119 protein-coding genes and 4 tRNA genes (1 of these 123 only partly in view) are annotated in these 114,168 nt (G+C 51.2%); 30 read left to right on the top strand and 93 right to left on the bottom strand.

The genetic code is table 11. The features are described from left to right. From HGA34_03795 to HGA34_03980, 38 genes are all read right to left on the bottom strand, one after another. The coding region (locus tag HGA34_03795; GenBank protein NTW22630.1) for a hypothetical protein at positions 1-335 on the bottom strand (335 nt) is incomplete at its 3' end. Then, positions 319-1,257: a serine hydrolase gene (locus HGA34_03800; GenBank protein ID NTW22631.1), complete on the bottom strand. Its 939-nt coding sequence runs from the start codon at positions 1,255-1,257 to the stop codon at positions 319-321. The genes HGA34_03800 and HGA34_03795, both read right to left, overlap by 17 nt. A gap of 3 nt (positions 1,258-1,260) precedes the next feature. Beyond that, a complete protein-coding gene (locus HGA34_03805) occupies positions 1,261-1,914 on the bottom strand; it encodes a hypothetical protein (protein ID NTW22632.1) in 654 nt (217 codons plus the stop codon). A 3-nt stretch (positions 1,915-1,917) separates the two neighbouring features. Then, on the bottom strand, positions 1,918-2,391 hold the full coding sequence (locus HGA34_03810) for a prepilin-type N-terminal cleavage/methylation domain-containing protein (protein ID NTW22633.1): 474 nt from the start codon (positions 2,389-2,391) through the stop codon (positions 1,918-1,920). A gap of 1 nt (position 2,392) precedes the next feature. Continuing rightward, positions 2,393-3,610 (bottom strand): type II secretion system F family protein, encoded by a 1,218-nt coding sequence (locus tag HGA34_03815; GenBank protein NTW22634.1) that lies wholly within the window; start codon positions 3,608-3,610, stop codon positions 2,393-2,395. A gap of 5 nt (positions 3,611-3,615) precedes the next feature. Next, a complete protein-coding gene (locus HGA34_03820; GenBank protein ID NTW22635.1) occupies positions 3,616-5,334 on the bottom strand; it encodes a type II/IV secretion system protein in 1,719 nt (572 codons plus the stop codon). Positions 5,335-5,510: 176 nt separating this feature from the next. Further along, entirely contained in the window at positions 5,511-6,161 is a 651-nt protein-coding gene (locus HGA34_03825; protein ID NTW22636.1) for a hypothetical protein, read from the bottom strand. A gap of 57 nt (positions 6,162-6,218) precedes the next feature. Continuing rightward, positions 6,219-6,899, bottom strand: coding sequence for a prepilin-type N-terminal cleavage/methylation domain-containing protein (locus tag HGA34_03830; protein NTW22637.1), 681 nt, complete (start codon positions 6,897-6,899; stop codon positions 6,219-6,221). 74 nt (positions 6,900-6,973) lie between these two features. Continuing rightward, a complete protein-coding gene (locus HGA34_03835) occupies positions 6,974-7,348 on the bottom strand; it encodes a response regulator (protein NTW22638.1) in 375 nt (124 codons plus the stop codon). Positions 7,349-7,372: 24 nt separating this feature from the next. After that, entirely contained in the window at positions 7,373-7,750 is a 378-nt protein-coding gene (locus tag HGA34_03840) for a response regulator (GenBank protein ID NTW22639.1), read from the bottom strand. A gap of 10 nt (positions 7,751-7,760) precedes the next feature. Then, positions 7,761-9,677 (bottom strand): PAS domain-containing protein, encoded by a 1,917-nt coding sequence (locus HGA34_03845; GenBank protein NTW22640.1) that lies wholly within the window; start codon positions 9,675-9,677, stop codon positions 7,761-7,763. 12 nt (positions 9,678-9,689) lie between these two features. Continuing rightward, a complete protein-coding gene (locus HGA34_03850; GenBank protein NTW22641.1) occupies positions 9,690-10,184 on the bottom strand; it encodes a DoxX family membrane protein in 495 nt (164 codons plus the stop codon). A 3-nt stretch (positions 10,185-10,187) separates the two neighbouring features. Then, on the bottom strand, positions 10,188-11,156 hold the full coding sequence (locus HGA34_03855; protein ID NTW22642.1) for a cell wall metabolism sensor histidine kinase WalK: 969 nt from the start codon (positions 11,154-11,156) through the stop codon (positions 10,188-10,190). Continuing rightward, positions 11,156-12,376 (bottom strand): ABC transporter substrate-binding protein, encoded by a 1,221-nt coding sequence (locus tag HGA34_03860; GenBank protein ID NTW22643.1) that lies wholly within the window; start codon positions 12,374-12,376, stop codon positions 11,156-11,158. The genes HGA34_03855 and HGA34_03860 overlap by 1 nt, the downstream gene beginning before the upstream one ends. Before the next feature lie 12 nt (positions 12,377-12,388). After that, on the bottom strand, positions 12,389-12,577 hold the full coding sequence (locus HGA34_03865) for a hypothetical protein (protein NTW22644.1): 189 nt from the start codon (positions 12,575-12,577) through the stop codon (positions 12,389-12,391). Then, entirely contained in the window at positions 12,564-14,444 is a 1,881-nt protein-coding gene (locus HGA34_03870) for a PAS domain S-box protein (GenBank protein ID NTW22645.1), read from the bottom strand. The genes HGA34_03865 and HGA34_03870 overlap by 14 nt, the downstream gene beginning before the upstream one ends. 42 nt (positions 14,445-14,486) lie before the next feature. Continuing rightward, positions 14,487-15,374 (bottom strand): bifunctional DNA-formamidopyrimidine glycosylase/DNA-(apurinic or apyrimidinic site) lyase, encoded by an 888-nt coding sequence (mutM, locus tag HGA34_03875; GenBank protein ID NTW22646.1) that lies wholly within the window; start codon positions 15,372-15,374, stop codon positions 14,487-14,489. 25 nt (positions 15,375-15,399) lie between these two features. Continuing rightward, positions 15,400-17,049, bottom strand: coding sequence for a hypothetical protein (locus HGA34_03880; GenBank protein NTW22647.1), 1,650 nt, complete (start codon positions 17,047-17,049; stop codon positions 15,400-15,402). A 2-nt stretch (positions 17,050-17,051) separates the two neighbouring features. After that, positions 17,052-20,501 carry a hypothetical protein gene (locus HGA34_03885; GenBank protein ID NTW22648.1) on the bottom strand — a complete coding sequence of 1,150 codons (3,450 nt, stop codon included), beginning with the start codon at positions 20,499-20,501 and terminating at the stop codon, positions 17,052-17,054. A 25-nt stretch (positions 20,502-20,526) separates the two neighbouring features. Next, positions 20,527-22,125: a 2,3-bisphosphoglycerate-independent phosphoglycerate mutase gene (locus tag HGA34_03890; GenBank protein NTW22649.1), complete on the bottom strand. Its 1,599-nt coding sequence runs from the start codon at positions 22,123-22,125 to the stop codon at positions 20,527-20,529. 3 nt (positions 22,126-22,128) lie between these two features. Continuing rightward, complete coding sequence (locus HGA34_03895) at positions 22,129-23,709, bottom strand: 2,3-bisphosphoglycerate-independent phosphoglycerate mutase (GenBank protein NTW22650.1); 1,581 nt, start codon at positions 23,707-23,709, stop codon at positions 22,129-22,131. After that, on the bottom strand, positions 23,687-24,988 hold the full coding sequence (eno, locus tag HGA34_03900) for a phosphopyruvate hydratase (protein NTW22651.1): 1,302 nt from the start codon (positions 24,986-24,988) through the stop codon (positions 23,687-23,689). The genes HGA34_03895 and eno overlap by 23 nt, the downstream gene beginning before the upstream one ends. A 13-nt stretch (positions 24,989-25,001) precedes the next feature. Continuing rightward, complete coding sequence (locus HGA34_03905) at positions 25,002-25,547, bottom strand: prepilin-type N-terminal cleavage/methylation domain-containing protein (GenBank protein NTW22652.1); 546 nt, start codon at positions 25,545-25,547, stop codon at positions 25,002-25,004. A 7-nt stretch (positions 25,548-25,554) separates the two neighbouring features. Next, positions 25,555-26,742, bottom strand: coding sequence for a phosphoglycerate kinase (locus HGA34_03910; protein ID NTW22653.1), 1,188 nt, complete (start codon positions 26,740-26,742; stop codon positions 25,555-25,557). Between the two features lie 96 nt (positions 26,743-26,838). Continuing rightward, positions 26,839-27,966 (bottom strand): serine protease, encoded by a 1,128-nt coding sequence (locus tag HGA34_03915; GenBank protein ID NTW22654.1) that lies wholly within the window; start codon positions 27,964-27,966, stop codon positions 26,839-26,841. Positions 27,967-27,992: 26 nt separating this feature from the next. Continuing rightward, positions 27,993-28,757 carry a hypothetical protein gene (locus tag HGA34_03920; protein NTW22655.1) on the bottom strand — a complete coding sequence of 255 codons (765 nt, stop codon included), beginning with the start codon at positions 28,755-28,757 and terminating at the stop codon, positions 27,993-27,995. Positions 28,758-28,760: 3 nt separating this feature from the next. After that, positions 28,761-29,177, bottom strand: coding sequence for a hypothetical protein (locus tag HGA34_03925; protein NTW22656.1), 417 nt, complete (start codon positions 29,175-29,177; stop codon positions 28,761-28,763). A gap of 5 nt (positions 29,178-29,182) precedes the next feature. Then, positions 29,183-31,555 (bottom strand): hypothetical protein, encoded by a 2,373-nt coding sequence (locus HGA34_03930; protein ID NTW22657.1) that lies wholly within the window; start codon positions 31,553-31,555, stop codon positions 29,183-29,185. A gap of 20 nt (positions 31,556-31,575) precedes the next feature. Then, positions 31,576-31,908 carry a hypothetical protein gene (locus HGA34_03935; GenBank protein NTW22658.1) on the bottom strand — a complete coding sequence of 111 codons (333 nt, stop codon included), beginning with the start codon at positions 31,906-31,908 and terminating at the stop codon, positions 31,576-31,578. A gap of 70 nt (positions 31,909-31,978) precedes the next feature. Then, positions 31,979-32,896 (bottom strand): VanZ family protein, encoded by a 918-nt coding sequence (gene vanZ, locus HGA34_03940; protein NTW22659.1) that lies wholly within the window; start codon positions 32,894-32,896, stop codon positions 31,979-31,981. Then, a complete protein-coding gene (locus HGA34_03945) occupies positions 32,893-33,426 on the bottom strand; it encodes a hypothetical protein (GenBank protein NTW22660.1) in 534 nt (177 codons plus the stop codon). Before HGA34_03945 ends, vanZ begins: the two co-directional genes overlap by 4 nt. A 3-nt stretch (positions 33,427-33,429) precedes the next feature. Beyond that, entirely contained in the window at positions 33,430-34,569 is a 1,140-nt protein-coding gene (locus tag HGA34_03950) for an NADP-dependent malic enzyme (protein NTW22661.1), read from the bottom strand. 191 nt (positions 34,570-34,760) lie between these two features. Next, positions 34,761-35,969 (bottom strand): replication-associated recombination protein A, encoded by a 1,209-nt coding sequence (locus HGA34_03955; GenBank protein NTW22662.1) that lies wholly within the window; start codon positions 35,967-35,969, stop codon positions 34,761-34,763. After that, positions 35,962-36,696, bottom strand: coding sequence for a di-trans,poly-cis-decaprenylcistransferase (gene uppS, locus HGA34_03960; protein NTW22663.1), 735 nt, complete (start codon positions 36,694-36,696; stop codon positions 35,962-35,964). Before uppS ends, HGA34_03955 begins: the two co-directional genes overlap by 8 nt. Positions 36,697-36,727: 31 nt before the next feature. Further along, the gene (locus tag HGA34_03965) at positions 36,728-37,003 is read right to left on the bottom strand and encodes a DUF167 domain-containing protein (protein NTW22664.1); all 276 of its coding nucleotides are present in this window, start codon (positions 37,001-37,003) and stop codon (positions 36,728-36,730) included. Then, the gene (locus tag HGA34_03970) at positions 37,004-38,221 is read right to left on the bottom strand and encodes a phosphodiester glycosidase family protein (GenBank protein ID NTW22665.1); all 1,218 of its coding nucleotides are present in this window, start codon (positions 38,219-38,221) and stop codon (positions 37,004-37,006) included. A gap of 58 nt (positions 38,222-38,279) precedes the next feature. Next, positions 38,280-38,350 (bottom strand) — tRNA-Pro (locus tag HGA34_03975). A gap of 123 nt (positions 38,351-38,473) precedes the next feature. Then, entirely contained in the window at positions 38,474-38,818 is a 345-nt protein-coding gene (locus HGA34_03980) for a phage holin family protein (protein ID NTW22666.1), read from the bottom strand. Between the two features lie 165 nt (positions 38,819-38,983). On the opposite strand from HGA34_03980, the gene HGA34_03985 reads away from it, so the two are divergent. Further along, positions 38,984-39,325, top strand: a complete 342-nt coding sequence (locus tag HGA34_03985) for a hypothetical protein (protein ID NTW22667.1) — start codon at positions 38,984-38,986, stop codon at positions 39,323-39,325. A gap of 52 nt (positions 39,326-39,377) precedes the next feature. Here HGA34_03985 and HGA34_03990 read toward each other — a convergent pair whose 3' ends face one another. The 3 genes from HGA34_03990 to HGA34_04000 form a co-directional block, all read right to left on the bottom strand. Next, on the bottom strand, positions 39,378-39,899 hold the full coding sequence (locus tag HGA34_03990; protein ID NTW22668.1) for a peptidylprolyl isomerase: 522 nt from the start codon (positions 39,897-39,899) through the stop codon (positions 39,378-39,380). Between the two features lie 266 nt (positions 39,900-40,165). Continuing rightward, complete coding sequence (locus HGA34_03995) at positions 40,166-40,921, bottom strand: hypothetical protein (protein NTW22669.1); 756 nt, start codon at positions 40,919-40,921, stop codon at positions 40,166-40,168. Between the two features lie 56 nt (positions 40,922-40,977). After that, positions 40,978-42,441, bottom strand: coding sequence for a CCA tRNA nucleotidyltransferase (locus HGA34_04000; GenBank protein ID NTW22670.1), 1,464 nt, complete (start codon positions 42,439-42,441; stop codon positions 40,978-40,980). 113 nt (positions 42,442-42,554) lie between these two features. On the opposite strand from HGA34_04000, the gene HGA34_04005 reads away from it, so the two are divergent. Beyond that, the gene (locus HGA34_04005) at positions 42,555-42,941 is read left to right on the top strand and encodes a hypothetical protein (GenBank protein NTW22671.1); all 387 of its coding nucleotides are present in this window, start codon (positions 42,555-42,557) and stop codon (positions 42,939-42,941) included. Positions 42,942-42,969: 28 nt separating this feature from the next. Here the strand turns inward: HGA34_04005 and HGA34_04010 are convergent, their stop codons facing one another. The 12 genes from HGA34_04010 to rpsB all read right to left on the bottom strand — a co-directional run bounded on the left by HGA34_04010 (position 42,970) and on the right by rpsB (position 53,969). Next, a complete protein-coding gene (locus tag HGA34_04010; protein ID NTW22672.1) occupies positions 42,970-44,265 on the bottom strand; it encodes a hypothetical protein in 1,296 nt (431 codons plus the stop codon). Between the two features lie 17 nt (positions 44,266-44,282). Then, positions 44,283-44,753 carry a hypothetical protein gene (locus HGA34_04015; protein ID NTW22673.1) on the bottom strand — a complete coding sequence of 157 codons (471 nt, stop codon included), beginning with the start codon at positions 44,751-44,753 and terminating at the stop codon, positions 44,283-44,285. 1 nt (position 44,754) lies between these two features. After that, positions 44,755-45,381, bottom strand: a complete 627-nt coding sequence (locus HGA34_04020; GenBank protein NTW22674.1) for a hypothetical protein — start codon at positions 45,379-45,381, stop codon at positions 44,755-44,757. A 1-nt stretch (position 45,382) separates the two neighbouring features. Beyond that, complete coding sequence (locus HGA34_04025; GenBank protein ID NTW22675.1) at positions 45,383-47,095, bottom strand: ferredoxin; 1,713 nt, start codon at positions 47,093-47,095, stop codon at positions 45,383-45,385. A gap of 17 nt (positions 47,096-47,112) precedes the next feature. Beyond that, positions 47,113-47,316 carry a hypothetical protein gene (locus HGA34_04030; GenBank protein ID NTW22676.1) on the bottom strand — a complete coding sequence of 68 codons (204 nt, stop codon included), beginning with the start codon at positions 47,314-47,316 and terminating at the stop codon, positions 47,113-47,115. An 8-nt stretch (positions 47,317-47,324) separates the two neighbouring features. After that, positions 47,325-48,167: a hypothetical protein gene (locus HGA34_04035; GenBank protein NTW22677.1), complete on the bottom strand. Its 843-nt coding sequence runs from the start codon at positions 48,165-48,167 to the stop codon at positions 47,325-47,327. A gap of 9 nt (positions 48,168-48,176) precedes the next feature. Next, positions 48,177-49,226: a hypothetical protein gene (locus HGA34_04040; GenBank protein ID NTW22678.1), complete on the bottom strand. Its 1,050-nt coding sequence runs from the start codon at positions 49,224-49,226 to the stop codon at positions 48,177-48,179. A gap of 21 nt (positions 49,227-49,247) precedes the next feature. Next, entirely contained in the window at positions 49,248-50,255 is a 1,008-nt protein-coding gene (gap, locus tag HGA34_04045) for a type I glyceraldehyde-3-phosphate dehydrogenase (protein NTW22679.1), read from the bottom strand. Between the two features lie 97 nt (positions 50,256-50,352). Further along, entirely contained in the window at positions 50,353-51,486 is a 1,134-nt protein-coding gene (locus HGA34_04050; GenBank protein ID NTW22680.1) for a CapA family protein, read from the bottom strand. 59 nt (positions 51,487-51,545) lie between these two features. After that, on the bottom strand, positions 51,546-52,370 hold the full coding sequence (locus HGA34_04055) for a hypothetical protein (protein NTW22681.1): 825 nt from the start codon (positions 52,368-52,370) through the stop codon (positions 51,546-51,548). 9 nt (positions 52,371-52,379) lie between these two features. Beyond that, on the bottom strand, positions 52,380-53,192 hold the full coding sequence (locus tag HGA34_04060) for an elongation factor Ts (GenBank protein ID NTW22682.1): 813 nt from the start codon (positions 53,190-53,192) through the stop codon (positions 52,380-52,382). 57 nt (positions 53,193-53,249) lie between these two features. After that, entirely contained in the window at positions 53,250-53,969 is a 720-nt protein-coding gene (rpsB, locus tag HGA34_04065; protein NTW22683.1) for a 30S ribosomal protein S2, read from the bottom strand. A gap of 368 nt (positions 53,970-54,337) precedes the next feature. On the opposite strand from rpsB, the gene rpmE reads away from it, so the two are divergent. The 3 genes from rpmE to prmC all read left to right on the top strand — a co-directional run bounded on the left by rpmE (position 54,338) and on the right by prmC (position 56,658). After that, the gene (gene rpmE / locus HGA34_04070; protein NTW22684.1) at positions 54,338-54,616 is read left to right on the top strand and encodes a 50S ribosomal protein L31; all 279 of its coding nucleotides are present in this window, start codon (positions 54,338-54,340) and stop codon (positions 54,614-54,616) included. 99 nt (positions 54,617-54,715) lie between these two features. Further along, complete coding sequence (gene prfA, locus HGA34_04075; GenBank protein ID NTW22685.1) at positions 54,716-55,768, top strand: peptide chain release factor 1; 1,053 nt, start codon at positions 54,716-54,718, stop codon at positions 55,766-55,768. Between the two features lie 47 nt (positions 55,769-55,815). Continuing rightward, the gene (gene prmC / locus HGA34_04080) at positions 55,816-56,658 is read left to right on the top strand and encodes a peptide chain release factor N(5)-glutamine methyltransferase (GenBank protein NTW22686.1); all 843 of its coding nucleotides are present in this window, start codon (positions 55,816-55,818) and stop codon (positions 56,656-56,658) included. A 39-nt stretch (positions 56,659-56,697) separates the two neighbouring features. On the opposite strand, the gene HGA34_04085 is transcribed toward prmC, so the two are convergent. The 3 genes from HGA34_04085 to HGA34_04095 all read right to left on the bottom strand — a co-directional run bounded on the left by HGA34_04085 (position 56,698) and on the right by HGA34_04095 (position 59,458). After that, positions 56,698-57,321 carry a 50S ribosomal protein L25 gene (locus tag HGA34_04085; protein ID NTW22687.1) on the bottom strand — a complete coding sequence of 208 codons (624 nt, stop codon included), beginning with the start codon at positions 57,319-57,321 and terminating at the stop codon, positions 56,698-56,700. Between the two features lie 31 nt (positions 57,322-57,352). Further along, positions 57,353-58,426 (bottom strand): rod shape-determining protein RodA, encoded by a 1,074-nt coding sequence (gene rodA, locus HGA34_04090; protein ID NTW22688.1) that lies wholly within the window; start codon positions 58,424-58,426, stop codon positions 57,353-57,355. 72 nt (positions 58,427-58,498) lie between these two features. Beyond that, positions 58,499-59,458 carry a hypothetical protein gene (locus tag HGA34_04095; protein ID NTW22689.1) on the bottom strand — a complete coding sequence of 320 codons (960 nt, stop codon included), beginning with the start codon at positions 59,456-59,458 and terminating at the stop codon, positions 58,499-58,501. A gap of 176 nt (positions 59,459-59,634) precedes the next feature. On the opposite strand from HGA34_04095, the gene gyrB reads away from it, so the two are divergent. Together gyrB and HGA34_04105 are read left to right on the top strand one after the other, a co-directional pair. Continuing rightward, complete coding sequence (gene gyrB, locus HGA34_04100; protein NTW22690.1) at positions 59,635-61,653, top strand: DNA topoisomerase (ATP-hydrolyzing) subunit B; 2,019 nt, start codon at positions 59,635-59,637, stop codon at positions 61,651-61,653. 113 nt (positions 61,654-61,766) lie between these two features. Next, positions 61,767-62,387 carry an HD domain-containing protein gene (locus tag HGA34_04105; GenBank protein NTW22691.1) on the top strand — a complete coding sequence of 207 codons (621 nt, stop codon included), beginning with the start codon at positions 61,767-61,769 and terminating at the stop codon, positions 62,385-62,387. A gap of 55 nt (positions 62,388-62,442) precedes the next feature. Here the strand turns inward: HGA34_04105 and HGA34_04110 are convergent, their stop codons facing one another. The 6 genes from HGA34_04110 to HGA34_04135 form a co-directional block, all read right to left on the bottom strand. Continuing rightward, positions 62,443-62,730 carry a DUF4342 domain-containing protein gene (locus tag HGA34_04110; protein ID NTW22692.1) on the bottom strand — a complete coding sequence of 96 codons (288 nt, stop codon included), beginning with the start codon at positions 62,728-62,730 and terminating at the stop codon, positions 62,443-62,445. A 39-nt stretch (positions 62,731-62,769) separates the two neighbouring features. Beyond that, positions 62,770-63,342: a 3'-5' exonuclease gene (locus tag HGA34_04115; GenBank protein ID NTW22693.1), complete on the bottom strand. Its 573-nt coding sequence runs from the start codon at positions 63,340-63,342 to the stop codon at positions 62,770-62,772. Further along, positions 63,343-63,810, bottom strand: coding sequence for an 8-oxo-dGTP diphosphatase (locus HGA34_04120; GenBank protein NTW22694.1), 468 nt, complete (start codon positions 63,808-63,810; stop codon positions 63,343-63,345). It lies immediately after the preceding gene. 106 nt (positions 63,811-63,916) lie between these two features. Further along, positions 63,917-64,099, bottom strand: coding sequence for a DUF1059 domain-containing protein (locus HGA34_04125; GenBank protein NTW22695.1), 183 nt, complete (start codon positions 64,097-64,099; stop codon positions 63,917-63,919). Positions 64,100-64,222: 123 nt separating this feature from the next. Further along, the gene (locus HGA34_04130; GenBank protein NTW22696.1) at positions 64,223-64,630 is read right to left on the bottom strand and encodes a hypothetical protein; all 408 of its coding nucleotides are present in this window, start codon (positions 64,628-64,630) and stop codon (positions 64,223-64,225) included. Positions 64,631-64,658: 28 nt separating this feature from the next. Further along, positions 64,659-65,327: a hypothetical protein gene (locus HGA34_04135; protein NTW22697.1), complete on the bottom strand. Its 669-nt coding sequence runs from the start codon at positions 65,325-65,327 to the stop codon at positions 64,659-64,661. 145 nt (positions 65,328-65,472) lie between these two features. Here HGA34_04135 and HGA34_04140 point away from each other — a divergent pair, with 145 nt between their 5' ends. The 3 genes from HGA34_04140 to HGA34_04150 all read left to right on the top strand — a co-directional run bounded on the left by HGA34_04140 (position 65,473) and on the right by HGA34_04150 (position 67,031). Then, positions 65,473-66,054, top strand: a complete 582-nt coding sequence (locus HGA34_04140; protein ID NTW22698.1) for an NAD(P)H-dependent oxidoreductase — start codon at positions 65,473-65,475, stop codon at positions 66,052-66,054. A 9-nt stretch (positions 66,055-66,063) separates the two neighbouring features. After that, positions 66,064-66,459 (top strand): VOC family protein, encoded by a 396-nt coding sequence (locus tag HGA34_04145; protein ID NTW22699.1) that lies wholly within the window; start codon positions 66,064-66,066, stop codon positions 66,457-66,459. 371 nt (positions 66,460-66,830) lie between these two features. Beyond that, a complete protein-coding gene (locus HGA34_04150; protein ID NTW22700.1) occupies positions 66,831-67,031 on the top strand; it encodes a cold shock domain-containing protein in 201 nt (66 codons plus the stop codon). A 97-nt stretch (positions 67,032-67,128) separates the two neighbouring features. Here HGA34_04150 and HGA34_04155 read toward each other — a convergent pair whose 3' ends face one another. The 11 genes from HGA34_04155 to HGA34_04205 all read right to left on the bottom strand — a co-directional run bounded on the left by HGA34_04155 (position 67,129) and on the right by HGA34_04205 (position 76,929). Then, positions 67,129-67,530 carry a hypothetical protein gene (locus tag HGA34_04155; protein ID NTW22701.1) on the bottom strand — a complete coding sequence of 134 codons (402 nt, stop codon included), beginning with the start codon at positions 67,528-67,530 and terminating at the stop codon, positions 67,129-67,131. A 106-nt stretch (positions 67,531-67,636) separates the two neighbouring features. Continuing rightward, positions 67,637-68,239 carry a hypothetical protein gene (locus tag HGA34_04160; protein NTW22702.1) on the bottom strand — a complete coding sequence of 201 codons (603 nt, stop codon included), beginning with the start codon at positions 68,237-68,239 and terminating at the stop codon, positions 67,637-67,639. 46 nt (positions 68,240-68,285) lie between these two features. After that, the gene (locus HGA34_04165; GenBank protein ID NTW22703.1) at positions 68,286-68,597 is read right to left on the bottom strand and encodes a hypothetical protein; all 312 of its coding nucleotides are present in this window, start codon (positions 68,595-68,597) and stop codon (positions 68,286-68,288) included. A gap of 453 nt (positions 68,598-69,050) precedes the next feature. Next, positions 69,051-69,121, bottom strand: a tRNA-Gln gene (locus tag HGA34_04170). A 62-nt stretch (positions 69,122-69,183) separates the two neighbouring features. Continuing rightward, the gene (locus HGA34_04175) at positions 69,184-70,026 is read right to left on the bottom strand and encodes a hypothetical protein (protein ID NTW22704.1); all 843 of its coding nucleotides are present in this window, start codon (positions 70,024-70,026) and stop codon (positions 69,184-69,186) included. 9 nt (positions 70,027-70,035) lie between these two features. Beyond that, positions 70,036-71,637 (bottom strand): DNA polymerase III subunit gamma/tau, encoded by a 1,602-nt coding sequence (gene dnaX / locus HGA34_04180; GenBank protein ID NTW22705.1) that lies wholly within the window; start codon positions 71,635-71,637, stop codon positions 70,036-70,038. Between the two features lie 204 nt (positions 71,638-71,841). Further along, positions 71,842-72,474 carry a hypothetical protein gene (locus tag HGA34_04185; GenBank protein NTW22706.1) on the bottom strand — a complete coding sequence of 211 codons (633 nt, stop codon included), beginning with the start codon at positions 72,472-72,474 and terminating at the stop codon, positions 71,842-71,844. A 90-nt stretch (positions 72,475-72,564) separates the two neighbouring features. Next, positions 72,565-73,011 carry a response regulator gene (locus tag HGA34_04190; GenBank protein ID NTW22707.1) on the bottom strand — a complete coding sequence of 149 codons (447 nt, stop codon included), beginning with the start codon at positions 73,009-73,011 and terminating at the stop codon, positions 72,565-72,567. Positions 73,012-73,077: 66 nt separating this feature from the next. Further along, on the bottom strand, positions 73,078-75,591 hold the full coding sequence (locus HGA34_04195) for a type IV secretion system DNA-binding domain-containing protein (GenBank protein NTW22708.1): 2,514 nt from the start codon (positions 75,589-75,591) through the stop codon (positions 73,078-73,080). Further along, entirely contained in the window at positions 75,588-76,067 is a 480-nt protein-coding gene (locus tag HGA34_04200; protein ID NTW22709.1) for a hypothetical protein, read from the bottom strand. Before HGA34_04200 ends, HGA34_04195 begins: the two co-directional genes overlap by 4 nt. Before the next feature lie 100 nt (positions 76,068-76,167). Then, positions 76,168-76,929: a hypothetical protein gene (locus HGA34_04205; protein NTW22710.1), complete on the bottom strand. Its 762-nt coding sequence runs from the start codon at positions 76,927-76,929 to the stop codon at positions 76,168-76,170. 156 nt (positions 76,930-77,085) lie between these two features. Between HGA34_04205 and HGA34_04210 the strand changes: the two genes are divergently transcribed. Together HGA34_04210 and HGA34_04215 are read left to right on the top strand one after the other, a co-directional pair. Next, positions 77,086-78,060: a magnesium transporter CorA family protein gene (locus tag HGA34_04210; GenBank protein NTW22711.1), complete on the top strand. Its 975-nt coding sequence runs from the start codon at positions 77,086-77,088 to the stop codon at positions 78,058-78,060. Between the two features lie 192 nt (positions 78,061-78,252). Beyond that, the gene (locus HGA34_04215; protein ID NTW22712.1) at positions 78,253-79,533 is read left to right on the top strand and encodes a hypothetical protein; all 1,281 of its coding nucleotides are present in this window, start codon (positions 78,253-78,255) and stop codon (positions 79,531-79,533) included. A gap of 63 nt (positions 79,534-79,596) precedes the next feature. On the opposite strand, the gene HGA34_04220 is transcribed toward HGA34_04215, so the two are convergent. The 9 genes from HGA34_04220 to HGA34_04260 form a co-directional block, all read right to left on the bottom strand. Beyond that, positions 79,597-80,583 carry a tRNA-dihydrouridine synthase gene (locus tag HGA34_04220; protein NTW22713.1) on the bottom strand — a complete coding sequence of 329 codons (987 nt, stop codon included), beginning with the start codon at positions 80,581-80,583 and terminating at the stop codon, positions 79,597-79,599. A 5-nt stretch (positions 80,584-80,588) separates the two neighbouring features. Then, entirely contained in the window at positions 80,589-80,966 is a 378-nt protein-coding gene (locus tag HGA34_04225; protein ID NTW22714.1) for a metallopeptidase family protein, read from the bottom strand. Between the two features lie 149 nt (positions 80,967-81,115). After that, complete coding sequence (locus HGA34_04230) at positions 81,116-82,324, bottom strand: MFS transporter (GenBank protein NTW22715.1); 1,209 nt, start codon at positions 82,322-82,324, stop codon at positions 81,116-81,118. A gap of 26 nt (positions 82,325-82,350) precedes the next feature. Continuing rightward, entirely contained in the window at positions 82,351-83,736 is a 1,386-nt protein-coding gene (locus tag HGA34_04235) for a cysteine--tRNA ligase (GenBank protein NTW22716.1), read from the bottom strand. Positions 83,737-83,802: 66 nt separating this feature from the next. Then, positions 83,803-85,062 carry a tRNA (N(6)-L-threonylcarbamoyladenosine(37)-C(2))-methylthiotransferase MtaB gene (mtaB, locus tag HGA34_04240; GenBank protein NTW22717.1) on the bottom strand — a complete coding sequence of 420 codons (1,260 nt, stop codon included), beginning with the start codon at positions 85,060-85,062 and terminating at the stop codon, positions 83,803-83,805. A 44-nt stretch (positions 85,063-85,106) separates the two neighbouring features. Further along, positions 85,107-85,179: transfer RNA gene (locus tag HGA34_04245), tRNA-Thr, on the bottom strand. Between the two features lie 50 nt (positions 85,180-85,229). Next, positions 85,230-86,453, bottom strand: a complete 1,224-nt coding sequence (locus tag HGA34_04250) for a DEAD/DEAH box helicase (protein NTW22718.1) — start codon at positions 86,451-86,453, stop codon at positions 85,230-85,232. 146 nt (positions 86,454-86,599) lie between these two features. After that, the gene (locus HGA34_04255) at positions 86,600-88,075 is read right to left on the bottom strand and encodes a hypothetical protein (protein NTW22719.1); all 1,476 of its coding nucleotides are present in this window, start codon (positions 88,073-88,075) and stop codon (positions 86,600-86,602) included. A 30-nt stretch (positions 88,076-88,105) separates the two neighbouring features. Next, positions 88,106-89,146: a pesticidal protein Cry7Aa gene (locus HGA34_04260; GenBank protein NTW22720.1), complete on the bottom strand. Its 1,041-nt coding sequence runs from the start codon at positions 89,144-89,146 to the stop codon at positions 88,106-88,108. A gap of 528 nt (positions 89,147-89,674) precedes the next feature. Between HGA34_04260 and HGA34_04265 the strand changes: the two genes are divergently transcribed. Together HGA34_04265 and HGA34_04270 are read left to right on the top strand one after the other, a co-directional pair. Next, positions 89,675-90,136, top strand: a complete 462-nt coding sequence (locus HGA34_04265; protein ID NTW22721.1) for a hypothetical protein — start codon at positions 89,675-89,677, stop codon at positions 90,134-90,136. 86 nt (positions 90,137-90,222) lie between these two features. After that, positions 90,223-90,948, top strand: coding sequence for a hypothetical protein (locus HGA34_04270; GenBank protein NTW22722.1), 726 nt, complete (start codon positions 90,223-90,225; stop codon positions 90,946-90,948). A gap of 298 nt (positions 90,949-91,246) precedes the next feature. On the opposite strand, the gene HGA34_04275 is transcribed toward HGA34_04270, so the two are convergent. Continuing rightward, positions 91,247-91,319 (bottom strand) — tRNA-Lys (locus HGA34_04275). Between the two features lie 165 nt (positions 91,320-91,484). Here HGA34_04275 and dnaB point away from each other — a divergent pair. Next, positions 91,485-92,870 carry a replicative DNA helicase gene (dnaB, locus tag HGA34_04280; protein ID NTW22723.1) on the top strand — a complete coding sequence of 462 codons (1,386 nt, stop codon included), beginning with the start codon at positions 91,485-91,487 and terminating at the stop codon, positions 92,868-92,870. Between the two features lie 48 nt (positions 92,871-92,918). Here the strand turns inward: dnaB and HGA34_04285 are convergent, their stop codons facing one another. Both HGA34_04285 and HGA34_04290 read right to left on the bottom strand, forming a co-directional pair. Then, positions 92,919-93,362 (bottom strand): hemerythrin domain-containing protein, encoded by a 444-nt coding sequence (locus HGA34_04285; protein NTW22724.1) that lies wholly within the window; start codon positions 93,360-93,362, stop codon positions 92,919-92,921. Positions 93,363-93,366: 4 nt separating this feature from the next. Continuing rightward, positions 93,367-93,918 (bottom strand): NUDIX domain-containing protein, encoded by a 552-nt coding sequence (locus tag HGA34_04290; GenBank protein ID NTW22725.1) that lies wholly within the window; start codon positions 93,916-93,918, stop codon positions 93,367-93,369. A 202-nt stretch (positions 93,919-94,120) separates the two neighbouring features. Between HGA34_04290 and HGA34_04295 the strand changes: the two genes are divergently transcribed. After that, a complete protein-coding gene (locus HGA34_04295) occupies positions 94,121-94,396 on the top strand; it encodes a YbaB/EbfC family nucleoid-associated protein (protein ID NTW22726.1) in 276 nt (91 codons plus the stop codon). Positions 94,397-94,436: 40 nt separating this feature from the next. Beyond that, the gene (recR, locus tag HGA34_04300; protein NTW22727.1) at positions 94,437-95,033 is read left to right on the top strand and encodes a recombination protein RecR; all 597 of its coding nucleotides are present in this window, start codon (positions 94,437-94,439) and stop codon (positions 95,031-95,033) included. 59 nt (positions 95,034-95,092) lie between these two features. Here the strand turns inward: recR and rplU are convergent, their stop codons facing one another. Together rplU and HGA34_04310 are read right to left on the bottom strand one after the other, a co-directional pair. Continuing rightward, a complete protein-coding gene (gene rplU, locus HGA34_04305; GenBank protein NTW22728.1) occupies positions 95,093-95,404 on the bottom strand; it encodes a 50S ribosomal protein L21 in 312 nt (103 codons plus the stop codon). Positions 95,405-95,549: 145 nt separating this feature from the next. Then, entirely contained in the window at positions 95,550-96,581 is a 1,032-nt protein-coding gene (locus tag HGA34_04310) for an undecaprenyl/decaprenyl-phosphate alpha-N-acetylglucosaminyl 1-phosphate transferase (protein NTW22729.1), read from the bottom strand. Positions 96,582-96,659: 78 nt separating this feature from the next. On the opposite strand from HGA34_04310, the gene HGA34_04315 reads away from it, so the two are divergent. Then, entirely contained in the window at positions 96,660-97,037 is a 378-nt protein-coding gene (locus tag HGA34_04315; protein ID NTW22730.1) for a hypothetical protein, read from the top strand. Positions 97,038-97,083: 46 nt separating this feature from the next. On the opposite strand, the gene HGA34_04320 is transcribed toward HGA34_04315, so the two are convergent. Beyond that, complete coding sequence (locus tag HGA34_04320) at positions 97,084-99,816, bottom strand: AAA domain-containing protein (GenBank protein ID NTW22731.1); 2,733 nt, start codon at positions 99,814-99,816, stop codon at positions 97,084-97,086. Positions 99,817-99,821: 5 nt separating this feature from the next. Beyond that, on the bottom strand, positions 99,822-100,193 hold the full coding sequence (locus HGA34_04325) for a hypothetical protein (GenBank protein NTW22732.1): 372 nt from the start codon (positions 100,191-100,193) through the stop codon (positions 99,822-99,824). Positions 100,194-100,313: 120 nt separating this feature from the next. Between HGA34_04325 and secE the strand changes: the two genes are divergently transcribed. The 4 genes from secE (at position 100,314) to rplA (ending at position 102,348) form a co-directional block, all read left to right on the top strand. Further along, a complete protein-coding gene (gene secE / locus HGA34_04330; protein ID NTW22733.1) occupies positions 100,314-100,508 on the top strand; it encodes a preprotein translocase subunit SecE in 195 nt (64 codons plus the stop codon). 44 nt (positions 100,509-100,552) lie between these two features. Continuing rightward, entirely contained in the window at positions 100,553-101,098 is a 546-nt protein-coding gene (gene nusG / locus HGA34_04335) for a transcription termination/antitermination protein NusG (protein ID NTW22734.1), read from the top strand. A gap of 71 nt (positions 101,099-101,169) precedes the next feature. Then, positions 101,170-101,595, top strand: a complete 426-nt coding sequence (gene rplK, locus HGA34_04340; protein NTW22735.1) for a 50S ribosomal protein L11 — start codon at positions 101,170-101,172, stop codon at positions 101,593-101,595. 51 nt (positions 101,596-101,646) lie between these two features. Continuing rightward, entirely contained in the window at positions 101,647-102,348 is a 702-nt protein-coding gene (rplA, locus tag HGA34_04345; protein NTW22736.1) for a 50S ribosomal protein L1, read from the top strand. Between the two features lie 105 nt (positions 102,349-102,453). Here the strand turns inward: rplA and HGA34_04350 are convergent, their stop codons facing one another. Next, positions 102,454-103,002, bottom strand: coding sequence for a hypothetical protein (locus HGA34_04350; protein ID NTW22737.1), 549 nt, complete (start codon positions 103,000-103,002; stop codon positions 102,454-102,456). Positions 103,003-103,182: 180 nt separating this feature from the next. On the opposite strand from HGA34_04350, the gene HGA34_04355 reads away from it, so the two are divergent. The 8 genes from HGA34_04355 to HGA34_04390 all read left to right on the top strand — a co-directional run bounded on the left by HGA34_04355 (position 103,183) and on the right by HGA34_04390 (position 111,555). Beyond that, a complete protein-coding gene (locus tag HGA34_04355) occupies positions 103,183-103,938 on the top strand; it encodes a slipin family protein (GenBank protein ID NTW22738.1) in 756 nt (251 codons plus the stop codon). 195 nt (positions 103,939-104,133) lie between these two features. Continuing rightward, positions 104,134-104,862, top strand: a complete 729-nt coding sequence (locus HGA34_04360) for a hypothetical protein (protein ID NTW22739.1) — start codon at positions 104,134-104,136, stop codon at positions 104,860-104,862. Between the two features lie 3 nt (positions 104,863-104,865). Then, the gene (locus HGA34_04365) at positions 104,866-105,414 is read left to right on the top strand and encodes an AAA family ATPase (protein NTW22740.1); all 549 of its coding nucleotides are present in this window, start codon (positions 104,866-104,868) and stop codon (positions 105,412-105,414) included. A gap of 93 nt (positions 105,415-105,507) precedes the next feature. Then, on the top strand, positions 105,508-106,674 hold the full coding sequence (gene dut, locus HGA34_04370; GenBank protein ID NTW22741.1) for a dUTP diphosphatase: 1,167 nt from the start codon (positions 105,508-105,510) through the stop codon (positions 106,672-106,674). Positions 106,675-106,710: 36 nt separating this feature from the next. Continuing rightward, positions 106,711-108,111, top strand: a complete 1,401-nt coding sequence (locus tag HGA34_04375; GenBank protein ID NTW22742.1) for a hypothetical protein — start codon at positions 106,711-106,713, stop codon at positions 108,109-108,111. Positions 108,112-108,181: 70 nt separating this feature from the next. Then, a complete protein-coding gene (locus HGA34_04380; protein NTW22743.1) occupies positions 108,182-109,534 on the top strand; it encodes a HAMP domain-containing histidine kinase in 1,353 nt (450 codons plus the stop codon). 93 nt (positions 109,535-109,627) lie between these two features. Continuing rightward, positions 109,628-111,139, top strand: a complete 1,512-nt coding sequence (gatB, locus tag HGA34_04385; GenBank protein ID NTW22744.1) for an Asp-tRNA(Asn)/Glu-tRNA(Gln) amidotransferase subunit GatB — start codon at positions 109,628-109,630, stop codon at positions 111,137-111,139. Between the two features lie 11 nt (positions 111,140-111,150). Continuing rightward, positions 111,151-111,555, top strand: coding sequence for a hypothetical protein (locus HGA34_04390; protein NTW22745.1), 405 nt, complete (start codon positions 111,151-111,153; stop codon positions 111,553-111,555). Positions 111,556-111,604: 49 nt separating this feature from the next. Here the strand turns inward: HGA34_04390 and HGA34_04395 are convergent, their stop codons facing one another. From HGA34_04395 to miaB, 3 genes are all read right to left on the bottom strand, one after another. After that, positions 111,605-111,961 carry a hypothetical protein gene (locus HGA34_04395; GenBank protein ID NTW22746.1) on the bottom strand — a complete coding sequence of 119 codons (357 nt, stop codon included), beginning with the start codon at positions 111,959-111,961 and terminating at the stop codon, positions 111,605-111,607. Positions 111,962-112,129: 168 nt separating this feature from the next. After that, positions 112,130-113,053, bottom strand: coding sequence for a tRNA (adenosine(37)-N6)-dimethylallyltransferase MiaA (gene miaA, locus HGA34_04400; protein ID NTW22747.1), 924 nt, complete (start codon positions 113,051-113,053; stop codon positions 112,130-112,132). A gap of 10 nt (positions 113,054-113,063) precedes the next feature. Continuing rightward, positions 113,064-114,168: the 3' portion of a tRNA (N6-isopentenyl adenosine(37)-C2)-methylthiotransferase MiaB gene (gene miaB / locus HGA34_04405; protein NTW22748.1), read on the bottom strand. 194 nt of this gene lie beyond the right edge of the window; the window shows 1,105 of its 1,299 coding nt (coding positions 195-1,299); its start codon lies off the right edge, out of view; its stop codon occupies positions 113,064-113,066.

Consider the following 114,168-nt stretch of genomic DNA (forward strand, 5'->3'; position numbering starts at 1 on the left):
AGGCCCAGCGCGGTCTGCATCTGCGACCAGTAGACGTTGTCCGAGGCGAGGGTAGCCTTCCAGGAACCTAGATTCGACACCGCAGTGGTCGAGGCCGTGCCGGTAGCGACCCAGCCGCCAGTGGGCGAGAATTGGGAGACAGCTGCTTCGGCAGTCTTGGGGCCGAAGTAATTAAACGGCTTGCCGACGATTCCAGTCAGTACCGATTGGTCAATCACGTTCAAGCCGTCCAGCCAATTAACGATCAACTGTTGCGGCCACGAGGCAAGCAAAAGCAAGCCTACCAAAGAGGCGATGGTGACTCTGAATAACTTTTGCTTAATATTTTTCCACATACTGGTATGCTTTGGCCGAAATCTCAGCGAACTGCCTTTTAGCTTCTTCCTCATCAAAACCGCGCACCATGACCGTCAGGATATATGGCCTGTTAGTAACATATACGATTCCGGAATCGGCATAGATTTTCTGGTCGCCGACAACGCCGATCTTGTGACTGAACTGCAAATTTTTGGGCAAGCCGGCAGCTAAATATTGGGTAGCCGATGACTTACTCATCAGTTTGATCAGATATTCTGAGTCCTCGGGCGAGAGGTAGCTGGCGGTATACAGCGACCGCCAAAAAATCGAATATTTCTTGGCTGTGACTTGATTGTTGGCATTGAAGATGTCATCGATACCGAGATGCAGTAGCACCTCGTCGATATCTTCTTTCTTGAGATTGCGCATAAAAATCGCCCTGGCAGTATTGTCGGAATTTATCAGCATTTCTTCGAGCAGCCTTTCGACGGATAACCTGGTGTTCGCTTTAGTCTTATACAGCTCGCCGTAGAGCCGGTCCTTGTCCCCTTCGGTCAAGACCAATTCGTTGCCAAGACGCCATTGACCGGTTTCTATTTTTTTCATCACCGCCATCGCGATCGGAATTTTCATCAGGCTGGCTGGCCAAAACTCATCATCCTTGTTGACTGAGATATTAGCTCCGGTGTTCAGGTATTCGAAATAAACCGCAATGTTAGGATTCTTGCCGACCTCATTCAGCTGGTCTCTGAGCGGCTGCACATTGACTATCAGGTCTTTTTGCTCGACCAGACTCCTGATCGGACTTAGGAGATAATTATTCTGAGGCTTATCCAGACTGCTGCCCCGTCCAACCGTCCAGCCAACGACGCCTGCTAGCAGGGCCAGGCCGACAGCCGAAGCGCCCCAAACAAATCTAGATTTTCGATTATCGATAACAATGTCTTTGATAGTGCTCATATTCTAATTTGCCTGAAGGATAATGCTGCTTGAGGCTTCGATATTAGCCCCGGAACCGTAACTAGTGCCGGAGCAGGTCGAAGTGGCTGAAGATGTTGCAGACCAGCTTGATTGCTGGCATAAGAGATTGCGCCAGCGAGTCAGGTATTCGCTTTTAGAAGCTGATCCGCCATTCCAGCTGACATATGCCGTCACCTTCTGCGTTGACGGATCATCGCTATTGCCGGCAGTGCATGGCGGAACTCCGTCCGTGGCCACAATCGCCTTGGTGGCGTCATCACGGCAGACATTGGATACGTCGAAATGTCTCGTAAACTCGACTCCATCGATCGTCAAGACCTCATCGCCAGAACCTATCTGCCAAGCCCCAGCGGACTGGGAAATGTGATAATGGCTGCTGGTCGATTTGGTGAGATTGTATAGGTCGTGCCATTTGGCATAAGTCGCGGCCGTAACTCCGGCAAATTCTTCATCGATAAGGCCTTCCGTGATACTTGAAAAGCTGGCCGATTTGTTGGCCCTGAGGCTGGCATAGGTAATCTGCGAGACCAATCCGCCGACCATGACTATGACGCCGATCAGCAAAAGCATCTCCAGGAGCAGCTGCCCGCCCTGGTTGCGCCAATCAAGCTTGGTTTTATCGATTTCAGTTGGCATATTTCAATAGACTAACCCGTTAAGGTTTACCGAAATGGTCATGGACGAAGTCAGGCTGGATACGATCGTGCTGGTGGCCGTCGTCGTGCCGACAAGCCGCGCAAAGATGATATCTTTCGAGGCCCCGCTCAAGGGATCGCCGAAATCGACCGTCTTGGGGAAATAAACCGTTTGTTTGATACTGGTACTGGCGTGAGCATAGTCTGCAGGGCTCGAGAATATTTCATAATAATCCGGAGCGGCCGCCTGGTTGACCAGGTGCGCTCCCCAATTATTATCTCCGCCGCCGGCCATAGCCTTGTTACGGGCGCCAGCCAGATCCGAGGCCAGCGTCTTGGCTGTGGAATCGAGATCGTTATTGCGGATGTAGCCTGAGTATAACTCCTTCGAAGCGACGGTCAAAAGCAACAAAACTGCTATCGCTAACAGCAGTTCCAATAGGGTGAATCCTTTTTGCGACGCCGACATTGTCTTCATATCATACGAAGTTACCGACCAGCTGATAAATCGGCAGCAGGATCGCCAAGGCGATGACGCCGACGATAATTCCCATCAACAGAAGCAACACAGGTTCCAGGAATGTAGCCAAATCTTTCAAGGCGTTATCCACCTCTTCATCATAAAAATCAGCGAACGTCTTCAAAACTTGATCAAGCGTGCCGGTCTTCTCGCCGACGGTTACAAGGCTGGTCAAAAAACGCGGAAACAGCTCGGCATGATCGCGGAAAACATTGGAAATCGGGCTGCCATTCTTGACATCCGCCAAGGCTCTATCCAAGACCGCCTGATAGCGGCGGTTGTTGATGACTCGGGAAACTAGCTCCAGCGATTCGGTAATCGACATGGCACTTGACAGTAGACTGCCGAGAGTGCGGGTCAACCTGACCAAGATAATCTTCTTGACCAAGTTGCGGGCGGCCGGGACGGAAAACAGCAGCTCGGCAAGGAGATTGCGGCCTCGATCAGTGTGGCGAATGAACCACCATAGCCAGCCGAGAAATGCCAAAAATATCATATCCAGAAAAAAATGCGTCGTGATGAATTTGCTAACCGACATCAAGGCGGCCGTCAGCCATGGCAGCTTGACTTGGCTCTGGGTAAAAGTCTTTGCCAATTTTGGCAAAACGAATGTCATCAGCATGGCGACGATACCGGCCGAGGCGGCCAACAGGATCATCGGATATGCTAATGCCGATTTTATCTTCTTGGCCAATCCGTACTCCTTCGAAAGCTGCTGTGACAATTCTTCCAGTGACTTATCAAGCTGGCCTGAAAGTTCTCCAGCCCTGACCATGCCGATGAACATGGCTGAAAAGTGCTGAGGATACTTGGCCAAAGCCTGGGAAAGGTCTTGGCCGTTCTGGAGGTAGGCCTTAACGGTCGACAGGATATCTAGCGTTTTCTTTTTTGTCGAGTCGGCGATCAATATCTCTATAGACTCAAGCAAGCTTAGACCGGCTTTGAGCGTAACGGAAAGATTGCGTACCAATATGATGCGATCGAGCTGGCCGAAACGATCGAAGCCGATATTAATGGTCGAGAGGCTGCGTCCGACGCTTCCCTTTTCCGAAACCTCGACCGGCATCATATGCCTGCGCTCAAGCATGCCGACCGCTTCATCGCGCGAAGAGGCGATCAATTCTCCCTTGATCGTCTTTCCAGTCTTGTCGATGACTTCGTAGATATAGCTTGGCATATCTGTTACTCGCGTACGACGCGTAAAATTTCTTCGATAGTCGTGACTCCCTGCTCGACCTTCTTCAGGCCATCCTCAAACATCGTGATCATGCCCTGGCTGATCGCCTCTTTTCTGACATCATCTAGCGAACCCTTGTCAGTGATCAGTTTGCGGATGTCCTCACTGACCTTCAAGACCTCGTAAATGCCGACTTGGCCGGTAAACCCGGAGCCGCCGCAAACCTTGCAACCCTTACCCCGGAAAATAGAATCAGGAATCATCTCTTTATCTATCTTCTTGCCATGAAGCGAAATCAGCTGATCGGTTATCATCTTCTTGACCGTGTTGGACGGCTTATGCGATTCGATGCAGGAAATGCAAATGCGGCGGACTAGTCGCTGGGCGATGACCAGATTCAAGGTCGAGGCCAAAAGAAAGTTTTCTGCTCCCATATCGGCCAAGCGAGGAATAGCCGAGGGGGCATCGTTGGTGTGGATCGTCGACAAAACCAAATGTCCGGTCAGAGCCGAGTGGATGGCGATGTCGACCGTTTCGTTATCTCTGATTTCGCCGATCATGATGATGTCGGGATTCTGACGCAGCAAAGCGCGCAGACCGTTAGCGAATGTTATACCAGCCTTAGCATTGACCTGGGTCTGATTGAGGCGAGCCACTTCGTACTCAATCGGATCTTCGATTGTGGTGATGTTGACCTTGGGGGTGTTAAGGATGTGCAGGATGGAATAGAGCGTGGTCGTTTTGCCGTGGCCGGTCGGACCGGTGACTAAGATCATGCCATGCGTCTTCTTGATCTCGTCAGTTATAGTCGCGATATCGCCCTCACTGAAGCCCAACTCGCCGAGCGATAGCGGCTTGGTCGAGCTTTTCAAGAGCCGCATCTCGACTTTCTCACCGTTGAGTATCGGCATGCAGTTGACGCGTACGTCCACCTTGGCGCCGTTCTCCAATTCGAAGCGGAAACGACCGTCTTGGGGCGTGCGGTGCTCGTCTATTTGCATACCTGACAAGATTTTGACCCGGGCGACCAATACCGGCGCGATGGCTTTGGGCAGGCTCAAGATTTCCTGCATGACGCCATCAACGCGATAACGTACCAAGAATTTCTTGGCCATGGGTTCAAAATGGATATCTGAGGCGCCAGAGACGGCGGCATTCTCTAAAACGCTATCTAGAATGGTGATAATCGGGACCGCCTCAGCCTTCTTGCCGACGTCGGTATCCCCTGCCAAGGCGTTGGCCTCCTTCAGGCTCTGTTCGATAATCTGTGAGAAGCTCTGTCCACCCTGCTTCTTATATTGGCGCAAGCCGAAAATGATGCTTGACTGCGAAGCCAGGTGCGGCTTGATCCAGGAGTCGAGCTTCAGGCGCACGAACTCGATCGTATCCAAGTCCAGGGGGTCGCGCATGGCTAGCTTGGCGATGCCGGAGGGTTTGTCTATATCAAACAAGACCACCCCGTTGGATTTTGCGAAATTTTCGGGCAAGAGATTTATGGTCTCCTGGGAAATGCTGAGCTTTTTAAGATTTACCAGCGGCACGCCGAAATACGGCTCCAAAAGCTCAGTCAGATAATCATCGGTGATCAACTCCCGGCTGATAAGCACGCTTTCAACCGACTGGCCGGCATTATCCGCCTCATCCTTGGCGCTCTTCCAGGCAGCCTCATCAATCAACCCTGAATCGAGCAGGATCTGTTTTAAATTTTCCTCCTTGATGTGCACGATATTGAATCAAAATTATAGATTCATTATAACATAAAAACTGCCTGTCTACCAAGCAGTTTTAAGCTTTGAAAAGCGAACAATAATGGGGCTAACGGAATGTTGGAGCTAGATGAAAATCGAGCTGGTATATTATTGTGGATATTTGAAAGTCGGCCAAATTTTATGGCTTATTATCAGACACTGAGTCCGACCAATCCGAAAATTCCAACCAGGAACGTTCCGGCCAGAGCGACTATGATCGAGGCAGCAATCATCGGCCAGCCAACAGGAAGTCTCGAGTCGATTTTCTTGGCCATGAAATACAAGGTACCGGCAGCGGTAAAAACCAACGCCATCGGCACATACAGGATAATACCCGGCCAACCGGCGATTACTGCCGTAATCCAGGCCAGGGACAGCTCCTCTGCCAGCATGGCTCCCGGCCGCTGCTTGGCCAAAAGTTTCAATACTAGCCACCATAAAGTGGCAACAGCCAAGGCGATGAGGACACCGAGCCAAAAACGGCCGAAGGAATAAAAGACGAAATATCCCCCGGGGACCGACTTGAGGAAGGAAAAAAGCTTGAGCCAGCCCAACAATCTCAGATCTGCCGAAAGCGGCACCGTGATAAATTCCGGCCTTGATAAATGCCAGACGTACCACTGAGTCCAAGTAAAAAAAATCGGCTTGGATAGCTTCAGGGCCAAGACAACCAAAAGAAGACGCCTAAAAACCGCCTTTGCGTTTTCCCGTTTTTTTATGTAATAATACGCCGCAACCAATAGCGCAGTTATTTCCAAAATAAAAAATAGCCACATGGGCGCTGGTCCGAGTAAGAATCTCATATATTCATTATAACAAAAACAGCCCCCTCTTTCGAGGGGGCTGTCAATTCATAAAAACTAGAAGGCTTGTCCGGTCGGTGGCAAAAGCCTCAAATCCGTACCCACTTCATACATGGCGGTGTTATCTCCGCCATCCTTGGCCCGCTTATCATCATCAACGGTGTAAGCAGCGCTTTCCAGTGCGGCATTAAGTTCGAATACGTAGCTCGGTTTGACGCCGCCAGCGCTTTGGCAGGTGTAGCGATAAACCAAGTCGGTTGCGACTGGAGTATTCGGTGCTGCGATGGTGTTCGTAGGATCAAGCGGCAGGTTGGAAATTGGTGAACCGCCCGGCAGCCAGCCGAAATTTACCGGCAGCCAGCCATTGCCATCAATCGAGGCAGTCGTAGTGCCAGAGCACCACCCTGATGCCAATGTGGTTGATGCGGAATCAGACCCAAGTGTAGGGGTAGTTGCGCAGGTACCAGGATTATTGCTGTAGAATATTTTTGTCGTGCCGCCACCAGAACAACTTGTATTGCCCGAAGAAAGATTCGGTGAGGTGCTGGCCGTAACGATTAGGCCCAAGGCTGTCTTGAGAGTGTTCAGATCGGAGATGCGCTGGGCATCGCGAGACTTTTTCAAGGTTTCTGCCGGATTCAAGACCAGAACCAAAATCACCGACAGGATGGCGATGATAGCGATGACGATCAAGAGCTCGAGCAACGTAAAACCTTGGGTGCGGTTACGTTTGTTCATAGTCGTACGAGTTAGTATTATTTTAAAAATAAGTTATCAACATTATACCATAAAAAGCCTATACCCGCAAAAAATCAAACTAAATACTGCCTGATCTGCTCTACGATCTCTTTTATCGACAAATTTGATTTTATCAAGAAATCCGTCGCTCCCAGCTCCTTGGAGCGGGCGATGTCTTCATCTTGGCCCAAATTCGACAGGACGATAATTTTCGGCATCTTGAATTTAGAATCGGCCTTAAGCGCTTCCAAAACCTCGAAACCGGTCATGACCGGCATGATCAGATCAAGGAGTACCAAGTCTGGTTTTTCCTTTTTGATCAATTCCAGGCCGGATTTGCCATCGCCAGCTGAAACTACTTCGAAACCTTCTTTGGGCAATTTACTTTCGTAAACTTTGCGCAAGAATTTGTCATCCTCAATGACGGCTATTTTCTTCATTGTTGCCATATTGATATCTTAGCCTCCTTGTCATTATTTATTTGGAACCTCCTCCATTTCATTACTGATGCGCTTGACCAGGTCATCAAGCGTGTGATTGCTCTTTACTAGATATTTGACGCCATTGTCCCGGAAAACCTGCTCAAAAGATGCCGAATTGGTCAGCACGATCACCTTCTTATTCCCCAATTCGCCCAAATCCTTCAATTCCTGAAGCAGCGTCAGCCCATCCATGACCGGCATGACGATATCCAGCAAAATCAGATCAACCTGCTGCTCTTTTATCAGATCGAGCGCCTGCTGGCCATTAAAAGCCTGCAAGATTTCCCAATTTTCTACCTGCTGGAGCTTCTTGAACAGAATACGCTGCAACGACTTTTCATCCTCTACGATCAAGATGGTTTTTTTCATGAAAATTTATTTAAACTAATGATTTTTCGCCTTCTCTCATTATACTACCTTTCAAGGGCAAGGTAAAATAAAAGGTAGTGCCCTTATTCTCGACCGAATCATACCAGATCCGCCCGCCAGACAGCTCGACGATGGACTTGCAGACGTAGAGACCCATGCCATTGCCTTCGGTTTCCCTCACCACTGCGTTCTCTGCACGGAAGAATTTGTGGAACATCTTGTCCTTGTCCTTGTCCGGGATGCCCATGCCCGTATCGGAAATAGTGAATTCGATAAATTCTCCATCTAGCCTGGCCTTAAGCGCCACTTTACCCTTGTTCGGGGTATACTTTATAGCATTCGACAGAAGATTGGCAAAGACCTCCTGGACAAGCTTCTGGTCGATGCTTATGACAGGCAGCTCGGGCTTGCTTACCTTGAGGCCGACCCCGCGTTGAGTGGCGATAGGCAGCTGTTCCTGGACTATGGTCTCGATCAGATGATTTAAGTCCGTCGGACGCGGATCGACCTTGACTCGGCCTGATTCGATGCGCGAGATGTTGAGCAAGGTGTTGACCAGCCCGATCATGCGCTCGGTCGATTCCGAGACTTGCTCCAATAGCTCCTTCTGCTCATCGGATACGGTGCCGGCATCGCCATCGAGCATCATTTCCAAAAACCACTTGATGCTGGTCAGCGGCGTGCGCAGCTGATGTGAAGCAACTGACACGAATTCTGATTTCTGACGGTCGATTTCCCGCTCGCGGGTGACATCGCGATAAACGATGATGCAGCCGACCACCTCGCCTGATTTGCTGAAAATCGGCGCCGCGCTATCGGCGACCGGAACCTTGTTGCCATCTTTCCTGATCAAGACGGTGTGATCGGTCAATTCTTCGATCTTTCTGGTCTTGAACACTTTGGCGATGATGTCGTTCGGCTGGCCGTCCTTTTCATAGACTAGCTTGAAAAATTCGCTGTAATTCTTGCCCGCCACCTCGTCATAGCTATAACCTGTAATTTTTTCCGCCACACGGTTGCAGATAGTGACCACGCCCTTCTCATCGACCACCATAACGCCGTCGCCGATACTTTGCAAAATGGCGCTCAGCTTATCCTTCTCAAATGAGGTCGCATTGCGTTCCTCGATGATGTCATCGAGGATATTCATCGTGGCCGCTCTCTGGTTCTCAATCTCCTTCTTCGAGGCTTCTACGAGCTTAAGGCTGTCCGACAGCTCGGTGGTCTTGTGCTTGACCGTCGACTCCAAGGATTCGTTATAATCTTTCATCTTCGCCAGCAATTCGTCATTCTGCCTGGTCAATGACTTATACTCTTCGGCTTTTTTGGCGAACCGGTTGATTTCGCTCTTGATGATTATGGTGGCGATCATCAGCGAAAACGCCTCAAGGATATGCCCATAAAATTCCAAGGTCAGATCATCGCCGATCACGGCCCAAGACAGGTAGGTCACGCAAGCGATACCGACAAAGGCCACTGCGTATTTCATGCTGCCATATAGCGGTGCTGAGATGGACATCAGGAAAAGCATGGGGAAAGCAAGCGGCGAGTTGATGCCTCCGGTCAAATAAACTATTATCGACATCAGAAAATAAAAAATAGCTGAATCGATAATAAAATGAGGCTTTTCCGGCAGTAGCTGCTTGCGCTTGACGAAGTCGCTGCAGAAAAAATAGGCTCCGAGGATGGCGTAGCTAAAATACAAATCAAGGGCCCCCTGTCTCCCGCCGACCGCTATGTGGCTATTTATTATAAGCTGGTAGCTCAAAAACAGCATAACCACTGAGAAACCGCCCATCAGGAAGAACTCCAGCCTGAATAGGCCGGTAAAGAAAAAGTCTTGCAGCTCTTTGGTGATAATCTCCTGGAGCGTCTCGCCCGGGAACAATCTCCGCCTGATGGTTGTCAGTTTTGACGATGTGACCATGTTCAAATTGGATTACTGAAGAATCGGATATCTTTTTACCAGTTTGGTTTTTGTCCAGGCGGCGCCGAACCCGAATCTCATATTCGAGTTTGTTCCCAGCAGGCCGAGCAAAAGCAAGCCGTTGACAATATGCTCATCGAGAAAAGGGTTGTGAAGCGGCCATATCGAGCCCGCCAGATAGAACAGCACCATCATCGCCATTCCGGAAAAGCAGGCAATCCGCATTCCGATTCCCAGTATCAGACTGAGGCCGATCAACAACAGGCCGATCATAAAAAGCCACTCGACAAATTGATTGCCAGCCAATGCCTGGAAATACGCTGCGAACGGCCCTTTGGTCCCCTTGGCCAAAAAACCGTAGGTCGGAGAAACGCCGTCGAGCCACCCCTTGCCGGCCGGCGTGCCGAAACCCAGACCGAAAATCTTATCGATGAACGGCCATAAAAAATACCACCCCATCAAGATCCGAAGCAAGGGCCAGACGAATTTTTCGCTTAAATTTTGCATAAATTATGCTTTAGTATTGTAATCGTTCTTATTTTCCAGATATTTGATCTTGTTTTTAAGCTCGACCATCTTAAGCTCACGGGCGACTGCGGTCTTTTGCCAGGCTTCAAGCTCTGCCGCCTTAGTCTCGACCGCCTTCTTCTCTTCGACCAGCTTCTTGCGGCTCAGCTCGAGATTGCTTTTCATCATATTGAAAGTGACCGCCAAGTCGCCGATCTCGTCCAGACTTGACACTTGGGCGAAGGAATTGAAGTCGCCGTTAGCATACTGCTGAGCCACCCGGGTCAATTCCTTGACCGGCGCGATGACCGACTTTGACAGATGCCCCGCCAGATATATCAGCATCACGAAGAAAACCGCACCGAAGATGAACAGCATCTTGCCCATGCGGTTCAGCTCTTCGGTCAGTTCGCTGAAGTTGAAAACAATCCTGATCAACCCGATATCATAAAGTCCGGCATGCACTGGTATGTCCGTCAGGTAGTACCGCTGCCCCGCATCATCATCGACAAAGGTCTTCTGTCTCACGAATTCGATCTTGCTGTCCATGGCAGTAGTCGTGCTGACGCTCGTCAGATTATCCTGCTTCTCGGCATAAACGCTCTTGCCATCCTTGCCATAGACTGCCACGTGCGAAGTGTCGACTGGTTGGAAGAATATAGGGTCCGTGGCATTCTTACCCAGATTGGTGTCAGCTAGAACCTTGCCGTCCTTGTCATAAACTGCCAAATATGAAATTCCCTTCGACAGGTATTTCTCATCAAAGATAATCTGGGTCAGTCTCTGCCTGTCTCCCAGCAAGATAGCATCCTTGGCCATGAAAGACATCTTTTCTGCCGCTTCATCGGCGTGCCCCTGGAAATGCTCACTTATGACCGTTTGGATACTGAAATTGAAATACACGAACCCGATGACCACCAGGGCCACCGGCAACAGGATATACAGCAAGATTTTGTCTTTGAGCGAGTGCATTATTTTATATTCTTTTCATTGACTGCCTCCTGCCAATCCGTGAAGAGAATGAATTCGCCATCTTTGATATAGGTCAGATAGACCCTGTTCATGCCTTGATGATTGTCCTTGCTGAAATTGACTGACGAGGCGATATCGAGCGAATACTTACGGATCGATTCCAACCCTTGTATGAACTTCTCTACCGTGGGTTTCGGTCCGGCGCGCTCAAGGCCCTCGGCTACGATCTTCGCATCAAGGTACCCCTCGAGCCCGCTGAAGGTGGGCCTCTTCTCAGGATAATATTTTTTCATCGTCGTGATATACTCATCCACACCGATCAGCAAATTCTTCTCTGCTTGCGGCGGCACGACCTGGGTCACCACGACGCCATTGCCTGTGACACCCAATTCGGCTGCCAGGGCCTCTGAACCGACGAATGACAAATTGCCGAAAACCGGATTATAGTCCTTGGTTCTGATTGTTTTTATGAATTTGGTGGCCGGAGCGTAAACGCTGACCATGAATACGGCTTCGGCATTCGACTTGCTTATCGTTTCGGCGGCCGCTTCGACATCCAAGCTGCCACGCTGGTAACTGGCAGTTACTATCGGCTTCAGGCCGTATTTGGCAAGCGCGATTTCAGCGCCTTTGAGACCGTCGAATCCGTAATCGTCAAATTGATAGAAGACTGCCACTTTGGTCATCTTGAGGTCTTCAACCACGCCCTTGATGAAGGCCTCGGCTTCTTGATAATACGATGCCCGCAAATTGAAAATATATGGCTGCACCGGGTTGCGGAAAACATTGGCACCGGTACCGATACCGACCAGCGGCACTTTGGCCTCGTCTACCAGCGGCAGCGCCTTGATACCGGTCGGCGTGCCGACATAATTGAAGAGGGCGAATACCTTGTCCTCTGAAATCAGGCGCTGGGTGTTGACCACCGTCTTGGCGGGGTCATATTGGTCATCGTAGACCTTTACCTTTATCTTGCGGCCATACAAGCCGCCATCTTCATTAATCTTGTCGAAAAAAGCCTGGCCGCCGTAATAATACTCCGAGAAAAAGCTTACGTGTCCAGTCATCGGCAACGATGATCCCAAAAGAATCGAGCTCTCCGTCACGCCGAGCGCCTCCTCTTGCGGCGCCACCAGCCCATTGTCATAAAGAGAGATCGAAACCATCACGGCCGCAAAAACCAAGACAAGCGCTAAAAATGCCAACATTATTTTTTTCATATCGATAGATTACTAATTCAGCAGATCGAATATCTTATTCAGCTCCAAAGTGGACCCATCCTTAGACTTCACCAATGACTGCAGAGCGGCCGCATCGTCTTCGCCTTGGCGCTGAGCCAGGAGCAGCTGTAATTTGGATTTTATGTCTTTCTCTGATTGTATCAGCCTGGCGACAATGTCGGCCAGATTATGATCTTTCATTCTTTTTTATCAATTGCATTAAAATCTTCTTCGATTCGATGTTACGATTGATCAGGTTCCTGACCGAATGGCGAAGTTGGTATTTTTCAAGTATCTTTAGCTTGGACTTCGGCAAGTCGATCGAAAAAAAGCTGCCGTATTCCCCGATCAGCCGGTCCATGTCATCAGTCAACTCAACCAATGCTTTCTCGTAACCCTGACCGTCTCCGAACGATAGCTTCGACGATTCGCGGTTTGTCTTCGGTTCCGTGTCAGCGATCCGTTTCTTCAGTAGTTGAACCTGATTCTTGAGTTCGACCATTTTAAGTTCCCTGCCAACCATCAAGCCATTGAATCGCTCCAGTTCTTCATTATGATGAGCCAGCTCAGAAACATCCCTGACGGTGACTAATATCTTCTTGAAGTCTTGTACTGTGGAGTCAATAGGAGTGCCTGAAAAAATACGATAGGTTTCTTTCTTGCCTAACAAAGAGCGATACTTCAGTGGTTCTGTTTCGAATGATACCCCCTGATGTATGGCATCCATGATTTTCTCACTCAGCCCAAGACGGAGATAGTTCTCGTTATTCAATAGATTACATCCAAGCAGCTTGTCCTTGGGGCTGCCGGAAATATCTATCATTTTCTTGTTAACATACTCAACCACACCATTTTCGTTTAAAATAAATATCCCCATGGGCGAGCTGTCAATAATTTTCTGATTTAAATCAGTTAGCATGCTTAATTTTTTCTCACTTTCCCTTTCTTTTGTGACGTCATGCTGTATTGCAATAAAGCCCAATATGTTGCCGGTCGCATCAATTACTGGATTTGTCGAATTAGCGATAATTATATCCTTGTTATTTTTTGTTTTATTTATTATTTCATTCCTTATGGACTCGCCCTCCTTGAGCTCTTTCCATCTGAAATTATATTCTGAATCACTCTGTTTTTTAGATTTTAAAAATCTTGTGGTCTGACCGATAACTTCGGCCTGGGAGTAACCATACAAATCCTCGAAAGCCCGGTTTACATAAATTATTTTACCAGAATCGTCCATGAGTATGATTGAGCTGTCAGATTTTTCAACACCAATTTTAAGATAAGTTGAAGTTTTTTCAGACTCTCTTGTTTCAGTAACGTCATCAACCATCGCCATGGCGCCGATGATTTTGCCTTTCGAATCAGTAATCGGACCAGCAACAACTTTTATGGCAACAGGGGAGCCGTCTTTTCTTTTTCGGACAGCTTCGTAATTGAGTTTTTTGCCTTCGTTAAATACTGACGAGTACTTCTCTATAGCTGAAGATATTTCACTTTTTGGAATCGTCGGTGTTACCTTGCCGACAGAATCTTCTTTTGTATATCCAAAAATTTTTTCAGCTGCTTCGTTCCAGTGAGATACTACCAATTTTTTATCAAAACAAATAATACCGTAAGGTGAGCCATGGAATATTGCCTCCATCAACTGGTTTCCTTCCTCTTGGCGCTCTTGCTCATGCGCTTCGTCCGAAATGTTATGGCCGATACTGATTGAAAACAAGAAGCCACCGAAAGGGTCTTTAACCAAAATACTGGACCAACTAACAATGAATCTTTTTCCTCTTTTGGAAATCACTTCATCCCTGTAGACGTTGGGCATCGCTAGCTTTCCCGAGACGACATCATTGAAAATCTGCCGATGTTTTTCGCTGTCGGCAAGGCAAATTTTTATAAAATCCTTGCCAGTCAGCTCTGATTCTTTGTAGCCCAAAACATCCGAAGTGTACTTGTTTGTCTTTGCAACTTTACCATTTTTGTCCATTACAACAAAAAAAACATCAGCAGACTCAATCATCTGCAGATAATCAAAATTGAATTTTTTTTCCTTCTCCTTGATTGGCGGCATAACTATTTAAATTATACCATCTTCCGCATTATTCCCAAAATATTACACCTGGCAATGATCGCACCAGACCGTTCCCCTGCCCCCGATCCTGGCTTTGGACAGTGTTTGACCGCAAATAGTGCAAGGTTGCCCGGACCGGCCATAAACTTTGAGCATCTTGACGAAATTGCCGCGCTTCCCTCGGGCGTCGCGATAATCATTGAATGACGTTCCGCGGTGCTTGATGGCTGATTTTAAAATTTTAGGAATGGCCAGCCAAAGCGATTTTACTTCGTCAGCCGAGAGGCTCGAAACCTTGCGAGCTGGCTTGATTTTGGATGCGAACAGCGACTCGTCCGCATAGATATTTCCGACTCCGACAAAATATTTCTGCTCCAGGATGGCTTGCTTGATGGTTGAGTTTTTTTTCTTACTGATGGACTTAGAAAAATAATCGAGAGTAAATCCCTTTTCGAGCGGCTCGAGGCCCAGTGATTTTTCATAAGCCAACCATTCGTCTGACGATACCAGCCGCAGCCAACCGAAGCGCCTCACATCATTGAAATACAGATGCGAACCGTCAGCAAAGTCCAAAACAGCTCGCGTGAATTTATTAGGCAGCTCGTTCCCGACCCCGACTATCGGATGTCCGCCAGCGACAGTATCGCAAGCTTCCTTGCGGCAAGACTGATAAACCAACTGGCCGGTCATCTTCAAGTGGATCAAAAGATAATCCTGGTCGAGCTCAAAAACCAATGTCTTGGCTCGACGGCTGACCTTTTTGACCGATTGGCCCGTAATCCTTGACTTGAATTCCGGCAATCCCAAATTAAGCTGGCCATTGCTTCGGCCAGCCAGGGGGTTTTTTATTTGAAATCCGCTTATTTTTTGTCCAGCCAAGAATCCATGCAGATCCCTGACTATAGTTTCGACTTCTGGGAGTTCAGGCATAATAGGACTTTTATTCAGTGCCGGGTTATTTTTTGTTGATTTTCGAAAGCGGGTTGAAACCCTTGCTCACCTCATTGGCATCAGTGAAACCGTCGCCATCCGTGTCGGCCTTGAGCGGGTTCGAGTGGTATTTCTCCACTTCGTCGAAATCATTCAAGCCGTCCTTGTCCGTGTCCTTATTAAAGGGGTTGGTTTTCGACTTGATCTCGAAACTGTTCGACAATTTATCGCCGTCGGAGTCATTGCTCGTTGGATTGACCTTTTTGCGTATGGACTCACTGTCATCGATTCCGTCGCTATTCGTATCTTTAAGGCCGGGCCTGGTGCCATATTTCGCCTCATCAGCATCAGTGAGGCCGTCCAGGTCGAAGTCCATCTGGCCTTTGCCGAGGGGATTTTTTCCCATCTTTATTTCCTCTCCATCCTTGGTGCCATCGCTATCAGTATCGGCTTTGAGCGGGTTGGTCAGATAAAAAATCTCATCCGCATCGATCAACCCGTCCCTGTCGGCATCTTGTTGCCAGCCCGGACCCAAGGGGTCTGTTCCGTTGCCGATCTCGGCACCATCCATAACGCCATCGCCATCGGTATCGGAATTGACGGCATTAGTTCCCCATTTGACCTCGTCGGAATTCAATAGTCCGTCCTCGTCAGTGTCTACTTTATTGACGGTCCCTGGCCTGTTCGGCATTTTGGGATTAGTGCCCTTGGCCACCTCCTCGCCATCCTTCAAGCCGTCATCATCAGAGTCAGGATCTATCGGGTCGGTAAAATTAACATTATATTCCGCATCGTCGTTAAGCCCATCGCTGTCGGTGTCCGGGTTGAAAGGATCGGTGCTTATCCATAGCTCGCGATAATCGTTCAGCCCATCGCTATCGGAATCGAACGGGGTCTTATCATCAAGACTGACGCCCAGGATATTGTTGCAAACCCTCCTATATGTCTCGTCTGGCAGCTTATCGCAATCGGCCTTATCTTTGGCTCGTGAAAATTGAACCCTCGAGATGCAGAGATTTCTTTTTTTAACATCGGAGATTTCTTCGCAGACATTCCCTTTTTGCTTCATAGCGTTGATTTCGCATAAAAAGCCGTATTCGAGAGTCTTGATGCCGGCACAAGCCTGGATGTCACCCCTTTTTGAGGCCTCGATTGCCGTAACGCGATCGACGCATTCTTGCTTCTCACTCGGCTCGTCATCGAATTTGTCGCAATAATCGGCACCCTGCACGCTCATGCCGATGTCCTCTTGGCAACGGTCGCGGAAATTGGCATCGGCAATGCGACGGCACTCATCAGGCTTCTTCAGCGGCGTCAGGCGATTATATAGGCACTGGTTTCGGAGAGTATAATCATCGACTTTAAGGCAGATCCTAGTGTCTTCTTCTAAAAAAGCTTGGCTTGAATAATACTGGTTGACGCATGACTTGCGGCTGGCCTCGTCTGATTTGGCGCAGCTGTCGAGGCTTGGCTGCTTCGCCTCGGCCATCTGCATCGGCCTTTTTGCTGCCGGCTTGGCATTGGCTACAGAGACGGGTTGGGTCGACGTCGAAGACCTTGGCGTGACTGTCTCCCCCTCGCTGCGGCTGTTGAAATAATATGCTACAGCTACCAATATCAATAATACCGAAATAGCTGAGCCGATGATGATTTTCTTTTTATTTTCCTTATTCATAATTATTGGCAATAGCAGGCGGTTTCGCCGACCTGGTAGAACTGGCTCAAGCCGGCAACGGCTGAACAGTCGTTGCATACGCCCTGATAGCCGAAAACCCAATTCCAGGCATAGCCCCAATCGGCAGCAGCCAAAGACACGACCGTACTGGCTCCGGCTAAGCTGAACTTTGACTTGCAGTCGTCATCATATTGGTTAATGCCGTTGGAACAGCTGCAAGCGCCGCCGACATCGTGGACTATCGACTTGCAGGCGTTGGTCGTATGGTCATTCAAGCCGACACCGATACAGACCTTGCCGACCTTTTGGCAGACCTGATCGCAATTATAATAGTTGAACACCGTCCCGACATTTGCATAAACCCCGACGAAAGACGGCACGACCAAGTCGGTGGCGTCTGCCCTGACAATAGTAAATGGGCCGATAGCATTGGTCTTGATCAGGTTGTCCTGGCCGGCGCAGCAATAATCGAATTTCGGAGATGGAAAAACGTCTTGGCAGACCATGGTGTTGGCTTGGCAGGTCCAAACGCCCTTCTGGCACGATCCAGGCGGTGGTGGCGCGACTGGGCTGGCCTGACCCAAATAGCAGCCCATACCGAGCTTGTTCCGATTCGGGTCAGCTTGGCAACCGATCTGGCAAGAGTCGCAAAGTGCTACGTAAAGGCTGTCGATGCCGCCCTGGCCAATCGTATTATTAGCCAAAGTGCCGCAATCGAAGGCGCTACCGTCAGAATCGAGTATGCTATTGGTATTCAAGATGCCGCACCGCTGAGCCGAATCGGTCACGGAGTTCTCGCAGTTCTCGTTATATTCAGCCTGTACAATGCTATCACCGCAATAGCCCCCGAACTGGACACAGGTGCCAGCGCAATTGCCGCCCTCGGGGCACGGCTTATCATCAACCTTGATCGTATAAATCTTGATATTGGAGTCGGCGTCGTCGGCCGTACCCCAAATGTTGTCAGGATTGTAGGTCCAATCGTTGTCCCACTCGAGACGCAAAACGTGATTGCCGCCGGTCAAAGGACCTAGGGCGACATTGCTGAAAGAGTTGGCGCCGCCCGGAGCTGCTGCATTGGCGCAAAATTCGCCTTTGTAGTTGCCATCAACTAGCACCCTGACGTGATGCTGTACGCCAGCCTGCGGGCAGACGTTCTCTTCTCCGCCGACCGGCGCGAAAGTCTCAAGCGAGCCATAGGGTGAGGTACCCCAATTGCTGGTCTCAACCGTGGCAAAATATTGACTGACGGCCGGGGTAACGAAATTATAAGTCCAAAAAGCGGCGTTGCACGACCCGGTGACGTTGGCGCCAGCCAGCCCGCAGCTCAGATTCGTCCCGGAAAACATGTTGCCAGTCAATTGGACATTGGTGCCCACGGTAGTACAGCCGTATTGGCGGTTCGGCGCGCTGCCTGGGGGGTTGGGCGCGATTCCGTCGGTCCCGTCGCATTGTTCAGCCCCCGCAGCCGAACCGCCAGCCCCTTCGGTATTGGGTTGCTGGCTGACACCGTCACCGCAAAAATTATTGACTTGAAGATTGAAAGCCGTCGCCGGTCCGGAAAAACCATATTCATCGGTAGCGACGATAGAGAGGGCATGCGGTCCCGCTCCTACTAGAGCCGGGATTCCGCTGATCGTACCGACTCCTCCAGCGGTCGTGACCGACAAGCCCGGGGGCAAGCCGACGACAGAGTAGTTGGTTATCGCGTTGCCTTCATCATCAACTCCCGTTATCGTGCAGGAATAAGCGCCCAAGGCTCGGATAACCGGATCGCAGGTGACGGAATTGACCCGTGGAGGCGTGTTCGTTATGTCGAAGATGAAACTGGTCATGGCCGTATCGCCTTGCGTATCGGTGCCGGTCACGGTCACGGTATAAACGCCTGGCTGATAGGTTATTTTCTGGTTGACGTAGCAATTGAATTTGCCGTCGGGCTCGCCGACAACCGGACTGGTCGAGGTGCAGGTCAGGAAATTGGCAATCGGTCCGCTGCCCTTGTCGCCGGTCATCGAAAAAGTCAAGCCATAGCTCTTGTTGGTCTCATAGCCGAAAATAGTAGTGGTGGCATAATTCCCAGCCTTGGCCTTCACATTGAGCGCCTGGATAATCGGCAGAGATGGTCCCATGGTGATGTTGCACAGCTTACTGCTCGTGCTGATGCCGTCAGAAACGGTGACGCGAGCCTGGTAATTGCCGGTGTTACCTCCTTGCTGGGCGACGAGCTTTTTCTGGTTCGGAACGGCAGTATTTGCAAACACTAGACTCGTCTGTCCGGGTTGCCAGACCCATCCGGCTGCTTGCCAGGCCGCCCAGTTGGCCGGAGAAAGCGGATCGACCTGCCAACCGCTGATCGGATCGCGGTCGATATCGAAGACGGAGACGAAACCGGAAAACGGGTCTTTAGGGAATGATGACATGCTGCCGCAAACGATGGTTGGCGGAGTATTGGAGGCGCCCGTAACGACGATTGCCCCCGGCACTATAGAAAAAGGATTGGGAGTTCCCAGATTATTCCCCACCGAACAGACTCCGGCGGCATTGCAAACCAGGCCGGATTCAGTGGCGACAAAAAAGCTGCAGCTGCGACCGTCGGGGCTAGACATATAGATATACGCCCGACTGCCGTCAGGCAGGTCGAAATTGGCATCGGCTGGAGTCGGGTCAGCGAAAGACCTTGTAGTCTCGTTCCAGCAGGTCTGAGAATTGAAGCCGGCACAAGCGCCCATCCTGTTGATGGGGTCGAACGGCAGGTTAGCACCCAAGGCCTTGCCTAAAGTCTCCTGCCATGAAGGCCAAGTTGAGATAGTCTTATTGGGCAGATAGGAACCGGATTCGAGTTTGGGGCAAAGGCCTCCATTTTTGGCTTTATAGGCGACCAGAAGCTCATTCAAGTCGTTAAGGTCGGCCAAACGCTTGGTATCACGGACAGAAACATCATGGGAACTTATGCAGTATTCACCCTTAGCGCAGGTCGGGCATTCAGGGGCGACGCAAGTAGGACCATAGATGCAAGACTGCGTCGCGGTCTGGTTGCAGGTTCCCGCTTTGAGTATATTGTTGTTGAACTTCCAATTAGCCAGGATCTGCCCGAAGATATCCTCGGTCGCCTTCTCAGCATCCTGATTATAGGAAATGATGAAAATATTGGTGAAGAATTGATCATTGGTCGAAATCTCGTTGTTGGCCGGGGCCGCTTCGACGATATTGGCAACATCGATATAGACAGTCCGTCCGTCACGGATGGCCTCATAACCGTCGACGACCAAAGCTTGGGGCGAGCCCTTGAAGCCTTGCGACTGATACCAGCGCTGGGCCGAGTAGTGCTTCGGGTTAGGGGCGACTCGGACGCCGATGGCGTCAGGCGAGGGGGCGGCGATTGCCCAGCCGATGCAAAGAACCAGCAATGCTGCCGCTGGGAAAATGAATAGTTTTTCTATCCTATTGGTCATAATATGATTATACCGGAATCAAAGTTTAAACCAAAGACCTTCCGGTCATAGCCTCAGGTTTCTCTATACCCAGGATGTGCAGTACGGTTGGAGCGACATCTGACAAGATGCCCTGCGGTTGGACTAGGCTCAGATCGCCGCCATAAGCGTCTTGGCTGCCGATGCGCCGCCCCTCGAATTCCTTCCCCACTATAATGAAAGGTACCGGGTTGGCCGTATGCTCTTTCGAGATGCTGCCGGTCTGCATATTGAATTTTGCCTCAGCGTTGCCGTGATCAGCCGTAATCATCATCACGCCGCCCTTGGCCAGCACCGCGTCGACCAGCTTCTTCACGCATTTATCAACCGCCTCGCATGCCTGGCTAGTGGCACGGATATTGCCCGTATGCCCCACCATGTCGGCATTGGCGTAATTGACCAAGATGAAATCATACAGGTCTTCATTTATAGCCTTGAGCAACTTATCCGTTACCTCGGGAGCCGACATCTCGGGCTTCATATCATAACTAGGGACCGGCGGCGAAGGCACCAAGTCGTGCGTCTCTCCTTCTGATTTGGTTTCGCGCCCGCCATTGAAGAAATAAGTCACATGGGCGTACTTCTCAGTTTCCGCGATCCGTAACTGCTTCAATCCGGCATTGGCGATAATCTCGCCCAAAGTGTCCTTGATTTCCTCTGGAGGGAAAGCGACTTCCACCGGGATGTCCTTCTCATACTGCGTAAAGCAGACATAAAGCAGGTCGGTCAGATATTTTGGCCGGCTGAACTTGTCGAAGCTCGGCAGGACGAAAGCCTTAGTGATCTGCCTGGCTCTATCGGGGCGATAATTGAAAAAGATCAAGGAATCCCCCTGCTCCACCAAGCCGACCGCTTTGCCACCCTGCTCGATGACTGTAGGGACGAACTCTTCATCGTATATCTTTTTGGTGTAGCTGTCCTCCACCGCCATGACCGGGTCGCTCGACTTATTGCCTTGGCCGGCAGTCATTGCCAAATAAGCTTTTTCAATGCGATCCCAGTGATTATCGCGGTCCATCGGGTAGAATCGGCCGGAGATAGTCGCTATTTTGCCGACGCCGTATTCGGCAATCGTTCTGGTGATGTCTTTCAAATAATTCAAGCCGCTATTATAGGGCGTGTCGCGGCCGTCCAGAATCGCATGTATATAGACTTGCTCGATGCCCTGCTCCTTCGCCAAGACGAGCAACGCCTGCAAATGTTCGATCGAGGCGTGGACGCCGCCATTGGAAACCAGGCCCATGACATGGAGCTTGGACTTTTTGTCCTTGACGTGCTTGATGGCATCGATCAGGGCACGATTCTGATAGAAGCTGTTGTCGCTGATTGACTTGTTGATACGAGGAAGGTCCTGATACATGATCCTACCCATTCCCAAGTTCAAATGACCGACTTCGCTGTTGCCGTCTTTGCCCCAAGGCAAACCCACGGCTTCACCCGAGGCGCGTATGGTCATGGCCGGATATTTGGAAATAAGCTCTTTCATCGTCGGAGTGTTCGCTTGGCTGATGGCATTGCCGCTATAAGGCTGCACGATGCCCCACCCGTCGAGGACGGCCAAAACGACGGGTTTCGGCTTCTTCAATTGCTGGTCTTTGCTTAACATATATTATCTTAACAATAAGCTTTTGCGGGGCATCGCCTTAGGCAGCGGCAACCCGAAGAGGTCTAGAATGGTCGGGGCGACATCACCCAGTACGCCATCGGTGCGCAGCTTGACCTTGTTTCTCATTTCCTGATTGACCAAGATGAACGGCACAGGATTAGTCGTGTGCTCAGTGTCAATTTCGCCGGTCTGAAGATTGATCATCCGCTCGATATTGCCATGGTCGGCTGTTATGATAACCGTGCCGCCAATCTTGTGATAAGCCTCGACCAGATTGCCGACATAGCCGTCCACAGCTTCGCAACACTTGATCGCCGCTTCGAGATTTCCGGTATGCCCGATCATGTCCGGGGCGGCGAAATTCAAGGTCGTAAAATCGAATTTTTTCTTTTTCAGATTGCTTATCACCTCCTTAACCAAACCCTTGGAGCTCATCTCCGGCGTCTCGTCGTAAGACCTGACATCGGGAGACGGCACCAAGATGCGCGACTCTCCTGCAACAGGATCGGAATATCCGCCATTGAAAAAATAAGTCACATGGGCATACTTCTCAGTCTCGGCGATATACAGCTGGCTCCGCTCCTTGAGCTGCATTGGCAAAGTGTCGGTCAGGTCCGGACTCGGGAAAGCCGACAAGATGCTGTCCAAATCGGGGCCGAAGTCCGTCATGGCAACGAAGCAGAGATTCTTGAAAACGACACGGCGTTTGAAGGAGCCGGGGTTCAATTCGTTGAAATTGGGCTGGACAAAAGCCTTGGCCAGCTGGCGTGCCCGGTCAGAACGCAGATTATAAAATATGACGCTATCACCATCGGCGATGCGGGGGTAAGGCTTGCCGGGGCGGCCGATAATATAGGGCAGGATATATTCGTCGCTTTCTCCGCGATTGTAGGCCTCGGTGATGGCCTCTTCGGGATTTAGCGACCAACGGCACTCGTCAGCATCGCAGCCTCCCTCGACAAGCACGTTATAAGACATTTCTGTCCGTTCCCAAACTTTCTTCCGATCCATGGCATAAAAGCGACCGATTACCGTATTGATAGTCTCGACTCCGGTAAACGACTTCTCCAATTGCCGCATCAGCTTGATGGCGGCATATTTCGGAGAATCGCGGCCATCTGTGAAAAGATGGAGATTAATCCTCTGCACTCCTTCTTTTTTCAAAAATGCAATCAATGCTATAAGGTGGTCCGGGTCGCTATGAGCGGTCATATTATTTCCCAGCATGCCCATCAGGTGGACATTGCCATGATTTTCCTTGGCGTGGTTGACTGCTTCCAGAAAAGCCGGATTCTTGAAGAACGTGCCGTTGGCAATATTGCGGCTGATGCGGACGGCGTCTTGTTCGGCGATGCGTCCGGCTCCAAGATTCATGTGACCGGCTTCGCTATTGCCATCCTGGCCGTTAGGCAAACCGACAAAACGCCCAGAAGCGCCCAGCAAAGTATTGGGGTAATTCTTCAAAAGAAAATTCAAGTTCGGCGTCTTGGACAAGGTGATCGCGTTGCCGCGATTGGCCTGATCGACGCCCCAGCCGTCAAGAATTACAAGTATGGCCGGTTTACTTATTCTTATTTTTTGCATGTTTGGTCTTGATTGTCGTTTGCGATTCGATCATATCTTCGATTTCCATCAAACGATTATACTTAGCTAAGCGCTCGCTCCTTGAAAGCGAACCGGACTTGATATATTCAGCGCCGACAGCTACCGCCAAGTCGGCAATGAAATCGTCCGAAGTTTCTCCGGAACGGTGGGAAACCATGATCTTGTATTTGTGTTTCTGGGCCAACTTGATGCACTCCATGGTTTCGGTCAAAGTGCCGACCTGATTAACCTTGATCAGGATAGCATTGGCAACCTTCTCCTTGATGCCCTTGCGCAGACGGGCCGTATTGGTCACGAAAAGGTCGTCGCCGATCAAGAGCATCTCGCTGCCTAACTCTTTGGTCAGATCGCGCCAGCCAGCCCAATCGTCTTCTGCCAAGCCGTCCTCGATAGAGATGATCGGGAATTTACGCCACCACTCGTGATAGAGCCCGACCAGGGTGCTATTGGAAAAAGTGGCTTGATCCAGCTTGAAGATATATTTTCCGGTCTCGGGATTGAACAGTTGCGACGAACCGACATCGATGCCCAGTCCGACCTCTTTGCCCGGCTTATAACCGGCCTTGATCATTGAGGCCACGATCAATTCTATGGCTTGGATGCTGGAAACTATATCTGGAGCATACCCGCCCTCATTGCCGACATCGGTGTCGAAGCCGGCGGATTTCAAGACCCGTCCCAAACTGTGGAAAATTTCCGATCCCATGCGGACCTTTTCCTTGAAGCTGATGGTTGAGAGCGGCAGAATCATGAATTCTTGGAAATCAAGATTAGTGTCGGCATGCTTGCCTCCGTTGAAGATGTTGAATGATGGCGTCGGAAGACGGAAGTCTTTGGAAAAATCGAAAGTCCCTGCCAAGTAATCGTAAAGCTCTTGTTTCTTGGACGTGGCGGCAGCCCTGGCGCAAGCCAGAGAGACGCCCAAAATGGCGTTAGCGCCCAGCTTGGATTTGTTTTCCGTGCCGTCGAGGGCGATCATGGCCCGATCGATAGCCTCCTGGTCTTCAGCATCCATGCCGACGATTTTCTGACTGATCTGCTCATTTACATTCTTGACGGCCTGCAGTACGCCCTGGCCCTCATACCGTTGCTTGTCGCCGTCGCGCAACTCCCATGCTTCGTGAATGCCGGTCGAAGCGCCTGAAGGAACGCTGGCCTTAGCTGCGGTGCCGTCAGACAGGTAGACTTTGACCTCTACGGTCGGGTTTCCTCGAGAATCCAATATTTCCCGAGCGTGGATTTTATCGATTTTAGCCATAGTATATTTGATATTATTTAGTCATGATCCTTATTACATCGTCCTTATTATAAAGCTTGTTTCCCGTGCCGTTCGGCCCGTACGATCCGACAACGACTGCCGGAGAACAAGTGCTCTCGCCGTCGCACGGAGAGCCGTCCGCTTGCACTTGGTAATGGGTATCGAAAAAATACTGATTGCCCCAAGGGTCTTTGGGAATACTGGTCATGTAGGGACCGTTCCAACCAAGGAAGGTGCCGTCGGAGGCGACCAGGCCAGCTTCTGGCGCAGCCAAGCCATAAGCACAGTTGTCGGCTAGATAGACGCATATTTCAACCCCCACTGTCAGATTAACCTTATCCACGGCCTGCCCGCCCGGCCAGAGCAAGGTGTCATTGGCCATTACGGTGATAGCTTTCTCTATCTGTTCGGCGTCAGCCCCGGCTTTCACGATCTTGGCTTTGTTCCTGGCATAGCTATAAGCGGCATTGCCAAGAGTCGACAGGATGCCGATAATGGCGATCACGACCAGAACCTCGATCAACGTGAAGCCTGATTTTTGGTTTTTTAAACCGAACATCATCTGCTTATTTGATTATGCCCTTTAACCCCGGCATCGGCTCACCGGCTAAGAAATCCAACATCGCCCCGCCACCGGTCGAAACCCAATCAACCTGATCGAACATCCCGGCCATCTTCAAGGCTTCAACCGTCTCTCCTCCGCCTACCACCCCGAATGCCCTACCGCTTGACCTGGCGGCCATGACCCTGGCAAGCGCGACCGTGCCATGCTTGAAACTATCCTGTTCGAACCAGCCCATCGGGCCATTCCAGGCAATCGTGTTAGCCTGTTTCAAGTACCGGCTATAAAAACTTATAGTCTTGGGTCCGATGTCGTAAATATACTCATCCTTGCCCACCGTACTGACGCTTCTGACCGCCAGAGCGCCTTTGCCATCCTTCTTCTTTGAGACTACCAAGTCGAGCGGCAGGATGATTTTCTTATTGCCAGCTTTCTTATACATGGCGACTGCTTGCTTGGCCAGTTTGGGGTCGCCCGAAACCTTTGACTTTCCCACCTCGTAGCCTAGACTCTGTAAGAAATCGTTCGCCACTGCGCCGCCGACAAGGATCTGCGAGGCGTTCTTGATGAAATTACTGATGATCGGCAGCTTGGTTCCGATTTTGGCCCCGCCGATGACGACGACCAATGGCTTTTTCGGCTTCAGTGCCCGCTCAATACTGTTCACTTCCTGCTCAAGCAGCAGCCCGGCGTAAGAAGGCAGGTGTGACTTGATGGCGCTGACCGAGGCGTGGGCCCGATGCGAAACGGCGAAAGCATTATTGATATACAAGTCCGCCGGGCGAGCAAGCTGCCGGGCGAATTGCTTGTCATCCTTTTCCTCGCCGGGATAAAAGCGGAGATTCTCCAAAAAAATCACTTGCCCTGGCTTTATCTCGCTTACCGCTTTTTCCACCTTGGGACCGACGCAATCCTTAACAAAGACGACTTTGCGCCCCAAAAGCTTCTCTAGTCTCTTGGCCACCGGCTCGGTCGTGTATTTTTTGCTCCTCTTACCCCCCGGATCGCCCAAATGGGTTGCGATGACTACTTTGGCGTCGTATCTGAGCAAGAATCTGATAGTGGCCAAACCGGCTATGATCTTGTAATCTTCTTTTACTTTGCCATTAGCCAAAGGGACATTGAAATCGACGCGTAAAAAAACAACTTTGCCAGCTACATCTTTTAGCTGACGCATTGAACGAATCGGCATACGAGTATAATTTATTTTATGTTTTTATTATACCACATTTCATGCCGAAACAAAAAGAGGCGCCTCGCTGGCGCCTCTTTATATCAATGTTGAGAATTACTTCAAAAGGTTGGCTTTTACCGCTATCTCGTCCTGCTTGCCATCCCGCCAAAATACCAGATTGATCTTATCCCCGACTTTGAAAGTCTGCAAGGCTTCATTCAAGGGCATCGAATCAGAAATCATGATCGCTCCGACCTGTGTAATGATGTCCCCTTCTTTCAGTCCGATCTTACGCTCTGTCTCTCCTTGGCTTTTCACTACGATAGCGCCTTGGCTAGGCTGTTGTCCGGCATTCTTCGGTTTTTCAGGTACCAGTTTACTCAAATTCACATATGCCAAACCGAGCGATGGCCTTTCAACCTTCCCCTTTAGCAGGACGCTCGATATGACGCTCCTGAACTGTGCCGCCGGCATGATTCTGCCCTGGCCATTGACGAAACCGACGATTTCTCCGGCCAGATTGAACACTATCGGACTGGCTGCCTCCTTGATAGTGCTATCAACCAAGCTGATTTCTTCTGAAAATTTATCAGTCAGGCTGACTGCTTCTGCTGATTTGCGGACATCAGCAACCATGTTGACCTGGTTGACGCCAAGCCAGTTGACTGACAAGACTATTTGTCCGCTCTGCAGATTAGAAGGGTCGGCGAAGCTTCTCACCGACAGGTTTTTAGCCGGAACATGGACAAACGTCAGGCCGGATACGCTATCGAAAATCTGCTTATCTGATTGGAATAGCTCCTTGTTGCTAGCAGCAATGACGTATTTGCCCCACTCCTCCCCTTCTGGCCGAAAATCGGTAACCAGCCAGCCATCGCTGCTGATCACAAGGGCTTGTCCCGCCAATTCTTTGGGCTGGTAATAGCCGTCCATAACACCGGCTTGTGCGTTTGGCGTCTTCTTGGGATAAATTCCAGCCAAACTGGTTTTTACAGACTGGGCCGTTTCGTAAACCTTGTCATTCTGTTCGACTACTACTTTTTTCGGCCCGCTGATCACAAGGCTGGAGCGCGAATCCTTGGGAAAATTTATCTCGCTGACTCCCGGGATGCCGAAGTAAGACTCCATTATATATGACTGGGAAACCAGCTGTCCTACGACACCGCCGCCCAAGCCCAACAAAGTAGCTAAAACAAGGACTGCGATCAGCCAGGATTTGGAGTTTGAATTTGTGCCTTCCATTTTCATTTATTACTAATTATTTACGACTAGAGCCAGCGTGCCGTAAGCCACAAAAGCCCCAGACTGACGCCGGCGAACCAAAGATTGTACTTGATCCTCCTGCCATCTATCTGCCCCAGAAGGGTAAAACGGGCCAAATTGGCTAAAACATAATAACCGATCGCTAAGCTCAAGCCGACTACGTGGAAATTCAAGGGCCAAAATGAGAGCGCCCAAGCGGCTTCCAACAGGCAGGATGCTATGACAAACAGATATGTTGCGCTAGATTTGAAGCTTATTTTACTTGCCCAGAATAGCTGATAAATCATTAAAATGCAAGCTGCGGCCAGGCCCAGCAAAAGCGGCCAGGCAGACATTTTCAAAAAAGCTTGGAAGCCGTAAAGAGAGGCGGCTATGAAATAAAAGCTCAAAAAGTTCGCATAGCTGGACAGGTTCTCTATCGATGATACCTTGTAGGACATCGGGCGCAGCAGGAAAAAATAACTGAAGCGGAAAAACAGATAAAGCACCGCCGTTGAAAACAGATAAAGGAACTGAATGAAGAATTTATCTTCCAGTCTGAGCAGCGTCGTATACATCACGACGCTTGAGAAATAAACCACAGGCATTATAGAAAAATGCCACCATTCCTTACTTACCGAGCTGTCCTTGGCCATGCGCCAAACTGCCCATACCATTACGGCATTGACCGCGATCACGGCACCATAAAGAAGGCGATGATTGATTAGCAATGCCTCCAATCCGCCCAAAGCTACTAAAGATACCAATAATGGCAGCAGTCTGTTATACATGAGCTAGTTCAGCCACGAATATTCTGTCTTGGCTTTGTTTATCGCTGCATCGCTGGCAACTTTCTTTTCCTGGTCTCCCCGTTGTATGAATTCCAGGCGCTGGTTCAAAGCGAATACCAGTTCGACATGCAATTGCTTGAATTTCCCAGGAACGAACAGGTCGAGCAGCTCTCTTCTGAGTTCAAGCACCTGATGCTCCGCTGCGCTGTCGCCGATTTCCGCAAGACGGGACACGATAGTCCTGACCTGCTGCCGATAAGCGACATCGAGCTTTACTAGATCAACCTGGCCGTTCTTCTGCTTGTTAGCACGGGCAATCTGATCAAGCAGGCGAGCATTGAAGCTGATCCATGAAATCAAGCCGGTGAAGGCGGTGATCAAGAGGATTGTCGCGATTGAGATTTTTGCGTTTGAAGACATATTTTTTATTTAATTTGTTTTCCCCTGAACATCGGCTCGCTCCCTTGTCCAGTGACTGGCCGGACCAAAGGCAAGCCATCATCGTCCGGCAGCGCGACTGCCTCGGTTGATGACGCCTCAGACACTGGAACTTCAGAGCGGAAACCGATTTTTTTCAACTCAGCCAAGTCGGACAGCTTGTTAGCCTTAAGGTATCTGGCTGAATAAGTAAAAAGAGTATCTTTGATGTAAAGGCTGCGCAAGACGTTGTTATCATAGTAAGAGTACCCATCAAGGTAGTAGTTGCCTCCCGGCTGACCGTTGTCAGAGTGGTCGATCTTGCCCCGCAGTACGAATTTCTTGTCGTCAATCGAGAATACGGCTGCGCCACCGAACACGAATTTGCCCCACTCCATCTTATTGGAAGACTGGTAGAGCGACACCGGAACGACCAGCAGATTCTTGTCTCGAGAGAAGAGGAACGCCCGATGGTCAGACAGGGCGATTGAATCGCTGCCTCGATCTCCCATCGTATAATGATCAAGCTCGACTGGCTTATCGACTTGGCTGACGTCGAACAGCGACAGCTTCAGGCCGCCGGCGATTACCCCGCCGAATTGGTTCTCGGACGTATCTTTGCCGAAACCGATCAGCGTATTCTCGTCATACGGATGGAGATAGTTCGAAAAGCCCGGGATCTTCAACTCGCCCAAAACCTTGGGCGCGGCGGGAACCGAAAGATCGATGACAAACAGCGGGTCGGTCTGCTTGAAAGTCACCATATATGCCCGTTTGCCCAAGAAACGCACGGAATAGATCCGCTCGCCCTTGGCTAGATTCTCGAGCGCTCCGACCTGCTTCATATCCTTGTCAAGCACATACATATTGCTATAAGACTCGTTTTCATTCTGTTCCACCAGATTTGACCAGCTCCTATTCTTGGTGGTGGCGATGCGGAAATAGCCATCCTGCTCGTCCATCGAAAACTGGTTCAGGACCATGCCAGGGACTTCGGCCACGGTCTTATACTCGATCTTGTCTTCGGCAATGGCAATCTTATGCACGACCGTCTTTTCCAGCTCTTTGCTGATGTCTGCATACTTCTGCTTGATCGTCTCCTTGATCGCCTCCTCAATTTTCTGCTGGTCTGCTTGGCTCATTTTCATCAGGTATCTGGCGATGATGGAAAAAATCTTAGCTTGTTTCTCGGCGGAGGAAAGTATCTGCTCATCTGCAGCATCGATTTTGGCAATCCGCTCCTTGTCCGCAGCCGCCAGCCGAGGAGACAGAATCTCGCGAGTTGCCTCCATCCTCAACTGGTTCTCGTCAAGGTATTTAGTATAGGTGATATAGATATTGTTCTGGGAAACGAAAAGATTCTGCGTGCCGGACAAGAGATAGATTTCGCTCTTTTCCTTTGCTGTGCTGTCTTTGATATTGATGGCGGAAACGGCCGTGAAATTGAACGATTGATACGGCATATCGAAATAGTACACCGGCGGCATTTCCATCAAGGCGGCCTTGCCTTGGCGGATTACCAAAGGCAGCGGCTCTGGAGAAAAATCGTAACTCTGCTTGCTGGTCAGCAAATAGACATAATCGCCGATCAGCCGGGAATTGACATACGAGCCTTCGAGCGCCAGATTCCTTTCAAGCTTCGGTTTGGACTTGTCGCTGACGTCATAGACTTCTATGAATGTGAACTGCCCCTGCATCACCGGCATGTCAGGCGCTATGCAGTCGGCCTTACCCGAGCAATCAACCGCCTGTTTGGCCATTATCTCATTGCCGTATGATTGGCCGAAGACGACCAGCTTGCTGCCGCTGATATACAGCTCTTGCGGTTGTCCCTTGAATGATAAGCGGCTGGAGATCTTGGCTTCAGCCACCGGATATGCCAAGGCGATCACGATTTCCTGGCGATTCAAAGCATAAATATATTGGCCGTCGGTTTTTACGATATCCGCTTCATCCACGCCCTCCACTTGGACATTAGTCTTGGAGAAATCACCGGTGGCGCCCGACTCTTGGGCGACTGCGGCGGTGTTGGCCGCAGGCGCGGCCAAGGTCTTTGTCATTCCGCCGGCGAACGAATCAGTCGCGGCTTCTAACATCATTCCGCGAGCCATCCTCCCGCCGCCGAATCCGTTATAGGACTGGTTCTGATTTGCCTCCAGGAACGCGACAAGCTCTTCTTTGGTAGCGAATTTCTTGATTTTCGATTGAGCCGCCAACTGGGTTGAGACATCGGTTGAGGTCGCCGGTTTTTCCGTCTTGGGAACGGGCGGCTGGATTACTGGCACTTTCTTTGCCCAAGGCAAGGAGCAACCGGTCGCCAAAAACAAAAGCGCCAACACCAAGGCTGGCCAACTTACGAGTGAAGATTTGACTTTGTCCATAAAAATTGGATAAGCGCTATTTAAAAGGATAGTTTACCAGCTTCCATCTCTTGCCATTCCCCTGCCGCATCATCCCAGCGATGAGCGTGCATCTTGTAGGTTTTTTCATCCTCGCTATAAACGTACTCGACCTGAGTCTGAGAACCTATACGATTGGAATATTTTGTTTTCTTGTCTAAAATTACCGGCCTTTCGATAAGCTCAAGCATCATGCGGCCGAGCGGGCCGGCAAATATCACGAAATGGCGTTCGCCAACACCCTCATCTTCGGGAAGTTCCTCCTTGCCCTCCTCTTCGACGGTGAAATTATCTTTTACTTGTCCGACTATATCATTCCATCTTTCCTTGGTCATGTTTTTTCGCTAATGATTAAATCCATAATATTATAACACGATTGATCGGGAAATATCAAATGCGGATGGGTTAGGCCTTGCGGTCTCTCAGACTGAATTCGCAGCCGCAATAGTCCTGACGATAGAGGCCCAAATCACGGGACAATTCGACCGATTTCTTGAAGCCGTCTTGCTTCTTGAAATCACGGTCCAGGAACTTGACCCGATATCGCACCGACAGCTCGTTACCGATCTGGCTGATGGCTGCCGCCATCTTGTGCGGGCTTATGGTTAAGGTCGAGGCGAAATAGCGGTATTTGAGCTGGCTTGCCAGACGCGCCGCAGCCTCCAAGCGATCGCGATAGCAAATGATGCATCGGGCGCCCTTTTCCGGTTCCATTTCGTGCCCCTTGACCGACTCGAGCCACTCAGCGTGGTGATACTTGCCGACTAAAAGCTTCAGGCCCAATTGGCGGGCGAATTTGCGGGTCTCAGCCAGGCGCTTATGATACTCGGCTTCCGGATAGATATTGGGATTGTAAAAATACAGAGTAACCCGATAATCCTTTTTGAGCAGGGTTGAGACGTAGGCGCCGCAGCCGATACAGCAGACCTGCAACAGCAGCTTCGGCCGTCGATACTCGCTGAAATCCAACCAATAGATCAAGGCTATAGCTACTAAGGACCCGAATATGCCGGCGACCGTGTCGAATGCAGAAACTGTGCGCCCAGGGATGAAGGTCTGTAGCGCTTCCAGCAAGAAAGCATACGATATGCTGAATGACAGGGCCAATCCGACCAATTGCCAATACCGCAGGCTGAACCAGGCCTCGATTGCTTCGATCAGGAAGAAAACCAGGCCGCCAAAAAGCAAAGCATGCACCAGCTTGTCATCATAAGCGAAACTTATGGCCTGCGGCACCTGCGGCTGGGCGAATGTCAGAAGCTTGGCAATCAGCAAACTCCAACTCGCCAAATGAAGCAGCTTTACCCAACGAAGAGCTCTCATTCGCTTAACGATTCGACTATCTGTCCTACTTCATCATCACTGCTGGCGGACGCGGGCTCGGCAGGTGCTCCAGTGTCTCCACCAGGAAGTCCGGCATTGCTAAGCACATCATTGCCCTCACCGAAAGCCACCAGCTTCTTCCCTGCCTTGGCAAATTTCTGTGCCATGAACACCAAGGTATCGTCTTTGGCAATGTTTGCCATTCCTGGGCCGCCGATATAGATGACCGCCCTGAAATCTTCAGGCTTAACCTCCCAGGTCGCTTTTTTAACTTCGACAACTCGACCTTGCGGGCCGGTGAACTTGCCTATCTGGATCGTTATCGCCTCATAAGGTACGTTTCGTTGGTTCAGCTGCTGTTCCACCTTGGCCAAGGTCGCTTCGTCGAAATCAGATGGGGCGAATACTACCGCCACCGGCTTGGGGACTTCGACCGGAACTGCCGGTTTGGCCGCCTCATTTTTATCGACGGCGCCGCAGCCTGTCAGGATCAACGCGAACAAAGGGAATATCAAAAATATTTTTCTCATAACTTAGCTATATTTTATTACGGTATTGCTGATCGCCTTGACTACTTTCTTGTCGGTTACTGCCGGTAAGAGCTTGGTCTTGGTCGGCTTGACCGTATAGGCGACAGCCACAGCGATGGCCAGCTTCATCTTGGTCGTGACCTTGAGCGCTTTGCCGTCAAGCAAGCCGCGGAACAGACCCGGAAACACCAAAGCATTATTGACCTGATTCGGCAGGTCCGAACGCCCGGTACCGACGATGCTAGCGCCGCCAGCATAAGCTTCTTCCGGCATTATTTCCGGAACCGGGTTAGCCATGGCAAAAATGATCGGGCCTCCGTTCATCGTGCTGACCATATTCTGCGTTACTAGATTGCCCTTGGAAACCCCGACGAAGACGTCGGCGCCGACCAGCGCCTCGGTCAACCCGCCCTTGATCTTCTTCTTGTTGGTGGCTTTGGCGATTTCGGCCTTGAATCCGTTCATGCCGGTGCGCCCGCGATAGATGGTGCCAGAAGAGTCGAGCAATATCACATCCTTGACTCCCTGTTCCAAAAGCAGCCTGGTTATGGCGATGCCGGCAGCACCGGCCCCATTGACCACGACTGTCAGCTCCTTCATCACCTTGCCGGTGACGCGGCAAGCGTTGATCAACGCAGCCAGCGTAACTATGGCCGTGCCGTCCTGGTCGTCGTGAAAGACCGGGATCGGCAGCTCCTTCTCGAGCTGGGCCAGGATGTCGAAACAGCGCGGCGCCGAAATGTCCTCAAGATTGATGCCGGCGAAGCTCGGCGCGATCATCTTGCAGAACTTGATTATTTCCTCTGGCACGGTCGAATCGATGCACAACGGAATCGCATCGATACCGGCGAATTCCTTGAAGATGATGGCCTTACCCTCCATCACCGGCATCGCCGCCTCCGGGCCGAGATCGCCTAATCCGAGGATCGCGGTACCGTCGGAAACAACCGCCACCTGATTCGATCGGTTGGTCAGCACCCAGGACTGGGTCACGTCCTTGCCGATTGCCCGACAAACCTCGGCTACCCCTGGAGTATAGGCGACCGAAAGATCGTCCTTAGTCTTCAGCGGAACCTTGGATCTGATTTCGATCTTGCCGCGCTTTTTCTTATGAAGCGCCAGCGATTTTTGATAGTAATCCATATTTTTCTAATATTAGCTTCTGATTATTTATATGATAACATGCGGCCAAAACACTTAAATAGTGTACCTTACTGGGATTTAAAAATAAAGACAAACCTCGCAAGCGTAAAGGCTCATAAACAAATACAATTCCAAAGGCTCGGCGTTACTTTGCCGGAATCGGCACCTGATCACGCCAACCAAGCGGATTGCTATTTGAGATATTTTTTGCCTTTAAGCCTTTCCGGCAAGTACTCCTGATCCTCCTTGTAATCGTGATCCGGTGAATACTTATAACCTTTCCCGTAATCCAGATCCTTCATCAGCTTGGTCGGCGCGTTGCGTATGTGCAGCGGTACCGGCAGATTGCCATATTCGCGCACATCAGCCGCGGCCTGGTTGTAGGCTTTGTAAAGCTCGTTCGACTTCTGGCACTTGGCCAGATATACGACCACCTGAGCCAGAATGACGTTGCATTCCGGCAAACCGATGAAATGGCAAGCCTGATATCCCGCCACGGCCTGCTCGAGCGCTCGCGAATTGGCCAGGCCGATATCTTCAGAAGCGAACCGCACCAAGCGCCGCGCAATATACAAGGGCTCCTCGCCAGCTTCGACCATTCGCGCCAACCAATAGAGTGCGCCATCGGCGTCCGAGCCGCGCAACGATTTATGAAGCGCAGAGATGATATTGTAATGTTCTTCCCCATCCTTGTCATAAAAGACATAAGACTTCTGCAGGGCTTCTTTGACTGTTTCAAGGGTGATGTTCTTGCTGACGCTGGCAGCGTACTCTAGCACATTCAGGGCGCGCCTGGCGTCTCCATTGGCCAATTCGGAGATGCGCTGGACGGCCTCATCGCTGATTTTTATTTCCTGTCCGCCCAGACCTTGCACCTCATCGCTCAAGGCTCCGCGGATGATGCCGCCGATATCTTCGGCGGCCAACTGCTTCAAGACGAAAACTCGGCAGCGCGAAAGCAAAGCGCCGCGCACTTCGAAGCTCGGATTCTCGGTCGTAGCACCGATCAAAACGATCGTGCCTTTCTCAAGATGCGGCAATAAACCGTCCTGCTGCGCTTTGTTCCAGCGGTGGATCTCATCGATAAAAAGTATTGTCCTGATGCCGTTCTCTTTATCGGTTTCAGCCCGCTCGATGATCTGGCGCAAGTCCTTGACCCCGCTGTTCACGGCGCTGATCTGCACGAAATGAGATTCCGTCTGCTGGGCGATGATATATGCCAGGGTGGTCTTGCCCGAACCTGGCGGTCCCCAGAAAATCATAGAAGGCAGCCGATCGTTCTCGATCGCCTGCCTCAAGAGTTTGCCCTCGCCGATGATATCTTCCTGCCCGAAAAAACCCTCAAAGGTTCTCGGTCGCATGCGGTCGGCGAGCGGTGAATTTTGATCCTGGTCAGCCATTTGCGGTCACTGGCGTACTGTCGCCTCCGAATCGACGTTCGCGCTTGTTAAACTCCTCGATCAATCCGGCCGCATCCAATTCCTCGAAATCCGGCCAGTATTTCTTAAGAAAGACTAATTCGCTGTATGCCGACTGCCATAGCAGAAAGCCGGACAGGCGCTGTTCGCCCGAAGTCCGAACTATCATGTCAGGATCAGGAAGGTCCGGCTGATAGAAATATTTCTTAAGCATGCCTTCGTGCACCTGTTCCTCGGTAATGCCGTTCTGAACCATTTTTTTGATAGCATCGATAATCTCCGGCCGTCCGCCGTAATTAAGACAGATATTCAAGATGCCATCGCGGTTGCCCTGAGTCTTAGCCATCGCCTCCTGACAGGCTTCCGGCAAGTCTCCAGGAAGCTCAGCAATGCGCCCGGACAAGAGGATACGAAACCCCTGCTCGTTGGCCAAGCCGATCTCCTCATCGATAGCCTGCTTCAATAATTTCATCAGGTAATTGACCTCATCAGCCGCCCGATTCCAATTCTCAGTCGAAAAAGCGTAAATCGACAAGACTTTTACCCCACGGCTGAAAAACCACTGCGGCACTTCCTGCATCTTCTTGTAGCCCTTATAATGCCCCTCGAAACTAGGGAGATTGCGCTCCTTGGCCCAGCGGCGGTTGCCATCGATGATGATAGCGATGTGCTCAGGAATTTTTTGTGAATTCTTTTTTGCGTCCAGCATATTCGATCAGTCCTAAGACGTTATATGATACTTACTTGATTATCTTTACCAATTTCACCTTGTCGCCTGCTCCGCTGACGATCTTGACCTGGTCCTTGGCGACGCTGAACCAATCAGCAAGATAGCGGACCAGCTCCAGATTGGCTTTGCCCTGCTCCGGCGCAGCCGCCACATCGACCTTGATCGTGTCCCCCTCTTCTCCAGCTAGGATTCCCTTGGCCTCGGTGGCTTGAGCGCCAGGCCGGACCTTCAGCCGAAGATAAACCTCCCCCTTCTCCTTGAATTCCTTGGCTAATTCGGTGAACATTTATTTATCTTTAGTGGTGAATAAGATCGCATTCGGGATGTCGCGCCCTGGCCCAGCCATCATCTCGTCATTATAGAAAAGGGCCGTCGAATAGCCTCCGTCCAAGTTGATGGCATATTCCATGCCCAAAGCCTGCAATACCGATGCCAAATCCGGTACAGTAGCCTTGTAGGTATTGATGATATAAAGCTTCCCATCTTTGTAGCCGAGCGCGCCTTTGGTCGACCGCCCGTTCTTCTGCTTGGCATCGACTTCCCAATCGATCAGGACGTTCATGCCATTCTCGATGATGCGCGGCTTATTGCCGATAGCCGCCTGCAGCTTGACGCCGTGGGCCGACTCGAAAGACTCGACGCTCTTGAAATCACGGCTATCCTTGTAATAATAAAACTTGTTGTTCTGGTCAAAGGCCATGATCGGCCCGGTGGTCCACCACTTGAACTGATCATCATTGATCATGACCTGCTCGCGTGAATTATAGACCGGAAAGAAATAGTAATTCTTCTTCTCGGCACTGGTGTCGAAATAAGTCCCATTGACCGCGGCGAAGGCCGTCGGGTGCTCCTCGACATAACCGAGAAGCGGCTTGGCTTTGCAGCCGGTCTTGCAATTGAAATTATCGGCCGTCGCCGTGACTATCCGCAACCCCGGATTGGATAAATCAATGGACACTATATCAGTCTGGAAGGTGCCGCTCTTTGCTGCCACCGCCTTATGTTCATAGCTTGAGTAGCGGTCTACCGCTTCGCTTGAGCCCTGCTTATGAATGAAGGCCAAGTCCTTGAGTCTGACTCCGAGTCCGAGCCTCCTCATGACGGCATAGGCATCATTCGGCCGCCCGAGATAATATCTCTTCAAGTCGAGCGGGTTGATGTACCAAGCCTCGCCGTTGCGCTCGACTTCGAGAATTATCTTTCCCGACAGGGCTTTGGCCAATGCTTTATTGCCCTCGACCGGCATCCCCTCCTGGGCGATCTGCTGGAAATCCTTTTCTGTCACACCCACGCCAAGCCGACGCATAACATTGAAGGCGTCGGTCGGTCGGCCCAGGTAATGGCGCTTCAAATCAGCCGGGTTGACATACCAAGCCTCGCCCTTGCCCTGGACATTGATGAGTATCCGCCCCGAAAGACGGCTGGCCAAACTATCAGCGCTCGCGTTATGCGGCGCCAATAAGTTAAGCGAAAAGAATATTATTGCCCAATATCTTTTTTCCATGTCGGGCTGCGCGGAACCTGCCTGCCGGCAGGCAGGTCGAACCGCAATAATAATAAGGTCGGGATACCCGGAATCGAACCGGGACCATACGAACCCGAATCGTACGTACTACCACTATACTATATCCCGTGATGGCCCCATTGTTCTTTGAAAGCTCATACAGATTGTCTGACTTTTAGGAATTATCTTTCTTGCGCATACGTACCCGTCTAAGCAAAAAGATAATTCCTAAAAGTCAGACTGACGAAACTTTTATTTCAGGGGGTCCAAAATTTTGCTGAGCACGAAATTCACTATCGACAGCAGGATGCCGAACAGTAAGGCATTCAAAAAGCCGCCCACATCGAAACCCTTGACGATCGTTCCAGCCAAGAGGATCAGCAAAGCGTTGATCACGAATGTGAACAGGCCCAAAGTGAGGATGTTGATCGGCAAAGTCACTATCACCAGGATTGGCTTCAGTAAAACGTTAATCAATCCCAAGACAGCCGCCAGTATCAAGGCCGACCAAAGACCGGCAATCACTACGCCGGGTATAAGGTAAGCTGAAATCATTATCGACGCCGTCAGCGTCAACCATTTTAATATTATTCCCATGGTTTATATTCTATAGCTTAATCTCCATTAAGGCAAGGGCGCATAAATATAATATATTAAATATTAGCCAAAAAAATGAAAAATATCTTGACAAAAACATTGAAATATAATATAGCTATACCACAAGCTTTTTCATCCACTGAATAGACCCCAAAGGAGGACAACATGAACGACCTGGTAATGAGTAAAGCGATGTTCTTTAGCACGATCGTGCTGCCGTTTTTCGGCGGCTGGCTCTTCGCCTGGCTATCGTCCAGGTTTCTGGTAAACGTACTGCTATCGCACTACCGCAATTATCTTGCGATACTCTGCACGATGGTCTGCGCAGTGATCGGAACTTACTGCTTCCAGTGGATCAACTTCCTGATCGTCAACAAACTGTTTCTTCTGGACATGATCAGGCTCAAAGATGCTCAAAGCTTCACTGTCGATGCCCTGCCATCGCTCCTATGCTTCGCCTTCTTCATGAGAAGGAGCTACAAAAAAATCACTCAGCCTTGTCGCTGAAAGCAAAACGGCCAGTCTCGCATGAGACTGGCCGCCTTTTTATCCTAAGCTCTTATTTCTTTAACTCGATCTTCTCGATGACCACATCGCTCAGCGGATGGTCATTCTGGTTCGTCTCGACGCCCTCGATCTTGTCAACGACATCCATGCCCTTAGTGATCTGGCCGAAGTTAGTATGCTTGCCGTCAAGCCAGGGAGTTGCTGGGGAGGTCACGATGAAAAACTGCGATCCATTAGTATTCGGTCCGGCGTTGGCCATGGCCAAGCTGCCGCGAATCAGTTGGTGCTTATTGAACTCATCTTCGAAGCGGTAATCAGGTCCGCCAGTGCCATGAGTTGACCAGTCGCTGGATTTGGAATTAGGATCGCCGCCCTGGATCATGAAATCCTTGATGACGCGATGGAACTTGGTTCCATCATAGAAGCCAAGCTTGGCAAGATTCAAGAAATTGTTCACGGTCTTTGGCGAATCGGCACCGTAAAGTTCAACTTCAAGGTCGCCAAGACTGGTCTTGAGCACGGCGTACTTATACTCCTTGGCCAGGTCTTCGAATTTTGATCGATCGATAATCATATTATTGTTATTAATTATTTCTTCCTGGGTAGCTGACGCGTTATCAGCATCGGACGGCTGTCCCGACGTCTTCTCTGTTGCCTTAGCGGAATCAGATGAATAATAATTATCGGATCGCGTTTGTGCCGTGTCGGCAGAACCGCATCCGGTCGCAACCAGCAATGCTAGCGCCAGCAAGGGGATAATCTTTTGCATAGTTTATGCGTTTATTGAATATTAATTAAAATAATTAGCAGTATTCGGGTTGATTCTGCTCCTCTTGGTCCTTATGAACCCTGCGAAGAACCGATGACTCGACCGCCGTCGTGATTCTTATTAAGGCTCAGACTCGTAAAGATCAGATAGAACATCTCCAGCTGGTTCATGATCGCTTTGATGAACATCTTCTGCTCCTTGGTCAGGTCTTGCTTCGGCATCAGGCAATACACCCTGAAATCGAGATTGGTATGGCCTGAATCGAAACAGGTGTACCCTTCCGGCAAAGTGCCGTCGATCAATTGCCTGACGTTGACATCGTGGCGCAGCGTCGACTGACCCTGCTGGTTGCCCCGGGTCTTGCAATGCTCAGCCAACAGTTTGGAAACGCCAGGCTCCACCACCTTGAAGCAGATCCAGGGTATGTCCGTCGTGGCCAAAACCTTGTCGGCCAAAAAATCAAGGATGTATTTGAGTTCGCTCTTGCTCTCCGGATATTTCTTGACCTCGCTGAAAACGGAACGGATTTCCTCGATCTGCACGTTCAGCTGGCCGATATATTGGAACGCCTCGGAGATTTTCTCCTCCAGGCCCAATTTATCCTGTTTCAAGACCTCCAATTCCTCAAGATTCTTGGCCACTTCGCGCCGGTATAGGCTATAAACGATATACGCGGCCGCGAATAAGCCGAGAGACAGCACGATGCTCGTCATCGTTTCGCGCGAAAAGGAACGGGTGATGAAATAACTATTAAAGACAATCAACAGTAAGATAATGACCAGGAGGCCGAAGTAGATGCGTTCGAGAATCTTGATACTCTTTGTCATGTGGTTATCTTTATTTTGGTCAAGGAATCCCGACCATCCGAAAAAACTTTATCTTTTTATACCCAGAATCCTTTTTTCAGTTCCTGATCGTCCTCCATTTTTTTCTCCTCAATTTTCTCCTTGGCCCGCTCGCGCAATTCGGCCAGATCCAATTTCGATAACTCCTGGCTGCGCGAAGACAAATATTCCTTAGTGTTCAGATCGGGCTCCTCGATGACTTCGGAAAGCAAAGTGTCTAATATGGCGCCGATTTTCGGCCCGGGCGGCATGCCCAAATCTTGCATCAGGTCGTTGCCGTCTATTTTCAACATCTTGACCGAAATAGGATCGTTGCTGACCTTTTCTATCATATACTCCAGGTGCCTCAATTTGTATGGCTTGGCCTTGGCCACGCCCGAGCCGAGACGATCGCCGATACGCAGATCGATCAGATCTTTCAGGTTTTCCCGGCCGACCTTCACGATCAAGCGGCGGACAGCCGCGGCCGTAACCTCGTCGACATTATAATAGAACATATGGTTCTTGACCAGATTGGTTATCTTGTCGGCGTCTTCGTTGGAGAATTTCAGTCTGGTCGTCATCTTCCTGACTACTTTGGAGCCGATATAATCATGATTATAGAAAGTGGCATCGCCGTCTTTCATCGCCCTAGTCTGCGGCTTCGCCACGTCATGCAGCAAAGTAGCCAGGCGTACGCGCCAATCCTTGCTCGGGCAATATTTCAAGGACAGCACGCAGTGAGTGAAGACGGTGTGGACATGGTGCTTATTCTGGGCCACGCCGACACCGCGCTCAAGCTCGGGCATGACATACTGAAGCATCTTGAGCTCATGCAACTTCATGATTCCCTCGTACGGCTTGTCTGATGACAGGATCTTTATCAGCTCGTCACGGATCCGCTCGTTAGCTATGAATTTCAGTCCGCCAGCCAGCTTAGCCATCGCGCGCTCAGTCTTGGGCTCGATGTCGAACCCGAGCTGGCACGAGAACCTAACCGCGCGCATCAGCCGCAAAGAATCTTCTTTGAACCGGTCAGTCGGCTCGCCGACCGCCCTGATGACACGCTTGCCTAAATCCTTCTTTCCGCCGAACAGATCGATTATCTCATAATCGCTTTCCGCCAATTCTGATTTGCCAGACAGGAGCTTCAGGGCCATGGCATTGATGGTGAAGTCGCGACGAGCCAGATCCTTGTCGACCGCATCCTCGAATTTGACTTCATCCGGATGGCGACGATCAGAATAGCCTTGCTCGCTGCGATAGGTCGTAATCTCGAGCACCTCCAAGGTTTCGCCGGCCTCATCCTTGATCGGTAACAGCACCGTGCCGAAATCGTTCTCATATTTGCCGTCAGCAAAAACCCCGAGCACCTGTTCGGGGCGGGCGTTGGTCGTGATATCCCAATCTTTCGGCGTTTTGCCCAGCAACAAGTCGCGGACGCAACCACCTACGACAAAAGCCTCATAGCCGTCTTTTTCCAGTCTGGATATCGTCTTGCTGACAAATTCAGGAATATTCATAATAAACTAATATTAGCCAGTCACCTGGCCTTGCACCATTATCATAATGGATAAAACCGGTTCCGTCAAAGAACTTTATTGGCAAATGATTAAGGCCGTGTTAAGTTATTATCATGGAAAAGTCTATCATCTATCTATTTGGCAACCCGCTGTTGGCCGAAGACAATCTGCCGCTCCAGCTTGAACCTGCGCTCAAGCTGGCTTTTCCGCGGTTCGATTTCATCTGGCAGGACCCGAACGAGAATCTCCGACCGGACAACGGCGAGCTGATCATTATCGATACGGTCGTCGGCCCCGAAGAAGTGATTGTCCTGACCGACTTGGAAAAGATCGAGCGTTCTCCCAATTATTCCCTGCACGATCTCGATCTCGGCTTCAACCTGAAACTGCTGTCCAAGATCGGTCTGCTGGATAAAGTGACGATCTTCGGACTACCGGCCGGAGGGGACAGTGTCAGGACTTTCGAACAGCTCTCCCGCAAAATCAAGGAAATCTTATAAAAACGCCCCGGCTGACCGGGGCGTTTGCTTATTTCCAATTGATCTTGAGGAAATGGGAAGCGCACGACATGCAGGGGTCGTAGGCTCGGATCATCTTCTCCATCTCCTTGCGTATCTTATTCTCAAGCACCGTCCTGTCGTCGTCAAGCGCGCACAGATTAGTTACGGCCTGGCGGACGTCTTCGCGCATATTGACCAAGTTCTGTGCGGTCGGAATGATCAGATTGGCATAACGCACCTTGCCGCCATTGACACCCAGCCAGTAGTATAAGGTCCCTCGTGGCGCCTCGATCACGCCGACGCCTTCGCCGTCCATGACCGTCGGTTTGACGATCTCCTCTTTCTTGAAATCGTATTTCTGCAGCAATTCGATCGAATGGTCGATGGAGTGCAGTATTTCAACCGCCTGAGCGAGGTTGTTATGATAGATATTGTCCGATGGAAACACCGCCAAATATTTAGCCGCATCGCGTTTCGTGTCGGCATGCATCGCATCCTTGTTCAGATTCAGCCTAGCCAACGAGCCGACCATGAACTCTTCCCCCTCGAATTCGAAGCCTGAAGCCTGGGAATAAGGGATAATTACCTTGTGCAAATGGTCCCAGTAATTCTTCTCCTCGATTACGGCCCCGGTCGTGCTCTTGATCTTGCCTTCCAAATAAGAAAAGTCATCCGTAACCAACGCGACGAAGTTGGTCTTGCGCTTCAGCTCCCAATCGCACTTATAGAATATCTCGCAGAGGTCAAGGACCATCGGTCTGATGCTTCTGAGTTCCTCGATCGTCGGCGCGATCTTCTCCTTCTCCGGCACATGACTGAAACCGCCAACCATCTCATAAGTCGCATGGACCGAGCGTCCAGCCACCAGAGTCGAGAGGTTGTTGCCCGCCTCTTTGACATGAAGCGCTTGATGAATCAGCTCTTTGTGCTCTTCCGGAATGTCCAAGGCCGAGTCGACGCCGAACAAGTCAGGCGCCACGAAGAAGTAAAGGTGCAAGGCGTGATCGCGGATCATCAAGCTGTGCATCGTCAATTTGCGCAGCACCGATGTCTGCTCGGTAATCTTGATGCCCAAAGTCTTCTCTACCGCCTCGGTGCAGGCAGTCAGATGAGCGATCGAACAGGTGCCGCAGATACGTGACACGAGAGTGGGCACGGCCAAAGCCGATTGGCCTTTGACAGCCTCCTCGAAAAAGCGCAGATTTTCCATGACCCGCAGATCGACATCGACGACCTTGCCATCTTTGATGACGACATCCAGGTCGGCGTGTCCCTCGATCTTCGAGAGTTTGTTGATGCTAACGTTCAAATCGCAAGTATGCATAGTGTTTGCTAAGTTTATTAGGCGTTCAAGTGCTTTTCGAAAACCTCGATGAATTTCTTCTCATCGATCGGGCAGCCTGGAATGTTGTCATCTACGGTAACCGCATCCTTCAAGGCCAGGCACTTGGGCAAGTAGCTGAACTCCTTGAGCTTAGGCTGGATGCGCTCCAACTGTTCGGCATTGAAGTTGTTCCTCTGCCCCGACGGAAAGGCCGTCATGGCGCAGGTGCCCATGGCGATCAATATCTTGGTGTTTTCGCGGATCTTGATTACCTCGCGCAAGTCACGTTCCGAAGAGATGACGCCCTCGATCAGGACGATATCGAAATCCTTGATCTCGACCTTGTCTTTCATCGATAGGAAATATTTTATCTCCATTTTCTCGAGCCAGCCGACCAGCTTCTTGTTGAAAATCTCGATCAGATAGATACTGCAACCCTCGTCGCAAGTTATGGAGAAGACACCGACTTTTTTCTTTGGTTGGTTCATATTATATTCTTTTTAGCCATTTTAAGATTGCCCAAGCGATGGCGCCGCCGATGACCGCCGTCACGAATTGTGGCCAGCTCATTATCTGAGCCACTTTGGGCGCTAATTCCTGCTTGAGCAGCAGCCCGGTCACGAATCTGACCGATATGAGCAGGAAGGCGAATTTCAAGCCGGCACCGACCAGGACTCCTGTCCAATAGGCCCGTTGCGGCTCGACGATCGTATTGTAAAACCAATCTACAGTGATGATGAATATCACATTGCTCAGCATGATGAAAGGTACTGCTGGAGCCAAGATCGCTGGCAAGAGACCTCCGGCCAAAGCCATCATGCTCGGGATCAAGGCCACCACCAAGGCGCTGCGGATGCCGACGATGAACAGTATCAGGATCAGGATGGCGTTGATGATGGGCCCGCTGATCGGCTGGAGATGGACGATCAACGGAACGGTCATGGCGGTAGCCGACAATCCCAAAAACCAAGTTATAGTCTTGGTGTCGACTTTTTCCAATTCTTCTTCCTCGGTCAAGCCCCCTTCGCCTGCGGCTGACGCCTCCTCTTCGGCCAAAGCCTCCAATTCATCTTTACCGACCTTTTCAATCGGCTGCTCGTCATTGAAATAATCCATATTACCTTCTTTTTATATATTTCGTATGCAAGACGCCGTGCTCCAAGGCCTTGCCTCGCTGCTCGAGCCAAGCCAAGACCCTCTTGACCCCTTGGTTCTTGTGCGCCTCACGCACAGGCATGTCGCGGTCAATCCCCAACAAGGCAGCCGCGCGGGCCTTGCGGATGGCATCGGTAGTCGGGATCGGTTCTCCGCCGCCGCCGATGCAGCCGCCTGGGCAGGACATGACCTCGATATAATCGAATTCCTTGAGTCTTGGCTCGAAATCCTTCCAATGCCCGATGCCGTTGATGACAGCCACTTTCAGCTTACGCTGTCCCATCTCGACTGTCGCTTCCTTGATGCCGTCCAGGCCGCGCGCATCCAAAAATTCCAAGCGGTCATGGCAGAGCGGACTGTCTTCGCCGCAGATCACGGCTTGGGCAGTGCGCAGAGCTGACTCCATTACTCCTCCGGAACCGCCATACAGCGCTGCCGCTCCGGTATATTCTCCCAACGGCTCATCCGCCTTGATGCCTTTCAGTTTTGCGAAATCGATATTGGCTGTCTTGATCATGAAGGCCAACTCGCGCGTAGTCAGGACGTAATCGACAGGATTATTGCCATCGACCTTGAGCTCTGCGCGGGCAGCTTCGTACTTCTTGGCTGTACAGGGCATGACCGAAACGACGACGATGTTCTTCGGATCGATCTTGGCTTGCTCGGCCCAGAATGTCTTGATGATGCCTCCAAGATGGATCTGCGGCGAACGCGAGGTCGTCAGGTTCGGTATCAGGTCGGGGCGATAATACTCGACGTAACGCACCCAAGCCGGGCAGCAAGAAGTCAGCATCGGCATGGTGCCGTTGCTCTTTATCCGCTCGATCAATTCGCCTGCCTCAACCATGGTCGTGACATCCGCAGCGAAATTGACATCAAAAACATATCTGAAGCCCAGAAGCTTCATCGCTTCGACCAGCTGTTCGGTTACGATCGCGCCGTAAGGCAGGTTGAACTCCTCGCCGATCGAGACTCGGATCGACGGCGCGAATTGGATGACGACGGTCTTCTTCCCTTCCTTGATTATTTTCTGAACCTCTTGATAGTGGTATTGCTCCTGCGCCGAACTGACCGGGCAATGTACGGCGCACTGGCCGCACAGGATGCAGGCGACGTTCTTGTCATCGGTCGGGCATATTTCCTGATCAGAGCCCTTGCCCTTGATCTGCAGATAATTGATCTTCTGCAGCTTGGAACAGGCGTCGATGCAGTTGCGGCAATCGATGCATTGCGTGCCGTCAAGCTCGACCGCGTTCTCGAATTTATAGGTCTGGCGGCTGCCCTTGCGGTCTTTGAAGGTAGTTAAAAGTATCTTGTATTTGGCCGAATAGGCCAAGAGCTTGCAATTCAAGCGCCAGACGCAGGTGGCGCACTTCTCGATATGCTCGGCGAAAATCATCTCCAGATTGAGATTGCGCGAACGGATGACGCGGTCGGAAGCAGTCTGGATTTCCATTCCTTCAGCAACCGGCGTCGAGCAGGAGGTGGCCAGATTGCGCCGGCCCTTGATTTCGACAACGCAGACGCGGCAGTTGGCCTTGTGCGGGAAGTCGGGATGCTCGCACAGGCTAGGGATCTCGACGCCGTTGGCTGCAGCTGCCTCCAACACTGTCTGACCAGGCAGACAGCTGACTTTTTTGCCGTCGATAGTGATATTTATTTTCTGTTCTGGCATTTGATGGTTCGTATCGATTATTTGACCGGCTGGTCCGTGCCCTTGGTCAATTTATAAATCGCGCCGCCGGCAAGCGCCATGATCAAAAGCACGGCGAAAGCGCGCAACAAGCCCTCGGTAGAATCAGCGTCGAGATTCACGACCTTGGTGGCGACCAGAACGCCGAAAACCGCCAAGGCGATAACTAAGAAAACCAGACCGAAACGGATGAATGTATTCATATGTTTGATTATTTATGCTCAGGCGATAACGCCTTGATTTCCTTATATAGCAGATAGCCGAAGATGGTATATACCGGTCCGATCAGGCTATCGAACATCCGCGAAAGCAGCTGCTTGGCCGCTTCACCCGGCAAGAAGCCGATTGACCAATTGACGATATAATAGATGGCCAGATTCAAAAGCAGTAACAGCGCGTATTTACCGAAAAGGGGGCCGAAAAACTTAGCCACCAGCCGCTTGCTCTGCCTGACTGACTCGGTAACTGTCTTCTCCTCATAGACAAAGACATAGGAGGAAAATACGTAAAAAAGGATATAGATAAGCCCGGGAATCGCCAACGGCAGAGCATAGGAAATAGTAGAGACGATTTCGGCATCAGAGCCGAACGGTTGCCCGTGCCTGACCAAAAGCCCGACCATGGCGGCGATGAACGGCAGCATCCACATGAAAATCAGCGCCCTTACATAGACATACAGCTTGGCATAGCCCAAGGCTAACGCTTTGGCGTGCTTGAACAGCTTCTTGATTTCAGGTGCGCCCTTCTCCTTGAGAGCTGATAGCAGCGCCACCTGGCAGATCGAATAGATATAGATTGTCAGAGCCACGACGGCTACCCAGAAAAGCAAGGCCAAAACTGACCGAAGCCCCATTCTGAGACCGACGGCCCTGAAAACGAAATAATTCGCTCCCGCCAGTATCAAGGAATTCATCATCAGAACAGCAGCCACCGGCAAGATGAGACGAGCCTTGCGGCCGTAAATGGACAATGACTCCCTGAGCAACTGCTCGAATTCGCTCAATTTTCCGTCTGGCTTAACGACACGTGTCTTGGGTCGATAGATTGGACTCATATGATTATTTTAGTTAAAGCAGCTCGTAATCAGTTTCTTGGTTCCTAGCGGCAGATTGGTCTTGCTCTCTGGATATGCGGCTAGGATATTCTTAATATAACTGATGATCGGTATCGGCACTGCGCTGCCCAGACCGCAAAAGGCTGAATCGTTCAGATTAGCCAGGAGATCGGCGGCCATGGGCCAATTCGGCTTATCCTCCTCAAGGATTTCAGCCAGACGATAGGTGCCTTCACGGCAAGAAGTGCATTGCCCACAAGACTCGGTCTTGAAAAACTTGATCCACTGCTTCATAAGCTCTTGGGGCCTGTATTTGGATAAGCTGTAAATGCGGATCGAACCGGCGCCGATGGCCGGCTTATCAAGCTGCTTGCTCGACCAGACCTCGCCGGAACCGTCGCCGCCCACTTGGACGAAGAATTCATATTTCGGATAATTATTGGTCTGCTTCAGGATTTCGCCGACTGTCATGTCGGCCGGGAAACCGAATACTCCTTCATAAAGACAGTCTCCGCCCACGGTATGGAAGCGCAAATTCTTGAATTCGCCGCGATTGGCCAGGCTGACGTTGTAAAATGTCTCGACGTTATTGACCAATGTCGGACAGCCATACAGACCGGAAGTCACCGGGAAGGGCGGGCGCAGGCGCGGCTCGGCCCGCTTGCCCTCGATCACGTTAAGCACGGTCGTCTCTTCCCCGCCGATATAGCCGGCTTCGTGCGGCTTGGCAAAAAGCTCGATCGGCGCCCTGGCGCTCATGATCTCGTCTTCCAACAGTTTTTTGTACTTCTTGTAATATTCTTGATTGAGATAGAAAATCCCCTTCTCGGCGCCGAGGAACTCGATGGCCAAACGCATGCCGTCGATGATGCGGTCCGGATAATGCCAAATCAGCCAGCCGTCCTTTTTCGGTCCCGGTTCGCCTTCGGAGCAGTTGCAGACGACGTATTTCTTGGCGCCCTGGGCGTCCTTGACCATCTGCCATTTGTCGGCCACCGGAAAACCGGCCCCGCCTCGCCCGACCAGTTTCGCTTGCTTGATTTTTTCTAGTATTTCCATCAGAAAATTAATCTGAAGCCGCTATATTAGCTTTTTCTTGCCCACGAATTCGCAAACGTCGGCCAAGCGGCAGGAATAGCCCCATTCGTTGTCATACCAGGCAACGATCTTGAGCAAGTCTCCGCCCAAAACCTTGGTCAAGGACAGGTCGACGATCGAGCTGGCCGGATTGCCGACGATATCAGAAGAGACAATCGGCTCATCGGTCGCCACCAGCACGCCTTTCAGTTTCGGCGACTTGGTCGCGGCCTTGATGGCCTTGTTGACGATATCGGCATCGACATTCTTCTTGAGGATATAGACCACGTCGCAGAGCGACCCGGTCGGAGTCGGCACGCGCATGGCGCCGCCATCGAAGTTACCCTTGAGCGACGGGATGGTCTCGGCCACGGCGATAGCGGCGCCGGTCGAGGTCGGAACGATGTTCAACGCAGCGGCCCGAGCGCGCCTGAGATCCTTATGCGGCCCGTCAACCAGATTCTGGTCAGCGGTATAGGAATGGACCGTAGTCATGATCGCCTTCTTGATGCCGAATTCCTTCTCGATGACTGAAGTCACCGGAGCTAAGCAGTTGGTGGTGCAGGAAGCCATGGAGAAAACGGTATCTGCCTTGGTCAGCTGTTCTTCATTGACTCCCAAGACGATCGTCTTGACGTCGCCGCCTTTGGCTGGCGCGGAGATGACTACCTTCTTGGCGCCGGCAGTCAGATGCATGCCAGCTTCGTCCTGCTTGACGAAGCGGCCGGTCGACTCGATGACCATATCGACCTTCAAAGCCTTCCATGGCAGCTGGGTCGGATCCTTTACGGCGTAAACCGGATACCGCACGCCATCAACCAAAATCGCATCCTTGGTGTGGCCGATTTTCTTATCATAAATACCGTAGCAGGAATCGTACTTCAATAGATGAGCCAAAGTCTCGGTATCTGTCAGGTCATTGATAGCGACGACTTTAATGCTCTTCTTCTCGAGCAAAGCTTTGAAAGAGGCGCGGCCAATCCGGCCGAATCCATTGATGGCGACATTCATAATATTGTCTAATGATTAATAATCGATTGCATAAATTATAGCATAAAATCCCCAAAAACTAAAAACAGCCCGCTGTCTAGCGGGCTGTTTTTTATCCCTATTCATTCAAAGTAAAAATCCCTGACTTGATCACTTCCTTGAATTCCTGTTCCGAGGTCGACCAGTCGCTAACTTTGAGCAAGAAAGCGTCTTTTTCCTTCCCGTTCATCAGTTCTGGCACGCTCCGCTTCTGCTTCAGCGGAAAAATACGGACCGTGGTCGTGCCCGGTTCCATAAACAGGCCGATGGCCAAACTCTCCTGGGTATCACGCGAAAAATATTGGTCGAAGATGAAATTTCCTAAAGAGTAAAAAATAGGCTTGCCCTTATACCTCTCGATGCCCTGAGTCACATGAGGATGATGGCCGATAACCGCATCGGCACCCGCGTCTACCAAGGCATGTCCGAGGGCTTGCTGCTTTTTGGAAAACTGATGGGTGTATTCGGTACCCCAGTGTACGTTCACCAAGACAAAATCGTTCTGCTTCTTAGCTTCAGCCACTTTCAGCTTAGCAGCCGCTGAATCAAGATCGCCATAGACCATGCTGAAACCGAGCAAGGCGATCTTCGTGCCATTCAGTTCCTTTACCGCACCGCTGCAATCGCCGATCTGCCTATCCGCACACCCCGAATACCCGAACCCAAGCGCTGACAGATTCGTTCTCGTCTCCGTTACGCCCTTCTGGCCCTGATCGGTCAAGTGGTTATTGGCCAGATTAAAAAAATTAAAACCATATTGCTTGAAGCTGGCGACGGTTGCCGGCTTGAAAGCGAAGTCATTGGTCAACTGCAGAGCATAGTGGGCCCCTTTGTCGGTAACCGCTCCCTCCAAATTGGCTGACACCAAGTCATAATCCTTGAAAAATTTGCCGCTTTCACCGCTCAAGCCGCCCATGAGCGAGGCGATATCATCATTCTTGATCCTCGTCGCAACATGGCGGTCGATCATGATATCGCCGAAAAATAGCCCGGAAAAACCCTTGTCCGCTACGGCCGCTGGCTCGATCTCTGAAGTTGAGGCTACCACGGCCGAGGGCTGGGACTCGACCGTCTTAATCTTGTTCTTGGCAATGGCTGGTACGTGCGTAAGCCGACTCACCTCGTCGCCGCTTGAACGGGGCCACCACAAAAAGGCGGAGGCAGCCAAAAGCGAAACTGCGGTAATTGCATATAGCCGATATTTTCTTTCCATGTCCCAATTATACCACTGTAAACAAAAAAGCCCCAAATCGGGGCTTTTCAGATATGTAATCAATCTTGCTTTCTTTTGTTGCGGTCCAGATCTATCTCGACGATACTCCAACCGCCTTTGCCGTCCTCGTCATGGAATTTGACGTTGACCGACCGCTTGAGATAGTGATGGCTGACGACTTCGCCGCGGCGGCCGTCGACGTTGACGACTGTGCCGATCGGCGGGAATTCCTTGGCCGAGGCTTCGTAACCCTTAAGCTCGTAAGCCAGGCAGCACATCAGGCGGCCGCAGGCCCCGGAAATCCTATCCGAACCGCGATGCTCGCATTGCTGCGCCTCGGCCATCTCCGAAGTGATCGAGATGAAGTCGGTCAGGAACGTGCGGCAGCACAGCGGCTTACCGCAATGGCCGCAGTCGCCGCAGAGGCGGGCCTCATCGCGGATACCGATCTGCTGCAAGCGGATCGTGCGGTTGAAGGCGCGGGTCAGATCCTTGACCAAGTCACGGAAATCGACCCGGCCATCGGCAATGAAGGCGATGGTCAGTTTCGAGCCATCGGCTGAGAACATCAAATCCACCAGCTTCATATCCAGGTTATGCCTTTCGGCCAGCTGTTTGCTCTCGCGCAGAATGCGCTCACGCTCCTCATTCGACGGCTGGCGCTCCAGCTCATCGACCGAGGCCTTGCGCAGGACTGTCAGCGGTTCGGCGCTGTTGCGGCAGCCGGCGCACTTCTCTTCCTGCTCGAAGCCTAGGACTTCCGCAATCTCATTGCCCTGATCGGTCTTCACGACGACATGCTCGCCGACATTCAAGGAATGGCCGTCCGGATTGACGTAAATCGCTTTGTCCCAAGGCGTGAGTTTTATTTTAGCAAGACGCATGGATATGTCTTAAAGCGCGAAGCGCACGAATTTCTCGACCTTGGCTCCGGCCAAAAGGTCCTTGATCTTCTTAGTATCGTCCTTGATGAATTCCTGTTCGGTCAGGCAGACTTCTTCATAGTATTTATTGATCTTGCCGGTCATGATCTTCTCGATCATCGCCTCCGGCTTGCCCTCCTTCTTCAGCTGCTCGGCATAGATATCCTTCTCGCGCTGGAGTTCCTCGGCAGCTACCTCACCCGGCACAGAGCACTTCGGATTGGCGGCAGCAACCTGCATGGCCAGATCCCGAGCCAGCTCCTGCGCATTCGGGCGGTCGAGGGCGACCAAAGCGCCGATCTGCTCGCCAGCGTGGGAATAAGCTGCGACCGTTCCGCCGGAAGTCAGGGTAGCATATTGTTTCAATTCGATCTTCTCGCCTACGACCGAGCTCAAAGCTTCGATTGCCTGGCCGACAGTGCCGGCGTTGTCCAGATCGATATCCATCAAAGCCTCTTTAGAATCGACACGTGCCGCTTTGACTACCTCGAGCAGCTTGGCTGCGAAGGCCTGGAACTGCTCGCTGCGCACCACGAAATCGGTCTCAGCGCAGACAGAAAACATATAACCTTCGTTATTGTCTTCGTTAGTCGCGACTTTGACCAGGCCTTCGCCGGTCTCGCGATCGCTCCTCTTAGCGGCTTTGGCGATGCCTTTCTTGCGCAGGACGTCCATCGCCTGTTCGAGATCGCCATTGGCCTCGGTCAAGGCGTTCTTACAGTCGGCCATGCCGGCGCCGGATTTTTCACGGAGTTCCTTAATGAGTTCGAGTGAAATAGCCATATGTATATGAGCTTAAAATTATTAGCGAACAAAAGCAGCCCCCCCCCTCTGGAAGCTTTACTGCTTTTCAGTGGTTGTCGGAGCGACCTTAGCCTTGTCACGGCCGGTCTGGAGGGCCTGTCCGACGAGAGCCAAGATCATCTTGATGGTCTTGGTCGCATCGTCGTTCGACGGTATGATATGAGTGATGTTTTGCGGATTGACGTTGGTATCGCAGATGGCGATGATCGGAATCTGGCGCTTCAGGGCTTCGGTAACGGCAGTCTCTTCTTCCTTGATGTCCCAAACGAACATCATGTCAGGAGCCTTGTTCAGGTTGACCAAGCCGCCGACCTTCTTGTCCAGACGGGCGATCTCGCGATCGATCTGCAAACGTTCTTTCTTGGTATACTTGTCCAGCTTGCCAGCTTCTTTTTCAGCTGTCAGCGTCTTGTACTTCTGGATCGCCTTGCGGATGACGGCGAAGTTGGTGATGGTGCCGCCCAGCCAGCCTTCATTGACGAAAGGCATGCCAGACTCTAAAGCGACCTGCTTCAGCGAAGCCTTGACCTGGGTCTTGGAACCGACCAAGAGGACGGTCTTGCCGTCAGCGGCAGCCTGTTCAAGGACGTTCAAGGCCTCGACCAGCATGCGGCGGCTTTTTGCCAGGTTGATGACGTGCACGCCGTTGCGTGAACCGAAAATGTATGGCGCCATCTTGGGGTGCCATTTGGAGGTGCGGTGGCCGAAATGCATACCAGCCTTAAGCATTTCCTCCAGTGTTGGGAGTTCGTACATGTGTTTTCCTTTTTTGCCTCTGCTTCCTGATCATCCGCCAAATGGCAGACAAGGAAATAATGGAAGCATGAGAGATTTATAAATTAGAAAGACCTCGTACGTATTACGAGGAACTAGGCTTATACTATAATGTTTATCCCTTCCTGTCAACTATTGACAAATATAATATAATATGCTATATTAGTAAGTATCATTAATAGTCGTGCCAAAATTCTACTTAATATTAGGTAAATAATACCCTTAGCCCTTCCCTGTCTCTTTTGTCCATCCAGACGTCTTGACAAATAGGCTAATCTCTCATATTATATAAAAGCTTTTAACTTCGGTGAAAAGGCTTTTTATTTTTATTTTATATCCTAATTTCGAATATGAAACAGGCAACCCACCCGGCATACTACCCGGAAGCGAAAGTCAGCTGCGCTTGCGGCAATACCTTTGTCACTGGTTCGACCGAGGCCGAGATCAAGACCGAACTCTGCTCCGCTTGCCATCCGTTCTACACCGGCAAGCAGAAGCTGATCGATACCGCCCGTCGCGTCGAGAAGTTCCAAGCCAAAAAGAGCACTGCCAAGACTGAGATCCGCTCCAAGAAAGCCAAGCTCGCCACCAAGGCCGAGGCCAAGGCTGGCAAGAAGAACGAAAAATAGCGACTTCACAAACGGTTATCTTGTTTTTGTATGGTATAATGGTTATACCGTATTGAAACAAGATAACCGTTTTTCTTTAAGTCTAAAGTCTTCCACACTATGTACGCCGAAGTCATCGAAAAATTCAAAGAGCTCGAGCAGAAGCTATCCGATCCAGCCGTCGTGAACGACCTGGAAAGGTTGAAGCTGGTCTCAAAGGAGCATGCCGACCTGAAAGAAATCGCCGAGATGGCCAACGAACTCAACCAAGCCCTGGAGCACATCAGGCAGAACGAGGAGATGCTCAATGAGGAAACGGACGAAGAGCTGAAGGAGATGGCGCAAGCCGAACTCGAGCCGCTCAGATCCAAAACCAAAGAGCTGATCGAACAGATTGAAGCCGAACTGCACCCGGCCGACCCCGACGACAAGAAGAACATCATCATGGAGATCCGCGCCGGCACCGGCGGTGACGAATCGGCCTTGTTCGCGGCCGATCTCTTCCGCATGTATTCCCTGTTCGCCGGCAAGATGGGCTGGAAGTTGGAACTTCTCGATTCGAATACCACCGGCATCGGCGGCTATAAGGAAGTTGTCTTCTCTGTCGCCGGCAAGAATGTTTACTCCAACCTGAAATTCGAAAGCGGCACCCACCGCGTCCAGCGCGTACCCGAGACCGAGAAAGCCGGACGCATTCACACCTCTGCCGCGACAGTCGCCGTACTGCCGGAAGCAACCGAAGTCGAAGTCCAGATCAGCGCCGCCGACCTACGTATCGATACCTACGCCGCCTCCGGTCCGGGCGGACAGAAGGTCAACACCACTAACTCCGCCATTCGTATCACTCATTTGCCGACCGGCCTGGTCGTCACCTGCCAGGATCAGAAATCGCAGCAGCAGAACAAGGTCAAGGCCATGGAAGTCTTGCGCACCCGCCTTTACGAAAAGATGCGCCACGACCAGCAGCAGGCCGAAGCCGCCGAACGCAAATCGCAAATCGGCTCGGGCGACCGCTCGGAAAAGATCCGCACTTACAATTTTCCCCAAGACCGCATCACCGACCACCGCATCAACACAACCTGGCACTCCATCACCCGCGTCATGGACGGCAATATGGACGAGATGGTCGCCGCCTTGAAGCAGGCCGAGGTCGCCTTGCGGCAGAAACAATAACCATCAGACAGAAACGGCGCTTCGCAGTGCCGTTTTTTAGTGGAAAAATGAACACCATCAAGACAACCCTACAACGTTTTCCAAGCATCTCGCGATTAGAAATCGAGACTATTATCGCCCATGTCCTGAAAAAAACACGCGAATTCATTTTGATTTCACCGGAACACGAGATTACGCGCAGCCAAATCGGCCGCATCGGAAAGCTGGTCCAGCGGCGCGAAGAAGGCGAGCCGTTGGCATACCTGACTGGCCACAAAGAATTCTACGGCCTGGATTTTTCGGTCGACTCAAACGTCCTTGTGCCGCGCCCCGAAACCGAATTGATCATCGACGAGCTCCTAGCTCAAGCCGCCAAAAAATCACCGGCCGCCATCATCGATGTCGGCACCGGCTCAGGCTGCATCGCTATCACCTTGGCCAAACTGCTCAATGACCGCTCAATCAAGTTCTTCGCCATAGATATCTCTGAACCAGCGTTAAGGATCGCGAAACGGAACGCGCACAAACATGGCGTAGGCCGAAGAGTCCGGTTCGTCGCTGGCGACCTGCTCTCGCCTTTGCCGAAATTCAAGATCGAAGCGGGTTCACGAGTCATCATCACCGCCAATCTGCCTTACTTGTCTCCGTCGCAGATTGACGCCTCGCCCTCAATACGGAAAGAACCGCGCCTCGCCCTCGAATCAGGCGCTGACGGGCTCAAGCACTATCGACAGCTTTTCCGCCAGATCCGCCAATCAGGATTTACCGACTTCAACCTGCTTTGCGAAATCGATGAAACCCAGGGCGCAAGCATGGCCGCGCTCATCCGCAAAGAGCTGCCGCAAGCGAAGTTCGAAATCAAGCAAGACCTCGGTCATTACGACCGCTTAGCTGTCATCAATTCAAAATAAAAAAGCCCCGGATAACCCGGGGCTTTTGCTATATATTCGCTATTCTGCTTTCTTTTCTGCGGCCGGAGCGGCTTCAGCTTCGACAACTGGGGCTTCTTCCTGCTTCTCCTGCTCGACCAGACTGACGATAGTCTCGTCGGACTCATGGGTGGCAGTCATGCCCTTTGGCATCTTCAGATCAGCGATGGTGATAGTATCGCCGAATTCGTTGAGCACTGACAGATCAACCTCGATGCTGTCCACCAAATCGTCAGGCAAGCATTCCACCTCGACGTGGTCATTGGCGCGATTGACGACCGCACCGAAATCCCTGACCGCCTTCGATTCGCCGACGAAATGCAGCGGAATCTCGACCGTCAGCTTCTCTTTCATATTAACCTTAAGGAAATCGACGTGCTGCACACGGCCTTTGACCTGCTCGCGCGAGACGTCATAAACGATGACCTTGACCTGTGATTTGCCATCGATAGACAAATCGACCAAGTGGGTTTCTCCAGCCTGGGAGAGCACCTTATCGAAATCCCGGGCGTTGACTTTGATTGCCTGGTTGGCAAATTCGTGGCCGTAAACAACGGCTGGCAGCAAGCCTTCTTTGCGCAATTTGTTCGGTTTCTCTGTTTTTACTTCACGGCTCAGCGCCGCCAATTTGATTGCTTCACTCATAATATTCGCTTATTTTGCTTAATATATGGACTTAATAACTTATTCTAGACCGGATTACGATGCTTTGCAAGACCCCGACCATCATCAGGTTCATAATGATCGAACTGCCGCCATAGCTCAAAAAGGGCAAAGCGATGCCGATGACCGGCAAAACGCCGAGATTCATGCCGATATTGACGAACATCTCGATAAAAATAAGGGTCAAAACGCCGAGAGTGAAGAAGACGCCGAAGTCATTCTTGGCTTGGCGCACGCTGGCCAGGCAGCGGTAAAAGAAGACGCCGAAAAATAACAGCACCAGCCCCACGCCGAGAAACCCCAGCTCCTCGGCCACGACGGCGAAAATGAAGTCGGTCTGGCTTTCGGGCAAGAATTTGAGCTGGGACTGGGAGCCGAAGCCGATGCCGCGGCCGGTCAAGCCGCCAGAGCCGACAGCGATGATGGCTTGGGCGACGTTATACCCCTGGTCCAGCGGATTGAATGAAGGATTAAGGAAGGTCATGATACGCTCCTTCTGGTACGGCTTGAAATAGAACGACCAGGCAGCGCCAAACATTACCGCCACCACCAGGAATAGGGTTATCAGATACTTCTTTTCCGAACCGGCCAGGATGATGATCGATAACCACAAGGCAAAAAGAAGCAGCCCCGAACCGAAGTCCGGCTGCAAGAGCACTAAGACGAAAAACAACAAGGTTCCGAGACCAGTGACAACCAGATGCTTGACCGGTGCGACTTTCAAGGAAGACGCTGAAAAATAGCGGGCCAGAAACAGGATCAGGACAAATTTGATGAACTCCACCGGTTGGACGCCGAAACCGAAGATATCGAACCAGCCGCGGGTGCCGTTGATGACTTTTCCGAAAACCAGCACCGCCACCAAAGCGATGACGCCGATCAAATAAAAATAATTACCGAAACTCCTAAGCCAATGATAATCCAGAAAAGCCAGGGCGAACATCAGGACAAAGCCGATGATTATGAAAAGAATCTGCTTCTTGAAATTAAGCAAATCAGCGCCACCCCTTCCCAGAGCGACGCTATATATTTCGACTAAGCCGATAGCTAATAATAGCAGCACCGAGGCCACCATTATCCAATCCATATTTTTGAGGTAAAGCAGTACCCGTCGCATCATAAGAGTTCTTAGAGCTTATCAGATAGGCTCTCGAACATTCTACTGCTCAACCGGGTGAGTTGGCAAGCTTTCCGCACTATTGAACTTGAGGAAATTGCCGGAGTCCAGAATATTCACGTTAGGCACGATTTCGATGTTGTCAGCCCGATTGAACTGGCCAAGGAAGTTGGCTGCTACTTCCTTCTTCTCATCCGACTGGAAATTATCGACACTGAACTGGTTGACGCCGATTAGCGACTGCCCGACATAGATGAAGGCGTCGAAATTGACCCGCAGATAATTATAAGAGCTGCGATTGATTGCCACGAACGATAACTGGCTCAAACTGAGCTTTTCCGAAAGGCCGCTGGTGCGGGCCGGGGTGAACTTCTTGTCCGTAATCTCGAAATTGAGGAATTTCGCCTTGAAAGCCGGCCAATCCGGGATGGTTTTCTTGCTGATGCGCTGCCAGCCGACATTGTCGATGACCAATTCAGCGCTAGCCGGACGCGGCGTGAACTCCTGTCCCAACTGCATGAGCCTTTTGCTTTCGCTAGGCAAGATAAACATGTCGGCTTTAGGCGTAGGCGTGCCATCGACAATGAAATGATATGTGATCAAGCCCCAGTGGCGCGGATTGACGTTTTCCACTTGGGCCACGAGATCGTATTTGCCATTGGCTGTCTCGAGCAGCTGAGTGGTGCCGGCAAGCAAATTCTTGGCGGAGATGCTGAGGATGTAATCGTGATCGACACCCTTGGTCGCCACGATCTGGTTAGCCAGCATGCGATCCTGATCGACTCCGATGACATAATAATAGCCGAAGCTAAACAAGGTATAGCCCCAAGATGCCAGACCGATAAACAAAAGGACGCCGGCCAACAGCTTGTACAGCTTGAATTTGTTTTCCGTGTACCACAAAGCGAATTCCAACTTCTTGATACTCAAGCCTTCCAAATCCTTATACTGGTCTGCTCTGGCCTGCTCTAACGGACCTTGAGGCGGATTTCCATTATTCATACTGAGATTGAATGATAAATATAGTTCAATTTTAGCACGAAAAGCGGGGCTTTGACAAATCAGAAATGGCAGGCAAAACCTTGCTAAAAACACCTATTTTTGCTACAATTATCACAGTATAAAGGGGTCACTTCTGCGGCTCCATTTTTGTGTTAAACTAGCTAATTTTAGGTATTATGGCCAAAGAAAAAGAAGCCAAGAAAGGCTCAACTTATGACGCCAGCTCGATTACGGTTCTTGAGGGCCTCGACCCGGTCCGCAAGCGCCCTGGCATGTACATCGGTTCGACCGGCTCAGCCGGCCTGCATCATCTGATCTGGGAAGTGGTCGACAATAGCATCGACGAAGCCATGGCTGGCCATGCTACCGAAGTCAGCGTCGCCCTCCTGCCCGATGGCCTAGTAGAAGTATCCGACAACGGCCGCGGCATCCCGACGGGCATGCACGCCTCGGGCGTTTCAGCGCTCGAGCTCGTGCTGACCAAGCTGCACGCAGGCGGCAAATTCGGCGGAGGCGGCTACAAAGTCTCCGGCGGCCTTCATGGCGTCGGTGTCTCGGTAGTCAACGCCCTAAGCACTTACCTTAAAGCCACTATCCATAACGACGGCAAGGTCTGGCAACAGGAATACAAGACCGGCACTCCGCAATACAAGGTGAAGTCGGTCGGCAAGTCCGACAAGACCGGCACCACCATCACCTTCAGGCCGGATGACACCATCTTCAGCGAACTCGAGTTCAATTGGGGCAAAATTCTTGACCGCATGCGCCAGCAGGCATATCTGACCAAAGGCGTCTCCATCCGCGTAGCCGACAAGCGCGAAGACCACTCGCCGAAAGAATACAAATTCCATTTCGAGGGCGGCATCAAAGCCTACGTCAAAGCGCTTAACCGCAACCAGGAAGTCAAGAACGACACCATCTTCTACGTCGAGAAAGAAATCAACGACTCCAAAGTAGAGGTGGCTTTGCAATACAACAACGAATACAACGAGACAATGATGTCGTTCGCCAACAACATCCACAACCCAGAAGGCGGCACCCACACCGTCGGTTTCAAAACCGCCCTGACCCGCACCCTGAACACCTATGCCCGCACCCAGAAATTATTGAAAGAAAAGGACGAGAACCTTTCCGGCGATGATGTCCGCGAAGGCCTGACCGCCATCATCTCCGTCAAACTTACCGACCCGCAGTTCGAAGGCCAGACCAAGGGCAAGCTCGGCAACACCGAGATGAAAACCTACGTCGAACAGGTCTTCGGCGAAGCATTCTCGACTTTCCTGGAAGAAAACCCCAAACAGGCCGAAGCCATGGTCGGCAAGTGCATCCTGGCTAGCCATGCCCGCATCGCTGCCCGTACCGCCCGCGCCAATATCCTGCGCAAAGGCGCCCTTGAAGGCATGACCCTCCCTGGAAAATTAGCCGACTGCTCCAGCCGAAAAGCTGAAGAGTGCGAACTCTACATCGTGGAGGGCGACTCGGCCGGCGGCTCAGCCAAGCAAGGCCGCGACCGCAAATTCCAAGCCATCCTGCCCTTGCGCGGCAAGATCTTGAATGTCGAACGCGCCCGCCTGGACAAGATGCTGGCAAATAATGAAATCAAGAATCTGGTCATCGCCCTCGGCACCAACATCGACGACCAGTTTGACCTGGAAAAACTGCGCTATCATCGCATCATCATCATGACCGATGCCGACGTTGACGGCGCCCACATCCGCACTCTGCTCCTAACCTTGTTCTACCGCCACTTCACGCCGCTGGTCACCAATGGCAATCTCTATATCGCCCAGCCGCCGCTCTACCAGATCAAGAAAGGCACGACTGCCCTCTATGCCTACTCTGACGCCGAAAAAGAGGCCATCCTCACGCAGCTCGGCGGAGGCAAGATCGAAGAAGTCGTCGAGACCGAAGAAGGTGCGGAAGGAGAAGAGGAAGAAGCCGAGACTCCGGAAAAGGCTAAGGCCAAGGCCTCCAGCCGCATCGTCATCCAGCGCTACAAAGGTTTGGGTGAAATGAACCCGGAACAACTCTGGTCGACGACCATGAACCCGGAACACCGCATCACCCGCCAAGTGACCGTCGAGGACGCGGCGGGGGCCAACGAGGTCTTCGAGATGCTGATGGGAGACGATGTCGCCTCCCGCAAGCACTTCATCCAGACCCACGCTCAAAAAGTAGAAAACCTGGACATATAAACGAAAGACCGCTCGAAAAGAGCGGTTTTTTGATAGGTTGACCGAATCACCTAATTCACATAAGATGTTACGAAACCGTTCATTAGATATCTGACCCCAAGGAGGTGACCGCCATGTTAGCCAAGATAAAGAGCATATTATCCGGGGCCCACGACAAGAAGAGATTTTTCAAAATCATCGCCACCCTCTACCCGACTCTCGACTGGCGCTACAAGCTGATCGAGAAAGCCTACAAGGATGCCAAAGACGCCTTCCGCTTGAAGAAGCGGGAAGACGGCCAGCGCTATTTCGAGCACTTGCGGTCTGTCGCTCTCATCGCCATCCTCTACCTCAGGACCCATGATTACAAGATCATCGTCGCCGCTCTGCTGCACGACATCGTCGAAGACGTGCCATCCTGGCCGATCGAAAGGGTCAAAGCCGAGTACGGCGAAGAGATCGCGCTGTTGGTCGAATGGATGACCAAGCCCTCATCCGAGTTTCCGGACAAAGAAGAGTGCCACCTGGTCTACCATCGCCGCTTCATCCATGCACCGAGGGAATTCTTCCTCATCAAGATGGCTGACCGTCTCCACAACCTGCTCACGATGTGGGTCTGCACCGCCGAGAAACGCGCGCGCAAGATCGAGGAGACCCGCCGATTCTATCTCCCCTTCGCTGAGAAGCATTTCATCCTCATTCACGAATTGGAAGCAGCCATCGAAGAGCTCTTGTCCCAACCCGTCACCGAGTGACACGCAAAAGCCGCCCCGACATATTACCGGGGCGGCTTTTTTCCTTATTTTGAGATTATTTCTTTTTCTTCTCCTTGACTACCACGATCGTGCACTCGGTCAACAGGGCGGCCAGAGCGCCGACGGCTGCCAAGACCGGGGCTAAGAGCACACCGACTGCACCGACGGTCAGGGGAATCTCCATGATTGACTTACCCTTCTCATCCTTGATGATGACCTTGCGGGCATTGCCCTCTTTGATAAGCTCCTTGACCTTCTTGACCAGCTTCTCGCCGGAAACTTTGAATTCCCTGGTGAATTCCTCTTCGGAAAACTTCTCCTTGTTTTGTTTAGCGCTAGGCATATGGTTGTGATTACTGCTAAATATTTTAAATCGCAGCTATCAGATGGCTCCCCGCTCTTTTAAAACGAAGAATGAGCGGGCGCAAGCTTCGACATCGGCCAAGGCATTGTGGGCGCCGTCAAAATCCTCATTAAAGAGGCAACGGTGCAGTTCGGTCAGGCTAGGCGCCTTGAAACCGCCGTACAGGCTGGGCAACTGGCAGACGCTCGCTCCTGCTTTCATCGTATCAAGCTGCGCCATATCGAGCGGCGAGGTCGGCAAGCCGAGACGGAGCAATTCGGCGCCGACGATCTTCAGGTCGAAGGCGATGTTGTGCGCCACCAGAAATCTGGCCTCGGCGGTGGCGCGACTGAAGTCGATCAACGCCTGCTCGAGCTCGCGACCCTCGTTCCAGGCCCGCTCGGTCGAGATGCCGTGGATCTTGAATGCCGCCTCAGGAATGGTGAATCCGCTCGGCCGGATAAGATAGTTATGGCTATTCAAAAGGTTGCCTTGCTCGTCGTAATGCTGCCAGGCCAGCTGGACCATGCGCGGCCAATTGTCAGAGTCGGTGATCGGCGCTTTCCAATTCTTGGGCAAGCCAGTCGTCTCGGTGTCAAAAAATATGTACATTCAGTTTAGTTCTTCGATCTTATATGATTCGATATTATTTCCTTCGTAGTCGAAATGGAATTCTCCGCGGATCCTTTTGCCCTCAAGTACTGGCGGCAGCCAGTGGATGTCGTCTGCCCACATCTGGGCATACGGGATGTCCTCAAGCTTGAACCACTGGGGACGCATCTCCTCGGTCTCTCCCGGCGTTCCGGTCCAAGAACGCAATGCATAGATATGCACTTCCTGATCCCATTCCGGACGTCCCTTGAAACGGAAAATGCTAGATGCCACCTTAGTCAGATCCTCCGGCCTGGCCTTGAGCCCGACCTCCTCTTCCAATTCTCGGATGGCCGTCACTTCCGGCGCTTCTCCCGGTTCGACCTTGCCCCCTGGGCCGTTCCATTTTCCCGCCCCGAAACCCCGCTTTTTCATAGCCAGCAATATTTCGTCCTGGCGGAACAATAAGCACAAGGTTGCCTGTTTCATAGCCTTAATTGTACCTTTTTACCGTCAGCAAGTCCAGAAAAGGCCTCCTCAACGCAAAGGCGCTCGTTCAAGCGCCTTGCACTGCGGCCTGGGCTGATTTCCCGTCCTATTTAATCATCTCATCCATCTTCTGCTCCATTGCCTTCATATCTTCCTCCGAACCGCCAAGAACTTCCGGATGCGCCATCTGGGCGTGATCCATCATCTCTTTTTTGACCTCGTCTTTAGTCTGGCCGTGGGCGACGAAATGGCAATCCATGCCCATGTCCTGGCATTTTAGCGACATCATATTTACCACCCCCTCTCTTTATTTATATCTATATTTCATCATTCCGCGTCGAGATTAATTTAAGGTTAAGAAAAGGCGCCCCCAGTGATATGCTGGGAGCGCCTAAAAACGATTCGCTTCTCCTTACTCTTTCGGAGTGACGGTGACCTTGAGCAGGAAATGATCCTTTTCGATTCCCTCGAGCAGCTGGTCGCATCCGAGGGCGATGTCGGCGAGCTGAATCCGCTCGTGCTCGAGGGTTCCGTCTTCGGCCGGTTCGTTGATCGACACGAAGCCGATCTTCGTTTTTCCGGTCGAGGTGAAAACCTCCAAGTACCGCGGGCGGGCGTTTACGTGCCTGCTCGGTTCCGCCTCCAGCTTCTTGCGTGACGGATAGTAGCAGGCACGTCCGTAGATAACGACGATCTTGACCGCATCCATCCTGAGCAGCTCGCGCAGAAGTTTCAACCGTCTGATACGCCTTTCTGGCGGAAGTTCATTGAACTCCATCACTCGCCGCTCGATTTTCCGTTCTGCCGTGAATTTTGCCACAAGCAACCTCCTTTTGGTTATTCCTCAATCAGAACTGCAAGCTTCTTACGGTATCGACGATTTCTTTGACAGGGGGATCGGGCGGAAAGCCGTCCATCGACCCATGCGCCCGCCTGAGGTGGGCGACGATCAGCAGCATGGCGGTTTCTTCGCCGTAAACCTTCGACACGGTCGCGTAGGCCTCGATGCCGTCGATCTCCACCAGCCTGGCAGCCTCATTCATCTCCTCGATCGACAATACCAGTTTTTCGTTGAGACGCTCCCTGATTTTCATCAGCCGGGAACAGAATTCCTCTTCCGTCAGCACGGTCTTGGCCGGATCGGCTTCGCCGATGCTGTGCCTTAGGACCTCATTGCCGGTCGCCAGCAAGGCGCGGACAAAATCGGTATTTTGGGACAGCGCCGCAAAAGCGCGATCCAACAGCTCCTGATATGCGGCAGAACTTCTCGGATACTCCTTGCCTTTCCACCACAAAGTCTGAGCGGATTGCCAGACCGGGTTCCTTTCGGTCCCGATCATTTTGGCTACCCTGCCCTTGAACTGGCAGATGAGCACCTGAGTTTCAGGGTTCTCGAACTTGAAAGCCTGCAATAGCGCTTCCATGCAGCCGCATTCCACGCCATCGAACAGGAAGGCGTATGCCCTGAAATTGGACAAATCGCCTGCCACACCTTTCATGTCGCCTCGGATATCAATCATATCTCCCTCCCTCCATCGAATTTGACAACGAACAACGATTCACCAAAATAACATGATTATCCATATTTTTCAAGTCCGGCTAGGCCTTAATGCCATTTTAATGAGGCGGGACTATTCTGACATTAAGAATTAAAACAACCCTATGGACAAGCCTAAAATAAAGATAATACTGGCCAGCATCCGCGAAGAACGGGCGGGTGCCAAGGTCGCCGACTGGCTCATGGACATCGTCCGGCAAGATAGCCAGGCTGATTTCGAGTTGCTGGACCTGCGAGACTACCCACTGCCGATGTTCTCTGATGCCGTGCCTCCAAGTGCGCGCCAAGGTCCGCACCCAGATCCGACAGCCAGGCGCTGGCTCGAAAAGATCGATGACGGTGACGGCTTCATCGTCGTCACTCCGGAATATAATCATGGCTACCCGGCGGCACTGAAGAACGCCTATGACTACGGCTACAAGGAGTGGAATGAAAAAGCTATCGGCTTCGTCGGTTATGGCGGAGCGGCTGGCGGCTCCCGGTCAGTCGAGCAGCAGCGGCTGGTAGCCGCTGAACTGCGGATGTACAGCGTCCGCGACCAAGTCCTGATTCCCTTCATCTGGTCCGCTTTCGATGATGACGGCCACCTGAAGAACGAAGATAATCACGCCAAGAATGCCAGGCTAGTCATCGACTCCGTCGTCAGCCTGGCAGGCAAGCTTAAAAAATCAAACTTAAACCACTAAACTAAACATATGAACAGAGTAACGCATTTCGAAGTCCAAGCCGACGACATCGAGCGGGCCAAGAAATTCTATGAAGAGGCTCTGGGTTGGAAAATAGAACAATGGATGAAGAAGGAAGATGGCGGGATGGATTACTGGGGTCTCATGACAGGTAAGGAAGGCGAACGCGGTATCAACGGCGGGCTGTATGAGCGGCCCAAGGACGGCCCAGACAGATTCTATCTTTACGACTGCACCGTCGAAGTCGACGACTTGGATAAGGCAGTCGCTGACGTCAAGCGGGCTGGCGGCAGCATCACCAAGGAAAAGTCCGAGATGCCGGGTATCGGCTGGTTTGCCGGAGCCAAGGACACCGAAGGCAACCGCTTCGGCCTAATGCAACCGACCGCTGAATACAAGAAGTAACCGAGACAATAAAAAGACGCGCCCTTCCGGGTGCGTCTTTGGTGCTATCAGAGTATCGATTAGCGCTTTTTCCTTTTTGCAGCCTTTTCTTCAAGCATGACTCGCTTTACTTCCAGGCGCTTGGCGGTCTTGTGCGGACTGCCGGTCTTTTTACTGCCCACTCCGGTGCTTCTTTTTGCCATATTCGTATATTTATTAATAATACTAATATTACCGTGTTAAGCGTATTAAATCAACCCGGTAAAAAATATGCTTGACATTTTTTTCATATTGTGCTACAATATATCTAAGTGAAAAAAATATTTTAAAAAAGAGAATTCGTCGAGCTTTAAAAATGTTTGATTTACCATTTTACAAAGTAATGATATCACATCATGAACGGAGTTATCAAAAAGAAGACTGACAAAGGTTTCGGCTTCATCGCCATCGATGGCGAAAGCAAGGACCTGTTCTTCCACAGCAATTCCCTGGTCGGCGTCAGCTTTGACCAGATCAACGAGGGTGACCAGGTCACTTTCGAATCAGCGGAATCGCCGAAAGGTATGAACGCAGTCAACGTTAAGCTCGCTTAACCTCGACTCATATAAAACTCCCGGGCAAATGCCCGGGAGTTTTTTTATTTGAAAAAAACCCACCGAAGCGGGTTCCCCGTCAGTGGGTTGATTGGTTTCAATTAAAAGGAGACGGCACCACGCCCTCGCCGGTCAGCGACAGCAGTCCGGGGGACCACATGAACGCATCCGGTTGCCGGGACAAGGCCTCGAAATCTTCTTCGGCCAGAATCCTGATCGCCCGGCCTTCGTCGCCGATTTCGGCGTTAAAGGCGATCTTCTCAGACAGGTTCGCAAGCAGATTCAGCTCGAGCAGCTTGGCCTGCCGCTTGGGCAACAGTTCCCAGACTTTCTTCAAGACCTCCAGATCGGTGCAGATGAACAGCTCGAGCCCTTCGCTGACCAAGGCCGGAAAAGTGCCCATCAGGCCGTGTTTCAGTATCAGCAGGTACCCGGGAATCGCTTCGTAGCCTTCAAGTCCCTGCTCTCTCGCTTCACCCATGGTTGTCGGTTTCTGCATCTCGTATTCTCCTTATCGTTCAGGGTTGGACTGCCATTGATCAGCTCAGAGACAAACGCTGATTTCGCGGTGGTTGTTATGATTTCATATCCTGTCATGCGCCACTTCAAGCCTTTCCGTGGCACACCCTCTCATGTTCCTGCGCCATTTCCGACTTGATGCGGTTTCCGCACGCCTCGCAGATGTAGCAGCAAGGAGCGAAATGCATCATCCCTGAATCTTTGTCGTGGCATGAACAGCCGCATTGATAAAGAAAAATAATGCTGCATCTCAGCTGCATCAGCCTGAAGCAGAATTCTTCCTCAGTCAGGATGTCTTCGTTCGGATCAGCTACGCCTATCGAGTGAGTCAGGACTTCAGTTCCCGTATCCCAGAGGGCCTTCCGGTAACTTTCATTCTGAATAAATAGAGCGGCATAGGCCCTGTCGAGCAATTCCTGATATTCCTGGCCGTGGCGATCATATGTTTTGCCGCGCCAGTTCAATTCGTGCTTGCCCTGCTTCCAGGTCTCAATTCGCTCAAGTCCGAATCGCTTAGCCTCGATGCCGACCAGCTTGCACACCGACTCCTGCAGTGCCAGGTCGTCAGTCAGCAAAGACTGCAGAAAACCTTCCATCGAAGCGCACAAGACGCCATCCAAGTAGAAGAAGTAGGCGGCGAAGTTGGTCAAGGCGCCAGCCGGGTAAGGCAATTTTGATTTGATCTCCATAAATCCTCCACTAAGGTCGGGATAAAAATCCGGTATTCATCTGCGCCTACCCGGTAAACGACTTCAAGTAAACATCGTACCAATCCGTACCGCTGCCCACGAGCACCTCGGTCCTCGCACCGTTCTTCCTAGCTAGGAAGAAAACCTGCTTCGTGTAGTCGAAGCTTGGGACAGGCTCGCAGATCAAGGTGACCTGCTCGCCAACCTGCAATTGGGCAGCCGCTTTTTTGCTTGTGGTAAAGAAAAACTTACCACCCTGCTCCTTGACCATGTACTCACGGCCTTCATCTTTGGTAATTTCTCCAATCACGACCGTCACTACTGCGACAACAATCGAACTGCAATTTTTAATGACCATGACTCAATCTCCTTTGTGATAGTTATTTTTTACAACTAGCTTAGTTTAAGGAAAATTTGATTTTATACCATAACACATTACTATTATTTTGTCCATCATGCCCCATTAGGACAGGAGCTCACGCCTCACCAGTCCGCCGTCGCGGGCTGGTTCGTTGCCCTGGGCAGCGCAGAAGTGATTCCCATCACTTCTGCGGCGCTCGACTGCGATGTTGCTCTGGTGAGCAACATCTTGCTCACTGCTGCCCGCCTGCCTGCCGGTAGGCAGGTTCGAGTCCCATTCCAAAATCAATAATAAAAAGGAGCACTTCTGACGAAGTGCTCCTTTTTATTATTGGCTCGGGGATAGGGACTCTCACCGGGGCGGAAGCCCCACGCCTCACGCATTAGTTTTCTTTCGGCCCTATCCACAAACAAAACAAAATCAGCCCCAGAAGGGACTGATTTCATTTTGCTCGGGGATAGGGACTCGAACCCCAATTGACGGGACCAGAACCCGCTGTCCTACCATTAGACGATCCCCGAATATATGCATTTTTTCAATACAAAAAGGCGGTTAAGCCTTGTTTGCTATTGTAACCGAATTACTAGAAATTGTCAATCGCTTCCCTTATCTCTGGCAAAGCTGCAATGGCCGCTTTGGCTCCGGCGCTGATGAAATTATCAACCTTGAAGAATTTGAAGCTGGAAACCAGGCCGTTGCCGTTGAGGTCGGGTCTGATCGTTACCACCTTCTGGTGTTCCGTCTGACCATCCCAAACCGACTTGTTGCGGATGGTTTCGTATGATTGCATCATGGTAAATATCAAATCCGGCTTCTCTTTCAGCTTGCTTCCCCGCTTCAAAACCAAGTCCACGGCAATAACGATATCAGCGCCCCAGGCCAAAGCCTCGGCAATCGGCGTCGGGCTGGCCACTCCGCCATCGACCAGATAATCATCTCCCAATTTGACCGGCGGGAAGACCCCTGGTACGGCAATACTCGCCTGGATAGCGTTAGCCAAGTTGCCCTTGTTGATAATGACCGGTTGGCCGTCAGCCAGGTTGGTGGCTATGATCCATAAAGGAGCCGAAAGGTGGTTGAAATCGTTGCGACCGACCAGTTTCTCGATATAGCGATGGGCTTTCTTACCCTTGAGTAGCGAATACTTAGGAACAGCCAGATCGACTATTTCCTTGATGGCCTTGCGCTTGTTAAAGCCACGGGCCTCGGTCTCGAAGTGGTCGAGCCGGCCCAGCAGATGGCAGGCGCCGACGATGGCGCCCATGCTGGTGGCGACGATGGCATCGATGGTGATGCCTGCGGCCTCGAGCGTCCTCAAGACGCCGACATGGGCCAGGCCGCGAGCGCCGCCGCCGCCCAAAGCCAAAGCGACCTTCGGCCGCCTGCGAGCACTAATCTTGGTTGTTGCCTCCTCTTTTTTTGCCATATCTTATCTTTAGCCGACGACCTTGCCGCCGAATGCCTTTAATAAATTATCGATCATCTTGTCGTTTTCCGGTTTGGCCGGAGCCTCGGCTGCCGGAGCGGGACTTGGAGCATCAGCTCTGGGTGCGCCCTCACCCGCCGTAACTTCTAGCTGCTCATCGATGACCGCTTCGATCGTCAGGCTAGTCGAATAAGTCTCGTGTAGCACCCGCTCCAAAAGCGACTTGATACTCGGATCCATGATGCGATCCTTGTGGAATTTGTATTTGAAAGCCAGGCACAGCTCGTTGCCGTTGAGACTCTTCGGCTGGCAGACTTTCAGGATGAAAGATAATGAATGATTGTAAGTCTTGATGCGGACCAGGAACTCGTTCCATTTAGACAGGATAAGCTCGTAATCGAGATTTCCGGAACTGATCACCTCGCTCTTAGGCGCTTGGACTTCAGGCGCCGGCGCGGCCTTGGCCGCCGAAGCGGAGCCGCCAACGGACGGAATGGCGATGGCTGCCGGCTGGGCTGGGGCGGTACAGATGCGGGCGATCATCAGCTCGAGCGGTAATTGGACGATGAAGCTTGATTTGAGTTCTGAAGCCGCCTTGATGCTATGTTCCAGGAAAGCCAGTAATTGTTCTTGCGTCAAGCCTTTGCTGATCTGACTCAGGCGCATCTCCAGAGCCTCGCCCAATTCCAGGCCGAGCCAGTCGGATAAGGCCGGATTGATTTTCATGAGCATCAGCTTGCGCAGCATCTCGATGACATCGACCATGAAGACCTTGATATCGACGCCTTCATCTAACAGCTTGTTGACCAAACGGATACCGGAGGCGGCGTCCTTGTTGGACAGTATCTCGATCAGGCTAGCTACTTCACCGAGGTCGCTCCTCGGGATGACCAGGTCGGCATCGGCCTGTGAAATTTCCTTGCCGCCCAGATTGACCAGCTGGCCCAAGAGGCTCTCGGCATCGCGCATATGGCCGTCGGCATGTCGGGCGATCGATTCCAGAATGTTCTTCTCAACCTTGATATCTTCCTGATTCACGATGTGGGTCAGTTTGCGCACGACTTCACTCAAGCTGATCCGCTTGAAATCGAAGCGCTGGCAACGGGAGATGATGGTGGCCGGCACCTTGTGGACTTCGGTCGTGCAAAGGACGAACAGGACGAATTCTGGCGGTTCTTCCAAGGTTTTCAGAAGCGCGTTGAACGCAGCCGTCGAAAGCATATGGACTTCGTCGATGATGAAGACTTTACGTTTGAACCTCGACGGCGCGACGCGCGCACTGGCAATAATGTTCTCGCGGACGTTGTCGACGCCGGTATGGCTGGCAGCATCGATCTCGATCACGTCGAAACTCCGTCCGGCGCTGATCTCGACGCAAGCGTCGCAGACGCCGCACGGTTCGTATTGTTCCGGCTTGCGGTTCAAGCAGTTGGCTGCCTTGGCCAGTACGCGGGCTAGCGTCGTCTTGCCGACGGCGCGCGGGCCGCAAAAAAGATAGGCATGCGCCAGCTTATCGGCCACCAGCTCATGCTGCATGATGACCTTGATATGGTTCTGTCCTACTACCTCGGCAAAATTCTGCGGCCGGTACTTGCGGTATAGCGTTGCCATATTTTATCAAAAAAATAAATGTCTCGGATTAATAAAAAAGCCAGAGGCTTTTCGTATGGTCGGGAATCGATGCCCCTTGGCCATAAAAACAGCGCCCATGGCGCATTCGCGATATACCGGTATTTTAACGGTAATACCGCCACAAATCAAGCTGACCAAGCAAAAAGAGCCTTTATCGAGGCTCTTTTGCTAATATTAGTCAAGCTATTTTTTGATGATATTCTCTACGGCCGCCCAGCGGGATTCGCCGTCTTTGGGTACCAGGATGACCACCTCGTCGCCGTCATCGCCCTTGAAGTAAGTGATGCTGGCATTGAGCAGCCGCCAGGTCTTGCCGTCGACGATGGCCAGGAAGTCGTTCTCCCCTGACCGGCGCAACTGGCCGACCAGGCGCGTCCGTTCGATCGGACCGATCTGCTTGTAGAGGAACGTACCGTTCTTGGTGATGACCAGCTTCAGCCGGTCGCCTTCGACCAACTTTGATTTTGAGGCATAGTTGGCCGAGACATGATACTCGTGCCCGTCCGGACCGATCATGTTGACGCCATCGAAGACGCCTTCGATCACATTGCCATCCTCTGCTTCTTGGCTGGTGGCTCGGATGCTTGTAGCCAGAAGGTCCAGTTGTTCAGTCGAAACGGAACCGTTGTCCAGAAGCTTCAGAAGTTGCTCGCTCGATTCCTTGATATTGGAAAGGAGCTTGCGGATGATGTCGACTTTGTTCTGATTCAGGGTCAGCTGGCTGTCTTCGGCCGGAGCTGGCTCGTCAGTATCCATTTGTGAAAGTTCTTCAGTGACATCCAAGATTTCTTGGTCTTCAGCATTCTGCATGTCCATAGTTTTTGCTTTTATTTTTAGGTTTTGTTATGTTAGCGAATTTTATTTTTTTTGTAAACATCGCCCGGGACCCCAAAATCACGAAAGCGGCTAGACTTTAGCCGCTATCTTGGTTTTCTTGACCAGAGTGACCCCGGCTTTGGCTTTCCGGGCAATCTCTCGTTCAAGTATCTTGCTGATGCGATCGACGACCTGGGTCGGCGTAAAGTCGGCTTTGACCAGATAATCAGCGGTGCCGATATCGAAAAGCGCTTTTTTGTCCTGTTCATTGGAAAGGTTGGTCAGGCTGATGACCGGGACATGCATGGTTTCCGGGTTGCTTTTGATCTTCTTCAAAAGATAGAAGCCGTCCCCTCCGGCCATAACCACATCAGACAAGACCAGGTCGGGCATATTTTCCAAAACCAAATCGAAACCATCCTTGCCGTTATGGGCGGTATGGACCTCGTAACCCTCGAGGCGCAGTTTTTCGCCGTAAAGGTCTACCAGCCATTTGTCATCATCGGCCAAAACGATGACCTTTTTGCTTCTTTTCATATTTTTTTCGATTTAGCTTTGATAGCTGTATTATAACAAATTTTGCGTTTCCGGGCAAAGGGATGGTCAGATATTTACCCGCCGCCTAATCTCTTCTTCGATGATATTGCGATCCTGGCCGTATTTCAGGCGCGATAGGCTCTTGATCCTCATCGCCAGCTCGTCGCGTTTGATTCCGGGCAAGGGCCAGGGCGTAGCCATCGAGAAAGCCCGTGAGGCGGAATTGTCTATCAGCAGCTTGATGTAGGCCGAGAACTTCTCGACATTGATGAGGTCGTATTGGTTGAAAACCGGCGCGAACTCCTTGGACAATTCCTCGGCATCTTCGGAACCGATCTTGAAAGAGACCCAGGTGCCGACGTTGCCGAAAACCGCGTCCTTGATCGAAGAGTCCTGGCCTTTGACCAGTTGTCCCAGATACTGGTGAGCCATGACCAGGTTGAGATTGTATTTGCGAGCTTCGGACAGGATGGAACAGATCGAATCGGTGGTGAAATTCTGAAACTCGTCGATATAGAGATAGAAATCCTTGCGCTGCTCTTTGGGCATGTCGGTGCGGGACAAAGCGGCGACCAGGATCTTGCCGACCAGGATCATACCCAAGAGGTAGGCATTGAGCTCGCCGACCTGACCCTTGGGCAGGCTGACCAAGAGGATCTTCTGCCGATCCATCAGGTCGCGCAAATTGAACGAGCTCTTCTGTTGGCCGATGATCGGCCTCATCATATCGTTGGAAATGAAGGAAGTCAGTTTCGAGGTGATATACGGCACGACGTTGGCCAAAGCCGCATCGCCCCCGGCTTTCTCCGCCTCTTTGCGCCAAAAATCGACGACCGTCGGATCGGAACAGCGGGAGAGTTTCATCCGGCGGAACTCGGCGTCGGCCAAGACCTTGGGAATCTCCATTAGGGTCGAGCCGCTTTCCGGGTCAGACATGACCAGGAGCATGGCGTTGCGCATATACTGCTCGAAGATCGGGCCGCCGGTGGATTTGAGGTCGTACAGCTTATCGAAAATCTTAATCATCTCATTAATGACGAACGACTTCTGCTCGGGATAGCGCGGATCGAACTCCATCAGATTCAAAGCCAGCGGGCGCTCGATGTCGGCCGGCGAGAACAGGATCACGTCCTCGGCCCGCTCCGGCGGGATACGCTTCAAGATATCGTCGATCAGGTCACCGTGCGGATCGATCACCCCGACGCCTTCTCCGTTCAAGATGTCCTGGATAGCCATCGAGGCCAAGAGGACGGACTTACCGACGCCGGACTTACCGACGATATAGGTATGGCGGCGGCGGTCTTCGCGCTTGATGCGCACGTCGCGCACCACGCCACGATAGATATTGCGTCCCAGGACGATGCCTTCGTTGGGGATTTCGGTCGGGGCCGGGGCGTGCTTAGCCGTCAGCCACAGGATGTTCGGCGTCTCGGTCCACCTGAGCGGCAGGTGGAACAGGCTGGACAGTTCTTCGGTATTCAGAAGGAAGCTCAGCTTATCGTCGAAGCGGCGATAGATATAATCCTTCATGAATTTCTTGTGCTTCCAGCTTTTAACGAAAGAGTTGATCTTGTTGTTGAAAGAATTGCCATATTCGTAAAGATTGTACTGGGCGAAGGCGCCGATGATGTTGGCCAGATAGCCGCGCGACTGCTGGAGGCTGCCGGTGCTGACGATGATGCGCAGATTGACGTCCAAACCGGCCTTGGCGTTCTTCTCTTCCAGATTCTTAAGGATCGCCTCGTCCATGGCATTGGTCCGCTGCATCGTCTGCTGCTGTTGCTGCTTCTGTTTATCCTCCGGACTCGTGCCTTTGAAATAGCTGAAGAACTCGGCCCAGGGCGAAGTATTCAAAGCCTCGTGCAGCGGCTTGCCTTGCCGGACTTTGGAGAAGACGCGGCTGGCTTTGCCGTGCCAAGCGCCTTTGGCGCTGCGCACGATATATTGGATGACTAACGATTCATTCTCGCCCAGTTTCGACAGGACGTTGATGATCGAGTTCAGCGGGTCGGTCTCCATCTTGTTGTAAGTCCGGATCGGGAAGATGAAGCTGCGGCGCGTCTTGAGCCAGCCGAAATCGACGACGCTCTGCGGCGTGAAGATATTATAATCGCGCGCCTCTTCGACCACCGCTTCCGGGTAATGGGCCTGGACCTGCTGCTCGAGGTAGCGGGCCATCGGCCGCGGCGCCACCAAGTAGAACGCTATTACTTTCTTGCTGGCGACAATCTCGAAGGAAAAATGATCGCGTCGGCCAAAGAGCCACGGCAGGACGCCGCGCTCAGCCCGCAGGCCGCCGATTGAGGAAAACAGGGTCTCACCCCGGGCGATTTCCTCGCGCAGCTGCTGCACCGTCAAATTATTGTCCTTGTCGGTCGGCTTTTCCTTGGACAGGCGCACCAGATAGATGACATGGTCGAAGTAGTGGCTGCTCTTGGCGTAATGGGTGATAAGCTTCTTGATGATCGCCAGCACCACGAACAAGGCGACCAAGGCGCCGAAAGTATAGACCAGGGCCAGATCGACGAAAGCGGTCGGGTCGAGCGGCTGGCTCACAGGTTGTTCGAGTCCGTAGTTCATGGCTTGGGCTGACGCATCTTCAAGAGTTCGTCAGTTTTTATTTTAGCTTCCTGTTCGATAAAGAATCGGTTGATGCCAGGCAGGATCTTGAGCCAGTCCTTGATCAGGCTAATAATCTTGGTGACCTGGATTTTGGTAGCCATGAGCAGCTGATTGATTTGGCGGGCGGTCTGCTCACCGACCCGGCGGAACTCGCGCTGCTTGTCTGGCGGCATCTGGGCATAAAGCTCAGCCAAGCCGTCTTCCATAATCCTCTCTATCTGTTGCACTTCCGGCGAGGCGGGCGAGATTATCAGGTCATCGGTCTGCGGCGTGACAGCTGGCAGCGGGAAATCTCCTTCGCCGACCCGTTCGGCCGGCTTCGGCGCCTCTGGCCGCTGCTCGACCGTGACCGGTTTCTCCGGAGAAAAACCTGAAGGCCGCTCGGGTTGGAGCGGCTGTTCTGGACGCAAAACATTGGCTGGACGGATGTCCATAGAGTAATCGGCTAGGTTCTTTAAGTTACCGATATTATAACACAAAATAATATTTGCTCCAAAAAAAACGCCCCGAACTGGTTCGGGGCTGGCATAAAAATCAATGGGGCAAGAAAATCGTACCCAGTTCCGGCACTGGTTTGCCGAGCATCTGGGCGGTCGCTTGCAAAAAAGCGTCCTTTTCGTGGGCCGGCAGAAGCATGGCGTTGATATTCGAATGGACCAGCTTGAAAATCTGCTCCAGCTTGGTCCGCATACCTTCGGCACCGTGGCCGTATTGGCTGCCGCCATTAGCGTACCCGAGCACCGTTTCGCGCTCCGAAAGCGTCACCCGCCTGACAACCTCGTGCTCGCTTTTCATCAAGCCAGGCCGGTCGATGCCGAAGAGGACGAAATCCAACTTGAGGGTCGAGGCCGCAGTCGCGGTCAGACGGTCGTTGTCCTCGCACTTCTCCATGTTCTTGAGCTCCTGGTTGTTGACGGGGTCATTCGCATTGATGACCAGCTGGACACCTTCGTCAAAGGCTTCGAAGACCGTAGCGGAAAAAATTTCCGGGTGGCGGAAATCGTGGTCAGTCACCAGGATCTGTCCGACGTCCTTGACGCCATGCTCGCGAAAGCAATGGGAATACACGGACATCAGGCGCAACTGGCCGACCGATGCCCGCAGGTTCTTCGAGCGGCGATCTTCCGAATCGCTGGCAACAGCGCCGGACGTCACCAGTAAAACGCGGTGGCCTTGCTGGCGCAACTCCGCGATCTGCCTAGTGAGATCATGGATAAAGCTGAAATTCACCTCTTCCCGGCCCGAGCTGGCATCCACCAGCAGATTCGAACCGACCTTGATGGCTAAATTGGCCATAGCTACCTCCTTGCACGGATTTTTTATGTTAACGGTTAAAAAAGGACTGATTTACGATTATTTACCCTACCCGATTTTGCATCAATTGTCAAACTGTGCCATAATATAGATAATAACTTTCATCCTGCCGCCAGGCCGGATGGCAAAATAAAACTGATGCCCAAAGATATCAAGGAGGACAAGACGAGCCGCAACATCCAGATCGTGGAAGTCGATAATCCGCGCACAGCCAACAAGAAGATCACCTGGATCAATGTGACTAACGCCGGCAAGCGCGAGATCGAGTATCTGCGCAAGCGGTTCAATTTCCAATTGGCGCACTTGCACGCTTCGTCGAGCAACGTCTTCGCCCAAAGGCCTTCGGTCCAGCGCGGCGAAAACTACATCTTCGCCATCATGCATTTCCCGATCTACTTGAACGAGACCATCGTCGCCACCGAAGTCGACTTTTTCGTGCTGCACGGCTATATCATCACCCTGCACAACGGCAACCTGCAAGCCCTGAACGATTTCTTCAGCCTCTGCAAAAAAGACGGCGATTCTCTTCTGACCTACAAACTCGAGTCAGCCACTATCCTTTTGTACGAGCTCCTGGAAAAACTGATGCATTCCTGCTTCCCCTTACTCGATAAGAACAGCCTGGCCATCAATAAAGTCGAGGAACATATCTTCGCCCAGGAACAGCGCAAGGCCGTTTCCCAGATATTGATCCTGCGTCAGAATATCATCAACTTCCACAAGATCATGCATAGCCACAAGAAGATCCTCTCCAAATTCATGGACCTAAAAAGCAAGCTGGTGCCGACGGAACAGCTCAAGGGTTACTACAAGAAGCTGATCGATCACTCCATCTCTATCTGGGAAATATTGGAAAACCAGAAGGAGATCGTGCAGATCCTCAACAGCACCAACGAATCGCTCCTGAACTCGCATCTGAATGATACGATGAAGACGCTGACCATTTTCTCGATCATCAGTTTTTATCTGACGCTCATCGCCGCCATCTTCAGCATGCGCTCCGAAGGCATGCCCTTCGTCGACCACCCCAGCGGCTTCTGGCTGATATTATCGATCATGTTCGTGGTCGCCTCCACGATTCTCCTCATCTTCCGCCGCAAGAAGTGGCTCTAAACTGAAACTTTTACTCTTCCTAAAAAAACCTTTGCTAAAAAGGTTTTTTTGTTTAATATTGGGTTAAATTACCCTAAAACCATTGACAAATTACTAAAAATATGCTATTGTAAATAATCGTTGCTCATTCGCTGTTTGACATCAACCAGCAGCTTTTTTTAGGCTGCACATACCCTAGAGGAGGAATAGAAGATGAGAAGAACATTCGTTGCATTGTTTTTAATGGCATTGGGCTGGGCTCTTGCAGGCTGCGGTGCTAGCACCGCTAACCACCAGACTTCGGACACCTCGCTCCCCGCAGGCAAAGGTGCTGTGTCAATCGACACGCAGCTTTTCCCCGTCGACAACCAGACGGCCACCCTCAAAGTGGCCAAGACGGTCGCAGGCGGAGGCGGCGGAGGCGGAGGCATCTCCAATCAGGAAATGGAACTGCGCAAGCGGATCCATCACGTGGAGTTCTGGTTCAATGACGGAAAGAGCTACGGCCAGATGCAGACGATCATGGTCTGCCAGGGACGTCTCTCCGGCAAGCTGATCGCCGACCCCGGCAACTACATGCTCGAGGCCAACTTCATGACCCAGTCCGGCGCCGTCATCTACCGCGCCACCACCCAGGTCGAAGTCACCTCAGGCATGTCCACCCATGCGACCCTCGTCGCGCAGAAGAGCACCTTCGTCTACCTCGAAGGCCGGATCAACCGCCCTACTGGCTCCTACACCGAGACCGAGATGGGTTACAGCATCTCCATCGAGGAGGCGAACGGCACCGGATTTTCCGTAGGCACTGGCGGCCGCTACAACGCCGCAGCCAACCGCTTCGACTTCGGAACAGTCTACCCCACCTCGCCCATGGTCAACGAAGCCAAGATCATCCTGACCGATGACACCGGCCAGACCCACAAAGCGGTCTTCACCTTCGACCTGATCAAGGCGATCGACGAGGCGAATGCCAACGGTTTCGTCAACTACGACTGGCCGGCTCCTGGAACGATCAAGATCGACGTCATCTTCGAGGATGACAATGCCGGCTTTGTCAAAGCCGTAAATGCCGTTCCTGTCGCTACCCCGACCCGCGGCAACAACAACACCACCCTGGCCAGGATCAACCTTGCCAACACCACCACCGAAACCGCCGCCATCAAAACCCTGACCTTCCGCCTCTGGGACTGCAACTACCTGTCGAACCTCTACCTGGTCCGCGCCGACCTGCCGCAGCTCCTGGGATCGAGCACGCATTTCCCCGTTGCGAGCATTACCGTCGACGAATACGGCGTGGCCATCGTGACCTTCACGACCGACATCCACATTCCGGCCGGAGCGATGATCTCGATCAACCTGCAGGGCGACGTTTCGCCCGACTACCCGACCATGGAGATGTTCAACTACCAAGTCACCGGCGCCTCAGTCGTTACCGAAACCAACCAGACCGTTCCCTTCCTGGGAACCGATGGCATGGCAGTCGGCATCTACTGAACCGCTACCCGCACCTTAACCCAAAAAAGCCCGTCTCTTCCAAGAGACGGGCTCATTTTTTATTTATCTCAGTATCTTTTCTATATCTGCAAGAGATTCCACCTTGACCAGTTCGCGCCGCAACTCGCCGGCCCCAGGGAATCCGGCCACATACCAGCAAAGGTGTTTCCTTAATTCGACGATTCCCTGCTTGCCCAGAATCCGGTCAGCCAAGCGCGCGTGCTCCAGGGCGATATCGAATATCTCGCGCTTGCTTTTGGAGACGTTCTTGTTTTCCCTTATCTCCTCAAAAAGCCAAGGCTTGCCCATCGCCCCGCGAGCGATGCCCAGGCCGTCGGCCCCAGTCTCTTCCAACAGCTCTTTGGCAGTGGCCGCATCGGTCACGCCGCCATTGGCCAACAAGATGCCCGGCACATAGCGGCGAGCTTCCTTGATGATTTCAAAATCAACTGCACCGGAGTGACCTTGCGCCATGGAGCGTCCATGGATCATCACTGCTGCCAGCTCGAGGCCCTGCATCGCTTGCAAGAATTCCAGGGCGTCGACGCGACGCTTGGCATCGCCTTCGCCCTTCTCCATGCGCGCCCGGATCTTGATCGAGACCGGCAGGTCAGTGCTCGCAAGCGTCGCCTCCACGACTTCGCGCGCGAGCTTCGGATTGCCCATCAGGATGGCCCCGGCTCCCTGTTTCTGCACCTTGGGCACGGGACAGCCGAAGTTGATATCAATACCGTCAGGCCTCACTTCTTCGGTGATGATTTTAGACGCTTTGACGAAATGCTCCGGATTGGCGCCGAACAGTTGGACGACATAAGGCCGCTCGGCCTCTTCGAACCTGACCAGGTCCAAGGTTTTTTGCGGCTGATAGTTCAGGGCCGTGGCACTGGCCATCTCCGAGTAGACGACATCGGCGCCGAACTTGCGGCACATCTGCCGGAACGGCGCGTCGGTCACACCGGCCATCGGCGCCAAGGCCAGTATTACTTGTCCGCCTTGGGCGGAGGCGGAGCTATTCCTTGCTTTCAATTGTTGCCAAAAGTCATTATTCATAAATCCTATTTATTCGTTCGTTTAGCGGCCTGTCTTGCACCATGCTCGTCACTGCCGAAGTGATGAGCGATCTCGTGCCAGACAGTATCACGGACCATCAAGCGGACTTCTTCCCTGGTGGCGCAGTTGGCCTCGATGGCTTTTTGAAAAATCGTGATCTTATCCGGCAGTACGCTGCCATAACCGGCGCCTCGCTGGATCAAGGGCACGCCTTCATACAGCCCGAACAGGACTTGGTTGCCGGATAGGCGAGCCTGCCGGCGCTGGTCCTTATCCGCGCGATCCTCAATGACGAGGGCCACGTTATCGAGCTTATCCAAAAACTCCTGCGGAATCAGCGCCAGCGCCTCCTCGACCAATTGTTCGAAATCTTCCCTAGTCATATCGCACCTGATTTTATAAGAATTATCAACTTTAACAAATAAAATGAAGATTGTACATAAACAAATAGCGACTAAATAATCAGAAACTTATCCACTTAATCAAACCCAACTAAATTTATCAGCGGGTTTTGATTATGATTGATTTTAATCTACTTCTTCTCGAATTCGCCTACCAATGTCTCGGGCAGACGGTTGATCGTCATGTAGCCGAGGCTGGCCAAGGCGGCGATAATGAAGGCTATCAAAAAGGGGTTGTAGTTCAGAACGAAAACCAGGATAATGACCGGCGCGACGATCACCCGGGCCAGGTCGAACATCAGTTCGCGCTGGACGATGAAGCGGAAATAGTTGCTGCGCGCTGCCAAGTCATAGGAAAAGGCCGACCAGGGGACCTGGAGGAAATTGCCGGTGATATTCTTGTAGGAATCAATAAAGATGACCGAGCTGAAGCTGTCGGCGAACAAGCGGCCGACCCAGCCGAAAAAATACAGGAAGGTGCCGAGCTTGATGAGCTTCTTCTTACTGACCTTGTCCGACAGGCGGCCGACCAGATAGAAGACCAGGAAGGTGACCGCCGCCACGATCGAGCTGGCCGCTCCGACCGATTCGGTATTGTGCAGGATGAAGAACAGAAACAGTGACCAGACGACGAAGCCGATCCACTCCTCGATGGCGTAACCGCCATAGCTTAAAAATAACGGCAGATTCTCCCGTTTGAGCATGTCGCGCCACATGTTCTTGATGTCGAACTCGACCGGCTTGAGATTCTTGTGGTCGGGCAGGACCAGTATCGGAATGGCCGCCACCATCATCAAAAAGATGGCACCGACGAACAGCAGCTTGAATCCGACCAGCCCGATGACGACGCCGCCGATCAGCGGTGCGAGCAGGCTGGCGGCCAAGGCGGTCGATTGCAGGATCGAGACCTGGCGTCCGCGGTGGGCCGCATCAGAATGCTCGATGAAGTTCAGATGGTATCCCAGGCTGGAAATCTGGGTCTTGAGCATATTGAAAAGCGGCAGGACGAAGAATAGCCAGCGATGAGTCGGCAGCAGATACAAGCCGGTGAAGAACAGCATCTTGAACAGCACCGCGATTAGCATGGACCATTTGACGCCGGACTTGGCTACCACGCGGGCGCAGACACGGTTGGTCAGAAGGACCGAAGACAACGGCAGCAGGAAATAATAACCCAGGATCCAAGGCAAGGAGAATCCGAGCTTATAGAGGTAGATCGGGACGAATATTGAAACCAGGCCGAGGGCGAAGTTGGTGACTCCGTACGACAGATAAATCTCGTTCATTTCCTTGTTGCGGAGGAAGCTCCAAAAATGCAACTGATGATGCCTGGTTTGCATGGGGATATTTTTATTTTTTGAGTAGCTTATTTCTTGATCAGCTTGGTGCCTTCTTTCGTGTCCTCGACAAAATAACCGTAGCGCTCGATTTCCGCGCGCAAAGCATCCGAAAGCTCCCAATCCCTATTGGTCTTGGCCGTCTGCCTGGCCTTGACCAGCTCGGCGATTTCCGGCGGCAACACTTCTTCTTGTCCACGGTTTTCCAAATCCAGACCCAAGACCTTGTCGAAATCCAGGATGGTCGCCAGTTTGTCTTCTTTCGGCAGGCTTGATTTCAAAAGCTCTTGAAGGACAGCCAGAGCTCTCGGCGTATTCAGATCGTCATTGATTGTTTCCAAAAATTTGTCTTTATACTCTTGCGAAATCCGTCCGGGTTCAGAGCCAAGTTCGGAAACTTGGCGATAAAGAGCCTTCAAAGAGTTGTCGGCGTTGATTACCGACTCTTCGGAGTATTCCATCGGCTTACGATAATGGACGGATAACGCGGCGTAGCGGTAAACCAGCGGGCTTAAGCCTTTGACGGCGAAGGCCTTGTCCAGCGTCATGAAGTTGTCGGCGCTCTTGGCCATCTTCTTACCGCCGGCGATATTCAAAAAAGCGCCGTGCAGCCAATAATTGAAAAATTTCTCGCCGGTGGCGGCTTCGGCTTGGGCAATCTCGTTGGTATGGTGGACATTGATGTGATCGATGCCGCCGCAATGGATGTCGAGCTGGCTATCGAGGAATTTCAAGCTCATGGCCGAGCATTCGATGTGCCAGCCCGGAAAACCGGCGCCCCAAGGCGAAGCCCATTCCATCTGGCGTTTCACTCCCTTAGGCGAGAACTTCCACAAGGCGAAGTCGGTCGGGTTTAGCTTTTCCTCGTTCTTTTCGACGCGAGCGCCCTCTTGCAGCTCTTCCAGCTTCAGGTGGGATAATTTGTTGTAGCCGTCGAACTTCTTGGTATTAAAATAGATGCCATCGCTGGTCTTGTAGGTAAAGCCCTTGGCCTCGAGCTCTTGGATCTGCGCGATCTGTTCGGCGATATTGTCGGTGGCCTTGCACCAGATGCTCGGTTCCAGGATGTTCAGTTTCTTGATGTCCTTCTTAAAAGCTTCGGCATAGAACTCGGCGATCTCCCAGGCCGTCTTCCCTTCCCGTTCAGCACCGACCTCGAGCTTGTCCTCGCCCATGTCGCCGTCGCCGACCAAATGTCCGACGTCGGTGATATTCATGACGTGTTTGACCTCGAAGCCATTGTAAACCAACACCCGTTTCAAGATGTCCTCGAAAAGATAGGTGCGCAGGTTGCCGATGTGGGCATAATTATAGACGGTCGGGCCGCAGGTGTAGAGGCCAACCTTGCCCGGAAAAATCGTCTCGAAGACTTCTTTTTCCCGGCTTAAAGTATTGTAGAGCTTGATGGTCTGCATACGGTAAAGATACAAAAAAAAGCCAAAAAAAGCAACTTTTTTAGCTTTACTGAGGGTTTTAAGGCCTTATTTTACGAGCTGCCAATTTTTCACCTTAACCGACTCACCCGGCTGAAAAATTTCATCCGTTTCGAAATTGATGTCGAAATAATATTCACTCTTGGCGCGATAGGTCCGGCCCTGGCTGCGGCCGTCGATAATAGCCTCTATTTCGTGGCCGAGAAAACTCTCATTGTATTTTCGTTCAAGTAAGTCGCTCAGTTTCTGCATGGCCGAGGCTCGCTGTTTTTTGGCAGCTTCATCAAGCTGATCGGGCAAGGAAAAAGCCGGGGTCTTTTCGTGGGCCGAGAAAGGAAAGACGTGGACCTTGCTGAAGTACAGGCTTTCGACATGTTCCAGGGTCTCTTTGAAATCTTCATCCGATTCTCCGGGAAAGCCGACAATCAGGTCGGTGCTGATTGCGACCTCCGGCACGGCGGCGCGCAGCTTGGCGATGCGTTCGCTGAAGTAGCGCAGATCATAAGGCCGGTTCATCGACTTCAATATCTTATCCGTTCCCGCCTGCAACGGGATATGCAGGTGCCTCGCGAATTTGCGATTGCTACTCATCAGCTCGATCAGCCGGTCGTTAACTTCGGTGATCTCGATCGAACTCAGACGGACTTTTTTCAATTTATCGATCTTGAACAAGTCTTCCAGCAGGTCGGCCAAAAAATATTCATTATCATTTCCTGATTGCTGTTCGCTATTGATGCCATACAATCCCAGATGAATACCGCACAAGACTATTTCTTCGAAGCCCTGTTCCGTTGCCGCTTCGACTTCCCGAAGTACTTCGTCACCCGGGCGGCTCGACAGCTTGCCGCGGTTATACGGGATGATGCAATAGGAGCAGAATTGCTGGCAGCCGTCCTGGACTTTAAGGAAATAGCGTGAATGGCCGGACTGATCGGTCACGATGGTGCCGCAGCCTGATGGCAGGGCCAAGCCAAAATCCAGAGCGACCTGCTTGACCAGGTCGCCGCATTCCTTGACCGAGGCGACGTAGTCGACGCCGGCGGACAAGGCCTGGTCGCGATAATTGACCGGCAGGCAGCCGGTGATGGCGATCCTGGCATGGGGATTCTCCTGGCGCGCCTTTTCGACTGTCTTCATATCCTTGGCGATAGCGGCCTGGGTGACCGTGCAAGTGTTGATGATGGCCAGGTCAGCCTGACCTTCAGCCGGCAAAAAGCCAAGCAGCTCAAGCTGTTTGGCCAGATAGCCGGCGTCGTATTGGTTGACCTTGCAACCGAGGCCGTAGATTTTATAAGTGATCTTTTCCATATTCGCTTCAAAAAAACTCCGCCGTGGGGCGAAGTTTTAGCTTGAGCCAGCTAAGGGGCTCGAACCCATGACCCGCAGTTTACAAAACTGCTGCTCTACCAACTGAGCTAAGCTGGCTTATAAAAACAATGTTCTTATAATAGGTTATTTTACCGAACTAAGCAAGCCTAGCGCCTGCGTCCGCCACGGCGGAAGGCGGTCGGCCTGGCTCCGCCCATGCGGCCGTACAACGAGGCCTTGGGCTGGGCAGCAGGCTTGATCAGCTGAGCAAATTCCTTAAGAGGCAGATCTTTCTTGATCAGTTTCTCGATATCGCTAATGTCCTTCCATTGGGTCGGCAAGGCGAAAGAGATAGCTTTGCCTTTCTTACCGGCGCGCGCGGTGCGGCCGATGCGGTGGACGTAATCCTCGGTCGAGTCAGGCAGATCGAAGTTGACGACCAGCTCGATATCATTGACGTCGATGCCGCGAGCGGCGATGTCGGTGGCAACCAAGATGCGGTATTTGCCTGATTTGAATCCGCCCAGAGCTGCCTTGCGCTGCTCAAACGAGCGGTTGGAGTGGATTTCCGCCACGCCGAAGCCGAGTTTGTCGATATTCCTAGTCAGAGCCTTAGCTCCGTGTTTAGTGCGAGTAAAAATCAGGACTGAACCATTATACTCATCGAGCATCTTGGTCAGCTGGTTGAAGCGGTCTTCCTTGTTGACGACATAGACTTCCTGGTCGACGCGCTCGGCAGTGGTGCCGGCGGGGGCGACTTCGATAGTCAACGGCAATTTCATGTGCTTATTGATCAAGCGCACGATCGTGGCCGGCATGGTAGCCGAAAATAGCATCGTCTGGCGCTCCTTAGGCACCTGGCTCAAAATCTCCTCAACCTGAGGAATGAAGCCCATGTCAAACATCATGTCTGCCTCATCCAATACCAAAGTATTGACATTGCGCAGACTCAGAGTCTTGCGATTATTAAGATGGTCGATCAGACGCCCAGGCGTTGCCACGATGATGTGGGGGTTAGCCTCGATCTGCTTGACCTGCTTGCCGATCGGTTCGCCGCCGATCAAAGAGGCAGTGCGCAGACCGAGCTGTCTGCCGAGCTTCTGCAGGTTCTCATCGACCTGTAACGCGAGTTCGCGGGTCGGCAATAGAACTAGGCCGTTACCCTTGGTTTTGCCGATGCGTTCGAGCATCGGAATGCCGAAGGCAAAGGTTTTGCCGGTGCCGGTCTGGGCAATGCCGATGATGTCGTTGCCATCGAGTGCCGATGGAATCGCCTTGCTCTGGATCGGTGTCGGCGTTTCCAGATTAAGTTTTTCGAGTACGTTAAGAATACTTGTGCTGATGCCCAAGTCGCTAAAACGCACTGCTTGTGAAGTGTTGTGTTCTTGCATAAAAAATAGGTGACCCGACTTCTCTGGGACCACCTATGCTTTTATATATAACACGGATAAAGACGAGAGATTCGAATCTGATTTAATTGATAAGCAAATCATAGCACGAAGCCATTATTTTGTCAAGGTAAACCGCCAAAACGAGCCTAATCAGTTGAATAAACCCGGGCATTAAGCTGCCAGCCCTCGGGGTTGGTTTCTTTCAATTCCTTGAATTCCCTTTCGATGTCTGCCATCCATCTGCCATCCACTTTTTTGAAATAAGTCTTATCCCGTCCGCCCGGTTCGCGATAACCGTTTTCATTGGAGAATCGATAATATTCTATCGCCACACCGCCCTCATCGACGTCCTGCTGCTTGTAGATTACTATAGCGCCGACATTGTCCTTGGTCATGCCCGAAAATACCTTGTTTTTGAAGCGGCGCTTGAATCCTTCAAGGTCGGTCTGGAAGTTGGGTTTGATAAAATCATCGATGAACGATTGAGGGTAATAAAAAATCGATTCATAAGCTTCAAGCTTGCCGCTCGCAATAGCATGCTCCATATAATAAAGCGCGATTTCCGGCGAAGTGAAGGGATTGAAAACGCCCTCGCCAGCAGGGTCGTCTCCTAGCGCCGCCTCAGCGCCATCGGTCACGCCGCTGCCGTCGGTGTCGGCCAACAAGGGGTTGGATTTATAGATGCTGACTTCTTCATAATCGCTCAAGGCATCGTTGTCGGTGTCGGTACTAGTTGAACTGGTTTTATACTTTAAGCTCTCCTCGCTATCAAGCAAACCGTCCCTATCCTTGTCGCGCATTAATTTTTCGTGATTATGCTCAGGCATCGAAGAGTTGGATATCTTCCTGGACTGCGTCCCCATGTTCCTGATCAGCTCCTCCGGGCTCTCCTGCGCGCGCATTTGCGACTCGAAATCATCGATGAACTGCCGATTCTGCAGATTAAGGAAACCGGAAACTATCGTGACCGCAAAAATAACCGAGAATGCGAAATTGATACCGACAAAAGCTTGCTTGCTCCAGCGCCTTACTGCATATGCGGAAATAGCAAGCCATGCGGCAACGATTGCCAGCAACACTGCCTTTAAGGAGGACGAGGCTTTCAAGGTATTGGCTAGCTCCTTGTTTTTTAATAACCCGGAAAGGACGACAAAAATCAATATCAGCGTTATGACCAAGGAATTTGCAGCCTTGGGCGTGCCAATGGCGGGAACAGTGATTTTATCTTGGCTTAGCTTAACTTTGAATCCGTCAGCCTGGATTTCTCCGGGCGTTCCAGGACTAGGCTGGGGCGGGACGTTTTGTGCCGGGTCGATGCCAGCGATCTCGGCTGTAGAAACTTTTGATAAGCGGTAAAAGACATAGACGAAGGCAGCGAAGATGAGGGGGTAAACCGCAGCTTCGACCGCGTCCGATTTGACGAGTCGGCCCAGGATATATTGCAAGCTCAATATCAGAACGGTAAAACCAGCTAGCGCAATCTTTAATTGCTGGGCGAAACCCGAGCTGAGCTTGATTTTCGTGCCGCATTGCGGGCACGGAAAACCGTTCTTGCCGTTCCGTTCCTTATTTAAGTTCAATTTGAAATAATTGAACTGATGCTGGCATTGGGGGCAGATCATTTGTTTTTATATTTATCGGTTAGGGCTCGGCTATTCGCTCTTTTTGACCGGATTGGCCTTGAGCTCGGCTAGAAGCTCGGCCATGCTAACTTTGGCGGCGGCGATACGCGTGTCAGCCGCGCCGTAATAGATATAGAGGTCGTCACCGAACTGGGCGGTGCCGGTCGGGAAGACGACGTTGTTGACCAGCCCGACCGACTCGGCTTCATTCGAGGGGGTAAATAGCGGATATGGCAGCTTGCCGATCAGCTTGCCCGGATTTTCCAAATCCAGCAGAGCGGCGCCGGCGCTATAGGTGCGGGCCGCGTTGTTCTCGTGCACGCCATGGTAGATCATGAGCCAGCCGTCGGCGGTCCTGATCGGCGGGCAGCCGCCGCCGACGTTGCGCTCTTCGAAGGTATATTCGCTTTCCAAAACCACATTGCTGGCTAACTCATCCAGAAGGTAATGGATCCAAAAGTATTTTTCCTTGAACTGGCCGAAGTCGTCGAAGGTGACCATCTGGATGTCCGGCAAGATGCGCTGGAGCATTTTGAACTGGCCGCCGATCTTTTCCGGAAACAGGATGCAATCCTTGTGCCAGATCAGGATGTTCTTGCCGCTGAACTCTTTGTAAAAAGCTTCGTAGAAATAATAATCGTCCTTCAGCTTCTGGTAACGGAAAATCTCAGCCGCTTCCTTGTACATGATTTTCGGACTGACCATGTGCCCGCGCGAGAGCTCGAACAGGCTCGGTCCCTCGGCGAAATAGGTCACGGCGTTCTTGCCGTCGTGCGCCACGTAAGTCATATAGTAAGTGCCATCAATCTTAACGATGCGCGGGTCCTCGATTCCTTTGCTCTCCGCCTTGAGTTTCGGCACCATAAACGGCTTGTTCCAGCGCTCAACGACCGTCGTTGGTCCGGAAAGCCTGGCATAGCCGAGGCAGGACATATACTCCTCGTCAATCGCACGATAAATGATATGGACATCGTTGCCATCCTGGAAGACGCCCGGATTCAAGACAGCCCGAGTTTCGAAAGCGTTCTGGGTCGGCTCCAAGATCAAGCCTAATTTTTGTACATTAACCATAAGCTGAGATTATTTCTTAGTTATCCATATTATATCATTTACCCTAAGCCTGGCCAAATACTCGACGTTTTAAAATTAATAACTATGGGGACAATAAATATTAAAGCGCCTACAAAAAACACAAAAAGAATATTAAAATACGGACTGGGAATACTCGTTAAATCACCGTTACCCTCCAAACATTACTCCCATGAAAGCTGAACTTATCTTGCTATCCAATTTTTAGTCACAGAAAGACTAACCACCATCGTGCTTTGACAGAAAAATAATTGTTATTTGCATTAATTTATTTAATTTTTAATCTAGCTGTCGATTATTCATTTGTTGTTTAATGACTAATTTTGTGATAAATTGTAGGGGAAAATGACAGCAAGTGCTAAAGTTAAAATCGGAAATTTTTTTTCTTTATTCTCTGGTAATTGATCTGATATCCTTATCAATCGCTAGAAATATTTTGTACTAACTATATTTTGCAGATATTGGGTGTCAGTTTTTTTATTCTGCCACCTTCGCAACTCACTTAAACTTATGCAATATAATCAAGGCATTGAAAAACAAGTTAAGGAATATAATTCATTGGATTGGAAAAATTCATACAGAAAACAATCGGCGCTTATTTTGCGCATATCAGCATGCGTGGTTATTTTGGCAAGCTTCCTTGGGGGCAACCCAATGTCTATTGTCGTCGCCATTGTCCAGCAATTAATAACTTTTATTCCCCTGTCATTTTTTATAACAATGGGGAAACGCTGGTCACTTGTAGTAACACTTTTTTTGTGGACATATGCCTTTATCACTGAAGTTGCCTCGTATATGGCCAACATTCAAAAAACAAGGAACATTACTTATGGAGAGTTTAAAATTATCCTAGCTGCAGCTGCTTTATACTTTTTCACCATGCGCATATTTATAAAGGCCTTAAGGGTGGAAAATGAGATACGACACGGCCAAGAAGATAAAAAAAACTCTTTCCAAGACAGCTCTAAATAACCAACAATTTTTTACTTAACTGTAATACTATTTTTTTAATATCTGCCTTGATCAAATAAATTATCATAATCATCCTTAAGTCTCATATGAATATTAATAAACTAATAAACATTGGCCAAACTGGTGAGCTAAATAACCAAGAATTTAGTAGAAAGTTTTTATTCTCACTGCACAGAAACCCATTTGTAAAAACATTACCGTTAGAAGATTTAGTAAATCTTATGCGGGGACTGGCAATCATAGAGACACAAGTCGAATACGGTTTTGGCAGCACCACGGTTATGGGTAAATTACTCAATATATTAATATCAAGAACAAGACATGACGAAACACTATTAAACCACTTTGTTGATTGGGCTCTAGCAAATAGAACAAACCCCTACATTCCTTTTGGAACCAACGTACCAATTGAAATTAAATCAATAAAAGAGCTTGCTGCACATGATAAGAAGCATTGGGAGCACATCGAAAAGATGGAAAAAGAAAAAATAGAAAGATCGAGAATAGCAAAGGAGAAGAAAATAAAAATTATCCAGGAACATAAAAATAATGCAAACCTGAAAAACCAAGAGCGTGACAAAATTATAGAGAATCTAAGCAGACTTGATGTCATGAACCGTTTTGCATATATAATTAGATCTGAAAAGCCAATAGATTTTTTTCCAGAAAAATATGCCAAAGTGTCGTCAAAGGACTTGGCAAAAATACCCAAAATAACAATTGAGTTATTGTCACAAAAACTCAAATACTCCAAAAGGAATAGCGACTGGAAAAAATTACAAAAAATAATTAAACAAAGACCAGTAGAATAAGGTGCTGAATACAATTTTTCACAGGACACTATCTATGAGTGCTTGAATTTTGACTGCTAGCCAAAACGCACAAATAAAATAGACCTCCGATTGGGAGGCCTATTTTATTTGTGCGCCCACAAGGACTCGAAGGGGCGGAAGCCCCACACCACCGAAAGGTGACACAGTATTATATATTTTTTTAACCAATAAGCAAAAAGCACATTTCGATATTCTGAAACGTTCCTTTTACAAGATTCTCGAAGCTTATAAACCCACAAAATAAATCAGACCCCGAAATGGGGTCTGATTTATTTTGTGCGCCCACAAGGACTCGAACCTTGGACCTTGTCCTTAAAAGGGACCTGCTCTACCAACTGAGCTATGGGCGCTAATTTATACAAAAATAAAACTGCGCTAGGCAGAATTATCTTGATTAAGTGTATATTAACACGAATAAATGATTTTGACAAGGCACGCGGGCAGTGCTTAATAGGTGGAAAAAAGGTGCACAATTCACGCTTGCTAAATTGCCGGCGAATAGCTAAGATACCCTTATGAATAACCAGATTGTCGGCAAGCTGCCGCCTCAAAGCATCGAAACAGAACAGTCGCTCCTCGGCTGTCTTTTGATTGATAAGGACTCAATCATTAAGATTGCCGATTTCTTGCAGCCCAACGACTTCTACAAAGAGTCGCATGAGCTCATCTTCGAAGCAATGAAGGAACTCTACGCCAAGCAGGAGCCGATCGACATCCTCACCCTCTCGAGCCGCTTGATGGACAAGGGCCATCTGGAAAAGATCGGCGGCCGCGGCTATCTGGCCGAGATTTCTAATTCGGTGGCCACCTCATCCCATGTCGTCTTCTATGCCAACATCGTCCAGCGCAAGGCCACCCTGCGCCGGCTTTTGAACGTTGCCGCCCAGCTTTCCGAGATGGGCTATACCGAAGAAGAGGATATCGAACAAGTCTTGGATCAGGCCGAACAGAGGCTCTTTTCTGTTTCCCAAAAATTCACCAAAAACGCCTTCTTGCCGATCGACTCCCTCTTGGCCGAGGCCTTCGAGCGCATCGACGAGCTCCACCGCCAAGGCGGCAAGCTACGCGGCCTCTCGACCGGCTTCCATGGAGTCGACGAGCTCTTGGGCGGCCTGCAACGCTCTGACCTGCTCATCCTAGCTGCCCGTCCTTCGGTCGGCAAAACCTCATTAGCCCTGGACATGGCTCGCCTGGTCGCTTTAAGAAATAAAGTTTCGGTCGGCATCTTTTCTTTGGAAATGGGCAAAGAACAGCTGGTTGACCGCATGCTCTGCGCCCAGGCCAGGGTCGGATTATGGAAGATGCGCACTGGCCGCTTGTCAGATAGCGGCGAGGACAACGACTTTACCAAGATCGGCCAAGCCATGGGTGAACTGGCCGAAGCCAAAATATATATCGACGACTCTTCGAATACTACCATCATGGATATCCGCACCAAGTGCCGCCGCCTGCAAATTGAGAAGGGCTTGGATTTCGTGGTCATCGACTACCTCCAGCTGATGGAGGGCCGGGGCAAATACCAGGACAACCGCGTGCAGGAAGTTTCGGAGATTTCCCGCGGCCTAAAGAACCTGGCCCGCGAGCTGAACATCCCTGTCCTGGCTCTGTCTCAGCTATCACGCACCGTCGAGCAGTCCACCCCGGCCATTCCGAAGCTCGCCCACTTGCGCGAGTCCGGCTCCATTGAACAAGACGCCGATATCGTCATGTTCATCTACCGCAAAGCCGCCGATCGCAACTACCGCCGTGAGGACCTGTCCGAATTCGACAAACACAGCGCCGAACTCCACGTCGCCAAGCACAGAAACGGCCCGACCGGAAAAATCGACCTATTCTTCGATGATGATACCGCCGACTTCAAAAACGTCGACCTGCAGCATGAGCTGCCGCCAAGCTTCTAGCGCATACTAAAACGAGCCCTTAGGGGCTCGTTTTTATTTGACTATTCTTTATTCTTTCCAGTGGTTGATATTCGTGCCATAGATTTCCCATTCCATATATACGCCATCTTCTTCCGACTCCATCCTGATTTCAAGCAAAGAGGTGCACTTAGCCAGATCTTTCCGATAGTCGTTCCAATTTCGCATTATCAAATCCTCACTCTGATATTTTTTCAAGAAGTCGTTGACCGACTCTCCAATTTCTTTCATTCCGGCAATGAAACGCTTTATCCGTTCGACGCCTTCAGTAGGGATATCGCTGGCCCCGATAGCTGCTATCAATCGAGGGTAAAAATCTTCATTCTCCAAGGCTAAATGTGCAATTAGCGCCTCTTTGAATGCAGCCTGCAAACTGACAACCGAGGCATTCCCCTCCGACTGCTCAGCGGCCGCCTTCATTTCTTCAAGCAGCGCCCTCAACTTGGCGTGCTGTTCGATCAATTTTTGCACCATATGTTCACTTAATTATTTTCGATATTTTTTCTAACTCACCCAGGATCTCATGCCAATAGCTTCCATGAGGCACGAACCTTGATTTGTCAGATGATAAGTCTTTTTCAATCTGGCTGATCCCGAAAAACTTGACCGACTCAACCTCTTCGTCTTGGAGCTTGAACGCCTCTGTTCCGCCGTCATACTGAAGGAAATACACGTAATAGAATTCATTATTCTTGAAGCCGGGAAACGGCGGCGAATTTTTTACGATCTTAAAGAAGTGCAGATCGCTCGGCTGGACCCGCAGCCCGAGCTCTTCCTCGAGCTCCCGCGCCGCTGCCACTGCCGGCTCTTCGTTCGCACCGACGTGACCTGCCGCCGAAACATCCAAGGTCCCTGGATATAGCTGCTTACCTTGAGCCCGCAGCTGCAGAAGGACCTCGCCCTTGGCGTTATAAATCCAGACGTGCGCCGCTCGATGCCACAATCCGTCACGGTGGGCCTCGCTCTTCAGCTTGCGCTCACCCGTAAGCCTTCCCGAGTCGTCGCAGATATCGATCAATTCATCCGGCATTAGTTCAAATTAATACAGGGTTTGTTCATTACCCTTAAAAATCGCTATTCTTAGTTAAGATACTATGAAATAATTATACCTTTTGGTGCCAAAAAAACAATCCCGGCCGAAGACATTGAAAAAAATACCGCGAACAGGCATAATTATGACTATGTCGGTACTTTAGCCATACGGCTCATTAATCATTAATAACATAAAAACAATGTTCAACAAGCTCAAGCAGATCAAGGATTTGCGCGACCAGGCCAAAACCATGCAGAACGCCCTGGCCAAAGAATCGGTAACCGTCGAGCGGGGTGGCGTCAAGGTCGTGATGAACGGCAACCTTGAGATCACTTCGCTGACGATCGCCGAGGGTACCTCCAAGGAATCAACTGAAAAGAACGTCAAAGAGGCCTTCAACGAAGCAGTCAAGAAAACCCAGAAACTAATGGCCACTAAGCTCCAGGAAATGGGAGGCTTTCCAGGCTTGATGTAAAATAAGGCTGTTCTCCTTGGTCCTTGCGGACCCTGCGGCTATGCACTACCCTAAAGCAATACAAAGATTGATCGAGGCTTTCGCCAAATTGCCGACCGTCGGACCCAAGACGGCCGAACGTTTTGCGTTGTCGCTCTTGGCCCAATCAGAAAAAGATGTAGCCGAACTCAGCCAAGCGATCGCCACACTACAAGAGAATATCACTAAATGCCAAAGCTGCTTCGCTATCACCGAAGCCAGCCCCTGCCCCGTCTGCGCTGACCAACGGCGGCAGAACGGCCAGCTCTGCATCGTTTCCGATCAGCGCGACTATCTGGCAATCGAGTCGAGCCGGCAATTCCAGGGACGATTCTATGTCCTTGGCGCGGAGTTGAACCAACTCGAGGGCATCGGTCCGAGCAGCCTGAACCTTGAGCCTCTCCTGAAGCGGCTGCAGTCCGGCGAAATCCAAGAGGTTATCTTGGCTCTGAACCCAACCATTGAAGGCGAGACCACCAGCATGTATTTGGCCAAACTGCTCAGGCCGCTGCCAGTGAAAGTCACCCGCCTAGCCCGCGGTTTGCCCATGGGCGCCAACCTCGAATACGTAGACGAACTCACCCTTGGCAACGCTCTCAAATACCGCAATCAAATATAAACAGATACAAAAAATCCCACCGCTCTTGGTGGGATTTTTTTTGTATTCTCCTGGAAAATTTAGATTTTGGTGATCTCGACCTTGGTGAAAGGCTGGCGATGACCGACATTTCTCTTGTAACGTGTCTTGTTCTTGTACTTGATGACTGAGACCTTTTCGGCCCTGTCCTGCTCAAGCACCTTGCCCTCGACGCGTTCGCCCAATGACGGCTTACCGAGTTCGATGGTAGCGCCGTCAGCGTCAGCGACCAACAGGGTCTCGAACTTGACGGTAGCTCCGACCTCAAGGGGAAGCTTCTCGATTTTCAGGGATTTACCGGCCTCAACTTTGTACTGTTTACCGCCAGTTTTGATGACTGCAATTTTTGCCATATGGATATTACAATATAAATAAAAACGCGCCACTTTCAGGCGGTATGCTTTATTATACTAAAAAATGCTAAAAAGTCAAGTTTATTCCCACGACTGGGTTGATAGTCCTTGAAAAATGAAATTTTTACTAACCTAAGCTCAAAAATCACTTTGCTGCCTTTTTGCGGTCAATATAGCTGAAACTGAGAACCACCACCAGCATGACCATGAATAACCCAGCCAAAGCGTAGAGCTTGCCCAAACTTTGCAGGAACAAGCCCGAGAGTCCGAAAAATAGAGCGAAAGCATAGAAAATCAAAACGGTCTTGCGATGTCCCAGCCCGAGATCGAACAGGCGATGATGCAGATGTTTGCGGTCAGCGAAACGGAAAGGATTCTTCCCTTCGGCCAAGCGCCGGATGATCGTCCAAAGGACATCAAGGATCGGCACGCCCATTATCAAGAGGGCGATGGCTATCTTGCCGCCAGAGATTATGGCCAGGACGCCCAGGATATAACCCAATAAGAGCGAACCGCCTTCGCCTAAGAATATCTTGGCCGGATGCCAATTGAAAAACAGGAAGCCGGCACATGCGCCGGACAATATCAGCGAAGCCAGAGCGATGTCTGGCTGGTAATACCGAGTGGTTGAAGTGAAAAGGAAGATGATCAACCCGCCGATGCCGACCATGCCGGTCACTAAGCCATCCAGGCCGTCCAGCAGCTTGGTGGTGTACATCATGCCCATCAGCCACAAAGCGATCAGCACGCCGGACCAGGCGCCGAGATAAATGTAGCCCCCGGCGGGATTGGTTATCTTCTCGATGTGGACGCCGCCCGCAATCACAGCGGCGATGGCCAAGACCGGGAACATCAGCTGTTGGGCCGGTTTGAGATTGTATTTGTCATCCAAGAAGCCGCCGATCATCAGGAAGAGCGCTCCGACGAAAAAACCGAAAAAATGATAAGGCTCGAGATTGCCTGAAAGCATGGCATCGCGGAACCAATACATCAAGGAAAAGAAGGTTAAAAAAATTGCCAGCCCTCCGAGAAGCGGAGTCGGCTGGCGATGGAGCTTGCGCTCGTCGTTAGGCGCGTCCACCAGCTCGATTTTCCGAGCCAGATGCATGATCGGCCAAGTCAAAACCAATGAGATCAACAAACTGAAGATAAAAGCAAGGGCGTACTGCAGGGCCATAATATTTTTGACTGAATTCTTTAAAAGGGTATAAGATATATACAGATACTATCCGCTCGGAAAGGAGGTGTTCTTTATATGCTGGCTCGAACCAAGCAAGGTGAGTTAGCGCAAAGCAGGGGCTTAGTCGTGGGCAGATTCGACGAACATCTGGCCATGCTCCTGGTAGAACAAACGAAAAGCCGTTGCGCCACGGTCCACTGGATCAGAAACCTCGATTGTCAGTATATCAAAAGACTGAATTGGCGCAAATACCGCTGCATCGTCTGCAGCATGGATTTCTACCAGCAATGTCTCCACCGCCTCAATCTTGTCGCCGGACTGATCGAAATCACGATCATCCTGACCGACAAGCGTGAATTCCTTTCCCTTGTCCTGCTGCCTGTGCCAGCCTCGATCAAGAAAAAATTCTTCTTGCCTGAGACGCGGCGATTCGCCAACACGGTCAGTCTGTAACTCCTCCGGGAGGGCGCCTTCCAGCGATCCTCCCTTTTTGTATCCGCTATATCTTCGGTGCCGCTTCGACCGATACTTCTCCCTGGTCGTCGATAACTATCGTATCCCGGCGCTTGACCTCGCTCGACAATATCTTGTTGGCGATGACGTTCTCGATGCGATCCTGCAAGAGCCGGCGCAACGGACGGGCACCGAACTTCGGATCGAAGCCGGCTTGAGCCAAAAGGGCGATGCCCTGCTCGTCCATCCGCATGCGGATGCCTTTTTCCTTCAAGTTCTTTTCGATCTTGCGCAAAAGCAGTTTGGTGATCTCGACAACATCGTTCTGTGACAATGGCTTGAAGACGATGACGCCGTCAAAACGGTTGATCAATTCTGGACGCATGATCTTGTTCAGCTGCTCGTTGATCAGAACCTCTTTGATCTGCTCGACTGGCGTGCCTTTGCGGATCTGCTCCTGGATATACAGCGCCCCGGCATTGGAGGTAGCGATAAGGATACAATTTGTGAAGTCGATAGTATGGCCCTGCCCATCAGTCAGGCGGCCGTCATCCATAACCTGCAAGAAAAGATTCAAGATATCGGGATGGGCTTTTTCAAACTCGTCCAGCAGCAAGATGGAAAAAGGCGATTGGCGTACGGCCTCGGTCAGATAACCCTTATTGCTCTGGTCGCCGATCATCTTGACGATCGAGTCCTGGGCTTGGTATTCGCTCATGTCCAGGCGGATCATGTATTTCTCGTTGCCGAAATAGACTTTAGCCACGGTCTTGGCCAGCTCGGTCTTGCCGACGCCGGTCGGACCGAGAAAGAGAAAATTGGCAATCGGCCGCTTGCCCTCGTTCAGCTGGGCACGGGCGCGGCGGAGACTGGCTGCGACCATATCGACTGCCTCGACCTGGTCGATCATGTGTTCGTGGATCCTGTTCTCTAAAGTCATGAGTTCCTTGCCTTCATTCATGCCGACCTTGGTCAGAGGAATGCCGGTAATCTCGCTCATGTGCAGGTCGACGGTTTCGCGCGTGATGACGCGGTCGCTCTTGCTCTTCGATATCTTGACCGCGACCGCTTCGAGGACATCAATGGCTTTGGCCGGCAAAAAGCGGTCATGGACATACTTGCTGGTCAGATTGACCGCCTCATCCAGGGCGCTGTAAGTGAAGTAAACTTTGTAGCCTCCTTCCAGATAGCCGACCTTGCTCTCAAGCATGATGATCGCCTGATTGTGTTCCGGCTCGGCCACAGTCACCTTGCCGAACGAGTTGCCGATCGGCCGGCCTTCGACGGCACGGAGATAATTTTCCTTCGTCACCGTCGCCAAACAGAACAGCCGATGCTGCTGGATGGCGCTGACCAGAACGTCAGTCAGGTCCAAGCTCTGCTCGCCGCCCGAAGTGATCCCGGAAATGGTTTCAATATTATTGATATAGAGGATGATGTTGCCAGCGCGGGTGATTTCGTCGAGGCAAGTCAGGAGCCGCTCCTGCGCCTCGGCCGGGTTGGCGCCGGAGACGAGACGGCTGACGTCCAGCTCCAAGAGGCGCTTGTCCTGGAGATACTTCGGAACCTGTTCCCTGACCATCAGCTGGGCCAGGCCGTGAACTATGGCGTTCTTGCCCACCCCGAGGTCGCCGACCAGCAATACGCCGTTCTTGCCCGATTCGAACGCGCCGAAGATCTCTTCGGTCTCCTTTTCACGAGAGACGCAGAATTCGAGCTTGAACCATTTGGCGGCCAGGGTCAGGTCGCGGGCGAAGTTGTTCAGAAAAGGCGTGGCCACCGAAGTATAGGCCTTATCCATATTGGAGGCCGGCTTGAAACGGGCCATGTGACGGTATTCCTTATATGCTTCGACCAGGCGCTCATTTATCCTGAACCACTGGACAGTATTTGAAAGCTTGTCATTATCTATCTCCTGCTCATAAAGGATCTCTTCGACCACATTGTTGAGCTTGAGCGAAGCGACCAAGAGATTGAATGGCTTGACCCTCAACTGCCCGAGGTCGTGCGCCTCAAGATAGCCTTCAATCAAGGCCTGGCGCACCTCCTTGGACAGCGACAAAGCATTCCCCTGTGATTTTGGCAGCAGCGCCAGCTGATTCTTGAATTTCTTGGTCAAACGGTTCTCGTCAATATTTAGACGCGAGAATATTGCGCCGACGTTCTCGTCCTGGATCAAGGCGTGAAAAAGATGCAGGATCGTGACCTGCTCGTGGTCGTATTGACGGGCCAACGAATAGGCTGCTTCGACGGCCTCGATGGCTTTCATGCTGTAACCCTTGACCACATCGACCTGCGCCTTGCCCTTGAGGTGCCGGATGGCGTCATCCCAGCCGACAATCGGCAAAGGCGGCTCGTCCGCCTTCAGTCTGGCGATCCTGGGCTTCATAACTGGCTCTTCACTGATACGATAATAAGAAAACATCCAAGCTATGGTGCCGATCCAAAAAATAAGAAGCAGCGGATGCTGCTCGAACCAGAACGGCAGATTCTCCGGCATCAAAGCATATTCGGCATTATCATAGAACCACCAGCCGAAAGCAGCCAACCCGACCAGCCCGATAAAGATGGCGGCCAAATTGATGACCCGGTCGATCTTCTCCCGGACATAGCCCAGGCCAATGGTAATCTGTCCGAGGCGCAACCCCCAATAAAAAAAATGGCCGCGTTCAGCCAAGCCGACGCCACGCCCGCCGCATTCGGCGCAAGCGAGTCCGAATTTCTGTTTGCCTGAACCGCCGCACGCCGGGCAGATGATATATTTTTTTTCTGAGTCCATGAAGCTTAAGCGGGGATTATTTGATAAAACACCTCATACAAGGAAATAATCGGCAGACAGATCCAGGCCGCCAGGAAAAGCAAGGCCAGCCCCAGCCAAAAAACCATTATTACGCCCCTGACGATTATCTGGATGAAGCGCATGAAGATGCTGATGAGCACGCCGGCAAAATCGCTTTGGCCATACATCGGCTTGCCGATATTCTTGAGCCAGACCAAAAAACCGATTTCATGCTCCCTTTCCGCAATAAATTTACCTAATGTTAGTATAAATTTAACCAAACCGGCACCATACCACCATAAGGGAAAATAAAAGACTCCCCACACTATATCCGCGATGATCTTGGAACTATAAATCGCTACGTTGTTGTTATCCATAGTGGTTAAATTATAACACGTTTACCCCGATCGACCAAACCTTGACATTTCCCCTCCAATCGGTTATTCTAACCATAGTTAATTGGAACGCCCGCAAGGGCTGTTTTTTAAACCAAAATTATGGTAAACCGCCTAACTACGTATCTTAAAGACTCGGCCGAAGAGCTGAAAAAGGTCACTTGGCCGACAAGGAACGAAACCACCAACTACACGCTTATGGTTATCGGTGTCAGCTTGGCTGTTTCCGCTTTTTTGTACTTGCTGGACATGGTCTTTGCCACCGGCCTGAGCCTCCTGATCAACCGAGGCCTCTAATCGTCTTAAACCCAACAACAAAGGAGAAGTTATAAATAAAATCTATGGCTAAACAAGTCTTAAACCAAGGCCGTCGCTGGTACGTCATCCACACCTACTCTGGCTACGAAGAAAACGTCGCTCAGAGCTTGCGTCAAAGAACCGAGTCGATGGACATGGAGGACAAAATTTTCAATATCCTGATTCCGATCGAGAAGAAGATCAAGATCAAGAACGGCAAACGCAAGACCGTGGAAGAAAAAATCTTCCCTGGTTATGTCTTGGTGGAAATGATTGTGACTGATGATTCCTGGTATGTCGTGCGCAACACGCCGAACGTCACCGGCTTTATCGGCACCGGCACCATCCCAACCCCGATTTCCGACAACGAAGTCAAGGACCTGCAGAAACGCATGGGCGTCGAAGAGCCTAAATTCACCATCGACGTCTCGGTCGATTCTCCGGTCAAGATCGTCGACGGTCCTTTCAAGAACCTCGAAGGAAAAGTCACGCAAGTCGACGAAGCCAAGGGCAAGGTCAAGGTTTTGGTCTCGATGTTCGGACGCGAAACGCCTTTGGAACTGGACTTTTTACAGATCAAGAAGATTTAATAGAATATTTTTGCTTTGTCACTTCAAAGTGAGCTTCTCAAAGCAAAATCAAGATTATTTATCATAAATTTATGGCTAAGAAAATATTAGCGCAGATCAAATTGCAGATCCCCGCTGGCCAGGCCAACCCTGCGCCTCCAGTCGGTCCTGCCCTGGGACAGCACGGCGTCCAGATCCAGGCTTTCTGCATGCAGTTCAACGATGCAACCAAGGATCGGATGGGCGAAATCACCCCGGTGGTGATCACCGTCTATGATGACCGCACTTTCACTTTCATCACCAAGACCCCGCCAGCAGGCGAGTTGATCAAGAAATTCGCTGGCATCAAGAGCGGTTCCAAGAAGGCTCATATCGAGAAGGTGGGCACCCTGACTACTGCGCAGCTCCGCGAGATCGCGACTATCAAGCTGCAGGACTTGAACACCACCAGCGTAGACGCCGCGATGAAGACCATCGCCGGCACTGCCCGCCAGATGGGAGTTGAAATCAAAGATTAATCATTCAATATTAACGTGGGAGTCCGCATGGACGCAGACCACTCCAAAAACATGACAGAAGCCAAAGAGGTCAAAAAGACCGTAAAAAAATCCAAGAAGAAGGCCTACGAATTCGACAAGGCCAAAGCTTATCCGATCGCTGAAGCGATCGAGATGGCCAAGAAGTTCTCTGGCACCAAGTTCGATTCATCGATCGAGGTCCACTTGCGCTTAGGCATCGACACCAAGAAGGGTGACCAGCAGATCCGTTCCGCTGTCAGCCTCCCACATGGTATCGGTAAGACCGTCAAGGTGGCTGCCTTCGTCAGCGCTGACAAGCAGGCTGACGCCAAAGCTGCTGGTGCCGATATCGTCGGTGGCGAAGAGCTGATCGAAGAGATCAAGAAGACCGAGAAGACCGATTTCGAAGTCGCCATCGCTACTCCGGAAATGATGCGCTTCCTGGCTCCGATCGCCAAGATCCTCGGCACCCGCGGTCTGATGCCTTCACCGAAGAACGAAACCGTCACCACCGACCCAGCCAAAGCCATTGCCGAAATCAAGAAAGGCAAGATCAGCTTCAAGAACGACGACACCGCCAACATCCACATGCCGATCGGCAAAGTCTCTTTCGAGACCGTCAAGCTGGCTGAGAATTTCCAGGCCGTTGTCGATATCATCAAGAAGTTGAAGCCGGCCAAGGCCAAAGGCGCCTACATCAAGAATGTGGTCATCTGCTCGACCATGGGTCCTGGCATCAAAGTTTCTCTCTAGCCTCAAGGCACTCAAATACGAAACAGCCCCGCATGTCGCGGGGCTGTTTTTATATTAAAAAGAGCCGTTCGAAAACGGCTCATGGTCACTCCTTAAAAAAAGAAGTCAGTTAAGCTCAATCATCACGGGATCAGGATCATTATCGATCTCGACCATTATTTTCCTAGTGGACTTTTGGCACGTACGAATCGAGTGCTTGCAATTAAACCAGAATAAAACCACCAGCAGGCATACCAATGTCTTCCCGCTCCAAACAAGGGACGCGAACAGCACGAGCCACAAAACTCTCGCAAAATAAAATTTCCAAGTCCGCTTCTTGCTCATCAGGCTTATAGCGCCTAGATTGAGCGGCTGCTTGGCAGTCAGCGTCGATGCCAGCAGTAGCAATGCTGAGACGACCAGCATGAACAGCATCAGCAAGATTTCAGCTATGCTGTCCAGTACGGCGGGCAAGCGCCCGGGCCAAAAAGCATTAAGCGCATAGACGCTGGAAACGACGGGCAAGACCAGCTGTGCCGAAACCGTAACTGCTATGCTGGAGCTGCCCGGGGGCTTCATTATTTTCCACTGCTTGCGGATTGCCGATTCAACTCTCAGCGACAAGTCAGCATTCCTGATGATTTCCACTTCGCTCTCTGTCAATTTTCTGGACATATGCCTCCCTTTTTTTCTTTTTTTATTTGAAAGCTTCCCGCAATGATATTCGATTAATGAAAGGACGATAGCATAAAATAGCATTTATCAAGGCTTCTGTCAATTATGAGTTCGGGTTCAACACCTTGCTTTTCTACTAACTTTTGCTAAAATCAAAGCATAAATCAATAACTCAAATCTATGGGTTACACAATCCTCTTTCTGGTCTTCGTCTTCTTGGTCCTGCCGGGCTTCCGCGTCGTCCAGCAGTATGAGAAAGGCGTAGTCTTCCTCTTGGGCAAAATTACCGGCATCAAGGAGCCAGGACTCACCTGGATCATTCCCTACATTTCCTGGATGCGCCAAATCGATCTCCGCACGATCACCATGCCCATACCGCCGCAGAAGATCATTACCAAGGACAATGTCTCGGTCGACGTGTCGGCCGTCGCCTATTACAAAGTAGTCGACCCCATCAAAAGCATCGTGTCCATCGAGAACGTCATGAGCGCTATCAATCAGATATCGCAAACGACTGTCAGAAACATCGTCGGCCGTTTCCAGCTTGATGAGATCCTGTCAGAGCGCGATGTCATCAACGGAGAAATACGCAAAGTGCTCGACACCCACACAGAAACCTGGGGCGTGGTCGTTTCGGTCGTCGAGATCAAGGATATCGAACTGCCGGAGAACATGCAGCGTGCCATGGCCAAACAGGCCGAGGCCGAACGCGAGAAGCGCGCCAAGATTATCGCCGCCGAAGGCGAGCTGTTAGCCTCGCAGAAGCTCGGCGAAGCTGCCGACGTCATCGCCGCCCATCCTATCGCCCTGCAGCTCCGCAATCTTCAGACCATGGCCGAAATCAGCATCGAGAAGAACTCTACCATCATCTTCCCTGCCCAGCTCATGAGCTCGGTTGAAGACATGAAAAGATTCGTTGCCAAGGAACAGAAATAAATCCTAAAATAGGGGCGGTTCGACCGTCCCTATTTTTTTGCTAAAAATAGGGCTTAGCGAACGCAAATATCCGGTTTGCTTTAAACTCCCCTCTCTGATAAAATAAAAAGACTAAAAAGGACTTTTCCACAAGACAAACACAAAAATGCAATAAACAAGGGGGTTTCGTCAAGCTAACCTTTTTTATTTTACCCTATGGAAAACCAAGCCTCTTACCATCGCCCCTCCTGGGATGAGTACTTCATGAACATCGCTGATATGGTCGGCTCACGCGGCACCTGTGATCGCGGACGGCTTGGATGCGTCATCGTCAAGGACAAACGGATTATTGCGACCGGTTACGTCGGTTCACCAGCCGGCATCTCGCACTGCGATGAAATCGGCCACGAGATGCATACAGTTACCCATGAAGATGGCCACCAGACCCGCCACTGCATCCGCACCATCCATGCCGAACAGAATGCGATTTGCCAAGCCGCACGCGAAGGGATCTCGCTCGAAGGCGCCACGATCTATCAAAAAATGACTCCCTGCTACGTCTGCGCCAAAATGATCATTAACGCTGGCATCAAGCGAGTCGTTTGCCAAAAGAATTATCATGGCAGCGGTCGTGCTGGGGAGATTTTTGCCGAAACCGGCGTCCAGTTCAAAGTGCTTTCCAACGATATGGAGATTTATGCCGACATGAAACCTGGAGAGCCCGCTGTTCCGAAACAAGATGCGCCTGACCAACCGACAGTACCGGCCACGCAGGTGCCCCCGGATTTGCCGGCAAAAATGACCGTGGCAGAACCGGCGGTTGCCAAAGTTGAGCCGGAGATAACCCCAGTTGCCGCTGCGCCTGCAGTCGAGAGGCCGCTTTCGGCTTACGCCGCTAGCTTTACCCCGATCAGCAAAATCCTAAAAGCTGACATTCCTCTATAAACTATGAGCCAAAAAATCATCATCGGCTTCACCGGCCTGATCGCTTCAGGCAAAGGAACGGCGGCCAAATATCTTGAAGAAAAATATGGCGCCTCGACTTATCGCTTCTCCACTATGTTGCGCGACGGTCTTGACCGCTTCTACATTCCCCAAACCAGGGACAATATCGTCACTTTTTCAGAGATAATGCGCAATGCTTTCGGGCAAGACCTGATGGCTAAAGTCATCGCCAATGACGCGAAGAACGATGATCACGAAATCGTGGTCGTCGAAGGCATCCGCCGCATGCCGGACATCGCCCACTTGAAAGAGATCCCCGACTTCAAGCTGATCCGCCTTGTCGCCGAACCGCGAACGAGATGGGAACGCCTGACCAAGCGCAACGAAAACGCAGATGATTCCAGCAAGACTTATGAACAGTTCCAGGCCGACCATCAGTTGCCGACCGAACTGACCATTCCCGAAGTAATGAGCCATGCCGACCTGGAAATAGACAACAACGGCGACCTGGCAGCGCTTTACCGCCAGCTGGACCAGCTAATCGCCAAGTGACCGATTAACAATCTAACAAGGAGGAGTGCACGACCCGACTGCCTGGCAGATCGGGATTTGCACTCCTTTGTTTTCTTTAAGAGCACCATACCTATGCAACAACCAATCGACCAGAACTACAGCGGCAAGCTGATCGTCATCGACGGCACTGACGGCTCGGGCAAGGCGACCCAGGCCCAGCTTTTGACTGAACGCCTGAAACGCCTCGGCTACGAAGTCGCCCTGGTCGATTTTCCGCAATACGGCAAGAAATCAGCCGGACTGGTCGAAGAGTACCTCAACGGCAAATACGGCACCGCCGACGAAGTCGGTCCCTACCGCGCCTCGATTTTCTACGCCGCCGACCGCTACGATGCCAGCTTCCAGATCCGCAAATGGCTCGAAGAAGGCAAAGTCGTCATAACCAACCGCTACGTCACGGCCAATATGGGGCACCAAGGCGGCAAGATCAGCGATCCGGTCGAGCGTCAGAAATACTTCAATTGGCTCTACCAGCTAGAGTATGAGCAGTTCGGCATCCCCAAGCCGGACCTGAACCTGATTCTCCATGTCGACGCGGCTGTCGCGCAGCAGCTTGTCGATCAGAAGGGACACCGCGACTACGTCGGCGGCCAGAAGCGCGACATCCACGAAGCCGACCTCGAGCATCTGCGCAACGCAGAAAAAGTCTACTTGGAAATTGCCCAAAGCTTCCCTGGCTTCCAGCTGGTCGAGTGCAGCCCGCACGGCGCCATCCTTGACCGCGAGGCGGTCAACTGGCTGGTCTGGCAAGCGATAGCCCCGTTGCTCGGCCGCCAAGTCGTCAATCCTGCCAGCCCTGAAACTGCCAATCAGCCGCTATCTTTAAAAATAGAAAGACTGTCGTCCAGCGCCAAACTGCCTAGCCGTAGCTACACTGGCGACGCCGGCCTCGACCTGTTTTCCGACCAGGCGCATGACTTGATGCCCGGAGAAAAAAAGGTCATTGAGACCGGCATCAGGCTAGCATTGCCTCGCGGCTATGCCGGACTGGTCTGGGACAAAAGCGGCATCGCGACCCAAGGCATCCACACTTTGGCCGGGGTCATCGATGAGAATTTCCGCGGCCCGCTAGCTGTCGTCTTGATCAATCTCAGCCAAGCCCCTTACCGCATTGAAGCCGGACAGAAAATCGCCCAGCTCCTGATCCAGAAAGTCGAGGCACCGGTAGTCATCGAGGAGCGGCTGATGGACAAGACCGAAAGGGTCGAAGGCCGATTCGGATCCAGCGGCTTATTTTAAAAGACGGTCCATAAAATAATAATTTCAAATATCCACATGAATACCCAACCACGCATCTATGCGCTGAAAAACTTGCCGCCGGAAGTCGTGGCCGTGACCTTCGCCAAGTGTTCCCGCTCGGCTGAACCTTTCGACCAGATTGCGGCCGAACTCAATGAGAACAAGTCAGCCGAATTCAACGAGAAGTGGGTGGTCAATTACGGCCATGGTTCGGTCGCCGAACACGCCTTCATGAACGTGGCTATCGAGAATGTCTCCTTGATGGCCGTTGAAGCCATCCAGGCCAACCGCCTCGCTTCCTATACCGAGAAATCCTCCCGCTACCAGGTATACAACCGCGACCGGGTCTACACCCCTGATATCATCGCCAACGATCCGGAAATCAGCCAGACCTACCAGGCGGTCATCGGACAGTTGTTCGACCTATATGAAAAATCGCTCGAACCGATCCGCCTCGCCATAATGGAACTCTATCCCAACAAGCTCGGCGACCCTGATCCGGTCTATCAGGCCAAGATCAAATCCAAGTGGATCGATGTCTGCCGCTTCGCCTTGCCGAACGCAGTACTTGCTAACCTGGGCATGAGCACCAATGCCCGCACCATGGAATACGCGATAACCAAGATGCTGTCGCATCCGCTCGAAGAAGTCCGCCAGATCGGAAAAGACTTGAAGCGAGTAGCCATGGAAGTCACTCCGACACTGGTCAAATATGCCGATGCCAATGAAGGCTACATCGCCAACGAACAGTTCGCCCATGCCAAGTCCCGCGAACTTTCACGCGGTATGGCTCGTCCGGAATTCAGTGACGACAACAAGCTCGAAGTCGAGCTGATCGAATATGATGCCGATGCCGAAGACAAGATCCTGGCTGGCATGATTTACAAATACCAATCCCTAAGCTACTCCGACTGCCTTAAGCAGGCCAAGCGTTTGCCGCAAGAGGAAAAAGACCAATATTTCAAATCCGTCCTGGAAAAAGCGCGCAATATCTACGACAAACCGCCACGGGAATTCGAATATCCGTATTACACGTTCGACGTGCTGTTGGATCAAGGAGCCTATTACGACCTGAAGCGCAACCGCATCATGACTCAGACGCCGCAACTTTTGAATGGCTCTTACGGCTTTTTCACACCGAGGCTCTTCGACCAGGTCGGACTTGGTGACGAATACCGCTCGGTCATGGAGCTGGCTCATGAATTCGCCCGCTTCGTGGCGCAAAAATATCCTTATGAGGCCCAATATATAACGACTAAGGCGACGGCTAGGCGCTTCGTCATGAAAATGAATCTGCGCGAGGCCTTCTACTTCATCGGCCTGAGATCTCGGCAGGGCGGCCACTTCACTTACCGGAAGGTCGCCCAGATGATGTACGACCAAATCATGGCCGTCCACCCCAACTTGGCAAAATACATCATGATAGACAAAACCTAGCTCCGGACCATGATATAAAAAAAACCGCAAACTGTTTGCGGTTTTTTTGATATCATGGGATAATATCGTAATGAGATTCACTCTCAAAATCGAAGAAAGGTTCTTGCTATTCACCATCGCCGTGCTTTTGGTGACTGGCGTTTGTCTTTACCTGACTTTACGCACCAACATCGAGGACATTTTAATCGAGGAGAAAGGCCAGGAGCTTTCGGCGATCACAACCAAACACGCTATGATGTCGTTGGAGCCTGACGATTTCACCAACCCTAACCAGGATGAAACCAATCAGACGTTCTCGATGCTCTATCAGATGATCAACATTGAAGGCGTAATGAGGATAAAGGTATATGATCGGGCAGGCAAGATCGTCTACTCCGACGAACCGAAACTTATCGGCAAAAAATACCCGAATATCAATCTCAGCCAAGCGATGACCGGACAAAAAATCGCTGATGTCGAGGAAGGGGTCGAGGTTGAGAACGCATATGAACAAGATTACGGGAAGTATTTGGAAATCTACACCCCTATTTTCATGTCAGGCAGCCAAGTCGGCGTCATAGAATTATACTACAATCTAGATGAGCTGTTCTTGAAGATTGATAAATACAAGAACTACAGTTTAGCGCTGATCCTCTTTACTTTCTTATTCCTGTTTTTGGGAGAATATTGGAGCTTCAACTCGACATCGAAGCGCTTGGAAGAGGCCCACAAGAAAGAATTGGAATCGGCCGAACGCATCGCCAAGCTCAAAGACGAATTCGTCTTCATGGCCGCGCACGAACTCAGGGCGCCAGCTACGGTCATCAAAGGTTACGTCGACTTGCTCAATTCTGCGGCTGACTCCTCCTGCAAGAAGGTTATGCCCTATGTCGAAAAGATATTCGAGTCGAATGAACGCTTGATCGTCCTAATCAATGATTTGCTGGAAATCGCCCGAACCGAATCTGGCCATTCGAGCATCTCAGTAAAACCGATAACCCTCTCTCCGATCATCAAGGATGAGATCGAAAGGTACTCGCAGTTGGCCAAGGGTCAGAAGATAAAGATCGAATACCTTCCGAATGAACACATCCCCGAAGTGATGGCCAATGAGGACAAGCTCAAAGAGATTACTTCCAATTTGATTACCAACGCGATCAAATACGGCAAGAATGGCGGCAACGTCATAATCAGCCACGAGCTGCGCAATGGCGCCGTTGTCACTCACGTCGCTGATGACGGAATCGGAATCAATGCCGAAGACCAGAAAAACCTATTCCAAAAATTCTTCCGCTGCAGCGGTTCGGCTTGCAGTGTTGCCGGCACCGGCCTGGGACTTTTCATAACCAAAGAGCTAATCGAGAGAATGGACGGAAAAATATGGGTCACTTCGGAACCAGGCCATGGCTCGACCTTCTCTTTCAAATTGCCTCCTGCTATATAATTACTTTAATATTAGGCAAAAAAAGGCGCGATAAGCGCCTTGATTATTTTGCTTTTTTTAGCTAATATTAAGACATAATCACTTTTTTTCTCTATGGATAAATTCGATGTAATTATTGGCCTTGAAATACACGCCGAACTCAAAACCCTCTCCAAGATGTTCTGCCGCTGCGACAACGACTCGATCGGCAAAGAACCGAACGTCAATGTCTGCCCTGTCTGCCTCGGCCACCCAGGGACATTGCCAGTGGCCAACAAACAGGCAATCGAATGGACGATCCTGGTCGGTCAAGCACTCCACTGCAAAGTTCATCAACTTTCAAAGTTCGACCGTAAGAATTATTTCTACCCTGACCTGCCAAAGGGCTACCAAGTCTCCCAATTCGACCTGCCTTTCGTTTACGGCGGCCATCTTGAAGTCGACGGAGAAAAGATTGAAATTACCAGGATCCATCTGGAGGAAGACACGGGCAAGCTCTCCCACCCTGCTGGCAAAGGCTTTTCATTGGTCGACTACAATCGTGCCGGCACCCCGCTGATGGAAATGGTCACCGAGCCAGTGATTCATGACGCGGCTACGGCCAAGAAATTCTGCCAGAACTACCAGCAGATACTGCGCTACCTCGACATCTCGAACGCTGACATGGAAAAAGGCGAGATGCGCTGCGAGGCCAACGTCAGCATCCAAGAAAAAGGCAAGTGGCTCTATGAAGACGGATTAATCAAGCCGATCGGCGACTACAAGCTGAACCCGAAAGTCGAACTCAAGAATATCAACTCCTTCAAGGCGGTCGAGAAAGCTATCGAGTACGAGGTCGGACGCCAGCTTCAAGCCATCGAAGATGGCGAGAAATTGGTCCAAGAGACCCGCGGCTGGAACGAAGGCAAGCAGCAGACAGTGAGGCAACGCATCAAGGAAACCTCCGCTGATTACCGCTATTTCCCCGACCCTGACCTGCCGCCGCTGCGCATCTCCGATGAGCTCATCAAGGAGATACGAAGGGGCATGGTAGAGATGCCTCTATCAAAAAAGAAGCGCTTCCAAGAAGAATATAACCTATCAGACATCGACGCCGACATCCTGACTCAGGATAAAGCTCTGGCCGATTACGCAGAGAACGTCATCTCCGAGCTCCATGCGCGTCTGCTTGCCGATGGCGTTTCCGGACAAGAACAGAAAGATCGCCTAGCTAAGCTCACCTCCAATTGGCTGGTAAGCGAGCTATTCAAGCATCTGAATAACGATGGCGTCTCGATCAAGGACCTGCATATTACCGCGGAAAACTTCGGTGAGCTCATAGCTCTCTTATTCGAAAATAAGATCAATTCTTCAGCTGGGCAGAAAATCCTGGAACACATGTACCAGAAGGGCGGCGACCCAGAAGATATCATGAAAGAGCTTGGACTTGAACAGCTGGATGACGACGGCCACCTGGAACAGATTGCGCGCGAAATCGTAGTCAAGTTCCCCGGCCAAGTCGAACAGTATAAAGCGGGCAAAGAGCAGCTGCTCCAATTTTTCGTCGGCCAGGCCATGGCCGCGACCAAAGGCAAAGGCAATCCGCCCAAACTCCAGGAATTATTCAAAAACATACTAAGCCACTAACCCTAAAAACTATGTGGAATCCATTCAAACCGAAGGTTTCTGCCATGGAAAAGACCGGATCTGACGGAAAGCCCGAATCCGATCTGACCCCTGAACAGATCAGGAAGGCCAATGAACGTCTTGAAGAGGCCCAAATCGACAAGGAAATCGACAAGGTCGTAAGCGGCATCGGTCCGGCCACCCCGGAAGATCTCAGGGCTGATAACCTGAGGATCATCACCAACATCAATGAAATGCTCAAGCTCTGCTTTGCCGAGTTAGACAAGGTTGGCGGCGACCCCGCGAAACGTCAGGAAGTGAAAGACAGATATGCCAAGCAGATCGCCGCTGAAGTTTCCAGCGTCAAAGATGACGAGAACTATAAGCAAGCTACCGATAATGCCACTATGGTCATGAGTGACCTCGACAGGGCGTAATTGCAATCATCAGAAAAAAAAGAGGGACGGTCTATAAAGACCGTCCTTTTTATAAAAGCATTTCCTTGCCGAAAACGATTCCGCACCTTATGCGGAAAATCCTTACGATCATTCCCTTCTCCAAAATCGGATGCGGAAGATTTATCGTAAGGTAGCAGCCCTTGGCCATGTCACCCGGCCTGATGATATTCCCCTCGGAATCGTTCAATTCCAAGCTGTTGAGCGGACATTCCAGCAACGGAGCGTCCTCGGTAGCTGGCATGAATGCCTTAATGAGATATTCCCTCCTCATCGCGGCTAGATCAACTGGCTCCCTGAAGGTGATTTCGATATCGCCCGGATGCCAATAGGCATGGATAAAAAAATAATCCGGACGGCTGCGGCCGATTGTCTTGACCTCGGTCATGGGACACCAACCTTCTGAGCATAAGCCCGTTTTTCCATAGCAAGTTTCCTCCTTCCTTGGTTTGATAAGGTGCGCGCTAAAAAATACTGAGGGGGGGACCCCCCCTAAAGCAATATTACACCTTATACCCTTTTTACTTGAAAGTCAAACCCTGCTATTTATATAAAATCAGGCCAAGAATCGTCTTATAAAACCGACTGCCTCCTCTTCATTTTCTGCTTTTTCCAGCCAAAATATCTTCCTACCCTGCTTTCCCCAGCGGTTGAACCAAGTCATCTGCTTCTTGGCGAACTGGCGGATGGCGATATTCAGCCGGTCAAACATAGTTTCATGGTCGCATTTTTCTTGGAGGTACTCAGAGATAAAGCGATATTCCAAGCCGAAACCATGGAGCCGCTGCCAAGAAACGCCCTGCGTATGCAGCCGATCGACTTCTGCAACCAAATCCTCATTCTCAAGCCGATCAAGAAGGCGCTGACGTATTTTTTTATCGATTATCTCTTTGCCCGGATTCAGACCCAAGACAAGGCAGTCGTACTTTGGCGGCTTCACGGTCGGCCCTTCGGATTTTGACGCAGAAGAGTTGAGTTCGATGTATCTGATCAAGCGGCGCTTATTTTTTCGATCGCTTTCGTTGACCTTGGCTGCGAACGCCGGATTGGCGGCTTTGAGTTTATCATACAAATCAAGAATGTCGGAATGTTCGAGTTCCTGGCGTAAACCGTCATCCACCCCCACCTCTGCCATGTCATAGTTATCGACTACAGCTTGGAGATAGAGACCGGAACCTCCGACTAAAAATGGTATCTTGCCACGCTTTATGACATCATCAATGGCCGCTTCAGCCAGCTTCTTGTACTGTGCTAAGCTGAAAAGGTCCGTAGGCTCAACTACGTCTATAAGATGATGCTTTACCTCACCATACTCAGCCAAATCCTTGCCGGTACCGACATCCATGCCGCGATAAACCTGACGCGAATCGGCAGAGATGATTTCGCCGTCGAATTCGCGCGCCAACTTGACCGCCAACCTGGTCTTGCCAGAAGAAGTGGGGCCTAAGATGACGATCAATTTATTATTTTGTTCTTCCATTATTTCATGATTAGCTTACCCTGGTAATCGGATCCTCGAGAAGCTTGCCGTCCATGCCGAAGTCACGCGCCTCGACGATTACTACTCGGACGAATTTACCGACCTGATTCGGAGAGCCGCCGATCACTTTTACGGCCGTATTATCCCGGCTGCGTCCGAATACGACGCCTTTCTTTTCGCTTTCGACCAAGACCTCGAGCACCTGTCCGACAAGTCGGCTGTGGTTTTCCGCAGCTGTCTCGCGCAGGATATCGGTCAATACGTCTTCGCGGCGCTTTTTCTCCTCTTTGGAAATATCATCTTCGAACTTGGCTGCTGCCGTATAAGGGCGCGGGCTGTATTGGCCGATATAGATATTGTCGAAACGGGACCAGCGAGCCAAATCAGCCGTGTTATTGAACTGAAGCTCGGTCTCGCCAGGAAAGCCGACGATGATGTCAGTCGAAATGCTGATGTCGGGCATCACTGCCCTGATTTTGCTGATCAGCGCGCGATAATGGGCGTTGGTATATTTCCTATTCATTCTGGACAACACTTCGTCGTCGCCGGCCTGGACTGGCAAATGAAGGAAATGGCAGACCTTGCCGCACTCGGACATCGCGGCGATCAGGTCATCAGACATGTCTTTGGGATGGCTAGTCCAAAAACGAATCCAAAAATTGCCGGGTATATTGTTGACTCTTCGCAATAACTCGCCGAAACCTATCTTTTCTTCATCTTCCGACTTGTAAGAATTGACGTTCTGAGCGATGAGCACTATTTCCTTGAAACCCTGCCTGACCAGATTTCTTGCTTCGTCGAGCACCTCCTCGGCTGGGCGGTAAACTTCGCGGCCGCGGGCATATGGCACGACGCAATAGGTGCAAAAATTGTCACAACCATTGCCAATAGGAACAAAAGCAGAGATTCCTGAATGATATTTAGGAATCACCTTCAGATAGTCATCGGGACGCTGCCTCAAGTTGTGCGCCTCGCGCAGGAAGTCGGCCATCTTGACTAAATCCTTGATCGGCAGCCAGAAATCGACAACGCCTTCGAGTCGCTTCTGCACGTCTGGCCTGCCGGACAAGCAGCCGGTAATGACTACCCTGACCGACGTATTCTCTTTCTTGATG

It is taken from the genome of Candidatus Falkowbacteria bacterium (assembly GCA_013336275.1).
Classification (GTDB): domain Bacteria; phylum Patescibacteriota; class Patescibacteriia; order Patescibacteriales; family GWE2-39-37; genus JAAXUA01.

Excerpts from the sequence above, each read along its gene's own strand:
- HGA34_04210 (NTW22711.1), top strand. The coding sequence starts at position 77,086 with ATGCCCAAAGATATCAAGGAGGACAAGACGAGCCGCAACATCCAGATC.
- HGA34_04125 (NTW22695.1), bottom strand. The coding sequence starts at position 64,099 with ATGATGTCGCTAAAATGCCAGGACATGGGCATGGATTGCCATTTCGTC.
- HGA34_04200 (NTW22709.1), bottom strand. The coding sequence starts at position 76,067 with ATGGACATCCGTCCAGCCAATGTTTTGCGTCCAGAACAGCCGCTCCAA.
- dnaB (NTW22723.1), top strand. The coding sequence starts at position 91,485 with ATGAATAACCAGATTGTCGGCAAGCTGCCGCCTCAAAGCATCGAAACA.
- uppS (NTW22663.1), bottom strand. The coding sequence starts at position 36,696 with ATGCTGGACGCAAAAAAGAATTCACAAAAAATTCCTGAGCACATCGCT.
- HGA34_03830 (NTW22637.1), bottom strand. The coding sequence starts at position 6,899 with ATGAACAAACGTAACCGCACCCAAGGTTTTACGTTGCTCGAGCTCTTG.
- HGA34_03810 (NTW22633.1), bottom strand. The coding sequence starts at position 2,391 with ATGAAGACAATGTCGGCGTCGCAAAAAGGATTCACCCTATTGGAACTG.
- HGA34_04005 (NTW22671.1), top strand. The coding sequence starts at position 42,555 with ATGGAAAAGTCTATCATCTATCTATTTGGCAACCCGCTGTTGGCCGAA.
- HGA34_03910 (NTW22653.1), bottom strand. The coding sequence starts at position 26,742 with ATGCCGATTCGTTCAATGCGTCAGCTAAAAGATGTAGCTGGCAAAGTT.
- HGA34_04290 (NTW22725.1), bottom strand. The coding sequence starts at position 93,918 with ATGCCGGATGAATTGATCGATATCTGCGACGACTCGGGAAGGCTTACG.
- HGA34_04145 (NTW22699.1), top strand. The coding sequence starts at position 66,064 with ATGAACAGAGTAACGCATTTCGAAGTCCAAGCCGACGACATCGAGCGG.
- HGA34_04270 (NTW22722.1), top strand. The coding sequence starts at position 90,223 with ATGAATATTAATAAACTAATAAACATTGGCCAAACTGGTGAGCTAAAT.
- HGA34_04165 (NTW22703.1), bottom strand. The coding sequence starts at position 68,597 with ATGGTCATTAAAAATTGCAGTTCGATTGTTGTCGCAGTAGTGACGGTC.
- dnaX (NTW22705.1), bottom strand. The coding sequence starts at position 71,637 with ATGGCAACGCTATACCGCAAGTACCGGCCGCAGAATTTTGCCGAGGTA.
- HGA34_04220 (NTW22713.1), bottom strand. The coding sequence starts at position 80,583 with ATGAATAATGACTTTTGGCAACAATTGAAAGCAAGGAATAGCTCCGCC.
- HGA34_04390 (NTW22745.1), top strand. The coding sequence starts at position 111,151 with ATGTGGAATCCATTCAAACCGAAGGTTTCTGCCATGGAAAAGACCGGA.
- HGA34_03870 (NTW22645.1), bottom strand. The coding sequence starts at position 14,444 with ATGCCGCCAATCAAGGAGAAGGAAAAAAAATTCAATTTTGATTATCTG.
- HGA34_04315 (NTW22730.1), top strand. The coding sequence starts at position 96,660 with ATGCTGGCTCGAACCAAGCAAGGTGAGTTAGCGCAAAGCAGGGGCTTA.
- HGA34_04265 (NTW22721.1), top strand. The coding sequence starts at position 89,675 with ATGCAATATAATCAAGGCATTGAAAAACAAGTTAAGGAATATAATTCA.
- HGA34_04055 (NTW22681.1), bottom strand. The coding sequence starts at position 52,370 with ATGCGTCTTGCTAAAATAAAACTCACGCCTTGGGACAAAGCGATTTAC.
- HGA34_03925 (NTW22656.1), bottom strand. The coding sequence starts at position 29,177 with ATGTCTTCAAACGCAAAAATCTCAATCGCGACAATCCTCTTGATCACC.
- HGA34_03905 (NTW22652.1), bottom strand. The coding sequence starts at position 25,547 with ATGTTCGGTTTAAAAAACCAAAAATCAGGCTTCACGTTGATCGAGGTT.
- secE (NTW22733.1), top strand. The coding sequence starts at position 100,314 with ATGGTAAACCGCCTAACTACGTATCTTAAAGACTCGGCCGAAGAGCTG.
- HGA34_04355 (NTW22738.1), top strand. The coding sequence starts at position 103,183 with ATGGGTTACACAATCCTCTTTCTGGTCTTCGTCTTCTTGGTCCTGCCG.
- HGA34_03980 (NTW22666.1), bottom strand. The coding sequence starts at position 38,818 with ATGGGAATAATATTAAAATGGTTGACGCTGACGGCGTCGATAATGATT.
- HGA34_04105 (NTW22691.1), top strand. The coding sequence starts at position 61,767 with ATGTTAGCCAAGATAAAGAGCATATTATCCGGGGCCCACGACAAGAAG.
- HGA34_03895 (NTW22650.1), bottom strand. The coding sequence starts at position 23,709 with ATGCAAAAAATAAGAATAAGTAAACCGGCCATACTTGTAATTCTTGAC.
- gatB (NTW22744.1), top strand. The coding sequence starts at position 109,628 with ATGGATAAATTCGATGTAATTATTGGCCTTGAAATACACGCCGAACTC.
- HGA34_04020 (NTW22674.1), bottom strand. The coding sequence starts at position 45,381 with ATGGATTATTTCAATGACGAGCAGCCGATTGAAAAGGTCGGTAAAGAT.
- rplA (NTW22736.1), top strand. The coding sequence starts at position 101,647 with ATGACAGAAGCCAAAGAGGTCAAAAAGACCGTAAAAAAATCCAAGAAG.
- HGA34_04250 (NTW22718.1), bottom strand. The coding sequence starts at position 86,453 with ATGCAAGAACACAACACTTCACAAGCAGTGCGTTTTAGCGACTTGGGC.
- HGA34_03985 (NTW22667.1), top strand. The coding sequence starts at position 38,984 with ATGAACGACCTGGTAATGAGTAAAGCGATGTTCTTTAGCACGATCGTG.
- HGA34_03920 (NTW22655.1), bottom strand. The coding sequence starts at position 28,757 with ATGTATAACAGACTGCTGCCATTATTGGTATCTTTAGTAGCTTTGGGC.
- HGA34_04255 (NTW22719.1), bottom strand. The coding sequence starts at position 88,075 with ATGATCTGCCCCCAATGCCAGCATCAGTTCAATTATTTCAAATTGAAC.
- rodA (NTW22688.1), bottom strand. The coding sequence starts at position 58,426 with ATGGATTGGATAATGGTGGCCTCGGTGCTGCTATTATTAGCTATCGGC.
- gap (NTW22679.1), bottom strand. The coding sequence starts at position 50,255 with ATGAATGTCGCCATCAATGGATTCGGCCGGATTGGCCGCGCCTCTTTC.
- rplU (NTW22728.1), bottom strand. The coding sequence starts at position 95,404 with ATGGCAAAAATTGCAGTCATCAAAACTGGCGGTAAACAGTACAAAGTT.
- HGA34_04160 (NTW22702.1), bottom strand. The coding sequence starts at position 68,239 with ATGGAGATCAAATCAAAATTGCCTTACCCGGCTGGCGCCTTGACCAAC.
- HGA34_03865 (NTW22644.1), bottom strand. The coding sequence starts at position 12,577 with ATGAAAGATCATAATCTGGCCGACATTGTCGCCAGGCTGATACAATCA.
- HGA34_04185 (NTW22706.1), bottom strand. The coding sequence starts at position 72,474 with ATGGACATGCAGAATGCTGAAGACCAAGAAATCTTGGATGTCACTGAA.
- HGA34_03945 (NTW22660.1), bottom strand. The coding sequence starts at position 33,426 with ATGAGAAAAATATTTTTGATATTCCCTTTGTTCGCGTTGATCCTGACA.
- HGA34_04360 (NTW22739.1), top strand. The coding sequence starts at position 104,134 with ATGGAAAACCAAGCCTCTTACCATCGCCCCTCCTGGGATGAGTACTTC.
- prfA (NTW22685.1), top strand. The coding sequence starts at position 54,716 with ATGTACGCCGAAGTCATCGAAAAATTCAAAGAGCTCGAGCAGAAGCTA.
- rplK (NTW22735.1), top strand. The coding sequence starts at position 101,170 with ATGGCTAAGAAAATATTAGCGCAGATCAAATTGCAGATCCCCGCTGGC.
- eno (NTW22651.1), bottom strand. The coding sequence starts at position 24,988 with ATGGCTAAAATCGATAAAATCCACGCTCGGGAAATATTGGATTCTCGA.
- HGA34_04310 (NTW22729.1), bottom strand. The coding sequence starts at position 96,581 with ATGGCCCTGCAGTACGCCCTTGCTTTTATCTTCAGTTTGTTGATCTCA.
- HGA34_03850 (NTW22641.1), bottom strand. The coding sequence starts at position 10,184 with ATGCAAAATTTAAGCGAAAAATTCGTCTGGCCCTTGCTTCGGATCTTG.
- HGA34_04350 (NTW22737.1), bottom strand. The coding sequence starts at position 103,002 with ATGTCCAGAAAATTGACAGAGAGCGAAGTGGAAATCATCAGGAATGCT.
- HGA34_04060 (NTW22682.1), bottom strand. The coding sequence starts at position 53,192 with ATGGCTATTTCACTCGAACTCATTAAGGAACTCCGTGAAAAATCCGGC.
- HGA34_03930 (NTW22657.1), bottom strand. The coding sequence starts at position 31,555 with ATGGACAAAGTCAAATCTTCACTCGTAAGTTGGCCAGCCTTGGTGTTG.
- HGA34_03995 (NTW22669.1), bottom strand. The coding sequence starts at position 40,921 with ATGACAAAGAGTATCAAGATTCTCGAACGCATCTACTTCGGCCTCCTG.
- HGA34_04040 (NTW22678.1), bottom strand. The coding sequence starts at position 49,226 with ATGGAAATACTAGAAAAAATCAAGCAAGCGAAACTGGTCGGGCGAGGC.
- HGA34_04120 (NTW22694.1), bottom strand. The coding sequence starts at position 63,810 with ATGAAACAGGCAACCTTGTGCTTATTGTTCCGCCAGGACGAAATATTG.
- HGA34_03950 (NTW22661.1), bottom strand. The coding sequence starts at position 34,569 with ATGGATTACTATCAAAAATCGCTGGCGCTTCATAAGAAAAAGCGCGGC.
- HGA34_03845 (NTW22640.1), bottom strand. The coding sequence starts at position 9,677 with ATGGTCACATCGTCAAAACTGACAACCATCAGGCGGAGATTGTTCCCG.
- HGA34_03800 (NTW22631.1), bottom strand. The coding sequence starts at position 1,257 with ATGAGCACTATCAAAGACATTGTTATCGATAATCGAAAATCTAGATTT.
- HGA34_03885 (NTW22648.1), bottom strand. The coding sequence starts at position 20,501 with ATGACCAATAGGATAGAAAAACTATTCATTTTCCCAGCGGCAGCATTG.
- rpsB (NTW22683.1), bottom strand. The coding sequence starts at position 53,969 with ATGTACGAACTCCCAACACTGGAGGAAATGCTTAAGGCTGGTATGCAT.
- HGA34_03935 (NTW22658.1), bottom strand. The coding sequence starts at position 31,908 with ATGACCAAGGAAAGATGGAATGATATAGTCGGACAAGTAAAAGATAAT.
- dut (NTW22741.1), top strand. The coding sequence starts at position 105,508 with ATGCAACAACCAATCGACCAGAACTACAGCGGCAAGCTGATCGTCATC.
- HGA34_03840 (NTW22639.1), bottom strand. The coding sequence starts at position 7,750 with ATGAAAAAAACCATCTTGATCGTAGAGGATGAAAAGTCGTTGCAGCGT.
- prmC (NTW22686.1), top strand. The coding sequence starts at position 55,816 with ATGAACACCATCAAGACAACCCTACAACGTTTTCCAAGCATCTCGCGA.
- HGA34_04320 (NTW22731.1), bottom strand. The coding sequence starts at position 99,816 with ATGGACTCAGAAAAAAAATATATCATCTGCCCGGCGTGCGGCGGTTCA.
- miaA (NTW22747.1), bottom strand. The coding sequence starts at position 113,053 with ATGGAAGAACAAAATAATAAATTGATCGTCATCTTAGGCCCCACTTCT.
- HGA34_04375 (NTW22742.1), top strand. The coding sequence starts at position 106,711 with ATGAATACCCAACCACGCATCTATGCGCTGAAAAACTTGCCGCCGGAA.
- HGA34_04015 (NTW22673.1), bottom strand. The coding sequence starts at position 44,753 with ATGAACCAACCAAAGAAAAAAGTCGGTGTCTTCTCCATAACTTGCGAC.
- HGA34_04195 (NTW22708.1), bottom strand. The coding sequence starts at position 75,591 with ATGAACTACGGACTCGAACAACCTGTGAGCCAGCCGCTCGACCCGACC.
- vanZ (NTW22659.1), bottom strand. The coding sequence starts at position 32,896 with ATGAGAGCTCTTCGTTGGGTAAAGCTGCTTCATTTGGCGAGTTGGAGT.
- HGA34_04085 (NTW22687.1), bottom strand. The coding sequence starts at position 57,321 with ATGAGTGAAGCAATCAAATTGGCGGCGCTGAGCCGTGAAGTAAAAACA.
- HGA34_04260 (NTW22720.1), bottom strand. The coding sequence starts at position 89,146 with ATGGTTAATGTACAAAAATTAGGCTTGATCTTGGAGCCGACCCAGAAC.
- HGA34_04190 (NTW22707.1), bottom strand. The coding sequence starts at position 73,011 with ATGAAAAGAAGCAAAAAGGTCATCGTTTTGGCCGATGATGACAAATGG.
- HGA34_04365 (NTW22740.1), top strand. The coding sequence starts at position 104,866 with ATGAGCCAAAAAATCATCATCGGCTTCACCGGCCTGATCGCTTCAGGC.
- HGA34_03915 (NTW22654.1), bottom strand. The coding sequence starts at position 27,966 with ATGGAAGGCACAAATTCAAACTCCAAATCCTGGCTGATCGCAGTCCTT.
- HGA34_03825 (NTW22636.1), bottom strand. The coding sequence starts at position 6,161 with ATGAGATTCTTACTCGGACCAGCGCCCATGTGGCTATTTTTTATTTTG.
- HGA34_04035 (NTW22677.1), bottom strand. The coding sequence starts at position 48,167 with ATGAGTCCAATCTATCGACCCAAGACACGTGTCGTTAAGCCAGACGGA.
- HGA34_03860 (NTW22643.1), bottom strand. The coding sequence starts at position 12,376 with ATGAAAAAAATAATGTTGGCATTTTTAGCGCTTGTCTTGGTTTTTGCG.
- HGA34_03965 (NTW22664.1), bottom strand. The coding sequence starts at position 37,003 with ATGTTCACCGAATTAGCCAAGGAATTCAAGGAGAAGGGGGAGGTTTAT.
- HGA34_04010 (NTW22672.1), bottom strand. The coding sequence starts at position 44,265 with ATGCATACTTGCGATTTGAACGTTAGCATCAACAAACTCTCGAAGATC.
- nusG (NTW22734.1), top strand. The coding sequence starts at position 100,553 with ATGGCTAAACAAGTCTTAAACCAAGGCCGTCGCTGGTACGTCATCCAC.
- HGA34_04325 (NTW22732.1), bottom strand. The coding sequence starts at position 100,193 with ATGGATAACAACAACGTAGCGATTTATAGTTCCAAGATCATCGCGGAT.
- HGA34_04215 (NTW22712.1), top strand. The coding sequence starts at position 78,253 with ATGAGAAGAACATTCGTTGCATTGTTTTTAATGGCATTGGGCTGGGCT.
- HGA34_04115 (NTW22693.1), bottom strand. The coding sequence starts at position 63,342 with ATGTACATATTTTTTGACACCGAGACGACTGGCTTGCCCAAGAATTGG.
- HGA34_04380 (NTW22743.1), top strand. The coding sequence starts at position 108,182 with ATGAGATTCACTCTCAAAATCGAAGAAAGGTTCTTGCTATTCACCATC.
- HGA34_04155 (NTW22701.1), bottom strand. The coding sequence starts at position 67,530 with ATGCAGAAACCGACAACCATGGGTGAAGCGAGAGAGCAGGGACTTGAA.
- HGA34_04285 (NTW22724.1), bottom strand. The coding sequence starts at position 93,362 with ATGGTGCAAAAATTGATCGAACAGCACGCCAAGTTGAGGGCGCTGCTT.
- HGA34_04095 (NTW22689.1), bottom strand. The coding sequence starts at position 59,458 with ATGAATAATGGAAATCCGCCTCAAGGTCCGTTAGAGCAGGCCAGAGCA.
- recR (NTW22727.1), top strand. The coding sequence starts at position 94,437 with ATGCACTACCCTAAAGCAATACAAAGATTGATCGAGGCTTTCGCCAAA.
- HGA34_04175 (NTW22704.1), bottom strand. The coding sequence starts at position 70,026 with ATGGCAAAAAAAGAGGAGGCAACAACCAAGATTAGTGCTCGCAGGCGG.
- HGA34_04295 (NTW22726.1), top strand. The coding sequence starts at position 94,121 with ATGTTCAACAAGCTCAAGCAGATCAAGGATTTGCGCGACCAGGCCAAA.
- HGA34_04230 (NTW22715.1), bottom strand. The coding sequence starts at position 82,324 with ATGCAAACCAGGCATCATCAGTTGCATTTTTGGAGCTTCCTCCGCAAC.
- HGA34_04395 (NTW22746.1), bottom strand. The coding sequence starts at position 111,961 with ATGACCGAGGTCAAGACAATCGGCCGCAGCCGTCCGGATTATTTTTTT.
- HGA34_04050 (NTW22680.1), bottom strand. The coding sequence starts at position 51,486 with ATGGAAAGAAAATATCGGCTATATGCAATTACCGCAGTTTCGCTTTTG.
- HGA34_03805 (NTW22632.1), bottom strand. The coding sequence starts at position 1,914 with ATGCCAACTGAAATCGATAAAACCAAGCTTGATTGGCGCAACCAGGGC.
- HGA34_04235 (NTW22716.1), bottom strand. The coding sequence starts at position 83,736 with ATGCAGACCATCAAGCTCTACAATACTTTAAGCCGGGAAAAAGAAGTC.
- HGA34_04140 (NTW22698.1), top strand. The coding sequence starts at position 65,473 with ATGGACAAGCCTAAAATAAAGATAATACTGGCCAGCATCCGCGAAGAA.
- HGA34_04110 (NTW22692.1), bottom strand. The coding sequence starts at position 62,730 with ATGCCTAGCGCTAAACAAAACAAGGAGAAGTTTTCCGAAGAGGAATTC.
- HGA34_04000 (NTW22670.1), bottom strand. The coding sequence starts at position 42,441 with ATGAATATTCCTGAATTTGTCAGCAAGACGATATCCAGACTGGAAAAA.
- HGA34_03855 (NTW22642.1), bottom strand. The coding sequence starts at position 11,156 with ATGCACTCGCTCAAAGACAAAATCTTGCTGTATATCCTGTTGCCGGTG.
- HGA34_03815 (NTW22634.1), bottom strand. The coding sequence starts at position 3,610 with ATGCCAAGCTATATCTACGAAGTCATCGACAAGACTGGAAAGACGATC.
- HGA34_03990 (NTW22668.1), bottom strand. The coding sequence starts at position 39,899 with ATGATTATCGATCGATCAAAATTCGAAGACCTGGCCAAGGAGTATAAG.
- rpmE (NTW22684.1), top strand. The coding sequence starts at position 54,338 with ATGAAACAGGCAACCCACCCGGCATACTACCCGGAAGCGAAAGTCAGC.
- mtaB (NTW22717.1), bottom strand. The coding sequence starts at position 85,062 with ATGGAAAAGATCACTTATAAAATCTACGGCCTCGGTTGCAAGGTCAAC.
- HGA34_04205 (NTW22710.1), bottom strand. The coding sequence starts at position 76,929 with ATGGCCAATTTAGCCATCAAGGTCGGTTCGAATCTGCTGGTGGATGCC.
- HGA34_03955 (NTW22662.1), bottom strand. The coding sequence starts at position 35,969 with ATGGCTGACCAGGATCAAAATTCACCGCTCGCCGACCGCATGCGACCG.
- HGA34_03890 (NTW22649.1), bottom strand. The coding sequence starts at position 22,125 with ATGTTAAGCAAAGACCAGCAATTGAAGAAGCCGAAACCCGTCGTTTTG.
- mutM (NTW22646.1), bottom strand. The coding sequence starts at position 15,374 with ATGCCTGAACTCCCAGAAGTCGAAACTATAGTCAGGGATCTGCATGGA.
- HGA34_04025 (NTW22675.1), bottom strand. The coding sequence starts at position 47,095 with ATGCCAGAACAGAAAATAAATATCACTATCGACGGCAAAAAAGTCAGC.
- HGA34_03880 (NTW22647.1), bottom strand. The coding sequence starts at position 17,049 with ATGAATAAGGAAAATAAAAAGAAAATCATCATCGGCTCAGCTATTTCG.
- HGA34_04225 (NTW22714.1), bottom strand. The coding sequence starts at position 80,966 with ATGACTAGGGAAGATTTCGAACAATTGGTCGAGGAGGCGCTGGCGCTG.
- HGA34_03970 (NTW22665.1), bottom strand. The coding sequence starts at position 38,221 with ATGGAAAAAAGATATTGGGCAATAATATTCTTTTCGCTTAACTTATTG.
- gyrB (NTW22690.1), top strand. The coding sequence starts at position 59,635 with ATGGCCAAAGAAAAAGAAGCCAAGAAAGGCTCAACTTATGACGCCAGC.
- HGA34_03835 (NTW22638.1), bottom strand. The coding sequence starts at position 7,348 with ATGGCAACAATGAAGAAAATAGCCGTCATTGAGGATGACAAATTCTTG.
- HGA34_04030 (NTW22676.1), bottom strand. The coding sequence starts at position 47,316 with ATGAATACATTCATCCGTTTCGGTCTGGTTTTCTTAGTTATCGCCTTG.